The sequence below is a fragment of the Chthoniobacterales bacterium genome (assembly GCA_036569045.1).
Taxonomy (GTDB): Bacteria; Verrucomicrobiota; Verrucomicrobiia; order Chthoniobacterales; family JAATET01; genus JAATET01.
This window is the reverse complement of record DATCRI010000053.1, coordinates 1-90,331: the sequence shown is the minus strand read 5'-3', so window position 1 is coordinate 90,331 and position 90,331 is coordinate 1. Positions and strand designations below refer to the sequence as shown.

The following is a 90,331-nucleotide window of genomic DNA, read 5'->3' as shown; positions in this document are numbered from 1 at the left end:
CAACTCTTTGATTCGACTGCGCGAACGGAGGCCTTTGTCGCAAAAGAACGTTGCGCCGGCCGTGCGGCAAAATACCTTCGCGTCCATGAAGATTGCATCCCTTGGCGCCGGCCGCATGGCGAGCGCGCTCGTTCGTGGCCTCGTGCAGGCCGGCGTGTGCGCCCCGACCGATCTCGCCGTGGCGGATGTCGTGCCGGCAGCGCGCGAAAAGCTCGCCTCAGACCTCGGCGGACGCGCCTTTGCGACGAATGCCGAAGCCGTGGCGGATACCGATGTCGTGCTGCTGTGCGTGAAGCCGAACGACGTGGTCGCCGCCCTCGACGCCTGCGGCAATGGCCTCGCAGGCAAGTTGCTGATTTCGATCGCCACGGGCTGGTCCATCGCGGCGCTCACGGCGCATGCCAGCGGCGCCCGCGTCATCCGCGCGATGCCGAACACTCCGGCGCAGGTCGGCGCCGGAGCCACCGCCTACGCCGCCGACACCACCGCGACGGAGGCCGATCGCGAGCTGGCCGGGCGCATTCTCGGCTCAGTCGGACTGGCCGTCGCCGTTCCGGAAAAGCTGCTCGATGCGGTCACCGGACTCAGCGGCAGCGGCCCCGCCTACGTGTTTCTCGTGATGGAAGCTCTCTCCGACGGCGGCGTTGCCGCCGGCCTGCCCCGGGCGCTTGCCACGCAACTCGCCGCGCAGACCGTGCTCGGCGCCGCGCGACTGGCCGTGGAGACCGGCGAGCATCCCGCCCTTTTGCGGGAGGCGGTCACCAGTCCCGGCGGCACGACGGCGGCCGCGCTCGGGGTGCTCGAAGCGGCTGCGGTGCGCTCCGCCTTTGCGGATGCCGTGAATGCCGCCGCCGAGCGCTCGAGGGAGCTCGGGCAATGAGGCGCCGCGTTCTGTCCGTCGTTATCGCCCTGGCGGCCCTCGGGTTCGCCCGTGCGCAGACTCCGGCGCCGCCCGAGCCGCTGGCCACACCCGATCCCGCAAAATTCGTTCCCGACGTCGCCCGCGCCGCGGCGGGCGAGGGGAATACCGCGTTCGAGAAGGGCGACTACCAGACCGCCCGCCGCGCCTATCTGCGCGTGCTCGACATCGTGCCGAACAATCTCGTGGCGCTCGTGAATCTCGGCCTGGTCGAGTTCCGGGCCGGAAATCCCGCGGAGGCCGAGAAGTATCTCAGGCAGGCCGTGCGACAGCGGCTCGAGACCGGCCCGGCCTGGCTCACGCTCGGGATGATGTATTTCCAGCAGGGGCGCGTCGAGGAGGCGTTTGCCGCCCTCAGCCAGGCCGTGCTTTACGATCCCGGCAGCGCTCGCGCGCACAATTATCTCGGCGTTGTCCTTGGCCGGAAGGGCTGGAGAGACGGCGCGGAAGTGGAGTTGCGTCGCGCCGTCGAGATCGACCCCGACGCGAGCGACGCGCATTACAATCTCTCCGTCATCTACCTCCAGCGCACGCCGCCCGCGATCGAACTTGCCCGCCGGCATTATTTCCGATCCGTCGAACTCGGCGGAAAACCCGATCCCGCCATCGAGAAGACTCTCGCCACTCCCGTTTCCACACCCGCTCCGAAGCCATAGTCCATGCGTTCCGCCATTCTGCGTCTGTTCATCCTCGCTGTCGTTCTCCTGCCCGCCCTGGCCCCGGCCGCCGCGCCGACGATTTTTGGCCGGTCCGCGATTCTCTTCGACGCGAACACGGGCGAGGTCCTTTACAAGAAGAACGAGACGATGCGCACGCCCATCGCCAGCACGCAGAAGCTGCTCACGGGATTGCTCATCGTGAAGGCGGGAAACCTCCAGGGCGACCTCACCGTCTCTCCCGAGGCCCCGGCACAGGCCCCGACGAAGCTCGGAATCAAGACCGGGGAACGTTATCCGCGCCTGAACGTCCTGACCGCGCTGCTCGTGAAAAGCGCGAACGACACCGCCGTCGCGCTCGCTGTCGATAACGCCGGCAGTCTTCCCGCCTTCGCCGACAAGATGAATGCCGAGGCTCGCCGTCTCGGCGCGAAGAACTCCCATTTTGTGAACCCGAACGGCCTGCCGAATCCCGGGCAGTATTCCACCGCCCGCGACCTCGCCTGCATCGCTCGCGCCGCCTATCGCAATCCCACGCTGCGCGACATTATCGACCGCCGCACCTACGTCTTCACCTATGCCAATGGCAGGACGACCCTGCTCACGAACACGAATCGCGTGCTGCGGACCTACAGCTTTTGCAACGGGATGAAGACCGGCTACACCGACCTCGCCGGGCACTGCCTCGTCGCCAGCGGAGCCTACGGCGGCCGCGACATGATCGCTGTCGTCCTGAAGAGCGACAAGGCGCACGTCTGGGACGATTGCGCGAAGCTCCTCGAATACGGACTCGGAATCAACAAGGAGCAGTTCCTCATCAAGGGCGGCGGCTAGTCGCGATCCCGCCATGGCCCGCGCTTACACGCTGCACACTCCCGGTCCCGCTGCCGGCGGCATCGACTATGCGGCGGAACTCAACGAGCAGCAGCTCGCCGCCGTGACTTCGCCTCCCGGCGCGGCCCTCGTGATCGCCGGCGCCGGCAGCGGCAAGACGCGCACGCTCACGTTTCGGGTGGCCTGGCTGCTCGAGCAGGGCGTTCCGCCCTCGGGCATTCTCCTGCTCACGTTCACGAACAAGGCCGCGCGGGAGATGCTCGAGCGCGTGGCCGGTGTCGTGCCCGGCGGCGCCGACGAAATCTGGGGCGGCACGTTTCACTCGATCGGAAATCGCATCCTCCGCCGGCACGCCGAGGCGATCGGATTTCGCCCCGGCTTCTCGATCATGGATCGCGAGGATCAGGAGGACATGATCGAGGCGGTCGTCGCAAAGGAAGGGCTGCGCACCTCGGACAAGCGCTTTCCCAAGGGCGCGGTGCTCGCCGAGATCTTCGGCCTGGCGGTCAACTGCGGGGAACGCATCCCGGCCATTCTCGGTCGCAAATACCCGTATTTCCTGCCTCTGGAGGCGCAGATCGAGCGCGTGGCCGTTGGCTACGAGGCGCGGAAACGCGAAGCGAACTCGATGGATTTCGACGACCTGCTCTCGAAGACGCTCGAGCTTTTCACGCTCCACGAGGACATCGCCGCGCGCTACCAGCGGCAGTTCCAGCACATCCTCGTCGACGAATACCAGGATACGAATCGCCTGCAGGCCGAGCTGATCGACCGGCTCGCGGGACATCACGGGAATGTGATGGTGGTCGGCGACGACGCGCAGTCGATCTACTCGTGGCGCGGCGCGAATTTCGAGAACATCCTGCGCTTTCCCGAGAAGCATCCCGACGCGCAGGTGCACAAGATCGAGACGAACTACCGCAGCGTGCCCGAGGTGCTCGAGCTCGCGAACGCCGCGATCCTTGGCAACGAGCGGCAGTTCCGCAAGGAGCTGCGCGCCGTCCGGCCGACAACGGGCATGAAGCCCGCGCTCGTGCCGCTTGCGACGAACAACGCGCAGGCCGCCTTCGTCGCGCAGCGCATCCTCGAGCTGAACGAGGAGGGTATCGACTTTCGCGAGATCGCCGTGCTCTACCGCGCGCACTACCAGTCGCTCGAGGTGCAGCTCGAGTTCACGCGTCGCGGCATTCCCTTTGCGATCACGAGCGGGCTGCGATTCTTCGAGCAGGCGCACATCAAGGACGTCGCCGCGTTCATGAAATTCTCGGTGAATCCGAGTGACGAGCTTGCGTTCAAGCGCATGGTGAAGCTGCTTCCCGGGATCGGCGCAAAGTCCGCGGAGTCGCTCTGGCTGAAGGCCCGCGCGGCGGGCGGAGCGGTCGCGGAACTTCGCAAGGCGAAGGTGCCGGCGAAGAGCGAGAAGCCGTGGCAGCAGTTCCTCCACACGCTCGAGGAGCTGCGTCCCGGCGAGGCAGTCGTGCCCCCGGCGGACATGATCGCGAGCGTGATGTTCGCCGTTTACGACGACTACATGCGGACGAAGTTCGCGAATTACGACGCTCGACGCGAAGACCTCGCCACGCTGCAAAATTACGCGAAGCAATTCCCGACGACCGAGGAATTCCTCGCCCAGCTCGCGTTGCTCGGCGCGATCGAGGCCGCCGACGCCACGGCGTCGAACCGCGATGACGACGACAAGGTGACGCTCTCGAGCGTGCATCAGGCGAAGGGTCTCGAGTGGCGCGTCGTGTTCGTCGTCTGGCTCGCCGACGGGATGTTCCCGAGCTCGCGTTCCCTCGATCGCGACGAAGATGTCGAGGAGGAGCGCCGGCTGTTCTACGTGGCCGTGACGCGCTGCAAGGACGAACTCTATCTCACCTATCCCGAGCTGCGGCTGAATGCCGGCTACGGCGAGGCCTTCCAGCGGCCTTCCCGTTTTCTCCGCGAGCTGCCCGAGAATCTTTACGAGGAGTGGGAGGTCAGCCAGGGCATGGGCGAATATCAGCCGAAAGCGCCGGCGCAACTCCCCGACGCGGAGGACGAGGACGTCCCGTGGTAGCGGCTTAGCGGGGCTTGCCGACGGCCGCCGCGGGCGCTGGTTCCGCGGAATCTTTCCGGGCTTCCGGCTTCTCGGGTTCTTCCGGCTTTGGCGGTGTGCCAGCGGCGGCGCGTTTGGCGTCTCCGAAGTCAATGGCGCCGTCGAGGTCGCCCTGGTAGGCGCGAATGAATTCGTTCTTCAGCAGATTCCCGAGGGTGGGGAGCACCTCGACGCGCGGAGCGTCGAACTCGCCGCTGATTGGAATCTTCGTCGCGAAGCGGTTCTTCGGCTGATTGCGCAGCAGGCGGGTGACGCCGCCGACAAAGCTCTCCCACGCGAGCTTGAGCGGATTCTTCACGGCGTCCTGGAGGTCCGCGATGACGATGTCGTCGAAGATGGGTTTGAGGTAGCCCTCGATATGGCCGTCCTTGGCGGCGAGCTCGAGGGCGAGGGCGAACGTGCCTTTTTGAAAGTCGAAATGCGCGTAGGCCTCGGTGAAGGAATTGATCGTTTCGAGCGGGATGGGGTCGATCGTCGCCGCGAGGTCGAACGTGGCCTTGTCGGGGCGGGGATCGAGGCGGATTTTGAGGCCGAGTCGGCCTTCCTTGAAGATGCGGCCGGTGACGTCGATGTTCGCGATGAGGGTTTTCGAGAGCTTCGAGCTGTTGGTGAGATTCGTGGCCATCACGTGCAGGCGATCGATCTCGAGATCGATCTTCGGCTTGCTGGAAAAGTCACGGTAGTGCACCTCGCCGTCGACGACCTCGAAGCGATTGATGTTGAGTGGAAACAGGTCCTTGATGACGCTCAGCCACGGCTTGTCCACGCCGACCTGCGAGGTTTCCTCAGTCGGGCCCGCAACGAAGTTGATGACCGGGTGCAGGAACTTGATCTTCGCGACGAGGGACCCCTGAAAGAGCGCGCGCCATTCGACGGAGAAATCGACGTCCTCGGCCGCGAAGAATGGCACCGGCACGTCGCCATCGGTCTTCACGATGTCGATGTCATTGATCGTGTAGGCGCCCCGCCAGAGGTGGATGTCCACGTCGCCGATGTGGCCGCCATAGCCGGGCATTCGGTTGATCGTCTCGTTGGCGTATTTTTTGACGAAGTAGGGCAGCACGGCCCGCGCGGTGAGCAGCAGGGCGACAAGGACCATCAGGATCTGGACCTGGAGGCGGCCGAACCGGCGCATTGATCGGAGAACAGGCATGGGCCAAGGGATTCGCGTGTCACCGGCCCGGCGGACGCGCTAGAGTCCCGTGCATGCCGAAGCGCTTCCTCCCCGTCGTCGTCATTGCCGTGGCCTTTTCCTCCGCGTGGGCGGCGGATCCCCTCGCTGAAATGACCGTGCCGGAGAAGACGGAGATGCTTTACGGCGATACGCTCTTCACGTCGCCAGGCGTGCCGAAGCTCGGGATCCCGCCGCTCCGCATGTCGGACGGGCCGCACGCCGTGCGCGAGGAACAACTGCCGGATCGCTGGGGCTCGGCCCGCCGCAACGACGACACCTCGACCTACCTGCCGGTGGGATGCGCGCTGGCGGCGACCTGGAATCCCGCGATGGCGCGCAAGCATGGCGAGGAGCTCGGAAGTGAAGCCCGCGCGCGGGGGAAAGACATCATCCTCGGGCCGGCGATGAACATCGTGCGCACGCCGCTGTGCGGGCGGAATTTCGAGTATTTCAGCGAGGATCCGATCGTGAACGGAGCCATCGCGACGGAGTTCGTGAAAGGCGTGCAGAGTCAGGGCACGGCGGCGTGCATCAAGCATTTTGCCGCGAACAACCAGGAGCGCGACCGCTTCAACGTGGACTCCCGCGTCGATGTGCGCACGCTGCGCGAGCTGTATTTTCCGGCCTTCGAGCGGGCCGTGCGCGAGGGCGGCGCGCTGACGCTCATGGCCGCTTACAACCGGCTGAATGGCGTATTTTGCACGCAGGACAAGTGGTTGCTCGACGACGTCCTGCGGAAAGACTGGGGATTTCGGGGCGTGGTGATTTCCGACTGGAACGCCGTGGCGAACGCGCAGGAAGCGGCGGTAGGCGGCCTCGATCTCGAGATGGGTCTCGGGCCGAAGCACTACGCGACGCTGGCGCAGCTCGTCGCCGACAAGCGCGTGCCGATGGCGACGCTCGATGAGCATGTGCGCCGGCATTTGTATCTGCGGCACGCGCTCGGCATGGAGGCAGGCCAGACGCGTCCGGTCGGCTCGCTCAACACGCCGGAGCACCAGCAGGTCGCGCGCGAGATTGCGGAGGAAGCGATCACGTTGCTCAAGAACGAAGGAGGCCTTCTCCCGCTGAATTTCGAAAAGATCAGGACGCTCGCGGTGATCGGGCCGAATGCCGATCGGGCGCTCGGCGCTGGCGGCAACAGCTCGGAGGCCAAGCCGCCCTACGAAGTCACCGCCCTCCAGGGGCTGCGGAAGGTCGTTGCGCCCGGCGCCGAGGTGCTCACGAGCAGTGGGGAAGATCTCCACGAGTCGCTGGCGCAGGCGAAGCGGGCGGACGTCGTGATTTTCGTGGGCGGGCTCGACAAGAGATTCGACACCGAGGGCGAGGATCGTCCGGACATGAAGCTGCCACCCGGGCAGGACGCGCTGATTGCCGCGCTCGCCGCCGCAAATCCCCGGACCGTCGTCTGCCTGTTCGGCAGCGGTCCCGTCGAGATGGACGCGTGGCTGGCGAAGGTGCCGGCGCTCGTGCAGCTCTGGTATCCCGGGATGGAAGGCGGCACCGCGCTGGCGGGGATCCTTTCCGGGAAGGTGAACCCCTCGGGCAAGCTGCCGGTGACGATTCCCCGGCGACTCGAGGATTCGCCCGCTCATGCGCTCGGCACGTATCCCGAAAAGGATGGCGTCGCCGATTACAAGGAAGGCCTGCTCGTAGGCTACCGGTGGTTCGACAAGCAGAAGATCGAGCCGCAGTTCCCGTTTGGCTTCGGGCTCGGTTACACGACTTTCGCGCTGAGTGATCTCGCAGTGAACCGCGAGGGGGACGGGGCAAAGGTGAATGTCACCGTGAAGAATACGGGAAGCCGCGCCGGGGCCGAGGTCGTGCAAATTTACGTTGGCCCGGCCGAGGGCGACGATGGGCCCGGCGAGCCGGTTCGGACATTGCGAGCTTTCGACAAAATCACGCTCCAGCCCGGCGAGTCCCGCAAGGTCGAGCTGAAGCTCGATCGCCGGGCGTTTGCGCATTGGGACGTGAAGGCGAACAAGTGGGCCGTCACGCCCGGTCCGCGCACGATCTGGGCAGGCACCTCGTCCCGTGATCTTCCGCTGAATGCTCGGATTTCGTTCTAGCGGGGACGTTTCGGGGACAATGAATGCTTGAAACCCGGCCAGGGATCGCTTACTTCATCCCTCCCGCGCTCACTTAGCTCAGTGGTAGAGCACCGCCTTCACACGGCGGGAGTCGTAGGTTCGAACCCTACAGTGAGCATTTTTTTGTGCCGTGATGTCGCGAAGTTCGCGGGACGTCAGAATGGCTAAAGCCTTTTCGGGAGCACGGAGCGCAGCGACAAAGAAGCCGGGTTCCTTGCCCGGGAAGTTCCGCGCTGGCTGGCCGAGGACCATCACCTGCCGCACTGCAAACGGACTGCCAAAGGAGCGATCATCCCGCCGCGCCGGGAGCGCAGATGGACCGAACGAGGCTGGCGGAGATCTGGTGAATCTTGCGAACATCGTCGCGCGAGAATGCGGATTCGCGATCGGTTCCCATGAGCGGGGACAGTTTGCGGAGCGCGTCTCGCAACGACGCGATCAGCGGATCCTTTCCCGTGCTGGTTCGTTTTTCCAGAAAAGTGAGACGTTCCTCGAAATAGGCGAGCACGGCGGGTTGACGAAGGAGCGTCGCCTCGGCCATGGAGTCGCGGCGGGAGATCAGGTCGGAGAGCGCCTCGACGCCGCGCAGCCATCCACCAAGGCTGATCAGTTGCGCGACAGGTTCGCTCCGGATTTCGACCATGGCGGTTTTGAGGTCGCTGCTGGCGTTGGACCACTCCTGGCGAACGGCCTGCCATTCCTTGCGTCGCGCGTGCTCGATGATGCTTTTCTCCCGGCGAACGATCGTCTTCTCGACACCAAGGGCGCGTGCCAGTTTGACGGCTTCCTTCCCGAGGCCCTGCATTGCCGTCGAATCCTCTGCCGCGACGGCGACGAAGCCTTCGCCGATCACGAGGCCGAGGGACAGGGCAATTCTGGCGGGGCTTCCCGCGGGGGGCAGGGAAGCGAGATCCGTGTTCTGAACCGCCGGCCAGTTTGCCTCCTTGAAACGGTCGAGCACCCGAAAAATTTCCCCCGGCACGGGAACCAGCACACCCTCGACCATTTGCATCTGGGGCGGGAGATCGCTGGCCGGTGGCGGCTCTGCGCGCCCCACCGAAGCCACCGCAATCAGGAGAGACCCCATGACCTTCGCAGCACCGTTCAGCATGAATTCACCTTTGTCTTTCCCGGCGGCTTTTAAAACGAAATTGCGTGGAGAAGGCGGGCGGACATCGGCATCGTTGGTGAACTTGACTGTAAAGAATGGCAGCCGTTTACGGCGGAGCGGAGAGCGCTCCAATGTTCTTTCCCCCATGCGACTCTCCGTTGGTTTTGAATTCGGAACAATTTTCGTCTGCGCCCGCGCTTTGAGCGCCCATTCCTGCCGCAGGAGCGGCCGACCGACCGACTCGACTCGCTGTCGATCAATTTTCTCCGATCTGCAAATGACATGAGTATCGCCGAACAGATTCAAAACGGGCAGGCCGCCCTTGGCATCGAACTGGGCTCCACGCGCATCAAGGCCGTTCTGATCGGTGCTGATCACATGCCCGTCGCCTCGGGCGGATTCGGCTGGGAAAACTCACTGAAGGATGGCGTCTGGACTTATCCGCTGGAGGACGTCTGGACGGGCATTCAGGCCAGTTTTGCCGAGTTGCAGAAAAACGTGCAGGCGCAGCATGGCGTCACCATCTCCCGGCTGAAGGGGATCGGCTTCAGCGCGATGATGCACGGCTACATGGTCTTCGACGCCGAGGGTAACCAACTCGTGCCCTTCCGCACGTGGCGGAACAACCGTCAGGGCGCCGCCTCGGAAAAGCTCACGGAGTTGTTCGACTACCCGATCCCGCAGCGCTGGAGCATCGCGCATCTTTACCAGGCGATCCTCAACCGGGAGGAACACGTCGGACGCATCGCTCATGCGACGACGCTGGCTGGCTACGTGCACTGGAAACTCACGGGGCGCAAGACGATGGGCGTCGGCGAGGCGTCCGGCATGTTTCCCATCGATATTCAGACGCAGGATTTCCACGCCGCGTTGCTCGAGAAGTTCGACGCGCTGATCCGTGACGAAGCCGTCGGCTGGAAGCTCAGGGACCTGCTTCCGGAAGTGCTGAGCGCCGGCGAACCTGCGGGAGAGCTCACGGCGGAAGGCGCCGCCCTGCTCGATCCCGCCGGCAACCTGCAGCCGGGAATTCCCTTCTGTCCGCCCGAGGGCGACGCCGGCACCGGAATGGTCGCCACCAACAGCGTCGAGGTCCGCACCGGCAACGTTTCCGCGGGCACTTCGGTTTTCGCGATGATCGTGCTCGAGAAGGAACTTTCGAAGGCCCACCACGAGATCGATCTCGTGACCACGCCGGACGGCAAACTGGTCGGCATGGCCCACTCGAACAATTGCACATCGGACTGCAATGCGTGGATCGGACTCCTCGGCGAAGCCGCGAAAGCGCTCGGCGCGAATTTTTCCACGGATGATCTCTACGCGACGCTGCTGCGCACGGCGCTGACTGGCGACGCGGAGTGCGGCGGGTTGCTCACCTACGGTTACGTTTCCGGCGAGCACATCACCGGTTTCAGCGAAGGGCGACCGCTCTTCGCGCGGTCGTCGGACAGCAGGTTCACGCTCGCGAACTTCATGCGCGCCCACCTGTTTTCCGCGCTCTGCGCGCTGCGGACCGGCCTCGACATCCTGATGGTCGACGAGGGTGTCGCGGTGGACGAAATCCGTGGCCACGGCGGTCTCTTCAAAACGGCCGATGTGGGCCAGCGCGTCATGGCGGCCGCGACGAATGCCCCGGTCTCCGTGCTGGAAACCGCCGGTGAGGGCGGCGCCTGGGGCATTGCGCTCCTGGCCGCCTACCTGACTCGCGAGAACCGACAGGAGTCGCTCCCCGAGTTTCTCAAACCCATCTTCGCCGGTAGCATGGGTGCGGCGGTTCAGCCCGATCCCGCTGACGTCGCCGGCTTCAACCTTTTCTTCCAGCGCTATCACGAGGGCCTCGCCATCGAGCGGGCCGCGATCGCTTCACTTTCCTGACTTCCTTCACTTTTTCGATTTACCAAAACCTTCATGAAGAATCTCCCGACACCCGAAATCTGGTTCATCACCGGCACGCAGCACCTCTACGGCGAAGGCCCGCTCAAACAGGTCGCCGCGAATTCGCAGAAGATCGTCGACGAACTCAACGCCTCTGGCCGACTGCCGCTGAAGCTCGTGTTCAAGCCGATCCTCACGCGCCCCGAGGAAATCCGTGCGCTCTGCCTCGAGGCGAACGGCGCCGCGAATTGCGCCGGCCTCGCGATCTGGTGCCACACGTTCTCGCCGTCGAAAATGTGGATCAACGGCCTGCTCCAGCTCCGCAAACCGGTGCTGCACCTTGCCACGCAGTTCAACCGCGACCTGCCGTGGGCGGACATCGACATGGATTTCATGAACCTCAACCAGGCCGCGCACGGCGACCGCGAGCACGGGTTCATTCACACCCGCCTGCGCCTGCCGCGCAAGGTCGTTGTCGGCCACTGGAGCGATGAGGAGGTGCAGGACCGCGTCGCCTCGTGGATGCGCGTGACCCGCGCATGGAGCGACTGGCAGGGCGGCAAGATCGTGCGCTTCGGCGACAACATGCGCTACGTCGCGGTCACCGATGGCGACAAGGTCGCCGCGGAGGCGAAGTTCGGCTTCTCGGTGAACACCCACGGCGTGGGCGATCTCGTCGCGGCAATGAAGGATGTCGGCGACGACGCCATCACGAAACTCGTTGCGGAATACGAGGAGCTCTACAACGTCGCGGCGGTGCTGCGCAAAGGCGGCGAGCGCCACGAGGCGCTGCGCTACAACGCCCGCCAGGAGCTTGGCCTGCGCGCGTTCCTCGAAGAGGGAAATTTCATCGGCTTCAGCGACACGTTCGAGGACCTGCACGGCCTCACGCAGCTGCCCGGCCTCGCGGTGCAGCGCCTCATGGCGGACGGCTACGGCTTCGCCGGCGAGGGCGACTGGAAGACCGCGGCGCTCGTGCGTGCGATGAAGGTGATGGCCGCCGACCTGCCCGGCGGCACGTCGTTCATGGAGGACTACACGTATGAACTGAATCCCTCCGGCCAGCTCGTGCTCGGCTCGCACATGCTCGAGGTCTGCCCGTCCATCGCGGCGGCGAAACCCTCGATCGAGATTCATCCGCTTGGCATCGGCGGCAAGGACGATCCCGTGCGCTTCGTTTTCGACGCGCACGCCGGCGCCGCGATCAACGTCGCGATGATGGACCTCGGCAACCGCTTCCGCTTGCTGGTCAATGAGGTCGACGTGATCGCGCCTCCGCAGCCGTTGCCGAAGCTGCCCGTCGCCCGCGCGGTGTGGAAATGCCGGCCGGACCTCAAGACCGCCGTGGCGGCGTGGATCTACGCCGGCGGCACGCACCACACCGGCTTCAGCTATTCGGTCACCACCGAGCACATCGAGGATCTCGCCGAGATCGCCGGCGTGGAGGTCGCGGTGATCGACGCCGACACGCGCATCCGCGAGTTCAAGCAGCAGCTGCGCAACGACGAAATCTATTACCACCTCGCGCCCGGCCTCGGCCGGCTGTAATGCCATGAGTGACTTCCGCGCCATTCAGGAGGAGTGCCTCGAGGCCAATCTCCTGCTGCCGAAGACCGGTCTCGTCGACCTCACCTTCGGCAACGTCAGCGTCTGCGATCCCGAGCGTGGCGTGTTTGCGATCAAGCCGAGCGGCGTCGATTACACGAAGCTGCGCGCCGAGGACATGGTGCTCGTCGATCTCGAGGGCAACCAGGTCGGCGGCACGATGCGGCCTTCGTCCGACACGCCCACGCACCGGCGCCTGTTCCAGGCCTTCCGCGGCATTCGTTCCGTCGTGCACACGCACTCGCGCACGGCGGTCGCCTTCGCGCAGGCGGGGCGCGGCATCCCGTGCCTCGGGACCACGCATTGCGATTACTTCTACGGCGAAGTGCCGGTGACGCGCGCAATGACGCCCGAGGAAATCGCCAGCGCCTATGAATGGGAGACGGGCACGGTGATCATCGAGCGCTTCGAGGGCATCGATCCCGAGCAGATCCCCGCCGTGCTCGTGCGCAACCATGGCCCCTTCACCTGGGGCCCGAATGGCAGGAAAGCCGTCGAGACCGCGCAGGCGCTCGAGATCGTCGCCGAGATGGCGTGGAAGGCGCTGCAGCTCAACCCCGGCGCGCAGCCCGTCCCGCAGCCGCTCCTCGACAAGCACTTCCTCCGCAAGCACGGCGCCACGGCCTACTACGGCCAATCCTGAAGAATCCGGCGAGCGGATCGCCCATTGATCCTGCGAGCGAGTGTTTCCCCCCGGAATGTCTTTAATGGGGCTCGACGGTCACGTCACCGCCATCCACCACGTTGCTTGCACACAAGAGGTGCTGGGGGTGATGGGGTGACCGACGGGATTCGAACCCGCAACAACCAGAATCACAATCTGGGACTCTACCATTGAGCTACGGTCACCATTCAGGCCTGGCCGAAGACGATGCCTTCGGCCGTTGGCGAGCCGTTCTTAATCGAATTTTGGACGCGATTTGTCAATCGCGATTCTTGATCTCGCGGCTGAAAATTAGCGGCACCAGCCGAAGGAGGCGCGACGGACCGGAGCGCGATAAAATCTCGGCGCGGGCACGTAGACGACCGGCGCGGGCGCGTAATAAACGGGCGCGGGCCGGTAGTAGGTGCGGCGCGGGACGTAGCACACCGGCGGGGCGTAATAGCGCGGCCCGCAGTAGCCGCCGGAGCCGACGTAGACGCTGACTCGGGGACCCGCCTGCGAGGTGGCGGCAAAGGCGAGCGAACCGATGATGGTGGCGAAGAGAATGGCGGTTTTCATGATGGCTTCCTGCAAGCTGAACGACCAGGCGGGCCGGATATTCACATCCCTGTTAATTTTTCCTGAAATCCCGCGCTGATGAGAGCATAGTGCACGGCTGTCATGAATTCCAGCGACCGGCTTGTCATCGATCCGCCCGAGGGGCACCGCAAGGTGCTGCTCCACTCGTGCTGCGCGCCGTGCTCGGGCGAGGTGATGGAGGCGATGGCCGCGTCGGGCGTCGACTACACGATTTTTTTCTACAATCCGAACATCCATCCGCGGAAGGAATACGAGCTGCGGAAGGAGGAGAATATCCGCTTCGCCGAGAAGACGGGCGTGGCGTTCGTCGATGCGGATTACGATACGGACAATTGGTTCGCCCGCGTGAAGGGGCTCGAATGGGAGCCGGAGCGCGGTGCGCGTTGCACGGCGTGTTTCGACATGCGGTTCGAGCGGACGGCGCTCTACGCGCATGAGCATGGCTTTCCCGTGATCACCAGCTGCCTCGGCATTTCGCGCTGGAAGAACATGGAGCAGATCAATGGCTGCGGGGAGCGAGCGGCGGCGCGCTACCCGGGCATGCATTACTGGACCTACAACTGGCGCAAGGGTGGCGGGGCCTCGCGGATGGTGGAGATTTCCAAGCGCGAGGAGTTTTACCAGCAGGAGTATTGCGGCTGCATCTATTCGCTGCGTGATACGAACAAGTGGCGGGTCGCCAGTGGTCGCGGAAAGATCAGGCTGGGCGTGAAGTTCTACGGCCGCAACGAGTCCGACGCACCGGCGACTTCGCAGGTGGGCTGAGGGATCATTCGGGATTTTTCCGGCTCCAGCTGCTCCAGTTTCGGCGAAAGAGCGGGCCGCATTCCCAGCAGTAGTTGAAAAAGCGCGCGAGGAAGCGGCCGCGCGCGGAGCCGTCGGGACCGGCGAGGAGATTCGTGCCGCCGAGGCGACGCTGACGGGCGATGATCTCGGGCCGCGGGACGTTCACGTAGTTCCGCATCATGTCGTAGAGCGCGAGGTAGAGCGACGTGCGACGGCCGCCGGTATCGCAGTGAAAGTGCAGCCAGATGTCGCCATCGAGATTTCGGACGAGATCGACGAAACGATCGATGTCGGCGTCGCGGGGCAGCACGGAATCGGGCGCGGCGATGCGGAAGTAGCCCCAGCGAGCCTCGCGGACGAGCTGGTATTCCGTGACCGCGTCGCGGATGTCGATCTTCAGCTCGATGGGTTCCCATGTCGACTGGTCCGCAAGGGCGCCGGGCGCGTATTGGGTGGCGGTGGTGAACTTGCCGGCGTCGAGGTGTTGCATCCACACCCGCTCCACACGCTCGACTTCGTGGGCGGAACGGTCGAAGCCGACGAGATCGGGCGGTCCCCAGGCGACGGCGGCGCCGTTCAGGAAGACGTGAGGCTCCTGGCGCAGGTCGATCACGGCGACGCGGTGTCCGCGCAGGGCGGCCTGGATGGCGTAGAACTGGTTGCGGCAGAACTGGCCACTGCCGGAGGCCATGAGCGTGTTCAGGCCGGCATTGCCCTTGATTTTCGGATCGGCCTTTCCGGTGGACCGCCAGTTCCTTGGCAGCTCGTGCTCGCCGGGGATGTCGATGACCGAGCCTTCGGGCGGAGGATCGGGGAACCCGGGTTCCGTGAGGATGAGCTGGGTGCCCTCGGGGGGAGGCTTGGGCGAATCCCACGGCATCGCCACGGCGAACCCTGCGGCGAGGAGCGGGATGAGCATGACTAGAGGGCGGCCTCGATGGCGGCGTAGTCGATGGTGTGAAGGCGGTCGCGGCCGGCGCCGAGCTTCGGGATGCAATCGATGAGCGCGCGGGTGTAGGGGTGCTGCGGATTCGACAGAACTTCGGCGGCGGGGCCGAACTCGACGATGCGACCGCGGAACATGACGGCGACGTGGTCGCAGAGCCCGCGGATGATGGCGAAGTTGTGGGTGATGAGGATGACGGCCATGCCGAGGCTCGAGCGGAGCTCGCGGAGCTGGTCGAGGATTTGCGCCTGGATGGTGACGTCGAGCGCGGTGGTCGGCTCGTCGGCGATGAGGAGGTCGGGCTGACAACTCAGCGCCATGGCGATCATGGCGCGCTGCTGCATGCCGCCGCTGAGCTGGTGCGGGTAGTCGCGCATGCGTTGGGCGGGATTCACGATGCCGACGGCGTCGAGCCATTTGATGACCTCGGCGTCGATGTCCTTCACCTCGGGACGATGCAGGCGGATGGCTTCGGCGATCTGGTTGCGGATCGTGTAAACCGGATTCAGCGACGTCGAGGGCTCCTGAAAAATGTAGGCGATCTCGCCGCCGCGGATGGCGCGCAGCTCCCGCGGGGTCATCTTCAGGACGTCGGCGCCCTTCCAGAGAATCTCGCCGGAGACGTATTTCGCCGGGGGCTGGGGGAGAAGTCGGGTGAGGGCGAGGGCGGTGACGCTTTTGCCGCTGCCGCTTTCGCCGACGATGGCGAGCGTGGAGCCGCGCTCGAGCTTGAAGGACGTGCCGAGCACGGCATCGAACCGGCCGGCCTCGGTCTCGAAGGCGATGGAGAGGTCCCGGATCTCGAGGAGCGGCGGATTCATTGCAGTTTGACGTGGGATTTCGGATCGAAGGCTTCGCGCACGCCTTCGCCGACGAAGGTAGCGAGCATGAGCGTGAGAAACAATGCGGTTACCGCGGAGGTGGCGACCCATGGGGCGTTGAGGTTTTGCAGGCCCTGCTGAATCATTTCGCCCCAGGAGGGAGTGGGGGGCTGAAGGCCGAAGCCGAGGAAGTCGAGCGAGGTGAGCGCCGAGATGCCGGCGACGATCATGAAGGGAAGCAGGGTGATGACCGGCGTGAGGGCGTTGGGCAGGATCTGACGAAAGATGATGCGGAGGTTTCCTGCGCCGAGGCCGCGAGCGGCGAGGACGAACGGGCGCTCGCGCAGTTTGTAGAATTCGCCGCGCATGTAATAGGACAGCGCGATCCACTCGAAGAGCGCCATGACGAAAAGGATGACGCCGAAGCTCTGGCCGTAGATCGAGCCGAGCAGGATGACGACGTAAAGAATGGGCAGGGCGGACCAGATTTCGATGAGTCGCTGGATGATGAGATCGACCTTGCCGCCGAAATATCCCTGCACGCCGCCGACGATCATTCCGATCACGCAGCTGATCGCGGCCAGCGAGAGCGCGAACGTCATGCAGATCCGAAAGCCGTAGATAAGGCGGGCGAGCACGTCGCGTGCGGTGTTGTCGGTGCCGAGCCAGTGCTCGAGCGACGGTGGATGGGGCGGGGCTCCATCGAGATCGAGGTAGGGGTGAAGAGGGTTGTGCGGGATGGGCGGCAGGAGCATCCAGCCACCCTTCGCGAGAAATGCGGGGGCGTCGCGGAGCGCGCGGTAGTCGGCCTCGGTGCGGTAGGGGCCGCCGAATTCCTTGCCGGAGTAGAATTTGAGCGTGGGGAAGTAGGTGCGCCCCTCGTAGCGAAGGATGAGCGGGTGATCGTTGACGAGCTGTTCGCTGAAGAGCGAGAGGACAAACGCGATTCCGAGGATCCAGAGCGACCACCACGCGCGCTTGATCGAGCGGAATTTCCGGAGTCGGCTCCTGGTGAGCGGGGAGAACATCAGTCGAAGCGGATGCGCGGGTCGACCGCCACGTAGATGATGTCACTGAGCAGGCGCCCGAGCATGACGAGCAGGCTGCTGAGGATGATGATGCCCAGGACGACGTTGTAGTCGCGCCCGATCATCGAGTTGAAGAAGAGCAGGCCCATGCCGTCGATGTCGAACACGCGCTCGATGAGCAGCGAACTCGTGAAGAAGACGGCGAGGATGGAGCCGACGCCCGTGGCAATCGGGATGAGAGCGTTGCGAAACGCCTGGCCCCAGACGGCGCGTCGGAACGAGAGGCCCTTCGCCATGGCGGTGCGCATGTAGTCCTTGTTCAGTTCCTCGATGATCGAGTTTTTCATCAGGAGGGTGAGCAGGGCGAAGTCGCCGATGACGTAACAGAAGACGGGCAGCACCATGTGATGGAGGAAGTCGAGCGCCTGCGCCAGGGGAGGGAGCGACTCGAAATTGTCCGAGACCATGTTGCCGATCGGGAACCACGAGAGGTAGTTGCCGCCGGCGAAGAAGATGATGAGGAGAATGCCGAGCGCGTAACCGGGAATCACGTATCCGGCGAAGACGGCGACGGAGGACAATGTGTCGGACCAGCTGCCATTGGTCATCGCCTTCCGCACGCCGAGGGGGAGCGAAATCGTGTAGGAGATCAGGTAGGAGACGAGGCCGAAGAAAAGGGAGATCGGCATCTTGCTCACGATGACCTCGAGCACGGGCTTTTGGTAAACGTAGGAGTTGCCGAAGTCGCCGCGGCACATGTTGCCCAGCCAGGTGAAGTAGCGGACATAGGCGGGCTGATCGAAGCCGAAGTAGGCTTTGATGTTCTGGATCTCCTCGGTCGAGATGCCGCGGCTGCCGGGGTGGTAGGCGGCCGCGTGCTGGACCTTGGAGATCATCTGCTCCACGGGCCCGCCCGGGATGAACTGGACGAGTGCGAAGCAGATGAGGCTGATGCCGATCAGCGTGGGGATGATCAGGAGAAGTCGCCGAAGAATGTAGGCGCTCATTCCCCCGCGTAGGTGACTTCGGCCGGGACCGGCGGCAACGCGGCGTCGGCCTTCATGGCCTCGGTGAGGGCCTTTTCCTTCGCGGGATCGAGCCACCAGTAGACGAGGGCGGCTTCTTCCTTGCTGAACTTATCGAGCACGTATTTCGGCGTTCCAAACTTGTTCCAGTAAAGCAGGCGATTCTTTGCGTTCTGCCACATCAGGACGAAGGGGCTGATGGCGACGAGCCGGGCGTCGATCTGGCGGAGGATGTCGTTGCGCTTGCTCATGTCCATTTCCGTCTTCTGCTGCTCGATGAGACGGTCGATCTCGGGATCCTTGAGCGCGGTCACATTGTTCGTCGCGATTTCATCCGCCGTCTTCGAGGCCCAGGACGCCTCGGGATCGCGCAGCCGGCTGGCGCCCCAGTTCGTCCAGCACATGTCGAAGTCGTGGTTGTCGACGCGTTTCTGGAAGGACGACATCGAAATGACTTCGATCTTCGCGTCGATTCCGACGGACTTGAGCGACTGCAGGTAGATGTTGAGGTGGCGGAGTTCCGAGCCGTCGTAGTGAACAATGGTGAAGGAGAAGGGCTTGCCGTCCTTTTGGAGAATGCCGTCCGCGCCGACGGTCCAGCCGGCTTCCTTGAGCAGCGCCCGCGCGGCTTCCTCGTTGTATTTTACGAGCGGCACGGCAGGGTTTTGATTATTGGGATAGAGGTCCGGATAATAGGAGTTCAGGAGAAAATACTGATCGAACATCAGCTTCTCGTTCATGAGCTCGCGGTTGAAGAGGAGCGCGAGAGCCTGGCGAACCTTCGGATCCTGAAAGAGCGGCCGCTGCATGTTCATCGCCATGCCTTGGAAGGCCTTGGGCTCCTGGTTCGCGACGGTCTGGCGGACGATCCAGTTTTTCTTCACCTGCGGAATGTCCGGAGTCTTCTGGACCCAGATGGAGGCGGTATACATCGGCAAAAGATCGAGACCGCCGGATTTGAAGAGTTCGAAGGCCTTGTTGCGATCTTCCATCGCTTTGAAGAGAAGATAGTCGAAGTTGTATTTGCCCACGTTGAACTGCTTGACCCGGCCCCACCAGTCACCGCGGCGCTTGAGCTGAATCGAGCGGTTGGTCTTGATCTCGCCGAGCTGATACGGGCCGCTGACGACCGGAAGTTCAAAGTTCTGCCTGTTGAAATCGAGGTCCTTCCAGACGTGCTTCGGAAAGGCGACCATGCCGGCTGCGGTCCAGAAATTCGCCCAGTGCGGCTGGTTGGCGGTGATGCGGACGGTGAGGGGATCGACCACCTCGGGACGGCTGAATCGCGACAGATCCACGCGGAAGATCGACGTGAGATTCTTCGGATTCATCATCGTGTCGTAGTAGAACTGGACGTCCTCGGCGGTGACCGGCTGGCCGTCGCTCCACTTCGCCTGGGGGTCGAGATGAAAGGTGAAGGTCTTCTTATCTGACGAAATTTCCCAGGATTTGGCGAGGATGCCGACGGGCTCGTCCCTGGTGGGATGGAGGGCGACGAGGGGTTCGAAGAGCAGATCGCAGACGCTCTTCGAGAAGGAATTGTAGTCGAGCCACATGTTCAGCGACTTCGGATATCCGCCAGCCCAGGTCGTGAACGTTCCGCCTTTCAGCGCCGTGGGCACCGCGACGGGATCGGGCTCGCCGCCGTCCTCGATCTGCACCGGCACATCCTTGATGGCCGAGCCCGCGGCCTCCGGGGCGGTCGGGCTTTTCTTGCCGCAGCCGGCGAGCGGGAGGGTGAGCGAGACGAGAAGAGCGAGGCGTTTGATCATGAGGCTTGGCGGGCGGAAGCTAGCACGGGTCGAGGAGTTGCGGAAATGATTCTCTCCTTCGACCTCGCGAGGCGACCCGGCGTTCGCGGAAATTTGCGGGACGTTGCGGTTGTCGTGGCGGGGTGGGTATGCTTGACTGCTCGATTCGCATTATGAACGTCGTCGTAGATTCCCAGCCCAATTGCATCACCACGCTCCGCGTCGAGCTCGAGCCCGAGCGCGTCGAGCGCGAATGGCAGACGGTGGCCAAACAATTTCAGAAACAGGCCCGCCTTCCCGGCTACCGCCCCGGCAAGGCCCCGCAGGCCCTCATCGACAAGAAATTCAGCGCGGACATCCGCGAGGAGCTTCAGAACAAGCTCCTGCGCGCGGCGCTGAACGAGGCCATCACGGAAAAAAGCCTTCGCGTGCTTTCCGTCTCAAAGGTCGAGGACGTCGAGATCGCCTCGGACAAATCGATGCGCTTCACCGCCACGGTGGTGACGTCGCCCGAGTTCGAGCTTCCCGATTATTCGAACATCCCTGTCGAGATCGCGAAGAAGGCGATCACCGATTCCGATGTCGAAGCCGCGCTCAACAATATCGCCGAGCAGCATGCGGACTTCCAGACCGTCGAGGGCCGCGCCCTCGAGATGGGTGACTTCGCCGTGCTCACCTATGCCGGCACGCTCGATGGCCAGCCGCTGGCCGAGGCGATCGAGAACTGCCCGCCGCTGCTCGCCGGCAAGCCGAACTGGTGGATCCGCCTCGCGCCCGAGACGCTCGCGCCGGGCTTCAGCGAAGCCCTCGTCGGATTGAACATCGGCGAGAGCCGCGATTTCACGATCAGCATTCCCGAGGAGTTCCCGTTCCCGGCTGTCCGCGGCAAGCAGCTCGCGTATTCCGCGACATTGCACGAGATTCGCGCCCGGGTGCTGCCCGCGCTGGACGATGAACTCGCGAACAAGCTCGACCCGGGCAAGACGATGACCGAGGTGCGTGAGCGCCTTCGCGTCGAGCTCGAGAAATACGCCGAGAACGAATACGAGACCGGCAAGCGCTCTGGCGCCATCAAGCACCTCCTCACCTCGGTCACATGCGAGCTGCCGCAGCACATGATCAATAACGAGATGTCCGGCATCCTGAAGGAGATCGTGCAGGAAAACCAGGGCCGCGGCGTGAGCGATGAAGAACTCAAGTCGCACGAGGACGAGATCCTCGGGGCGGCGAAGCAGAGTGCGACGGAGCGCGTGCGCACGACGTTCCTTCTCCTCCGCATCGCGGAAAAGGAGAAGATCGAGGTCACCCAGCAGGAACTCGCGTTCCACGTCACGCAGATGGCCGCGCGCTATCAGGTGCCGGTGCAGAAGTTCGTGAAGGACCTGCAGAAGCGCGATGCCTTCGGCCAGATTCGCGAGCAGATTCTCGCGGGCAAGGCCCTTGATTTCATCACCTCGAATGTTACGGTTCGCGAACCTGCGACGCAGGCGTCTTAACATTCTATGTCACAGCCCCAATCCATGCTGGTCCCCGTCGTCATCGAGCAAACCGGTCGCGGCGAGCGCAGTTACGACATCTACTCGCGGCTCCTCAAGGACCGCATCATCTTCATCGGCACCGGCATCGATGATCACGTGGCGAACCTCGTGATCGCGCAGCTCCTGTTCCTCCAGATGGAGGACCCGAAGAAGGACATCAACATTTACATCAACTCGCCGGGCGGTTCCGTCACGGCGGGGCTCGCGATCTACGACACGATGCAGTTCGTGACGTGCGACGTGACGACATATTGCATGGGCATCGCCGCCAGCATGGGCGCGGTGCTCCTCGCTGCGGGCACGAAGGGTAAGCGCTACGCGTTGCCCAACTCCGATATCATGATCCATCAGGTCTCCGGCGGCGCGCAGGGCCAGGCCAGCGACGTCGAGCGGCAGGTGGAGTTCATGTATAAGCTCAAGCGCCGCCTGAACGGCATCCTCTCGCACCACACGGGCAAACCCGTCGAGCAGGTGGAGCGCGACGCAGACCGCGATTATTACATGACGGCCGAAGAGGCGAAGGCCTACGGGCTCGTCGACGAGGTCGTGCAATCGCGGAAGGAATTCGCCGCGGTGCTCCCGGAGTCGAAGCCAATCGTCGAGTAGCCCTCCGCTGACATGGCCCGCCCCTCCAATCTCACGATGTGCTCTTTCTGCGGAAAGAGCCACGCGGAGGTGCGCAAGCTCATCGCCGGACCAGGCGTCTACATCTGCGACAGCTGCATCACGGTCTGCAAGGGGATCCTCGACAAGGAAATTGGCGAAGATTCCAAGCGGCAGACCACGACCGTGCGGATGATGAAACCGGCGGAGATCCGCCGCGAGCTCGACCAGCACGTCATCGGGCAGGAGATCGCCAAGAAGGTGCTCTCGGTCGCGGTGCACAATCACTACAAGCGCATCGTGCAGGATTCTTCGCCCGATGCGCTCCGCATCGACGCGCTGGCCGAGGTCGAGATCGAGAAGAGCAACATCCTGCTGGTTGGTCCCACCGGGTCCGGCAAGACGCTGCTGGCCCGCACGCTCGCGCGGATTCTCGACGTGCCGTTCTGCATCGCCGATGCGACGACGATTACCGAAGCCGGCTACGTCGGCGAGGACGTCGAGAACATCGTGCTGCGTCTGCTGCAGGCGGCGGATTACGACGTGAAACGCGCCGAGATGGGCATCGTCTACATCGACGAGATCGACAAGATCGGGCGCAAGACGGACAACGTGAGCATCACGCGCGACGTCTCGGGCGAAGGCGTGCAGCAGGCGCTGCTCAAGATTCTCGAGGGCACGGTTTGCAACGTTCCTCCGCAGGGCGGCCGCAAGCATCCGCAGCAGGAATACATTCAGGTCAACACCTCGAAGATCCTCTTTATTTGCGGCGGCGCGTTCGTCGGCCTCGACAAGATCGTGCAGCGCCGCATGGGGGCGAAGTCCATGGGATTCCACGTCCGCGAGTTCCGCGACGCTGGCGACGATTCGCGGGATTCCCTGCGCGCCGTGGAGCCGGAGGATCTCCTGAGCTTTGGCCTGATTCCCGAGTTCATCGGGCGTCTGCCTGTCGTCACGGCGCTGGACCCGCTCACCGAGGACGAGCTCATGCTCATTCTCACCGAGCCGAAGAACGCGATGGTGAAGCAATACACCAAACTGATGGCCATGGACGGCGTCGGGCTGACCGTGACGAAGGACGCGCTTCGGGCGATGGCGGCCGAGGCCGTGAAGAAGGGCACCGGCGCCCGGGCGTTGCGCGCCATGATGGAGCGACTGATGCTCGACATCATGTATGAGGCGCCGAGTCGCGAAGATATCGCCGAGGTCACGGTGAATCGCGCGGTCGTGGAAGGCAAACGCTCGCCTCTCATCCGGCGCAAGCAGGACAAATCCGCGGCGTAGGCCGGCACGCATGGCCCGGTCGCCTGGCGAGCCGTTCGCGTATGTGTTCGAGCGATTTCCGTCGTTCACGCAGACGTTTTGTTTTCGAGAAGTGCTCGAGCTGCGTCGACAGGGAGTCGATGCGCCGATTTTTTCGATCCGTGATCCCCGGGGAGAGCCGCGTCAGGATTTTCCCGTCGAGCTGGCCGGGTTGGTCACGTATGTTCCCGAGTCGTTCGAGGAGATTCTCAAGACGGACGCAAAGTTTCGCCGGGATGCCCGGCGGGCGATCGAGGACCTTACGCGATTGTGGGGTGGTAGCGGCGAGAAGCGCCGGATTTACGAGGCCCTGTGGCTCGCTCCGCGGCTCGAAAAACTTGGTGTCGGCCACGTGCACTCGCATTTCGCGGGCACGGCGGCGCGCACGGGATTCTGGCTCAAGCGTCTTGCCGGGATTCGCTACAGCTTCACCGCGCACGCGAACGACATTTTTTGCGACGAACCCGACGAGCGGCTGGAAATGCTGATTCGTGAGGCCGCCGGGGTGGTGACGGTCAGCGATTTCAGCCTGCGCCTGCTGCGAGAAAAATTTCCGGCGCATGCGGCAAAGCTGCATCGCGTTTACAACGGGATTCATCTGGACCGCTTTCCGAAAGGCGAGCCTGATCCGGCGCGACCGCTCATTCTCGCAGTCGGGCGCTACATCGAGAAAAAGGGCTTTGCCGATCTCGTGAACGCCTGCCGGCTTTTGGGGGACCGTCCGTTCGAATGTCAGATCGTCGGGCAGGGGCCGCTCGAGGAGGAGTTGAAAGCTCTTGCGGCTGGCGATTCCCGCATCTCGATCACCGGGCCGAAGGGCGAATCCGAGATCGCAGGCTTGCTCGCGCGCGCGTCCGTCTTCGTGCTGCCGTGCGTGAGCGAGGCGGACGGCGGGAAGGACAATCTGCCGACCGTGATCATGGAGGCGATGGCCGCGGCCGTGCCGGTGGTTTCGACGCCGGTGGGGGGCGTTCCCGAGATGGTCGTCGACGGAGCGACGGGACATCTCGTGCCCGAAAGAGATTCCAAGGCGCTTGCGCTGCGCATGGGAGACCTGCTCGACAATCCCGTGAAGGCGCGCGAGATGGGGGCGGCGGGCCGCCTGCGGTGCGAGGATTTGTTTTCCACCGAGAAAACGACCGCGGCGCTCAGGAGGACACTGGAAGGCATGGGCGCCTTCGAGACGACCAGGTCCGGCTGGCTGGCGCGGCTGCTGGCCCGATAGATTTTCCGCAATGATGACCGATTCTGTTTCCGAAACCGCCCCTCTCGACCTGCCTCCGGACTGGCTTTGCGGTCCTGTGGAGATCGACGTCGGCTGTCACAAGGGCATTTTTGTCGTCGAGATGGCGCGAATATTCCCCGAGATCAAATTTCTCGGAGTCGAGTGGCAGCGGAAGCGGGTGGAACGGACCCGCGCAAAGATCGAGCGCATGGAACTCTCCAATGCGCAGGTGATTCAGGGCGAGGGGCTCGAGACTCTGCGAGATCGGCTGCCAGCGGGCTGCGCCCAGGTCGTGCACGTTTCTTTTCCCGATCCCTGGCCGAAGCGGCGTCACCATGTGCGAAGGCTCGTCCGGCAGGATTTTCTGCGCGAGACGTGGCGCGTGCTGGCGCCCGGCGGATCGCTCCGGCTGATGACGGACGACGAGCCGTATTTCGTTGCCATGCGGGAGGCGGTGGCGGAGTTCGACGGCTTTTCTCCGATCGATTGGGACGACGGACGCGTTTATCCCGAGACGGAGTTTCAGCGAAAATTTGCGGCGATCGCGAAGCCGATTCACCGGCTGGCCTTGCGGCGGTGCGACTCGACAAGTTCCGAGTAGAAGCCCTCGAGGGCGGCGATGGCTGCCCGTTGCTCGAACCTTGCGCGCACGGATTCCGAGGCGGCGCGTCCCATTGCGGACGCGCGCGCGGGTTCGGCCGTGATCGCGAAAAGGGAATCGCGCAGGGCCTCCCAGTCATTCTCCGCGGTGAGCAGGCCGCCCACGCCATGGTCCACGGCCTCGGGAATGCCTCCGTGGAGCGTGGCCGCGACGGGGAGGCCGGTGGCCATGGCTTCGAGCATGGAGTTCGGAACGCCTTCCTGATCCTGCGTTTCCGGCGTGCGGCTGGGGTGCAGAAAGATGTGGCTGCCCTCGTAAAGTGCGCGTAATTCCGCCTGCGACTGGAAGCCGGTAAACGTGACGGCGGCAGCGATGCCGAGGTCGGCAGCGAGCGATTCGAGTTCCTGCCGTTGCGGGCCGTCGCCGGCGATGGTGAAGGTCGCGGCAGGATACCTCGCTCGAAACGCGGCGAAGGCGCGGAGCGAGTCCGCGAGGCCTTTCTTGGCGATGAGGCGCGAGGCCTGCACGAAGCGCCAGGCGCCGTCGGTGGGAGCGCTTCGTTCGCGATAGGGAAAGGCTTCGAGCGGGATGCCGGTGCGGTTGATCCGAATCTTGGCCGGATCGCAGCCGAGCGCGGTGAGGCGGGCGGCGAGGGATTCACTGCGGGCGAGCACCATCGGGAGGACGCTCAACAGCTCCCGCATGCGCGCGTCGTAACCGGGCTCCTGAGGTCGCGGCATGATGTCCATGCCGTGGAAGGACACCAGCGCGGGCCCGGTCCAGTTTCGAATGAAGGGAAGCAGGTGCACGCCGGTGTGCCCGAAATAGACGTGCAGAAGGTCGGCGTGGCGGCGGGAGAGCACGGCGGATAGCTGATCGTATTCGCCGCGGTAAAAAACGGGCTCCATGCGCCGGACGTATTTCTTGTGGAAGCGGGCGAGGAAGTTGATGCGCGGGCGAGGGAGCACCTCGACGGCGTCGAAGGGAAAGCGGTCGGCGCTCTGGCGCTCCTTCGTCATCACAAACGTCTCGCACGTGCGCAGGCCGGTGACCTGGCGATAAATGTGCAGCATTTCCGGCTTGAGGAATGTGGTGCAGTAGCTGGCGACGACGGGCATGGAGGGCAGAGCATACAACGCCACCGCGCGGTGCGGGCGAGGCGAAATTCTTCCGCATCCATTTTGCGTGAGCGGGGTTCAAATGCTGGTGGTTGAGATGCCGGTTTCCCAGTATGAGTTCGCGATGGCTGAGCTCCCCACCGAGCCGGATGACCTGGAACTGATGGCGCGGGTGCGTGGCGGCGACGCCGAAGCCTTCACTACGCTCGTGGAGAGGCATCAGCGCCGGGTCGTGGGGACAGTGGTCCGCATGCTGGGTTCTCCCGATGAAGCCGAGGACCTTGCGCAGATGGTTTTTGTCCGCGTTTGGAAAAGCGCCGCGCGATGGGAGCCGAGCGCAAAGTTCACGACCTGGCTGATGACGATCACGCGCAATCTCGTTTTTAACGAGGTGCGGCGCCGGGGGCGGGCGCGGCTCGTGCCGCTCGAGGAGCCCGACGACCAGCCGCCGCGCGAGTATGCGGACCCTTCGGTGACCACGCCCGCAGAATCGATCGCCGAGGCGGAATTGCAGGCCGCGATCGATACGGCGATCCAATCCCTCGCCGAACAACCGCGGATGGCCCTCATTTTGCGGCGTTACGAGGAGATGCCTTATGAGGAGATTGCCGTCGTGCTCGGGGTGACGGTGCCGGCGGTCAAAAGCATGCTGTTCCGGGCGCGGGCGGAATTACGACTCAAGCTCGCGTCCTATCTGTCCGAGAGGAATTGACGCGCGGTGACGGATCGGTTTTTGAGATTGAGCGACGGTCGGCGGGTCCGCAAAGTCGGGGAATGCCCAAGCCCGATGAACACGTCCTTGTCGTCCGCCGTAATCTCTTCGATCAGCTCGGGAGTTTTCAGGGGTTTTGCGCCGAGCCAGAACGTTACCTGTCGATCTTCCTGCGGCGGGAAAACAATTTTTTCGCCCCGCGGTCGACTGCGGAGACCGATCCTTCGCTCAAGCAGATCATTCCCTATGCGGTCTTCACCCATGCAGGACGGATTCTTCGCTATGTGCGCGGGGGAAAGTCCGGCGAGAAGCGGCTTGTCGCGAAGGCGTCCATCGGCATCGGCGGACACATCAACGACGCCGACGAGGGGCTGTTCGCATTCAATGAGGATGCCTATCGGATCGCGGTGGAGCGGGAGATCACCGAGGAGCTGAAGCTAGGCGGCGGATTCACGGATCGAGTGGTGGGATTGATCAACGACGACTCGAATGAAGTGGGCCAGGTTCACCTCGGGGTCGTCCATCTCGTCGAGTTGGAATCGGACGACGTCAGGCCGGGTGAAGCGGCGATTGCGAAGCTGGAGTTCGTGACGCCGGCTGAGCTGGCCGTGGAGCGGGACGCTCTCGAATCATGGTCGCAGATCGTCCTGGATCATTTGCCACGCATCAACGCCGAAGTGGCGTGACGCGGCGGCAAACGCTCACCAGTTCTTGATCCACTTGTTCTCGTCGGCACTGTTTTTCTTCCCCTGCGACCAGAGGTCGAAGAAAGCCTCGCCACTCCGCTCGGGTTTCCCGGGAAACTCATAGTGATATGGATTGCCGAAGGGATCGACCAGCTGCCTGGCGGCTGCGACTTTCTCGGCGTAGGAAGCGCTGGGATTTCCAGGGATGGGAGGTATCATTTTTCCCAGGTCGGCCATGTAAATCTTGCCTCCCGAAGTCCCACTGGCCGGTTTGCGGTTCAGCTCGTCGAGCAACACAAGGGAGGAACTTTCAGAGCCGTCTCCGGCGGGATAGGTGCCGTTGTCTTGCTTGTAGTTCTCGAGTGCAGTTTCCAGCGCCTTGATTTCCACCTGGGCCCGGGAGATGCCCGCTTTCTCCTGCACGAATCCGGAGACGCTGAGGATCAATGAGGCAAGGATCGCGATGATCGCGATGACGACGAGAATTTCGATGAGCGTGAACGCACCGCGAGAGGTGCTGGGGGGAACCGGCTTCATATTTTAAAACGTCTGGAGCGGGTTTAGCTGGCGCCACCACCGCCCTGCAGGCCGCTGATGATGCTGATAAGCGGCATGAAGAGCGCGACGACAATCGTTCCGACCACGACGGCGAGGAACACGATCATGATCGGCTCGAGAAGGGAGGTGAGGCCCTGCACGGCGTTGTCGACTTCGTCGTCGTAGACTTCCGCGACCTTGAGAAGCATCTCGGGGAGCTGACCGGTCTCTTCACCGACGTCGATCATGCTGATGACCATGGGCGGAAAAACGCCGCTGGCCTCGAGCGGGGCGACGATCGATTCACCTTCCTTGACGGCGTCGTGAACCTTCGTGATGGCATCCGAGATGATCACGTTGCCCGCGGTCTCGCGAGTGATGATGAGGGCCTGCAGGATCGGAACACCGCTGGTGACGAGCGTGCCGAGCGTGCGGCTGAAACGGGAGATTGCGCTCTTGCGCGTGAGGTCGCCGAAGAGCGGCGCCTTGAGCATGAACATGTCGATCATGCGAATGCCCTTCGGAGTGCGGGCGATCAGCTTGTAGGCGACGATGGCGACAATGATGACCGCAACGACGGCCACGATGTTGTTCTTGAGCAGGTTGCTCGAATTGATGACGAACTGCGTGAGGGCCGGGAGCGGCTTGCCGTTGAGCATGTCTGCGAAGATCGCTTCGAACTTCGGCACGATGAACACGAGCAGGAAGGTGAGAATCGCGATGGCGATGAACAGAACGATCACCGGGTAGAACATCGCGGAGACGACCTTGTTCTTGATCTTCTGCGCCTTTTCCTGGAATTCGGCGAGACGCAGCAGGACGAGCTCGAGCACACCGCCGAGCTCACCGGCCTTCACCATGTTCACGTAGAGCTTGTTGAAGATCTTCGGGTGGACCGATAGACTGTCGGAGAACGTGCTGCCGCCCTGCACGGACTCGGCAATCTGGGTGATCGTGGAGCGAAGAACGACGTCCTTCTCCTGACCGGCCAGCACCGTGAGACTGCGGAGGAGCGGCAAACCGGCATCGATGAGCGTGGCCAGCTGGCGGGTGAAGATCATGAGGATCTTGCCCTTGACGGTCTGCTTCTTGAAAAGCGAGAAGCTGGCTCCCTTGGCGGCTGGGGATTTAGCCGCCGCCTTGGCGACCTTGGCTTTCGAGGCCTTCGACTCGACGTCAACCGACTTCGGAAAATATCCCTGCTGGCGCAGGGCGCCTACGGCTTCGTTCTGAGAGGCGGCTTCGATGACGCCAGTGACTTGCTGACCGCGCGCGTCGAGGGCGACGTAGGTAAAATTTGGCATGAGTTCTGTGAGGAGTCGATTTTGCGAGAAGGGACAGAGATAAATTCGCGAAGCGAAGGCTAAAGTCCAGAAAAGAACTCCCGCCGAGACCAAGAAATCCTCACTGCAGCCACGCGTTGGTCTGGCGTTCGTGGCCTACGGTGGTGGCCGGGCCGTGGCCGGGGAAGACGCGGGTGCCGTCGGGGAGGGGGAGGATCTTGTCGCGAATGCCGGTGACGAGTAATTCGTGGTCTCCGCCAGGGAGATCCCACCGGCCGATGCCGCCGCGAAAAAGGACATCACCGCCGAAGAGGACGTTCTCCGCGGGAAGATGGAAGCAAAGGCTGCCGGGGCAATGGCCGGGCACCTCGAGCACGGCGAAGTTCAGGCCGGCCAGCTCCACGTCGGGCGTCGCGGTGAGGATCTCGCCCCGGGCGAGATCGATCGGCTCGACGTCGAGGGCGAATCCCCAGTCGCGGAAAAAATGCGGGTCGGAGACCATCGGAACGGTTTCCGGATGGTAATGGAGGCGGCAGCCGTGCCGGCGCTGGATCGCGGCCGCATCGGCGACGTGGTCGAAATGGCCGTGGGTGAGCAGGAGCAGGTCGATGCGTTCTCCGGCGAAATGGGCGTCGGCGCCCTGAGGGGCGTCGATGAGGACATTGCCGGAGGGGCCGCGGAGGAGGAAGGCGTTCGTCGCGAGGACGCCGCCGCAAAATTCTTCGAACCGAATCATGAGAATGTGGTCAGTATAGCCATGCGCAGTTTGATTTTCTCGCAGTGCTCTGCAAATCTATTCCGAATGAGATTACTCGCGTCGGCACTGGTTTTGGTGTTTCTGGCCGGTCCGGCATGGTCGGCTGACCTGGACAAGGTTGCGGTTTCCGTGGCCCGTCTGCTCGAGCAGGGGCACTATTCCCGGCAAAAACTTGATGATGAGGTTTCGGCAAAGCTGCTCGATCAATACCTGCAGGACCTCGATCCGAATAAGCTGTTTTTCACGCAGGGTGAAGTCGATGCGCTGAAGGCCAAATACGCGACGACGCTCGACGACGCGATCCTTGGCGGAAATCTCGACCCGGCCCGCGATATCTTCGGTCAATACAAGCAGCACGTCATCGACCGGGTCGCCCTCAACAAGGCCCTGGCCGACAAGAAATACAATTTCACGACCAGGGAGACGGTTGCGCTGAACCGCAAGGATGCCCCGTGGCCGAAGAGCAAGGCCGAAGCGCAGGAACTCTGGCGCAAACGCATCGAGGCGGAGTTGCTGCAGGAAACGCTCAACAAGCATGCCGTGGACTCGCCGGCGAAGGTCGTGAAGCGGCGGCAGGATCAGCTCCTCCGGAATCTGAACGAGATGGACGACGAGAGCATTGTCTCCGGTTTCCTCGGCGCGCTGGCGCGCAGCTATGATCCGCATTCCGAATACATGAGTCCCTCCGAGCTCGCGAATTTCGAGATCGAGATGAAGAAGTCGCTCGACGGGGTGGGCGCCGTGCTCCAGAGCGAGGATGGCTATGCGAAGATCAAGGAGATCGTTCCGGGTGGGCCGGCCGATCTCGATGGGCACCTCAAGGTCAACGACCGCATTGCGGCCGTCGCGCAGGGCAATGCCCCGTTCGAAGACGTCGTCGACATGAAGCTCGACAAGGTCGTCGAAAAAATTCGCGGAAAGCGCGGAACGGTGGTCCGCCTGCAGGTCATTCCCGCCAGCGCGTCGGATCCCTCGAAACGCGCCGTGATTGCGATCCGTCGCGACGAGGTGAAGCTGAAGGACCAGAAGGCCAGCGCGGAGATTATCGACCTTACGCGGCCTAACGGCCGGCCGCTTCGCCTTGGCTGGATCGAGCTTCCGTCGTTTTATGCCGACCTCAACCGCGGCAGTGATGATCCCGATGCCGTCAGCACGACGAAGGATGTCTCGATGCTGCTCGATCGTCTGAAGAAGGAGGGCATCCAGGGCCTCGTGATCGATCTGCGCCGGGATGGCGGTGGCTCGCTCGAAGAGGCAATCAATCTCACCGGCCTGTTCATTCCGAAGGGGCCCGTTGTGCAGTCGAAGGACTCGAACGGCAAGGTCGCCGTCTCCTACGACAAGAACGCGCTTGCCTCCTACGACGGGCCGCTCGTGGTGGTGACGAATCGCCTGAGTGCCTCCGCCAGTGAAATTTTCGCCGCGGCGCTGCAGGACTATGGTCGCGCGGTCATTGTTGGCGACGAACGCAGCTTCGGCAAGGGCACCGTCCAGACGATGCTCGATATCGGCCGGTTCATGCCGTTTTTTAGTCTTGGTTCCGCCGACGCCGGCGCGCTCAAGCTCACGATCAACAAGTTCTACCGCGTGCTGGGCGGTTCCACGCAGCTCGAGGGCGTGAAGTCGAACATCGTGCTGCCGTCGCTCACGGATAATCCCGAGTTCGGAGAGGGTTCCCTGCCGCATCCGTTGCCCTACGATGAAGTCGCGCCCCAGCGCATCGATCGCAATGACCTGACCCCGGTCATCGGCCAGTTGCAGGCGCTCTCCAGTCAGCGCGTCGCCGCGGATCCCGAGTTCCGCTACATTTCCGAGGACATGGCCCGCATGCGCAAGCGTTACGACGACAACACTGTTTCGCTGAATCTTGCGGACCGGAAGCGGGAACTGTCCGAGGACAACGCTCGCCGCGAGGCCCGCATGAAGGAACGCGCCCAGCGCGGCGCGGCGATCGAGGCCGTGGCCTACGAGGTGACGCTCGACAATGTCGAGAAGCCGACCCTCGATAGGGTGGCCTTCGACCGGAAGAAGAAGGGCTCGCTGTTCGAGGCGTCCGACGACGATGACGGGGACAGCGAGGCCGACACGAAGGATGTCGTCATTCCCGACGCGATCCGCAACGAGGCCCTCCGCATCAACGCAGACATGGTCGATCTCCTGAAATCGAGCAAGACGGCCTCCACCCAGACGGGTAGTCGCGCAGTCGTGACTCCCTGAATCGGGCCGAAAGAGCGCCTCGAATCGTGTCATCCGAAAGGATCATCCCTTGCAGGATTGACACCCGGCGGCCATTTTGGAACAAGCGATCGTTGCACCCTAGTAATTTCCCAGAACCCGCGAGTTTCCAGTAACCCACCATGAGCGAACCCAAAAAAGAAACCGTGCGCATTGTTCTTCCGCCCAAGCGTGAAGGACAGACGCTCGCCTCCACGCCCCGGGAGTCGGCGATGATCAATCTTCCGCCGAAGCCCGTTGCGGCTCCTTCGGTTCCGGCAGCGCCGTCCGCGCCCGCGGTCCCGCCGCCCTCGATTCCCAAGCCGGCCGGCCTTACGCCGCCCTCGGCTCCCGGCGTGCCGAAGCCCCCGAGCTTCCCCGGCGTGCCAAAACCGCCCGGCGCTCCCGCTGCCCCGGTCGCTCCACCTCCTCCGAAGCCCATGGGCGTCGCCCCGGCGGCTCCCAGCGCGCCTGCCGTTCCGGCTCCCGCGCCGAAGCCGGCCCCGGTCGGTCCCGCTCCGGTTGCCGTGAAGCCCATGGCCAAGAAGGAGACCGCCAAGGTGGCCGCCGCTCCGGGCGTTCCCGTGAAGCCTCAGGCGACCGTGCGTCTCCAGCCCCGGCCGGTTCCCACCGCGCTCGCGAGCTCCTCTTTCAACGTCCAAACCACTGAATCCGCCCTCGACGAAACCTCCGAAGAAGAAATTCCCATGAACTTTGCCATCGCCGCTGTTGTGACCGCCGTCATCGCCCTTGCCGTCCAGGTGCTTTTCCTGGCCGCCTGAGCCTTCGCGAAGATTCTGCTCCTTGATTTATGGCCAGCGCTAACGTCATCGAATTCACCGACGCCAATTTTGCCGACGAGGTTCTCGCCGCGGGAACTCCGGTTCTCGTCGACTTCTGGGCCCCGTGGTGCGGTCCGTGCCGCATGATCGCTCCTCTCATCGACGAGATCGCCGATGAAAAGGCGGGCGTCGTGAAAGTCGGCAAGGTGAACGTGGATGACAACCCGGAGATCTCCGCGAAGTATCGCATCCAGGCGATTCCGACGATCCTGATCTTCAAGGCTGGCGAAAAGAAGGACCAGATCACCGGTCTCACCAGCAAGGGCGACCTTGTCGCCAAGCTGGACGCCGCGGCGTAGTCCTTCGACCGCAAGCGCATTTCCGAAAACCGGAGAGGGTGAAAAGCCGTCTCCGGTTTTTCTTTGCCCGGAAGAGGAGTCGACCGTCACGAAAAACTCGACGCCGGAAAAGCAATTGGGAGAAGCCTTCGCGAGGATGGCTTCTCCCAATCAGATGCTTCGTATCCGCCGTGAGGCGGAAATTGGAAGGGTTATTTTTTCTTCGCGGGAGCCTTTTTAGGGGCGGCCTTCTTGACTGCGGGTTTCTTCGCCGCTGGTTTAGCGACGGCTTTCTTTGCAGCAGGCTTCTTCGCGACCGCCTTCGGGGCGGGCTTGGCCTTGGGCGCAGCTTTCTTCACTGCCGGTTTCGCGGCGGCCTTTTTAGGAGCGGCTTTCTTGGCGGCGGGTTTCTTTGCTGCTGGTTTTTTAGCAACTGCCATTCGATATCCCCCCTTCCTGACCGCGGGTGCGGAAAGTGTGAAAAACTTGTGAATAACTCACTGCCGCTGTGGATAAATCCTTGCCGCTAATGCGTCAACGAATTTTTCGATTAGGGCTTGATTTTTCCGGGCGAAATTTTTCGCGCTCAGAAGTTCCCGGCGAACGGCGGCGACTGGAGAGGCCGATGGAATGAGCTTCGGGCGGGCCTGCCCGGAGAAAATGTCTTCGAATCGGCGGCTCAAAAAAGAAAACGCGGGATTCGATTTCATTCGATGATTCAGGCGATCTTCGCGTGGAGAATTTCCTCCGCGCGAGCGGCGATGTCCTCGACGTTCCACAGCCGGCCGATGCCTTCGTAGCCGCAGGCGAGGAGACCTTCCTCGGGGCCGATGAAGGCGACGCCGCGAGCTCGCAATCGCGCGACGTTTTCCTGCGTCGCGGAATGGAGCCACATCTTGCCGTTCATCGCGGGAGCGATGAGCAATGGCGCGGGCGTGGCGAGAGCGATGGAGGTGAGCGCGTCGTCGGCGATGCCGTTCGCGAGCTTGGCGAGAAGGTTCGCGGTGGCCGGCGCAATGAGGAGAAGCGCGGCGCGATCGGCGAGGTCGATATGGCCGGGATGCCAGGATTCCTTTTCGTCGAAGACGGACGTCGTGACGGGATTGCGCGAGAGGGTCTTGAAGGTGAGGGGAGTGACGAACTCGGTCGCGCTCTTCGTCATCACGACCTGCACGTCGTGGCCGCGCTTGGCGAGGCGGCTCGTGAGGTCTGCGGCCTTGTAGGCGGCGATGGAACCGCCTACGCCGAGAACGATGGTCTTCGGCGTCGTCATGCGAGGACGATGGGCTGGCCCCGGTGGGTAATCATGCGGTGGGATGATGGATCAGCCGGCGGCTGAGATACCGCTCGGCGCGCATGACGGCGCGAAATTTTTCGATGTCCTCTTCCATGGAACCGCTGATGAGTGTGTAGCGATAATCGCGCCAGCTCTTCATTTCCGTGGCGGCATTCCTGATGCGCACCTCGATTTGTTCGTCGGTCTCGGTGCCGCGTTTCTTCAGGCGGCGGCGGAGTTCCTCGAGGCTCGGCGGCATGATGAAGACATCGGCGAGCGCGGCCTGGATGAAGGGATCGTCGCAGGCGCGGATGTTCACGGCGCCCTGCGTGTCGATGTCGATGAGGACGTCGACGCCCGCGCTGAGATGCTCGATGACGGTCTGCTTGAGCGTGCCGTAGTAGCGGCCGTGCACCTCGGCGTGCTCGAGGAATTCGCCGGCGGCGACGCGGGCCTTGAAGTCCTCCTCGGTGAGAAAGAAATAATCCTCGCCGTGCACCTCGCCGGCGCGCGGGGCGCGGGTGGTGCATGAGACGGCGTAGACGAAGTCGGGCTTGTGCCGCAGCGAGGTGGTGAGGGTGGTCTTGCCGGCGCCGGAGGGGGCGGAAAGAACGAAGAGGATGCCGGTGCGGCTGAATTCGGGAGAGCTATTCGACATTGAGAACCTGTTCGCGAATCTTATCGAGTTCCACCTTGGAGTCCACGACAAGCCGCGTGAGCGCGCTGTCGCCGGCCTTCGAGCCGAGGGTGTTGAGTTCGCGATAAATTTCCTGCGTGAGGAATTCCATGGCGCGGCCGACCGGTTCGTCGCTGGCGCACTTCTCGGCGAATTGCGCGAAGTGACTGTCGAGGCGCGTGAGTTCCTCGGAGACATCGCAACGTTCGGCGAAGAGTGCGATCTCGGTCGCGAGGCGCGTGTCGTCGACGGGCAGATGCACGCCGGCGTGCTCGACGCGCGCGCGCAGGTCGTCGCGGTAACGCGTGACGATCGCCGGGGCGAGCGTGGCCATCTGCGCGCGATTTGCGCGGAGCGTGTCGAGCCGGGCTTCGAGGTCGCGGCGGAGGTTCGCGCCTTCGTTGATGCGCATGGCGACGAGCGCGGTGAGCGCGTCGGCAAGGGCGCGGGAAATGATGTCGCGATGATCGGCGGCGCTCTGCTGCGCGGTGCGGATCACGCCCGGCACGGCGAGCAGCGTATTGATGTCGACCTCGCCGGCGAGCGAAAGCTCGGCCTGCAATGTGCGAATCTCGCGCAGGAGATCGCGGGCGAGGGCGCGGTCGATCTCGGCGGTGGAGGCGGCCTCGGTCGTCGTGAGCGTGATGGCGACGTTTACGCGGCCGCGGGTGACGCGACGGGAAACCTGGTCGCGGATGACAAGTTCCAGCGCGGCGAGCTCGCGCGGGATCTGGCAGGCGACCTCGAGGCCCTTGCGATTCACGGACGCACATTCGACGACGCAACGCATGTCCGCATCGACGGCTTCGCCGCGTCCATATCCGGTCATGCTATTCATGCGGGGAAAGCTAGGGAGATTGCCGCGGGCAGGAAATCAGGAAAACGCGCGGTCCATCCACATCGCCTGGCGGAAGCAGAAACGCCGCGCGTGGCCGAAGCGCTCCCAGCCCGCCGCGCGCGCAAGGGCCGCGAATTCCTCGTATGAAAACGCGCGCCGCACGGACATCCGCGCGTCCGTCACCGTCATCGGCTCGCGCATCACCGTCGCCGTCAGCAGGTCCACGCCGAGCGTGCCGTGGGCGCAGCGGCGGAGATCCGCGACGAGCGCGTGGCGCGAGGCAAGGGCGGCCACGCGGCGCAGCACGCCGGTCGCGTCCGCCTCGGTGAAATGATGCAGCGCGAGCGAGCAGAGCACGACGTCCCACGCCGCGGAATCGGCGTCCCTGAACGCGAAGTCGGCGTCGCGGATGTCGTCGGCGCCGAAGGTGCGGATGTCGCCCTCGTGGTAGGTGATGTTCGGAAAGTCCGTCGAAAGCCGCCGCGCGATTGCGAGCGTCGAGGCCTGGAAATCCACGGCGTCGATCGTCACCGGCACACCGGCCCGGGCCGCCCAGCGGGCAATCGCGCGCGGGATGTCGCCGGACGCCGTGGCGAGATCGAGGATGCGCCATGGCCTCAGCCGCCGATGCAGGCGCGGCCGCAGATGCCCGAGCACGAGTGCGTGACTGCCGAAGACGCGGTTGAGCGTCACGAGATTCGCGAGGTCCCGCTCCAGCGCGGGCGTGACGGGTTGGGCGACGTCCATGCACTCGGGCACGGCGGGGTCGAAGGCGCGGCGACTCATGGAGCGACCAGCATCCGCCACTGCCCCGCGCCGCGTCGAGTGGCAATCGCCCGCCGTTCGCGAGGTCCCGTCGCGGTTGCCGTAGCCCGGCCCCTACGGCGCTTCGGCACGCGCCTGTCGGCGCACGAGGGCCCGGCTGGCCGCATGCAGGAGCAGGAACCCCGCGCACGCCGCCGCGCACAGCAGCAGTTCCCGCGGCTTCGTTGGGAAGAGCAGAAAGAACTCCCGCCCCTTGATGAGCGCCGCGTAGCTCGACACGCAGAACGGCATGAGAAACAGCCGGAACGTCACCCACGTCGGCGGCCAGTGCGCCGCGCGGTCCGTGCTGAGGATGAGCGCGAACCCCACGATCGCGCTGATGCCCAGCGACGAGAGCCACAGCCCGGGATGCGGGTCGAAATACAGCGCCACGATCGTGAGATACCAGCACAGGTAGCCCCACAGGATCAGCCGCGCCGCGGAGAGGCCGGCAAGGTAGCGCAGGAGTCGCATCGATCTTCGTCTTCGTCCTGGGAATGCCAGCAGGTTTCGCTCCCAGCCCCGCGGTGTCGGCGACGGTCAGCCCTCCAGCATCAGCAGCGCCAGCATCCGGCCCGTCTGGCCCCGCTCGCGCCGATAGGAATAGTAGCGCTCCGGCTGGGAGGCCGTGCACGTCCCCGCATCGTGCCACGCGCCGATGCCCGCCGCCCGCGCCTGCTCCGTGATCGTCGCCGCGAAGTCCACCTCGTAATGCGGCGGCCGAATGCACGGGCTCAGCACGCCCACGAGATCCGCCGGCTCCGTGCCGAAGCTTTGCCGCAGCACGTCCACCGCCCGGCCGAGGATGTTCTCCTCCGTGCCCTTGCGGCCCGAATGCGCCAGCGCGATCGCCCGCCGGCGGGGATCCACCAGCCACACCGCCGCGCAATCCGCCACGTAAATGCCCAGCGCCAGTCCCGGCGTCGCCGTGGCCAGGCCGTCCGCCCCCGCCGCCGGCATCGGCGCGGCCGCGTCCACCACCGTCACCACATTGCCATGCACCTGCTCCGCCAGCACCGGCGCCGGGAATCCCAGCCCGGCGATCAGCTCCGCATGCACCGGGGCCAGCCGGGCGAGGGCCGTCTCCCGATCGGCCATCACGTCGATACCCGGAATGCGGGGCAGGAATGCGGCGCGCACCCCCGGCAGGGCATCGAGCGCGGGAGCGGATTCGGCGGCGACGGCGGACATGGCGGCATTCCTAGATTCGTCCCGCCCCGCTGCCAATCTCATTCCCCTCCGCTTGTCGACGGTCCACGGCGAGCGGACGATGCGCTCCGGATCTGTCGCCGAGGGCGGAGTTCTGCTAAGAGGTCGGCATGCCCGCGTCCTCCCCCGAGCTTCTGCCATCGCTAAATCACGTCTTCGTGGACTTCGAGAACGTGCGGCAAATCGATCTCGCTGTCCTTGGATTGGAACGCACGCGCGTGACGTTGCTCGTCGGCGCGAACGAAAAGAAACTGCAGGTCGAGCTTGTCGAGCAGCTCTTCATCCACGCGGCGTCTGTGCAATTCGTGCGGCTACTCTCCTCCGGCCGCAACGCGCTGGACCTGACGCTGGCCTACTACCTCGGTCGCGCCGCGGCCACCGAGCCGGCAACCCATTACCACATCGTCTCGAAAGACAAGGATTTCGATCCGCTCCAGGAATATCTCCAGAGCCAGGGGATCGCGATCCGTCGGTGCGACGCCTTCTCGGATCTGCCGTTCTTGAAATCCGCCCCGGCGAAGCCAAAGGCCGCCGTAACGACAACGAAATCGAAAAAAATCACGCCACCTTCGCCCAAAGCATTGCCGCCGCCATCGGTGATCTCCGCCAAGGCAGCGGACCTGCGGGAGCACCTGCGCACCCATGGGAAACAGCGGCCGCGCACGAGGCAGAAGCTCGAGCGATTCGTGATTGCCCATCTCGGCCAGAAGCTCACGCCCGCGCAGGCAGGCGTGAGAATCGCGGAACTCGAAAGGGCCGGCGCTCTCACGATCGACGAAAAAGGCCGGGTGGCGTGGAAATTGAGCTAACCCTACGAACGATATTTTGTAGAACAGCGAGGGGGCTGTGGGCGGAGCACTTGCCGGGATTTCCCTCGCTGCTCCCGGATCCGATATCCGCTTCGCTCCCCATGATGCCGCTTCACGTCAGCTAAAATCGCCCTTTCATAGGATAGGGATATTATCCTTGTTAAAACTGACGTTCTGAATATTTACGAAAACGTCATCCGGAGGGCAGGGCATGGTTGTCGCAGCGTCCCGCCTTTCTCCGACACCAACCAACCCAATAACACCATGTCCAACCTCACCGACGCCGACAAACGCGCCTTCACCGACAAAGTCATCTCCGGCCTCACTGGCAACACCCCCGCCCTCGTGGCTGCCGGCTGGGATCCCGCCCAGCGCCTCGCTACCCTCAAGAACGGCCACGACACCGTCTCCGCCGACGAGACGCTCATCGCCCAGCTCGAAGTCGCGCTGAAGACCGCCACCGATAACCGCCGCAAAGACCTCGAGGACAGTTACGCCCTCGCCAGCGCCACGGTGAAGGCCGTCGAAGGCTTCCTCGGGAAAGATCACCCCTTCGTCATCGACCTCCGCCAGATCCGCGGCAGCTTCTCGCAGGAACCCGCCGCCCCCGCCGTCGCGAATCCCTAGCCCAAACCCCCGTCGCGCCCGAGGCGACCCCGGCCAATCCGCGGCGGACCGGCCCAGACCGGTTCGCCGCTTTTTTTGTGCCCGCCCCCGCGGGATCTCCCGCCTCCGCCGTTCCTCCCGTCGCCTCCTCCAGCGGATCCGCGCGCTCCTTCGTCCCCGCCCGCGGAAGGCGAGGGGAATCCCCGCGCTCCTCCGAAGTATGCACGCCCTCCCGCGCCGGAGCCGCCTCATCCTCCCGAGGAGCACCCCGCTCCTCCGCAGGACGCCCCAGATCCCGCTGAGGACGCGCCCGCTCCTCCCAGAGAGCCACCCCATCCCGGCGAGGAGCCGCGAAATCCCCCGCAGGAGCCGTCCCATCCGCCGGAGGATTCCCAAAATTCCCCGGAGGATCTGCGAAATCCTTCGGAATATCAGGCAGTTACGAAAATCTCGCTTCGCAATCCGTCCACGAGCCGACCTTTTCCTCGCCTCCGCTTCCATCTTGTCTCAATTTCGGCCTCCGCGCGCACCCATGTTCGAGCAAGCCTTCCGAAACATCGACGACGTCCTCCGCAAGGAGGCCGGCTGCACCACCGAGCTCGACTACACCGAGCAGACCTCCTGGCTCCTCTTCCTCAAATACCTCGACGGCCTCGAGCGCGACCGCGCCGACCAGGCCGCGCTCGATGGCAAAGCCCACGCCCCCATCCTCGAGGAGGCCTACCGCTGGGAGGCCTGGGCCGCGCCGAAAGGGGCGGACGGGAAGATCGACCACCATGCCCTGCGCGTGGGCGACGACCTCGTCGAGTTCGTGGACCGGCAGCTCTTCCCGTATCTCCACGGCTTCAAGCAGCGCGCCACCGGGCCGAACACCATCGAATACAAGATCGGCGAGATCTTCGGCGAAATTAAGAACAAGGTCCGCAGCGGCTACAACCTGCGCGAGATCATCGACGCCATCGACGCCCTCCGCTTCCGCTCCCAGGCCGAGAAGCACGAGCTGAGCGCCCTCTACGAGGAAAAGATCAAGCGCATGGGCAACGCCGGGCGCAACGGCGGCGAATACTACACCCCGCGCCCGCTCATCCGCGCCATGATCGCCGTCACCGCCCCGCGGATCGGCCAGCGCATCTACGACGGCGCGTGCGGCTCCGCCGGCTTCCTCTGCGAGGCATTCGATTACCTGCGCCAGGGCCAGCTCTCCGTCGCGGACTTCCAGACGCTCCAGACCCGCACCCTCTACGGCAAGGAGAAGAAGTCGCTCGCCTACGTGATCGCGATCATGAACCTCATCCTGCACGGGATCGAGGCGCCGAACATCATCCACACGAACACCCTCTCCGAGAACCTCGCCGACATTCAGGAGAAGGACCGCTACGACATTGTGCTCGCAAACCCGCCCTTCGGCGGCAAGGAGCGCCCCGAGGTGCAGCAGAATTTCCCCATCCGCACCGGCGAGACGGCGTTCCTCTTCCTCCAGCACTTCATCAAGATTTTGAAGGCCGGCGGCCGCGGCGCCATCGTCATCAAGAACACCTTCCTGTCGAACACCGACAACGCCTCCGTGAGCCTGCGGAAGCTCCTGCTCGAGAGCTGCGACCTGCACACCGTGCTCGACTGCCCCGGCGGCACCTTCCAGGGCGCGGGCGTGAAGACCGTGGTGCTGTTTTTCGAAAAAGGCCGTGCGACGCGACGCGTCTGGTATTACCAGCTCGACCCCGGCCGCAACCTCGGCAAGACGAACCCGCTCAACGACGCCGACCTGGCGGACTTCGTCGAGCTGCAGAAGACCTTCGCCGACTCGCCGAAGAGCTGGAGCGTGGACGCCGCCGGCCTCGACCGCGCGACATGGGACCTGAGCGTGAAGAACCCGAACGCCGCCGAGGAAATCGCCCACCGCACCCCGGCGGAGATTCTCGACGAGATCGCCGCCCTCGACGCCGAAAGCGCCGAAGTGCTCGGGAACATCAGGGCTCTGCTGTGAAGGCCGGGTGGGAGAAAATTGCGTTGGGAGAGGTCTTCACGACGGTAACCGGCAACACACCTTCAAAGAGCAATTCCGAATTTTTTGGCGACTTTATGCCGTTGGTGAAGCCACCGGAGTTGTGCGACTCAACGGTGGATTCTGCCGAGGACGGACTGTCGGAGGCCGGAGTTGAGGTAGCTCGCACCGTTCCACCGAACTCCATCCTCGTTTCGTGTATTGGAAACTTGGGAAAGGTCGCGTTGAACACGATACCCGTTGCCTTCAATCAACAGATCAACGCAATCCTGCCTGACGAGAACCGAGCTGTCCCAGAGTTCATCTTTTATCAGGTTCTCTCATGCGACTTCAAAGATCAGCTTGAAGCGCTGTCGTCTGGAACCACCGTTCCAATCGTAAATAAATCTAGGTTCAACAGTATTGGTATCGTGCTCCCCCCGCTGGCGGAGCAGCAGCGGATCGTCGGGGTGCTGGACGAAGCGTTTGCGGGCCTCGCCACCGCCAAAGCCAACGCCGAAAAGAACCTCCAAAACGCCCGCGCCCTCTTCGAAAGCCACCTCCAATCCGTCTTCACCCACCGCGACGACGATTGGGTGGAACGGCGGCTCGGAGACGTAATCACGCGGTTAACGAACGGATACGTCGGCCCAACGCGGAACATCTATCAGGAGTCCGGTGTTCCTTACCTTCTCGCACGCCACGTCAAAGATAACCGCCTGCTTTTTGATGGGAGGACTTTCATTACCGAGGAGTTCAATCGGAGGAATAAGAAGTCGATGCTTAAAGCGGGAGATGTGCTTTTGGTTCAAAGCGGCCACATCGGCCATTCCGCGGTCGTCACGCCGGAGCACGAGGGGCACAACTGCCACGCGATGATCGTGATCTCTTCGGTGGAAGGTGCATTCATTGGACCGTTTCTTTCGTTGTTCTTCAACTCGTCGGGGATGAAGCAGAGGTTCCAAGAGATTCGCTCGGGCTCCACGGTTCCTCATCTCACTTGTGGAGAAGTTAAAGAATTGAAGGTGCCGCTGCCCGATTTGGACACGCAGAGGCGAGTCGTCGATAGGTCGCTGGAGTTGGAGCGCGAAACCCAGCGCCTCGCGGCGATCACGGAGCGGAAGCTGGCGGCGCTGGAGGCGTTGAAAAAGTCGTTGCTGCACCAGGCCTTTTCCGGGGCGCTGTGATCTGCTATGAAAAAAGGCATGTCGAATCCCGACGTCCGGTGGCGGCAGCGCCTGCAGAGTTTCCGCAAAGCCTTCGGCCAACTCGACAAGGCGGTGGATCTGGCGGAGGAGCGCGAGTTGACCGATCTCGAGCAGCAGGGATTGATTCAAGCCTTCGAGTTCACGCACGAGCTGGCGTGGAACGTGATGAAGGACTTTCTCGAATCCCGCGGGACCGGCGGCATCTATGGATCGAAGGATGCGACGCGCGAGGCTTTCGCCAAAGGACTCATCGAGGATGGCGAGGTCTGGATGGAAATGATCCAGAGCCGCAATCGCACCAGCCACACCTATAACGAGGAGACGGCGCACCAGATCACGGATGCGATCGTCGCGTCCTATCGAGGGGAGTTCGCGGATTTTCTGGTCACATTCACCGAACTCGAGAAGGAGGAGGCGTGAACCACGGACTGACAGAGCTGACCGTGCAGCGGATCAATGAGGTGCTGTCGCGTTTTCCGGAGGTGGAGTCGGCGGTGCTGTTCGGCTCGCGTGCGAAGGGCGTGCATCGGAGAGGCTCAGACGTCGATCTGGCACTGCGGGGAAATGATCTCGATTGGCGTTTGCCGGGCCGCATCGACGACGCGCTCGACGAGATGCTCCTGCCATATCGCTTCAGCCTGATTCTTTGGAACGATCGCACCGATCCCGAAGTCGATGCTCACATTAGGCGAGTCGGGGTGCCGCTTTATCGGCGGAATTTGGAATCTCCGGCAAAATAAGCCGGCGCCTCGCGCTGTAGCGACGGGCTTAGAGCTTCTCGATCTTCGCGCCTTTGAAAGGCACGGCAAAGGCGTCGCCACGTCTGGCCTTGGCAGCGAGCTTGAGGATCTCGGGAAACAGATGAAAGAGGCGGGACGCCTGCTCCCAGAGGGGCTGGTGCACCCAATTGGCCTTCAGGAAGAAGGTCGGGTGGCCGCCTTTCTTCCACGCGGCGATCTCATGAGGATTCCGCGTGATCGCCGTATCGGCGGAGAGAATGATCCAGTCCTCCTCCTCCGCCAGTGCCGTGAGCCATTCGACATCGGTGACGTCGGGCGCAAAGCGATCCTTGAGATGGGTGGCGGAGTCTTTGGGCTGGAGCAGGCAGTGAAGGGCGCGCGCGACGCGTGGCGGGAGATTGTTGTCGAGGAAGAACCTCACGCCGCGAGTTTCATCTCGAACTCGACGGCATCCCGCACGGCGTCGGAATCGAGTTCATACCAATCCGCGATTTCCTCGATGGTCTGGCCGGCTTTGACTGCCGCCTGCAGAATCTCGGTCGCGACGCCCGCGCGGGCGATGATGGGCTGGCCGAACTGCCTGCGCGGGTCGAGCACGACGGAGCGATCGGTCCCGAGCGGCCACCAGCGCAGCAGCTGGTCGTCGGAGGAAAATTCCAAGTCGCGTAAGAAGGGCTGAACGACCTGTGGAAACACCTGCTGGCCATGCAGAACTTCCTCGTAGCTGATGCCATCGGGTTCTCTGCCGGTTTGCTCGATGATGTGGTGACCATCCGAGACGAATTTGCGGGTGCAGAAGGGATGCTCGATCCCGTAGCGGTGGCGGGCGATGGCGTGAGCCGCACGCATGAGGTTCCATGAGACGCCGGTTTTCAAAAAGGCGTCGATGAAACGCACTTCCTGCAAATCGAGAAAGCCGAGGGCCAGCTTGTCGTCCATAGGGGGAAGTTCGCCCTGCCAGAGGCGGGAACCGTGGGATTCCTTCGATTGCTCGGAGGGAAGATCCTTCAACCAGTAGCGAATGCGGCGCTGCGAAACGCGACTCAGGCGCGAGGCATCGGGGACAGTGTAGATGCCCTTACCAACGATTTCCGGTGAACGGGTAGCAACCACAGCTTGGAAAAACTTGACGACGCGGAAAGGTCGCAGATTTCGCATGTGGAAGCAAGGGGCTGGCGGGGCGATGGAGAATTGCGCTGAACTTCAGAGCGCAATCTGATTTAAACCTGCGAACAGTTCCCTCCCAACCCATTGATGAACGAAGCCGAGACGCGCGCCGAGCATGTCGACCCCGCTTTGAAGGCGGCGGGCTGGGGTGTCGTCGAGGGGAGTCGTGTGCGGCGCGAGTATCCGATCACGCTTGGGCGGCTCGAAGGGCACGGGCGGCGCGGGAAGGCGCTCAAGGCCGACTATATCCTCGAATATCGCAACACGAAGCTGGCCGTCGTCGAGGCGAAGGCGTGGGACGAGGGCCTCACGGAGGGTGTGGCGCAGGCGAAGGACTACGCGGGCAAGCTGGCGATCCGGTTCACCTACGCGACGAACGGGCAGGGGATCTACGGGATCGATATGCGCGAGGGCGCGGAAGACGACGTGCCGGTCTTCCCGACGCCGGACGAGCTGTGGGCGCGCACGTTCGCGGAGGCGAATGCGTGGCGGGATCGCTTCGCGGCGGTGCCGTTCGAGGATCGCGGCGGGTTCTTCCAGTCGCGCTATTACCAGGACATCGCGATCGAGCGCGTGCTGGGCGCGATCGCCGGCGGGCGCGCGCGCGTGCTGCTCACGCTGGCGACGGGCACGGGCAAGACGTTCATCGCCTTCCAGATCGCGTGGAAACTTTTCCACAGCCGGTGGAACGTGCCCGACTGGAAGACGGGCGTGCCGCCCACGCGCCGGCCGCGCATCCTCTTCCTCGCCGATCGCAACGTGCTCGCGAACCAGGCCTACAACGCGTTCTCCGCCTTCCCCGAGGACGCGCTCGTGCGCATCGATCCTGCGGACATTCGCAAGAAGGGCAAGGTGCCGAAGAACGGCAGCCTCTTCTTCACGATCTTCCAGACGTTCATGAGCGGCGAGGGCGAGACGCCCTACTTCGGCGAATACCCGCCGGATTTCTTCGACTTCATCGTGATCGACGAATGCCATCGCGGCGGGGCGAGCGACGAGAGCACGTGGCGCGCAATCCTCGAATACTTCTCGCCCGCCGTGCAACTCGGCCTCACCGCGACGCCGAAGCGCAAGGACAACGTCGATACCTACAAGTATTTTGGCGAGCCGGCCTTCATCTACTCGCTTAAGGAGGGCATCAACGACGGCTTCCTGACGCCTTTCCGAGTGCGCCAGATTTCCACGACGCTCGACGAATACCGCTACACATCCGACGACAAGGTCGTCCACGGCGAGATCGATGAAGGCAGGCTTTACGTCGAGGAGGATTTCAATCGCTCCATCGTGATCGACGAGCGCGAGAGGAAGCGCGTGGACATTTTCCTCAGCCAGATCGGTCCGCTCGAAAAGACGCTCGTCTTCTGCGCGAACCAGAATCACGCGCGCGACATCCGCGACACCATCAACCAGACGAACAAAAGCAAAGACTCGCACTACTGCGTGCGGGTCACGGCGGACGACGGCGCCCTCGGCGACCAATACCTGCGGGACTTTCAGGACAACGAGAAGACGAGTCCGACTGTGCTCACCACCTCGCAGAAGCTCTCGACCGGCGTGGACGCGCGGAACGTGCGCAATATCGTGCTGTTGCGATCCGTGAATTCGATGATCGAGTTCAAGCAGATCATCGGGCGCGGCACGCGGCTCTACGAGGGGAAGGACTACTTCACGATCTTCGATTTCGTGAAGGCGTATCTGCACTTCAGCGATCCGGAATGGGACGGCGAGCCCGAGGGGGAAGAGCCCTGCCCGAAATGCCACACGCGCCCGTGCGAATGCGTGAAGCCGCCGCCGGAGCCGTGCCTCGTTTGCGGGGAGAGTCCGTGCGTTTGCAAAAAAGAGCCGTGCCCGAAATGCCAAAAGATGCTGTGCGAATGCCGCAAGCGCGAAAAAGTGAAGGTCAAGCTCGCCGACGGAAAGGCGCGCAATATCCAGCACATGATGGCCACGACCTTCTGGCATCCCGACGGCACGCCGATGTCCGCGCAGCAGTTCATGGAAATGCTCTTCGGCAAGTTGCCGGAGTTCTTCCGCAGCGAAGAAGAACTCCGCGAGCTTTGGAGCGCTCCGGAAACGCGCGCGAAGCTTCTGCAAGGCCTGGAGGAAAAAGGAATCGGTCGCGAGCAGATGGCGGAGATGCAGAAGATCATCGATGCGGAAAATAGCGACCTCTTCGACGTGCTGGCTTACGTCGCCTATGCGCTGCCGACACTCACCCGCGAGGAACGCGCTGCGAAGGCCAAGGTAGAAATCTCAACGCACTTCAATAGCAAGCAGCAGGTCTTCCTCGATTTCGTTCTCTCTCATTACGTGACGCAGGGCGTCGAAGAACTCGACCAGCAAAAGCTCACACCGCTCTTGCAGCTCAAATATCACGCGATTGCGGACGCTTTGGCGGAACTGGGTGGTGTGAAACAAGTGCGGGAGGTCTTTTCTGGATTTCAAAAGTATCTTTATCAGGACGTGGCGTGATCTTCTGTCCTGAAACCTGCCGCCCATTCGTCGAGGCTTCGAGAAACGATCTTCCCTCATGAAAACTCCCATCCCCAAAAATCAGGTCTGCCTTTGGTTCGAGAACAATGATGCGGAGGAGGCGGCTCGGTTTTATGCGTCGGTTTTTCCGGACTCCGAGGTGACGGGGGTGCATCGGGCGCCGGGGGATTATCCCTCGGGGCAGGAGGGGGATGTGCTCGTCGTGAATTTTACCGTGCTCGGCATTCCTTGCATGGGGCTCAATGGCGGGCCGGGCTGGCCGCAGACGATCGCGTTTTCGTTCCAGGTCTCGACCGAAGACCAGGCGGAGACGGACCGGTATTGGGACGCGATCGTGGGCAATGGCGGCGAGGCGAGCGAGTGCGGGTGGTGCCAGGATCGCTGGGGTGTGTCGTGGCAGATCACGCCACGCACGCTGATGGAGGCGATGACCGCGGGCGGCGCGGAGGCGAAGCGCGCCTTCGCCGCGATGATGTCGATGGGAAAAATCGACGTGGCGGCGATCGACGCCGCGCGCCGCGGGTAGAAAAGCCGTTCGCACACGGGCGGCAAGGGGGCGAAAAGCGAATCCCGGGAGCACGCCATCACATTTTATGAATGATCAACGCAATGCCGTCGGGTGGTTCGAGATCTATGTGCAGGACATGGGTGCAGGACATGGACCGGGACCGGAAATTCTACGAAGCGACCCTGCAGACTACGCTGGAGCGGCTGGAAATGCCGGATGTTGAGCTGTGGGTCTTCCCCATGCTCGACGAGAAGCCGGGCGCGCTCGGTGCGCTGGTGAAGATGGAGGGGAAGGACTCCGGCGCGGGCGGGGTGATCATTTATTTCTCGTGCGCGGATTGCGCGGAGGAGGCCGGGCGCGCGGCGGAAAATGACGGAAAGGTCGTGAAGGAAAAGTTCCCGATCGGAAGCTATGGCTTCATCGCCTTTGTGGAAGACACGGAAGGAAATGTGATCGGCCTGCACTCGATGGCGTAACCCGCCGCGGGCGGATGACCGCGCCGCGCGGCGTAATCGGAAACAGGGTGCCCGCGCCGTTCGGCTCGGGGAATTATCGGGAGCGGGGCAACGCGGCACCGAAGGCTAGAAGATGCCGAGGACTTTCTTGCGCTTCGGCTTCGGGGTGGGCTCGGGGGCGGATTTGTTGTCGCGGGCGCCGGCCTTCGTGGGCGGGACGTAGGGCACGGGGGCATTGACGGCGAGGCCGCTGATGGGGTCCTGATGCCTGAGCTTTCCGGGCAGGGCGGGCTGCGGGGCGGTGGGGTTCGTCGCCTTGGAGAAGTGGGCGCGCTCGGAGCGGGTGAGCGGGTCGTCGAAGCTCTCCTCGTATTGAGCGTCGAGGGAGAGGGCGAGGTCGTAGCTGGCGAGGGCGGCGAGGTAATCGTAGCGAGCCTGCAAAACGGTGGTCTGGCTCTGGAGGAGCTGTGTCTGCTGGTTGAGGACGTCGAGCTGGGTGCCGGCGCCGGCGTCGAGGCGTTCCTGTGCGAGGCGGAGGGCCTCGGTGGCCTGGACGACGCTGGCTTCCTGGCTGGTGAGGGTTTGCTCGGCGGTCTGGAGATTGGAAATGGACTGCTGGACGTTCAGGATGACCTGTCGGACGGAGTTGTCGTAGTTGATGACGGCCTGCTGGAGCTGGGCCTTGGCCTGGGCGACCTGACCGGCGGTCTCGCCGCCGTCGAAGATGGCCCAGCTGCCCTGGATGCCGTAGGTCCAGCCCTGGGTGACTTCGCCGAGGCTATGGAAGGCCTGGTTGTTTTTCCAGGTGTAGTCGGCGGTGGCGGAGACGCTGGGGAGGTAGCCGGCGAACTGGACGTGGACGTTCTCGTTGTTCGCGAGGATGCTCTGGCGCTGGGCCTTGAGGAGCGGGCTGCGCTCGATGGCGATGCGGATGGATTCGTCGGGGTTGATGGCGCGGGGCTGGTAGGGCAGGCCGCCGACGACGTTGAAGGGGACTTCGCTGGGCTTGCTCGTCTTGTAGTCCATGCCGAGCGTCTTCACGAGCTGGTATTGGGAGACGCGGAGGTTGTTGAGCGCGCTGATGAGCGGCGGCTGGGCGTTGGCGAGGGCGACCTGGGCCTGAAGGACGTTGAAGCGCGGGACGGTGCCGGCTTCGTAGCGGCTCTGCTGATCCTGGAGCTGCTCCTGGAGGAGGTTGACGGACTGTTGCTGGGCGACGACGAGGGCGCGATTCAGGATGACCTGGTAGAAGGCGGTCTTCACGTTCGCGATGGTCTGGTCGATCGTCTGGCGAAGGCTGAAGTAGGCGCTGTCCTCGACGAAGCGCGCGGCCTTGATGCCGGCGACGACGGCGCCGCCGTTGTAGAGGAGCTGGCTGGCCTGGAAGCCGACGTTCCACGACTGGGGATTCACGAACGAGGAGCCGCCGCCGCCGAAGTTGCCGAAGTCGACCGGGGTGAAGCCGCCCTGGCCATTGGGAATCTGGATGGTATTGCCGCTGCTGCTGACGCCGGGGCGCTTGGGATCGGTGAGCGTGGTCTGCTGCTGCGTAAAGCCGCCCACGGCATTGAGGTGCGGCAGGGCCTGCGAGGTGACTTCGATGATCTGCCCGCGGGTGAGGCGGATCTGCTCGATCGCGTTGAGGATATCGGGGTTCTGCTTGAACGAAATGTCGATGGCCTGCTCGAGCGTGAGGTCGGCGACGGCGGGGTTCCGCTGGCTCCTCGCGAAGGCATTGATCTTCTCGACGGCTTCTTCGTTGAGCTTGCGGATGGTCGCCTTGCTGGGCGTGACGTCCTCGGGATTCCGCTGGACGTCGGGCACGGGTGCGGGCGGCGGACCGGGATTCGCGAGCGAGGGATCGAGATCGGGCTCGACGGCGGTGGGCACCGGAGTGGGCGTCGGCACGGCGGCATCGGGCATCGTGGCCGAGTAGGTGGGATCCGGCGTGGGCACGACCACAGGCGGCATCTCCGGGAGCGGGGTCGCGTCTGGCAGGGTGGCCGAGTAGAAGGGCGTCGAGGCCGAAACTGCGGGCGCCGGAGTCGGCGTGGCGGTGGTGAGGTCCTGCGGAGTGGGCTCCGGAGTCGGCGTGGGTTGGGCCTGCCCGGAAGCAGTAAGGGCGAGGGAGAGGAGAAGGGTGCGCGCGGTCGAGCGGGGCTTCGTCATAAAATCGTTAATCCCGGGAGGGGAGGCCGGCCGGGGCATTCTGCTCCTGGCACTGGCAGTAGTTGAAAATCTTTTCGTAGATCTGCAGCCACATGTGCTGCTCCTCGACGGTGAGTTCATGCATGACCTTGGCGAGGCTGTTCACCATGTCGAGGTGGATGACCTTCACGAGCTCGACCCCCTTGGGCTTGATGCGGACGAGGACCTTGCGGCGGTCGTTCGGGGCGGTGGTGCGCTCCACGTAATCGAGGCGCTCGAGGCGGTCGACCAGCCCGGTGGCGGCGGCCGTAGTATGAGTCATCTTTGCGGCGATCTCCGTCATGCTGAGTGCGCAGCAGGAATTGATGTGACTGAGGAGAAAGAACTGCGCAAAGGAGACGTCGCCGCCGGCGAGGTTCTCGGAAAGGCGCATGATGAAGCAGCGTTGGAGCGTCAGGATGATGTCGGCCAGACGCCCAATGGACTCAGTGGACAAAGCGAGTTCCTCGGTCAGCATTTTCTTAACGTCATTGAATGTTTGACCTGCTTAAGTATTCAGGTCAATCCGAATTTTGAGATCCGCGGGCGAGTTTCAGGGTTTGGGGGAGTAGACGCGGTCGCCGACCCTGGGTTTGCCACTCACGAGATCGGCGATGAAGAACGGCGGATTTTTATCCGCGGTGGTGCGGAGGACGCCGCTCTCGTGGTCATTGCCGACGGCGTTGAGGGTCTCACCGGGAGCGAGGGTGGGGGCGTTGATCGCGTCGATAAGGACGTAGCCGTCGCGTTCGTTGACGAGCTTGATCGTGCCGACCCACTGCGGCGGCGCGGCGATCGGGGGCTTCTGCTTTCTGGGGAAGACGCGGTGCCACATTCGCGCGAAGAAGCCTTCGCGCGGTTGGCCGGGAATCGGCGCGGGCGTGGAGACGGAAGTGGCGGCAGCGGGGCCGGCGGCCGGCGCGGGCTTCGGCTTGGGCGGAAAGATTTTCTGCCAGGTGTTCGTGAAAATGTTGCCGGATTCTTTCGGCTTCGGCGTCGCGGCGGGAGTGGGACTCGGTAACGGGCTGGCTTCCGGCGTGGCCGATGGAGAGGGGCTCGGCGACGCATTCGGGGTGACGTCCTCCGTGGTGGAGGAGCCGCCTTCCACTCGCACGGTCGCGGTGTAGCGAACCTCCGGAGTGGGGCTGGGCCTTGGCGTCGCGGAAGGTTGCGGAGATGGCGAAGGCGAGGGCTTGGGCTTGCCGGACTCGGCCGGTGTGGGTTTCTCGGTCGGAGATTTTTTCGCGGCGCAGGCAGCCAGGAGGCTTGCGGCGAGGGCGCCAACCATCAAACGCACGCCGGCGCGGGCCGTGACTCGGTCGAAGATGGGGAGAACGGGCATCGGCGGGCGAGTATGGTTTGCCCATCTGAAGGACGCAAGGCCCGGCGGCCCCGGGGAAAAAACATTTTCGCAACCTCGCCAAATTCGCCGGGTTGGGCTAGGTTCACCCTCTTACCGATGAATACCAAATCTCTCCTCCAACTCTGCGGCGCCGCCATGGTCGCGCTGCTTCCTCTCTCCACCGTGTCCGCCCAGTCGGCCAAAGCTTCTCCGGACGACAAGGTCGCCAAGATGAAGGCCGATCTCTCGCTCTCCGACGATCAGGTCGCGAAGCTCAAGGAGATCTACGCGGAGCAGAAGGCGGCCGCCGATCCGATCATGCAGGACAAGTCGCTCACCAAGGAGCAGCGCCAGGAGAAGCTCAAGCCGATCAAGGAAGCGACGAAGACGAAGGTCAACGCCGTGCTTACGCCCGAGCAGCAGGCGAAGATGAAGGCCGCCAAGAAGGAGAAGAAAGACAAGAAGGACAGCTAGACCTTCCCCGAAAACCGAATTCCATCGACGGCCCGCTTCTTACAAGCGGGCCGTCTTTTTTTAGTCACGGTGGTAGGGCGTGCCACGAAGGATCGAGTAGCCGCGGTAGATCTGCTCGAGCAGCACGACCAGGGCGAGCTCGTGCTGGAGCGTGAGCGAGCTGAGCGAGAGCACGCGGTCGGCCTGCGCGCGAACCTCGGCGGAATGGCCATCCGCGCCACCCACGAGCACGGCGGCGCGCCGGGTGCCGGCGAGTTCGAGCTCGGCGATCATTTGCGAGAACTGGCGGCTGGTGAGGCGGTCGCCGCGTTCGTCCATGACGATCCGGTGGCAGCCCGTGGTGCGCTCGAGCAGGGCCTGACCTTCCGCGGCCTGCGCGCCGCTGCGGAGTGCGAGAATTTCTACCTCGGCGAAATGCCGCGTGCGCTTCAAATATTCGTCCATGCCCAGTCGCGCGTAGTCGAGGCGGGGCTTGCCGATGGCTGCGATCACCCATTTCATTTTGCGCGAAACGTGAAATTCATCGATTTGGGATTTGACAGAGGTTGGGATGCGTGGTGTTTTATCGACCCTTTTCCATGAAGACCTTTTCGGCCAAAGTAGCAGAAGTAAAGCGAGACTGGTGGGTGATCGACGCCAAGGACCAGATGCTCGGCCACGTCGCCGTTAAAGCCGCGACGCTCCTGCGCGGCAAGCACAAGCCCGTTTACACCACCCACGTCGACACCGGCGATTTCGTCGTTGTCATCAATGCCGATCAGGTCAAGGTCGGCGGCAAGAAAGACATCCAGAAGACCTACATGAGCTTCTCCGGGTATGTCGGCGGCCACAAGCACGAGACCTTCAAGGCTCGTCGCGAGCGCAAGCCCGAGCTCCTCATCGAACGCGCGGTCAAGGGCATGATCATGCACAACGCCCTTGGCGCCACGACTTACCGCAAGCTCAAGGTTTATGCCGGTTCCGCCCATCCGCACGAAGCGCAGAACCCGAAGGTCGCCACTCTCTAATTCTGTAACATGAGCAACGAATACACCGCCACGGGTCGCCGCAAAAACGCGATCGCCAAGATCTGGGCCAAGGCCGGCTCGGGCACCATCCGCGTCAACGATCGCGACTTCACCGAGTATTTTCCCGGTCTCTCGCTCCAGAACGAAATTCTTCGTCCCCTCGAACTCGCCAATAGCGTCCACGCCTACGATCTTCGCGTGAGCACCAATGGCGGCGGCATCAACGGCCAGGCCGGCGCGCTGCGTCTCGCCATCAGCCGTGTGCTCATCGAGCTGAATCCCGAGTTTCGTCCGATCCTGAAGAAGGAAGGCCTGCTCACCCGCGACCCGCGCATGAAGGAACGCAAGAAGCCCGGCCAGCCCGGTGCCCGCAAGCGCTTCCAGTTCTCCAAGCGCTAATCTCAGGGAATACTTTCCCTCCCGAGGAAAAAAAGCCGTCTGCCCATGTGGCAGTCGGCTTTTTTCCTTTTTGGGACCGGCGATCGGGCGAGGGGCCGCTTGCGCGCGGCGGGTCGTCCGCCTACATTTCCCGCCATGCCGATTTACGTTTACGAAACGATCAAGTCGCCGAGCCGGCGCTACGAGATCAAGCAGAGCATGAAGGACGACGCGCTGCGCGTGCATCCCGAAACGGGCGAGCCGATTCGCCGCGTGATCACGGGCGGCATCGGCTACCTCGCGAAGAGCAAGAGCGCGAGCGCTCCGACGCCGAGCCATGGTTGCGGCTCGGGCGGCTGCGGGTGTCATTGACCCCGGCGTTCCGTTCGACATGACGACCAAGCGCGCCCAGTTGGGCATCATTTTCCTCACGATCCTGATCGACATGATCGGGTTTGGAATCGTCATTCCCGTGCTGCCGATCTACGCGGAAACGTTCCATGCGACGCCGCTACAGAACGGCCTGCTGGTTGCGATTTTCTCATTCGCGCAATTTCTGGCCGCGCCGTTGTGGGGCCAGATTTCCGATCGCGTCGGTCGCAAGCCGGTCCTCTTCATCAGCATCCTCGGCACAGCCGCGGGCTTTCTCATGATGGGTCTCGCGGGCTCGCTCGCGATGCTCTTCCTCGCGCGACTCATCGACGGGGCGGCTGGCGGAAACATTGGCACCGCGCAGGCGTATGTGGCCGATATTTCCACGCGGGAGGAGCGCGCGAAGGCGATGGGGCTCATTGGCGCCGCCTTCGGGTTGGGCTTCGTTTTTGGTCCGGCGATCGGCGGCCTGGTGGGAAAACTGTTTGGGCTGCACGCTCCGTTCCTGCTCGCCGCAGGCATGGCGCTGGTGAATGCAATCCTCGTCCTCGTGATCCTGCCGGAGAGCCTGCCGAAGGAGCGCCGTGGCGGGCAGGTGCGCGAGTCGATCTTTGCCGTCTTCCAGCACAGCAACGGCCGCGTGTATGCGACCGTCACGGCCACATATTTCTGCCTCATCACGGGTTTCTCGATGATGACGATGGTCTTCGCGCTGTTTTTGCTTCACCGCTTCGACCTCGATGAACTGCACACCGGCGGCATGCTCGCGATGGTCGGTCTCGTCGGGGCGATCATTCAGGGCGGCCTGATCGGGCGGCTCGTGAAGCGATTTGGCGAGGCGCGCCTGGCGACGGGCGGCGCGGTCGTTTTGTCGATCGGACTTTTCGCGCTGCCGCTCGCCTCGGGGATGATGTCGCTCGTGATCGCCTGCATCGCCGTCGCGATCGGGAACAGTCTGCTGATGCCCACGCTCACGGGCATCGCGTCACGCAGCGTCGACCAGAACTGGCAGGGGCGCGCGCTCGGGTTGCTGCAAAGCGCGGGCTCGCTCGCGCGATGGATCGGTCCGGCGCTCGCCGGTTTGCTGCTCTCGTTCGACGTGGGGCGCGCGAAGGAATTCTATGCCCGCACGCCGTTGTGGGCCGGCGCCGTGCTCGTGGGTCTCTCGATTTTTCTCACGCTGCTTTTGCCGCGGACCGCGGAGGTCGATTCCGTGCCGGCGGACGAGCCATCGACGGCCTGACGCGCCGGAAGCGCACGTGGCAGATATTTTGGCATTGCCAGCTTGCAGTGCCACCGTAGCATTCACCGGGCCGCTCCCATGTTTCGACCCACCGCCGAATTAAAAATCTTCACCGGCACGGCCCATCGCGCCCTCGCCGAATCCATCTGCAGCTACCTCGGCGTCCCGCTCGGCGAGGCTTCCGTGAGTTCCTTTCCGGATGGAGAAACCTTCGTCAAGATCAACGAGAACATTCGCGGTCGCGATGTGTTCATCGTGCAGCCGACCTGCCCGCCGACGAACCAGAACCTCATGGAGCTGCTCATCCTCGTGGATGCGGCCCGGCGGGCGAGCGCGGCGCGCATCACGGCGGTGATTCCCTTCTTCGGCTACGCCCGGCAGGATCGCAAGGATCAGCCCCGAGTGCCGATCACGGCAAAGCTCGTCGCGAATCTCATCGTCGCCGCCGGCGTGCAGCGAGTGCTCACGATGGATCTCCACGCGCAGCAGCTGCAGGGCTTTTTCGACATTCCGGTCGATCATCTCTACGCCCTGCCGGTGATGATGGAGTATCTGATGAGCCGGAAGCTCGAGAACATCGTCGTCGTTTCGCCCGACGTCGGCGGCGTGAAGATGGCCCAGGCCTACTCCCAGGCGCTCGGCACGAGCCTCGCCATCGTCGTGAAGAAGCGGAAATCCGCGACCGAGACCGAGGCCTCGCACGTGATCGGCGATGTCTACGGACGGAACGTCCTCATCGTGGACGATCTCACCGAGACAGCAGGCACCATCACGAACGCGGCGGCTATTTTACGCGATCGTGGCGCCATGGAGATTTATGCTGGTGTTTCGCATGCCGTGTTGACAGATTTGGCGGTTGAACGATTAAAGGTCTCTCCGATCAAGGAGTTGATCACCACCGACAGCACACCGGTTCATTCGGGTGCGGTCAGCTGCGTCAAGGTGTTATCGATAGCCGAGCTGTTGGGCGAAGGCATCAAGCGCATCCACGAAGACAAATCGGTGACGTCGCTCTTCCAATTGAAGAAATAAACCGAACAGACATTCCCGTTATGGCCAAGCAAGTGAAACTCTCCGCCCGTCCGCGCCCCGAAGCCGGTCGCAATGCGGTCAAACAAGTCCGCGCCCGTGGCGCCGTGCCCGCCGTGATCTACGGCGCTCATGAAACTCCCGCCAATCTCGAGGTGGACCGCAAGGCCATCGAGAACGTCCTCGCCCACGCGGCGAACGAGCACGTCCTCGTCGATCTCGACATCGACGGCGCGAACAAGCTCTCCCTCATCCAGGAGATCCAGCGTCATCCCGTCCGTGGCACGATCCTGCACGTGGATTTCCACGCGGTCTCCCGCACCGAGACCGTCGCGTCCGAAGTGCCGATCGAGCCCACTGGCGAAGCGGTCGGCGTGAAGACCCATGGCGGCCTGCTCCAGCAGCAGCTCCGCACGCTCCACATCGAGTGCCTTCCGCAGAACCTTCCCGACCTTCTCACCGTGGACGTTTCCGCCCTCGAGATCGGCGCGTCGATCCACGTGAAGGACATCCAGCTTCCCGCTGGCGTCACCTCGGTCACCGACGGCGACATCACCGTTTTCCTCGTCTCCGAGCCGAAAGTCGCGGAGGAAGCCACTCCCGCCGCGGCCGCTCCCGAGGTTCTCAAGGAGAAGAAGGCGGAAGCCTAAGGCGCCTCTCCGCGCCTCGCTCGCATGGAGGGTTCTCGCTTTCGCCTTGTGGCTGGACTCGGGAACCCTGGCCGGGAATATGACCGCACCCGCCACAACGTTGGATTCCTCGTCGCGGACGCGCTTGCGCGTCGGGCGGGGTCGACGTTTGCGCACGAGCCGAAGTGGAATGCCGACATGGCCCGCGTCGGCGACTGGACGCTGCTGAAGCCCATGACCTTCATGAACCTCAGCGGCGAATCCGTCGGCGACTTTTGCCGGTTTTACAAGCTCGAGCCCTCGCAGGCGCTGGTGGTGATCGACGACGTGGCCCTTCCGCTCGGCCGGCTGCGACTTCGTGGCACGGGCAGCGACGGCGGGCACAACGGTCTCGCCTCCGTCCTCATGCATCTCGGCACCGAACAGGTGCCGCGGTTGCGTGTCGGCATTGGCTCCGTCACGAAAAATTCGCTCGTCGGTCACGTCCTCGGTAAATTCACCTCCGAGGAACAGGCCGCGCTCGACGAGGCGGTGGACCGTGCGGCGGATGCCGTGGAGTTTGCCCAGGCCAACGGCTTTGCGGCCGCCATGAACCGATTCAATCCCAATAACGACCCCAAAAACTGACACCATGAAAAAACGATACGAAGCCCTGCTCGTGCTCAACACGCGCGGCAAAGAAGACAGCGCCAAGGACATCATCGAACGTCTCGAAAAGGATTTCGCCGCCGAAGGCGTGACCGTCGAGCAAGTGCAGCGCCTCGAGCGCCGTGAGTTCGCCTACGAGCACAACCACCAGAAGTCCGGCTACTACGTGAACTTCATCATCGAGACCGATCCGGTTACGCTCGAGAAGCTCCGTGGCAAGTTCAAGCTCGACGCGGATGTGACCCTGCAGAACTATCTCGTCCTGCCCGCCGCCAAGGCCGCGGCCTAATCCGTCTCCCGCTCGAAGCACCCCATGGCCAGCGTCAATAAAGTCATCCTCATCGGGAATCTCACGCGTGACCCCGAGATCAAATACACGCCGAAAGGCACCGCCGTCACCGACCTCGGCCTGGCGGTCAACCGTTTCATTCCCGCCTCGGAAGGCGGCGAGAAGCGGGAGGAGACGACGTTCATCGACGTGACGCTGTGGGGCCGCACCGCTGAGGTCGCGCACGAATACGCCAAGAAAGGGCAGCCTCTTTACGTCGAGGGCCGTCTGCAGATGGACACGTGGGACGACAAGCAGACCGGCCAGAAGCGCAGCAAGTTGAAGGTCGTCGGCGAAAACATCCAGCTCCTTGGAACCAAGGGTGGCGGTGGTGGCCGCAGCAGTGGTGGTGATTACGATGATGCGCCGCCCTCGCGCCCGCCGCAGCGTTCGGCACCGCCCGCATCGCGCCCGCCAGCCGAACCTGAGGACGACGACATTCCGTTCTAAGGACAGGCGCCTTTCGAAAAGGGCCGCGACTCCGACTGGAGATCGCGGCCTTTTTTGTGATCAGGGCTCGGCGATTACGGGGTTCGTGAGCCGGCCAATGCCGTCGATCTCGATGGTGACTTCATCGCCGGGATGAAGGAAGCGTGGGGGCGTTCGCGCCATGCCAACGCCGGACGGGGTGCCGGTGAGAATGACGGTGCCTGGGCGGAGCGTCGTGCTGCCGCTGAGAAAGGCGATGAGCGTCGGCACGTCGAAGATCATGTCGCCGACGGTGCTTTCCTGCATGACTTCGCCACTGACCGTCGTGCGCAGTCGCAGCGCGGCCGGATCGGGAATCTCGTCGGTGGTGACGAGGCGTGGGCCGAGCGGGCAGAATGTGTCGAAGGTCTTGCCGCGGCACCACTGGCTGCCGCCGTGATCCTTCTGCCAGTCGCGAGCGCTCACGTCGTTTGCGCAGGTGTAGCCGAGCACGTAGTCGAGGGCCTTTTCTGCCGTGACGTTTTTGCACGAACGGCCGATCACGACGGCGAGTTCACCTTCGAAGTCGACGCGCTCGCTGGCGAGGTGGCTGGGAATCTCGATGGGCGCGCCGGGATGCTGGAGCGCGGCCGATTGCTTCATGAACAGGACCGGATGCTTTGGGATCTTTGCACCGGTTTCGGCAGCGTGCTGTCGGTAGTTGAGGCCGATGCAGAGAATGGCTGCTGGCTCGACCGGGGCGAGAAGGGTGCGCACGTCGGCAGTTTCCGGCGTGACGTCGAACGCGCCGAAGATGTCACCGCGAATGACGAGGGCGGAACCGTCCGGCTGCTCGGCGGCGTAGCGAACCACGCCGCCGGCATCGAGATGCCGAATGATCTTCACGGCCGCCTAGCCGGTGGTGCGCAGGCCGCTTGCGATCGCGTTGACCGAGAGAAGCACGCGCGGCAGCAGGGCGGCGGCCTCCTCGGGCGTCGGAGCCGATCGCCAGGCGCGCAGGAGATCGATCTGGCGGCGGTGCAGGACGGCAAGAGCGTCGGCGCGGCGCTGGAGTGTGTTCAGCATGCGCGGGCGGCGGTCTTCGAGGCGGCCCTGGAAGATGTCGTCGAGCATGGTGCGGGTCTTTTCGAACTCCGCGGTGATGCGACCGAAGAAGGATTCCCGGATGGCCGGATCGGGCACGAGATCCGCGTAGGCGGCCATGATGCCGAGGTCGGCGCTCGCGATATTCGTCTCCACGTTTGTGAGGACGTAGTAGAGCACCGGGTATTTGCGGAGGTTCGTGCGGAGTTCCGCGAAGGCTTCGGGTTTGGTTTTTGCGAGCGCTTCGAGGCCGGAGCCGACGCCGAACCAGCCGGTGAGGTAATAGCGGGACTGGTTCCAGCTGAAGACCCACGGGATCGCGCGCAGGTCGGCGAGCGTGCGGCGGCCGGTGCGACGCGCCGGGCGGGAGCCGATGCGAGTGTTCTCGAGCGCGTCGATGGGGGTCGCGTAGGAGTAGAAATCGGTGAAGCCCTCGGAATGCACGAAATCCTGATAGGTCTTCGTGCTGGCCTTCGTGAGGATTTCCCAGACCTCGTCACTCTCGGGCTTCGGAGCGGCGTCGGGACTGCTTTGCTCGATGGAAACGGCGGCGACGCCGGCGAGCAGGAGCTCGAGGTTGAAGGCGGCGGTGGGGAGGTTCGCGTATTTCTGCGCGATGGTTTCGCCTTGTTCGGTGAGGCGGAAGTCGCCCTGGATACTGCCGGTGGGCAAGGCGTCGAGGAAGCGGTGGATCGGGCCGGCTCCGCGGCTGATCGTGCCGCCGCGACCGTGGAAGAAGCGGATCTGCATGCCGGCTTCGTCAGCCGTCTGGGTGAGCGCGCGCTGGGCCTTGTAGAGCGCCCATTGGCTCGAGAGGATGCCGCAATCCTTGTTGCTGTCGCTGTAGCCGATCATCACCTGCTGGATGGGCCGCGCGGCCATGCGGGCCGGCATGCTGCGACGCTGGTTGCGCTGGTGGATCAGGCTGGGCTTCGTGAGCGGATGCGCCATGAAGGCGGCCATGAGACCGGGACTGCGCTCGAGATCGTCCTGCGTTTCGAAGAGTGGCACAACGGGCAGGTCGCAGACGAGCTGGCCATCGACCCAGCGGGTGAGGCCGGCTTCGCGGGCGAGCACGTAGACGGCGAGCAGGTCGGAGAGCGACCGAGTCATGCTCACGATGAGAGCGCCGATGCCGCCGCTGCCGTATTTGTTGAGGTGCGCGCGAAGCACGCGGTAGCAATCGAGCACGGCGTCAGCCTCGGGCGCGATGCGGGAATCGGAGAAATGGAAGGGGCGGGGACCGGTGAGTTCCTTCGTGAGGAACTCCACGCGCTTTTCCTCGCTCCAGTTCGCGAAGTCGGAGTCGGCAAATCCCGCGGCGGCGAGGATCTGGCTGATCGCCTTGTCGTGGAACGAGCTGTTCTGGCGAATGTCGAGCGAGGCGAGGTGAAAGCCGAAGACGTCGAGCGTGCGGCGGACCGGCCACACGGCGCTGAGGGCGAGGCGGTCCGCGCCAATGGCGACGAGCGAGTCCTGCAGCACGGCGAGGTCGGCGTCGAGCTGCTCGGCGAAGCGGTAGGAGCCGGGCTTTTCGACGATGCGGGCGTTTTCGTCGCGGTTCTCGTCGAGCGGCAGGCGCTCGCGGAGAAGGAGGACGTATTGGAGCCAAGGTTCGTCGGCGTGAGCGCGGCGGATCGTCGCGACGCGGGCGGGGTCGACGAGAGCGGCGATCCCGGCGAGAGCTTCGGCGAAATCCGCGGGAGCCGGCTGCACGAGCTCGGAGAGCGGCAGGGCCGCGGCGAGGTGGCGCAGACCGCGGTCGAGCACGAGAAAGGCGCTGCGACGCAGCTCGGTGAGCGTGTCTTCGGTGACTTCGGACGTGACGAACGGGTGGCCGTCGCGATCACCGCCGACCCATGTGCTGAAGCGGGGACGCGGCCAGGCGGAATGCGAGGCGAGCAGCTCGGCGGGAAATTCCGCCGCCGTCCAGGCCTCGGCGAGCGACTGGTCGAGCAGAGCAACGGCGCGAGGAAAGACATCGCGGAGGTGGAACATGATGCCCGTGCGCTCGGTGGCGATCTCGGGCTTCTCAAGAAGGATTTCGCCGGAGCGCCACAGCCGCTCGAGGGCGACGGTGAGCGATTCGCGCAGGCGCTGCCGCTCGGCGGGAGATTGCGCCGGGGAGTCGATGGCCTCGAGCAGGCCGTTCAGCACGCGGTGCTGGGCGAGCACGGCGGGACGCTTGGACTCTGTCGGATGCGCCGTGAGCACGGGCTCGACGCGCACCGTGGGCAGAACTTCGGCGATCTGTTTTGCGGTGAAGCCACCCTTCCTGAGGCGGCGCAGATAGTAGGCCCAGGTGCCGGTGTTGTCGGAAGACTGATCGGCAATCTCGCGGAGGCGGCGGGTGCGGCCGGCGGCGCATTCCTCGACCATGTTCAGGAGCTGGAACGCGATGGAATACGCCTGTTCGACCGATTGAGAATTCGCGGCGACCGCGGCATCCGGCGAGGCGCCGGGCTGCCAGGGAAGCAGTTTTGCGGTTTCGCCCTCCCCGAGGGTCACCAGAACGGCGGCGAGCCGCTCGATGAGATATTGGATGTCGGCGTCGATCTTTGCGATGCCGGTGGAAATGTAATCAGAAGGTTCCCCGTGTGCTGCCATTCTGGGTTGCTACTTAGAGCGGACGGCGTGCCAGTCGGCAACGATGATCTGCGGAAACTGGGAATCGCCAGCGGCCGCCCCGAATTTTCGAGGAGTCCGAACGGCCGACGGGGCATCGTTCAGCGGCCTGCGATGGCCATTTTCCGACGGCGCTGGCGCCAGAGAACAAGCAGCCATGCGAGCGGCCCGCTTTCTTCGTCCACGCGCGAACGTGACGATCTCGTCAACGTCCCACGCCCGCCGTCCCTGCGAAAATCCGGCCAGGGGGACTGACCGTCGGCGGGCGGTTAGAAGAGCCCGAGGACCTTGAGGACGACCACGACGACGACCACGACACCAATGATGTAGAAGATGCTGTTTCCCATGACGCTGGTGTTCGCGTCGCGGCAATCTGACACGTGGGTGTTTTTTTCCAGAAACGCAAAATTCGCGAAGGCGCTGTCTGGGCGCGGACCGAGGGTCAGGGGTTGTCCTGACATCAGGGTGGGGACAAACACGCGTTTCTCGGATATGAACAAGATTCTTTCTGCGGGCGTGCTGGGTGCGGGGCTGCTTCTTTCGGGATGTGAAACGACGGTGGTGCCTGGGGGATATGGCGGAGGCCCCGGGTATGTGGAGGAGGGGCCCGTCTATGTCGACGGCGGCTACCGCGATCGCGACGATAGCGACCGCTATGACTCGCGGCATGAAGATATCCAAGAGCGTAACGTGAACCGGACAACGGTGAACGAAACGAACGTGAACACGGTGAATGTCACGAACGTGAATCGCTCTCGCGAGAAAACGCGGAATCGATCCCGGGGCAACGCCTCCGAGCACCGGGCGCAAAGCTCCTCGCCCCACGCCGCTGTGAAAGTGCCGAATCCTCCGCCTGCGAAAAAGAAGCAGGGGAAGGGTAAGAAAGTCGACGATCATTGATCGTTGGTCCCGCATCGGCATGCGGATGGAGTCTTGTCGATACGGGGCGTAAACAGTTAGGGTTTTGAAATGAGGATTTTCCGGAAGATCCGTCTGGAGCGGCTGGCTGCCAAACTGATCCTGCTCGGCACGGCGGGGCTGATGATCGGCCTTTTCGGGGGAGCTCCTTCGATCGTGGCGGATCTTCAGGCTCAGCGCGAAAACGATGGTGTGGCGCTGCGGCAAAGGAAAATCTACGAGGCGATTCTGCTCGCGGCCGAGCCGGATACCGCAGCGAAGGCGATCAAGTTGCGCGATCTGCGCGATGAGAGCCGGTCGTTCTACGATGCGCAGAAGCTGAAGACGCCGGCCCCCTGGCAGTGGGCGGTGACGATCCGGAGCGGCCTCGTGGTTCTGACCGGGCAGGCGCTCAATGCCCTCGGGACTCTGAGACTGCCGAAGTTGCAGAGTCCGCGCCACCGCTCGCGTTCCTCCTTTTAGGGGAAACCGGACCGGCCAGCCGCGACATCAATCGGCGGGTTGTCGGACGCGCATTTTGGCGGCATGGTGGTCGGCGATGTCCCTCAGCCGTGAATCCGCTCGCGCGAGTTCTGCACCCATGTCCGCCTCGAAGCGGGCGGGGGCATTCCTGCTCGCACTGGGGATGATGGGACTTTTTTTTGCCGTAACGTGCGGACTGCGCTGGCTCGGTGCCGGGAGATTCTGATGGAAGCGGGCGTGATCCTCCTGATTCTCGGGCTCGGGCTGCTGGGCGGCAGCGCGGTGCTGGCCTGCTCGTGGGCGGCTCGTGACGGACAGTTCGAGGATCTGGAGTCCGCGGCGCGGGTGATCTTTGACGCCGAGGAACTCGCGGAATACGACGCGGCGGCGGAAGCGGCGCGCGGAGGTCACGACGCGGGCGAGGAGCTTCCGGGAGGGCGGCTTTGAGCAACGATCCTCCGGACACCGCCAGCCAGATCGAGCGAGCGGAGATCGACCGTTCGCTGCGCGGGCCGGTGTTGTTTTTCTTCGCGTCCGGCGTGGCATGGCTGCTCGCTGGCTCGCTGCTGGGCGTGCTCGCGGCTTGGAAAATGGTCTTCCCCGGGCTGCTGGATTCGGCGGACTGGCTGACCTTCGGCCGCGTGCGACCGGCGCACCTGAACATCGTGATCTACGGCTGGGCCTCGGCCGTGGGCATCGGCGTGGGCATCTGGCTGATGGCGCGGCTTTGTCGGGTGGCGCTGCGGCATCGCGGACTGCTGATCGCGGCCGGCGTGGCGTGGAACGTCGGCGTGGCCGCGGGAACGGCGGGAATTCTGGCAGGGCAGAGCCGATCGATCGAATGGCTGGAGTTTCCCGGCTGGGCGACGCCGATTCTTTTCATGGCCTACGCGTGCATCGGCGTGTGGGGCGTGGTGATGTTCCACTTTCGTCGGCCGGGGCATGTGTATGTCTCGCAATGGTATCTGCTGGCGGCGTTCCTGTGGTTCCCATGGCTCTATGCGACGGCGAACATTCTGCTGATCTGGCAGCCGGTGCAGGGCTCGGTGGTCGGTGCGGTGAACTGGTGGTATGGGCACAACATCCTCGGGCTGTGGTTCACGCCGATCGGTCTGGCGAGCGCGTATTACATGATCCCCAAGGTGCTGGGGCGGCCGGTGCACAGCTACTATCTGTCGATCCTCGGCTTCTGGTCACTGGCGCTTTTCTACAGCTGGAATGGAATGCATCACCTCATCGGCGGGCCGTTCCCGGCGTGGATGGTGAGCGCGAGCGTTGTGGCGAGCGTGATGATGTTCGTTCCCGTCATCGCGGTGGCGATCAATCACCACCTGACGATGCGCGGGCATTTTGACGCGCTGCGGTGGAGTCCGACGCTGCGGTTCACGGTCTTTGGTGCGGTGACTTATACGGCGGTGAGCCTGCAGGGCAGCCTGATGGCGATCCCGTCGCTGAACAATCTCACGCATTTCACGGACTACACGATCGGGCATGCCCACCTCGGCCTGTATGGCTTTTTCACGATGACGATGTTCGGCGCGATGTATTACATCGTGCCCCGGCTTGTTGGCTGGGAATGGCCCTCGGCGCGAATGATCCGCTGGCATTTCTGGCTCGCGGCGGGGGGCATCGGCCTGATGTTTGCCTCGCTCACGCTCGGAGGATTTTTTCAGGGACTCGAACTCAACGACCCGCAGGTCGCCTTCCTGACGTCGGTCCAGGTCGTCGCGCCGTTTCGGTTCGTGCGGGCGCTCTCGGGCATCCTGCTGGCAGCGGCGCATTTCGTTTTCGCGATTTTGTTCGTGCAGATGTTGCTGCGGCGCGGCGGAGAGCGGGAAGGCGCGACGTTGCTGGCGGAGGTGGGATCGGCTTATGAGAGAAAGCGGGAGCGTCGTTCGCCGCCACCCGGAGGAGGCGAGGTGCCGGAGGTATGAACAGGTTGCCGATCCTCTTCGTGGGAATTCTTGCCGTCTTCGCGACGTCCTGGCTGGGGCTGGTGGCGTATCCGTTTCTCCAGCTCGGGAACCTGAAACCGGAGCGGTCCGCGGCGACCGGTGAACTCGTGCCGGCGCCATTGACGGGGAGCGCCATGGCGGGATCGCGCGTCTATGCCGAAAACGGCTGCATCTACTGTCACAGCCAGCAGGTGCGGCCGGCGTGGCTTTCGACCGACATCGAGAAAGGCCTCGGCACGCGGCAGACGGTCGCGCGGGATTATCTGCAGGAACGCCCGTCGTTCCTCGGCACAATGCGCACCGGGCCGGACCTCGCAAACATCGGCGTGCGCCAGACCGACGTGCGCTGGCACTACGCGCATCTTTACGAGCCTCGCACCGTGTCGCCGGGGTCGATCATGCCGTCGTTCCGCTTTCTTTTCGTCGAGCGGCCGATCGGAGCGAGCCCGAATCCCGAGGCGCTTGTCGTGCGCGGCCCGCACCCGCCGCGCAAGGGCTACGAAATTCTTCCCACGCAGGAGGCGAGGGATCTCGTGGCGTATCTGCTCTCGCTCCGGCGGGAGGATCCTCTGCCCGAGGTGGCGTCACCGCCGCCATCTTCCGCGCCATGAGTCCGCCCGATCCCGCAAGATCCGACGACGAGAAATTCGTCGAGCCGCCGATCCCTCCGGCCGAAGGAGAGATCGATCTCGTCCGGGTGCACGGATCGATCCTTCGCGAGCAACACGAGCCCCGCGAAGGTCGCGAAGGCGTGCCGCTGTGGTTCGTCACGCTCATCATGATGCTTGTTTTCTGGTGCGGACTTTACCTGGCGAACAACGCCGGGGGCTTCCGCGCCGACGTCTTCAATCCCTCGAAGACCCTCGCTGCGCGCAAGCCGGCTGATCCCGCAACGCTCGGGCAGCGCGTGTTCGTGCGGAATTGTGCCGTGTGCCATCAGGCTGATGGTCAGGGGATCATGCGCCAGTATCCGCCGCTTGCGGGGAGCGAATGGGTGCTCGCGCAGGAATGGCGTGGCGACAATCATCTCGTGAACATCCTCCTGCACGGTGTGGAAGGCGCACTGACCGTGCGGGGGCAGGTTTACAACGGCGCGATGCCCCCATGGAAAATTCTGCGCGACGAGGATCTCGCCGCGGTGCTGAATTATCTCCGCACATCGTGGGGCAACTCTGCCCCGCCGATTTCGCCGGACTACGTCAAACGTCTCCGCGAGCAATCCGCCACCCGCTTCACGCCGTGGACGCAGCGCGAGCTCAAGGGGCTTCCGCGCGAGATCGCGCCACCGCCGGCGAAAGATGCGAAGCTTGGCATCCCGTCAATCGCATCGCCGGCCGGGCAAGAGCATTGACCGCCGGCGGCCCTGGTGGGCATGTAGGGGGATGGCTGGCGCGATGACAATTTCCGCAGTGCGCGGGGCGGCGAAGGACAAGGCAATGTATGCCGAGCTGCACGCGCAGGTCGAGCAATGCACGCGCAAGGAGGGCTCGAACGGAAAGCCCTTCTGGGAGTTGCGACTGCGCGATGCGAGCGACAGCCTCACGCTGCGCGTGTGGAGCGATTCGCCGAACGTGCGCGTGTGCGAGGAACTCGACGACGCGGACTGCGTCGCCGTCGAAGGAGAGTTCTACGTGAATGGCGGCTTTGGTCTCGACGCGCGCCGCTGGGAATTGCGGCGCCTGATGCCGGAGGAGCGGGCCACGCTTTTCGAGGGCTCCGAGGCCGAGCGCGCGAAGGTCGACGAGGATTTTGCGTTCATCGAGCGCACGGTGGCCGCGGTGAGGGACCCCCGGCTGCGCGGCCTGGCCGGACATTTTCTGGAAACGGCCGGTGCACGCTTTCGGCGCGCGGCGGCGGCTCGCGTGAACCACCACGCCCGGCGCGGCGGCCTCGTCCAGCACACCGCGCAGATGATGCGGGCCGCGATGGCGCTATGCGATGTCTACAGCACGCTTAATCGTGATCTGCTCGCGGCCGGGGTGCTGTTTCACGACTGCGGCAAGCTCTGGGAGACGTGTCCGCCCGAGGAGGGTTTTGCGATTCGCGCGGATCTGCGGGGGGAATTGATGGGGCATATCAACATCGGCGTGGAGGTCGTGAACACGCTCTGGCGCGACCTGCCGAAGAAGGACTGGGAAGGCCTCGTGCCCGCGTCGGATGATGTTCGTTTGCATCTCATCCACCTGATTCTTTCGCACCATGGGGCGCTGGAGTTCGGCTCGCCGGTGCTTCCGAAAACGCCTGAGGCGATCGCCCTGCACTACATCGACAACCTCGATGCGCGGCTGGAAATGATCCTCCAGGCCTACGCGACGGGGAAGGAAACGGCGCCGGGAATGTTCGACTACGTGCGGACGCTGGGGGCCGGGCCGATCGCTCCGTTGCCGGCGTTTTTCGAGGTCGAGGCGGGCGAGGATTAAGGCCGGGGCAATTTGTCGAAACGGTGGCGACGGATCGGCAAGTCCGCCCAAGCGGAAACGCAAAAACGCCGCCTCGGTTGCTCGAGGCGGCGTTCGCTTTCGGAATCTCTCCCTTATCCCGATAGAGTCTTCCGGGTTCGCGACGGATTATTCCGTGGGAACCGTGGCGATCGTCTGCAGAATGCGGCTGGCGATCTTGTAGGGGTCACCCTGCGAGTTCGGACGGCGATCCTCGAGGTAGCCCTTGTAGCCGTTCGGAATGAAGCTGTTCGGCACGCGGATGGAAGCACCGCGGTTCGCAACGCCCCAGTTGAACTTGTCGATCGACTGGGTCTCGTGGAGACCGGTCAGACGCATGTGATTGTCCGGGCCATACACGGCGATGTGCTCGTTCTTGTATTTGTCGAACGCGTCCATGAGGGCGAGGAAGTATTTCTCACCGCCGGTGGTGCGCATGTATTCCGTGGAGAAGTTCGAGTGCATGCCCGAGCCGTTCCAGTCGGTGTCGCCGAGCGGCTTGCAATGGTATTCCACGTCCACGCCGTAGGCTTCGCAGAGGCGCTGGAGGAGGTAACGGGCGACCCAGACTTCGTCGGCGGCTTTCTTGGAGCCCTTGCCGAAGATCTGGAATTCCCACTGGCCCTTCGCCACTTCGGCGTTGATGCCTTCGTGATTGATGCCGGCGTCGAGGCAGAGGTCGAGGTGGGTGTCGACGATTTCGCGGGCAATGTCGCCCTGGGTGCCGTAGCCGACACCGCAGTAGTAACGGCCCTGACCTTCAGCCGGGAAGCCGCCCTTCGGGAAACCGAGGGGTGCGCCGTCCTTGTAGAGGAAGTATTCCTGCTCGAAGCCGAACCAGGTGCCGGGATCGTCGAGAATGGTCGCGCGGGCATTCGTGGAATGCGGCGTGCCGTCGGCGTGCATGACTTCGCAAAGAACGATCGCGCCGTTTTCCTTGGTCGTGTCGGGATAGACGCCGACGGGTTGGAGCACGCAGTCCGAGCTGTGGCCCTCGGCCTGCCGGGTGGAGCTGCCGTCGAAGCCCCATTTCGGGACGTCATCAAGTCCCGGGAAGCTGTCGAAATCCTTCACGAGGGTCTTGCCGCGGAGGTTCGCGACGGGCTCATAGCCGTCGAGCCAAATGTATTCCAGTTTATACTTCGCCATATTGGTGGGTTGCGGTGTCGATTTTTATACGGGCAATGGTGAATCGCCCGGGGTTTTGTTGTTCGATCTCCTGAAAAGCCGCTTTTGGAGCGAAAAGACAGGAGCTGAAATGTGTAGCAGGATCGATGCCATTTGCCTCCTCCTGATGGTCTCAAAATCCCATCGCAAGGGGCTGGCATCAGAAATGGAGAGGGGGGGAAGTCCGGCCGGGTTCCGGGCTTGCGCCGGGGGAGGAGAGACGCGAGTCTGGAAGCCGCCATGCAGCAGGTCAAAGACACGCTCCGCGCGACGGTGCGCATCAGCTTCGACGGTCGGGTCTACAAGACCTTCCGCGGACCGAAGGCGGAAGAGCGCTTTGCGACCGAGGTGAAGGTTCTCCGGTATCTCGAGGAGCGCCAATGCCCGTTCGTTCCGCGCCTGCTGGAGTCGAATCCCGATACGCTGTCGATCGTGACGACGAATTGCGGGTCGCGCGTCGACCGGCTGGACGAGGGGCGCATGCGCGAAATTTACGCGGAACTCGAGGAATACGGTGTGCGACACGAGGATGCCGAGCTGCGCAACGTGACCTACCGCCAGCGCGACGGGCGCTTCTGCTTGATCGACTTCGAGTTTGCCAGCATCCTCGACGAACTGCCCGATGACCGAGCCTCTGGCCAACCCGACATCCCCGACGACCCACCTGAAATGGCACGGGTGGACGGACCAGGGGAGGGTGCGGAAGAATAACGAGGACTCCTTCCTCTGTCTGCAGTTCGACGCGCAGGAGGTGCGCTACCTTGGGCGTGTGGGCGAGGCCTCGACCGGGCGCGAGGATTTCGTGTTCGCAGTCAGTGATGGCATGGGCGGCGCCCTTGCCGGCGAATTCGCCAGCCGTATCAGTGTGGAAAAGATCACGCGCCGCCTTCCGCCCGCGTTTCGGCAGGCTGCGGCGGGAATCGACGCCGGCTTCGACGACGTTCTCACCGCGCTTTTTACCGATATTCACCGCGCGCTCCTCTTTCTGGGCGGGAGCTACGAGGAATGCGCCGGCATGGGCGCCACGCTCAGCCTGTGTTGGTTCACGCCACGCTGGATGTATCACGCCCACATCGGCGACAGCCGCATCTACTACCTGCCGGCGGCGGGTGGCATCAGGCAGCTCTCTGCGGACGACACGCACGTCGGCTGGCTGTATCGGAACGGGAAACTCAACGAGCGCGAGGCTCGCAATCATCCCGGCAAGCACTCTCTCCAGCGGGCGCTCGGCGCCGGGCATCAGTTCGTCGATCCCCACCTCGGCGCGGTGGGTTTCGAGTCCGGCGACCGCTTCCTGCTCTGCACCGATGGGCTGGTGGACGGCCTGTTCGACTCGCAATTCGACGATTACCTCCGCGATCCCCGGTTTGTTGCCGCGGACGAAAATCCCGCCCGTCGGCTGGTGAATGCCGCGGTGGCGAGTTCCGGTCGCGACAACACCACAGCGATGGTGATCGAGATCGCGTAGACGGGGAGGGGGCTTGGAAATTCTGCCGGCTAAAGATTTTTCTTTACCCGGGAGGATTGCGGTGCCACGTTTTCCGGCTCGCGCGAAGAAATTGAAAACCCTTTCGCCGTTGGTCCCTGGGTGAATGTCCTCGACATTCATCGTTCGCGTCAGGGGGAACCCGGTGAGAACCCATTAAAGTGTTGCCGCTCCCCGCGGGCGGTTTCTCGAAAACCATCATGCCAGTTCGTCTCGGTCGTTTTGAAATGCCCAAGTCCCTTGCCCGGGATGAGGCCACCCTCACGGAAACCTACGGCAAGTTCATTGCCGAGCCCTTCGATGCCGGCTACGGCCACACCATCGGCAACTCGCTGCGCCGCGTGCTCCTCTCCTCGCTGGAAGGCGCCGCGATCACCTCGGTCAAGATCGAGGGCGCGCCCCACGAATTCACCGCCCTGCCCGGCGTCGTGGAAGACGTGGTCGACATCATTCTCAACCTCAAGAAGGTCAAGCTGAAGGCCCACGACGGTGGCGACATTCGCAACCTCACGCTTTCCGTGAACAAGGAAGGCGCGGTCACCGCCGGTGACATCGCCGCCAGCAATCAGGTCGAGGTTCTCAATCCCGACCAGCACATCTGCACGCTCGACAAGAAGCAGAAGTTCGACGCCGAGTTCGAAGTCCGCGTCGGCCGCGGCTTCGCAACTGGCGACGAAAACAAGCGTCCCGACCAGCCGATCGGCGTCATCGCCATCGACTCGATCTTCTCGCCGGTCACTCGCGTGAAATATGCGGTGGAAAACACCCGCGTGGGCCAGCGCACCGACTACGACAAGCTCGTCATCGAGATCTGGACCGACGGTCGCATCACGCCGGACGACGCGCTGCTCCAGTCCTCCGCGATTCTTCGCAAGCACTTCGACGTGTTCGTCAATTACGACGATTCCCAGGTCGAGTTCGACGAGACCCCGCAGGAAGTCAGCCAGGAAAACAGCCGCCTCAAGAAGCTCCTCAACATGAGCGTCAACGAGATCGAGCTCTCCGTCCGCGCGGCGAACTGCCTCAACAATGCGAACATCACGACCGTCGGCCAGCTCGCGCAGAAGTCCGAAGCCGAGATGCTCAAGTATCGCAACTTCGGCAAGAAGTCGCTCAACGAAATCAAGGACAAGCTCGTGCAGCTCGGCCTTGGCCTCGGCATGAAGTTCGAGGCTGGTCTCATCGACCTGCCCGCCGAGCCGATCGCCTGAGTCGCGACCGCAACCCCGTTTAACGTCCACCGTCACCATCCATGAGACATCGTAAGAAAACCGTGAAACTCGGCCGTTCGCAGGCGCACCGCGACGCGCTCCTCGCGAATCAGGTCGTTAGCCTGATCGAGCACAGCCGCATCAAGACCACGCTCGCCAAGGCCAAGGCCGTCCGCCCCTTCGCGGAGAAAATGCTCACCCTCGGCAAGCGCGGAGACCTCCATGCCCGCCGTCTGGCCGTATCCTATCTCGGACAGAAGGACGCCGTGAAGAAGCTGTTCGAAGAGGTCGCGCCCCGCGCCGCCTCCCGCACCGGCGGCTACACCCGCATCATCAAGCTTGGGCCGCGTCAGAGCGACTCCGCGCCGATGGCCTACATCGAGTGGGTCGACGTCGCCGTTGAGGCGGAAGCCGTCGTTGTCGAGGAGAAAAAGCCCGCCAGGAAGGCGTCGGCGAAGAAAGCTCCGGCCGTGATCGAAGGCGAAGCCACCGAGGCCGCGCCCGCCAAAAAATCCGCTGCGAAGAAGACGACCGAGGAATAAAAAACCCGGATCGAACGTAAACGCAAAGCCACCGGCGGCGAGCCAGTCCCGCGAGAACCCCCTGGGTTTCCGCCCGCGACTCGTCCGCCGGTGTTTTGCGTTTCGGCAGGATGACATGCGCAGACTTTTTTCGCGCGTGATCCCGGCCATCGTTCCCTTGACGCCTCTTTCGGCACTCAATACGTTCACCCTCCACATGTTCCGAGGTATTGGCACCCTGAGCGCTCGGCGCGCGTTGACTACGACGACGATCCTTGCCCTCTGTCTGGGTGCGCCCCTTTCCGCTTCCGCTCAAAATCCCGCTCCGACGGCAGATTCTGCCGCCGCGACGGACCTGTATCTGGCCGCGCGCACGGCTGACGAAGGCGGGAATGCCAACGCCGCCATCGAAGGCTACCGGGCCGCGTTGAAAAAATATCCGCTCGCGCCCGAGGCTTCGACCGCCCAATACCGGCTCGCCGAATTGCTCGAGGCCCAGGGTGATCTTTCCCGCGCTTTCAACGCCTACCAGGCCCTCCTCACGCGTTATCCGGACACGCCGAATTTCGAGCGTGCCGTCGCCGCGCAAGTCGCCATCGCCAACAAATATCTCCAGGGCCGCCAGCAGAAAGTCCTTGGCGTGAACGTCGGCAATTCCGCCAAGCGCGCGCAGGAGATGTATACGAACATTCTGTCGAACGCGCCGTTCAGCAAATACGCGCCAGTGGCGCAGTTCAATCTCGGCCTCTCCTACGAGAAGCAGAGCCAGCCCTTCGAGGCGATCAAGGCCTACCAGAAGGTGCTCGATACCTACCCGAACAGCGACGTCGACGACGACGCGCTCTACCAGATCGCCTACGTTTACCTGCGAATCGGTCTCGCGCAGAAGTCGCAGGATCTCTCTTCACTCATCCAGGCGCGAAACACGTTCGAGGACTTCCTGATCGAATACCCGAACAGCGAAAAAGCCCCGCAGGCCAAGGAAAACCTGGCTCGGCTCGGCGGCGAGGAGGCCGACGACGTTTTCCGCATCGCGAAATTCTACGAATTCAGCAAGGACCTGAAGTCCTCCGTCATCTATTACAATGATGTGATCCGGCGTCAGCCCGGCACCAAGCAGGCCGAACTCGCGAAGTCCCGCATCGAGGAACTTCGCAGCCAATACGGGGACGACGCCCTGCGCACCGGTCCCGAGAAGGCCGAAACCGGCGAGAAGGCCCGCCTGCGCCGCCGTCTCCAGGCTCAGGTCGAGACTTCCTCGCTCTCCGATTACGCCGGCCCGCCGAAGCGTGACATCGTCCCCGACGAACTGCCGGTGCAAAGTGGCCCGCAGATGCGCACGAACGTCGACGACGTGAAGCCCCTTCCGGCCGTGGAACCCGGCCTGCCTACCGAATGAGAACACCCGTCGCCGCCCTTGTCTTGCTCGCCAGTTTTGCGCTCACGTCCCTTTCCGGCTGTGGTTATCGCCTGGGTGCGGTAAAGCCTGCGCAGCTCGCGAACGTCACCAAGATCGCGATCCCGACATTCAAGAACAAGACCTACCAGCCTCACATCGAGGTGCTGATGGCCGACACGACGATCAAGCAATTCCAGCAGGACGGCACCTACGAGATCGTGCCCGACGATCGCGCCGACGCCATCCTCTATTGCACGGTCGAAGACATTGTCCGCCGGCAGGCGCGCGCGGTGCTTTCCAATGTGCTCGCGACCCGCGAGTTCTCGCTCAAGATGACCGTGGAATACGAGCTCACCGACCGCGTGACCGGGGCAAGGATCATGTCCGGAAAATTCAACGTCGATACGTCGTTCTACACGAACAACGATCTCGCCACCGACCAGCGGCAGGCCATCGTGAACGCCGCCCAGGAAGTTGCCGTGAAGCTCACCGGTGAGATCACCGAAGGCTTCTAGCCATCGGGATGCTTTTCGTCGTTCCTACCCCGATCGGCAATCTCGCTGATCTGACGTTGCGGGCGATCGAGACGTTGCAGGCGGCCGACGTCATCGCCGCGGAGGACACGCGGCATTCCGGCATGCTCCTCCAGCATCACGGGATCCATCGCCCGCTCGTGAGTTTTCACGAGCACAACGAAGCGATGCGCACGGCGGAATTGCTCGAGCGGCTGCGGCAGGGCGCCTCGGTGGCATTGATCAGCGATGCCGGCACGCCCGCGATCTCCGACCCCGGCGCTCGGCTGGTGCGCGCCTGCGCGGAGGCGGGCCTGGAATACACGGTGCTTCCCGGCGCCTGCGCGGCGATCACCGCCCTGGTCGGATCCGGCCTCGACGCGAGCGCATTTTCCTTTGGCGGATTTCTCCCCGTGAAGTCGGGCCAGCGGGCGAATGAAATCGCCGCTGCCGTGGCGCGCGACGGCACGTCCATTTTCTACGAATCTCCGCATCGCCTCCTCAAATCGCTTGAGGCGCTGGCGGCGGCGGCGCCGGACCGGCTCGTCTGCGTGGCGCGCGAACTCACCAAGAAGTTCGAGGAGTATCGCCGGGGATTTCCGGCCGAACTCGCGGCGCACTACACCGCGCACCCCCCGAAAGGGGAGATTTGTCTGCTCGTCGAGGGAGCGGACTCGGCCGCGCGCCGGGCGAAGGTCGCGCGGCGCGAAGCCGAAGCGAACTAAACGTTCGCGCCTGCGGATTCGAGGGCCGAGGCGACGGTATAGTCGCGATTCATGCCCGCGATGAACGAGGCGGGAACGTGCGCGGGGCACACGGCCTCGCACTCGTAGTAGTTCGAGCAGTTGCCGAAACCTTCCGCATCCATCTGGCGCACCATGCCGAGCACACGACGGTGCTTCTCGGGCTTGCCCTGGGGCAGGAGATTGAGGTGGTTCACCTTCGCGCTCACGAAGAGCATGGCCGAGCTGTTCGGGCAGGCCGCCGCGCAGGCGCCGCAGCCGATGCAGGCCGCCGCGTCGAAGACCTCGTCGGCGACGACCTTCGGAATCGGCACGGAATTCGCATCCGGTGCGGAGCCGCTGCGCTCCGAGATGAAGCCGCCCGCCTGAATGATGCGGTCGAACGCGCTGCGATTCGTCGCGAGATCGCGCACGACGGGGAAGGCCCCGGCGCGGAACGGCTCGATCGTGATCGTCTCGCCGTCCTTGAAACGGCGCATATAAAGCTGGCAGGTCGTGCCGGTGCCGCGGTCCTTGCCGTGCGGGATGCCGTTGATGACGGCGCTGCACATGCCGCAGATCCCTTCGCGACAGTCGTGATCGAAGGCGATCGGCTCCTCGCCCTTTTCGGCGAGCGCGTCGTTGACGATGTCGAGCATTTCGAGGAACGAGGCCTCGGCCGGAATGTCCTTCGCGTCGTAATCGACGAGCTTGCCCTGATCGCTGCCGGTGCGCTGACGCCAGACTTTGAGTTTAAAGTTCATAGATCGCTTTGAAGGTGGGCGTTACTTGTAGCTGCGGGTTGCGGGCTTCACTTTCTCGTAGATCAGCGGTTCCTTCACGAGCGTCGGGGCCACGCCCTCGCCCTCGTATTTCCAGGCGGCGACGTGCATGAAATCCTTGTCGTGACGGAGAGCTTCGCCTTCGGGCGTCTGGTGCTCGGTGCGGAAATGGCCGCCGCAGCTTTCCTCGCGGGCGAGAGCGTCGTTGCAGAGGACTTCCGCGAACTCGATGAAGTCGGCGACGCGGCCGGCGCGTTCGAGCGTCTGGTTGAGTTCCTCGCCGGTGCCGGTGACGGCAACATTGCTCCAGAATTCTTCCTTCAGCTTCGGCAGGCGCTCGAGCGCCTCCTGCAGGCCGGCTTTGTCCCGAGCCATGCCGCACTTGTCCCAGACGAGCAGGCCGAGTTCGCGGTGGAAGGAATCCACGCTGCGGGTGCCCTTGATCGAAAGCAGGCGATTCACGCGGTCGGTCGCTTCCTTCTTCGTCTGCTCGAAGGCGGGGTGGGCGGGATCGACCTTCTTGCCGAACTGCGTCGTGAGGTATTCGCCGAGGGTGTAGGGAATCACGAAATAACCGTCCGCGAGGCCCTGCATGAGGGCCGAGGCCCCGAGGCGGTTCGCGCCGTGATCCGAGAAATTCGCTTCGCCGAGCACGTGCAGGCCCGGGATGTTGCTCATCAGGTTGTAGTCCACCCAGAGGCCGCCCATCGTGTAGTGAACTGCCGGATAGATGCGCATCGGCCGCTCGTAGGCATTCTCGCCGGTGATGTTTTCATACATCTCGAAGAGGTTGCCGTATTTTTCCTCGATGACGGGCTTGCCCTGCTTTTTCACCGCATCGGTGAGGTCGAGATAAACGCCAAGGCCGCCGGGGCCGACGCCGCGGCCATCGTCGCAGGCTTCCTTCGCGCTGCGGCTGGAAATGTCGCGCGGGGCGAGGTTGCCATAGCTCGGATATTTGCGCTCGAGGAAGTAATCGCGGTCTTCGTCCGGAATGTCGGCGGGCGCCTTGACGCAGTCTTCCTTGCGCTTTGGCGCCCACATGCGGCCGTCGTTGCGCAGCGACTCGGACATGAGCGTGAGCTTCGACTGGTAGCTGCCGCTCACCGGGATGCAGGTCGGGTGAATCTGCGTGTAGCAGGGATTCGCGAAAAGCGCGCCGCGCTTGTAGGCGCGGAAGGTGGCGGTGACGTTGCAGCCCTTGGCGTTGGTGGAGAGGTAGAAGACGTTGCCGTAGCCGCCGGTGCAGAGCAGAACGGCGTCGCCGGCGTGGGTGGTGATTTCGCCGGTGACGAGATCGCGCGTGACGATGCCCTTGGCGTGACCGTCGACGAGCACGAGGTCGAGCATTTCGGTGCGCGAGAACATTTTCACCGCGCCGCGCTTGATCTGGGCCTCGAGGGCCTGATACGCGCCGAGGAGGAGCTGCTGGCCGGTCTGGCCGCGGGCGTAGAACGTGCGGGAAACCTGCGCGCCGCCGAAGGAGCGATTTGCGAGCAGGCCGCCGTATTCGCGGGCGAACGGCACGCCCTGCGCGACGCATTGATCGATGATCGAGGCGCTCACCTCGGCGAGGCGGTGAACGTTCGCCTCGCGGGAGCGGAAATCACCGCCCTTGATCGTGTCGTAGAAAAGGCGGAAGACGCTGTCGCCGTCGTTCTGATAATTCTTCGCGGCGTTGATGCCGCCCTGCGCAGCGATCGAGTGCGCGCGGCGCGGGCTGTCCTGATAGCAGAAACACTTCACGTTGAAGCCCTGCTCGGCGAGTGTCGCGGCGGCGGAGGCTCCGGCCAGGCCGCTGCCGACGATGAGGAGGTCGAACTTCTTCTTGTTCGCCGGCGCGATGACCTTCGCGTGGTTCTTGAAATTGGTCCATTTCTGTTCGAGCGGGCCTTCGGGAATTTTCGAGTCGAGAGTCATGTTATTTCAACGCCGCGTGGCCGAAGCCGAGGAGAACGGAGACAGGGATGGAGGAGAAGCCGATGAAGAGCGTCCAGGCGACGAGCCGGCCGGCTTTTGTGAAGGCGGGCTGCAGGCGGCGATTGGAAAGTCCGAGCGTCTGGAAAAGGCTGGCGATGCCGTGACTGAGGTGCGAGGCAAGCAGCGCGAGGGACAGCACGTAGAAGGCGCTGACGAGCGGGTAGCTGAAGCCGGCGACCACCATGCGGAAGACGTCGTGGCGGCCCTGCGCGTCATGATATCCGCTGAACTCGGGATGAACGAGCAGCAGAGTGAAGTGCGCAAGGTGGAAGATGACGAAGGCGAACACGATGAGGCCGGTGAGGCGCATCGTGCGGGCGAAGACGGTGGATTGCACCCGGCTCCTGACGGCGTATTTTTCCGGGCGCGCGGCGTGATTTTCCTGCCACAGCTTCATCGTGAAGAAGATGTGGAGGGCGACCGCGGCGAGCAGACCGAGGCGGACGACCCAGAGGAGCGGGCCGAGATCGCGCAGGTGAACGGCGTAGGCGTTGATCCAGTCCGGACCAAAAAAGAAGGTGAGGTTGCCGACGAGATGACCGATGACGAAGAGCACCAGAATGATGCCCGTCACGGCGACGACGGTTTTCTTTCCGATCGAGGAAAAGAGCCAGGCCATCACGGGAGACGGTTTCCGGACGGCGGAGGTTGTGGAAGCCATAAAAGTGACTGCATTAGTTACGCTAATATTTGACCGGGATCAATTCCAACGTGTGCAAATGATCTGGAAAGTTACGGGGGAGGGCGATTGGGTGGAGGATATGCGAAGCCAAATGCCGCCGCGATGGCCGTGAGCCGCCTCTCGCCGGGTCCGGCGACGGATGCTCTGCGCGGGCTGATCGAGCGGGTGACGTTTCATAACGAGGAGACGGGCTTTGCGGTCCTCCGGGTGAAGGTCCGGGGCCGCCGGGAGCTCGTGCCCGTCGTCGGCTCGGTGGCGACGGTCGCGCCGGGCGAATGGATCATGGCCGAAGGCCGCTGGACGCAGGATCGGGAGCACGGAGCGCAATTTCGGGCGGATCGGCTCGAGACGCAGCCGCCGGATTCCCGCGAAGGCATCGAGAAATATCTCGCGAGCGGGCTGATTCGTGGCATCGGTCCGGTTTACGCGAAGAAGCTCGTCGAGAAGTTCGGCGAGCAGGTGTTCGACGTGATCGAGAATCAATCCGCGCGCCTGCAGGAAGTCGGCGGCATCGGTGCCGAGCGGCGAAAGGCCATCAAGCAAGCGTGGGCCGATCAGCGGGTCGTGCGTGAGATCATGGTCTTTCTTCACACGCATGGGATCAGCACGAGCCGGGCGGTCCGCATTTTCAAGACCTACGGCGCGGAAGCGATCGAGCGCATTCGGACCGATCCCTATTGCCTCGCGCGGGACATTCACGGCATCGGGTTCCAGTCGGCGGACAAAATTGCCGAGCGGCTCGGCCTCGCGGGCGACTCGCTGCTGCGCATCCGCGCCGGGCTCGCTCACGCCCTGGAGACCGCGACGGGCGAGGGACACTGCGCGCTGCCGCGGGCGACCCTTTTGGAAGCCGCGGCAAGCCTGCTCGCCGTGGATGTGGCCCGGGCCGAAGAGGTGCTCGCGGCCGAGCTGGAGCGAGGCGCGCTGGAGGCCGACGGCATCGGCGGGGTGGATCTCATCTTCTCGCCGACGCTGCGGAAAGCGGAGATCGTGATCGCTGAGCGCATTGGACGATTGGCGGCGAGACGGTCGCCTGGCTATCCGCCGATCGATTTCGAGCGGGCGCTGGCCTGGGTGCAGGAAAAGACCGGCAAGGTGCTCGCGGCCTCGCAGGTTCGCGCGCTCCGGCTCGCGCTCGAGCACGGGCTGGCCGTGATTACCGGCGGCCCCGGCGTCGGCAAGACGACGCTGCTCAATTCCGTGCTGAAGATTCTTCGTGCGAAGAACGTCCGTTGCGTGCTCTGCGCACCGACCGGCCGGGCGGCAAAGCGGCTGGCGGAATCGACCGGGCTCGAGGCGAAGACGATTCACCGCCTGCTGGAGCCAGCGCCTGGCGGCGGTTTCCGTCGTGATGAAAACGCGCCGCTCGAGGGCGATCTGTTCGTGATGGACGAGGTCTCGATGGTCGACGTGCCCTTGATGGCGCGCTTTCTGCGGGCGCTTCCCCGAAGTGGAAACCTTCTCCTGGTCGGCGATCCCGATCAGCTGCCGAGCGTCGGGCCGGGGCTCGTCCTTCGCGACCTCATTGCGACCGTGCCGTGCGTGAAACTCGACGTCGTTTTTCGGCAGGAGGGCGGCAGCGCCATCGTCACCAGCGCGCACGCGATCAATGCCGGCCATCTGCCCGAGCTCGCCCCGGACGGACGGGGTGACTTTTTCTTCATCGATCGGGAAACGCCCGAGGAGACGCTCGACACCGTGCTCGAGCTGGTGCGATCGCGCATTCCCGCGAAGTTCGGCCTCGATCCGTTGCGGGACGTGCAGGTGCTCGCGCCAATGAATCGCGGCACGGTCGGCGTGCGCAATCTCAACGGGCGGCTCCAGGCCGCGCTGAATCCCGCCCGCCCCGATGGCATGGAAGTGGAACGATTCGGCGTGACGTATCGTGCGGGCGACAAGGTCATCCAGACGCGCAACAATTACGACAAGGACGTCTTCAATGGCGACATTGGCCGCGTCGAGCGGGTGGTCGCCGAGGAGCGCGAGGTGCGGGTGGCGTTCGACGGGCGCGTGGTGGCCTATGACTTTGGGGAACTCGACGAGCTGTCGCCGGCTTTCGCGATCACCGTGCACAAAAGCCAGGGCTCCGAATATCCCTGCGTGATCGTGCCGCTCGCCATGGAGCAATACGTTCTCCTCCAGCGCAACCTGCTCTACACGGCCGTCACTCGCGGGCGGCAGCTCGTCGTCCTCGTCGGGCAGAAGCGCGCGCTCGCGGCGGCGGTCCGCAATCACGATGTGCGCGAACGTTGCTCGGGATTGCTCGACCGTCTGCGGAAGGCGCTGGCGCTTGCCGGCTAGGGCGTGGCGACCGTCTTGTGGACCAGCCAGAGCTCGTCCTTCAAATCCTTTGCCGCGAGGAAACGCACGGAGCCGTCCGCGAACAGGTAATTCGCGCCGTCGTTGAAGACCTTCTTCCGCAGCACGCCGCTCGATTGGTTGCCCTCGGCGGTGTCCATGTAGAAGTTCCCGCTGGCGGACTGGTTCGCGAGGAGGATCGTTTGGCTCGGGCTGTCCAGGCTCGACGCCTTGATCGTCGTGCTCTCGTCCGCATAGGCGCCCACATCGTTGTAGCCATTCATGATGTAGCTCGTGTTGTTCCGCTCGTTGGAGAGAGGGTCGGTCTTCGTGACCAGAAAATTGCGGGGATCGCCCGGGTCGGCGAAGGCCTTTCGATCCCTCATATACGCGTAGATCAGTGCCGGCCACTTGTCGGAACTCTGCACCCTCGATGGCAGGAAGTTGTCGTTCTCGTTCGCGTAAAGCTGAAACCCGGTGCCGATCTGCCGCATGTTGTTCAGCGACGAGGTGATCTTGCCGCGAAGAATCACACCCGGAGTGACGGCCATCAAGAGGCCGGCGAGCACGATAATGATCGCGATGACCACGAGCAACTCGACGAGGGTGAAAGCCGCGTGTTTGCCAGTCATGAGAGAGGGGAGCTCGGCGAACAGGTTTCTCTTCGACCAGTCGGGATGGTTTGTCAACGGCACCGCTCTCGGGCAGGTATCCCTGTGGCGAATTACGTGAGAAATCGGGGGTTGAAAAGGCGTCTATTTAGTGGCATACCGCCGAGGTTCTCATGAATTTGCCCCGGACTTGTCGTCAATGTAACTGGCAGCTCCCTTCGCTCGTGCTCGCGTGCCCGATGTGCCGCCTGCCGGTAAAAGGCCGTCGGAAGGTCGTCGGTGTTTATCTCGGGATTCTTTTCGCCATCGGCGGGCTCGGCGCGCTGTTTGTTTTCGTGGCGGCCTCCTGACGTTCGGCGAAAAAGGCCCGATTCCCGGACGAAATCCTTTCGCAGGCGCAGCGACATTTTTCATTTTGCGGCTCGCCACCCGGTCGTCCGGCCGATTGGTTGGGAGCCATGCAAAATTTAACTTTCGACGGGCAACAGCTCGTCAACAACCTCTGCGCGCGCTACGGGCTCAGCCCGAACTCCGCCGTGCAGATGATCATCGCGGTCAATAACGGCGGCGGCACCATGGCCCAGTTCAGCTGTCCCGAACTCGGAAGTGGCCAGTGGATGAAGGGCGGAATGACGATGGTCAGCGACATGTTCAACTACTCGCTCAAGACCACCGTCATCAATCTCTGCGAGGAAATCTCGAACGCGCTGGCGACGACGCAGGTCTTCCCGCCGGCGTCGATGGGCGGAGGAGTGAGCAACGGCTGGTGGCCGGCCGAGCTGGGGAATCCTTCCAGCAGCGGCGGCCAGAACGACAGTCGCTATGCGGTCTTTCCGCACGTCCGCCGCCTGGCGATCCAGCGCAATGGACAGGTGACGGTCTACGACACGCTCGATAACCAGATCGGCGGCGTCGGCCAGCAGCAGGGCGGCTCGGACTCGCTCACGTTCACGAGCCAGTATGGGACGATTCCCGTGAACAGCCTCCCTCGCATCTCGGGCCCTGGCCTGCCGGAAGCCCCGCAGACGAATTTCTTCGCTCCGTCGCCGGCTCCGTATTACGAGCCTGCTCCGGCCCCGCAATTCTTCCCGGCGCCCGCGTCGACCCCTTCGTCGAACGGCTCCTCGAATTCGTCGGACATCCTGACGCTGCTGGAAAAACTCGGCCAGCTTCACGATGCCGGCATCCTCACCCACGAGGAATTTGCCGCCAAGAAGGCGGAACTCCTCGTTCGCCTGTAAGTCGTCCATTCACGGCCTGCGAAAGCTCTCCTTCACGAGAAGAGCTTCGCAGGCCTTGCATTGACGGGACCCCTCCGGCGCACGTCCTTGCAGCCCTTGCATTTCAGGGCAACGACAGCGTTTCTTTTCCTTTCCCGTAAAATTCGAGGCTGCTATACGCTGGCGCGTGGCAAGCAACCCCGTCTATGCGTTCTTCGCGACTCCGAAGAGCTTTGCTCCCTTTTTCCTCCGGATGCTGCTCGCCGCGGTATTCATTTTTCACGGGGGGCAAAAGAGCTTCGGCTGGTTCGGCGGCAAGGGCTGGTCGGCCACCGTGCTCGAGTGGAGCCAGAGCGGCGGCCTCAATTTTCCGGTTTGGCTTTCCACTGCGGTGATGGCCCTGGAGCTGATTTCCGCGATTGCGCTGTTCTTCGGCTTCTTCACCCGGCTGTTTGCCCTCGTGATCATGGTCATCATGACCGGAGCGATCTGGTTCGTTCATGCCGGCGCGGGTCTGAACTCCTGCGAGTATCCGTTTGCCCTCCTCGTGATCGCGCTTTCGCTCGTGAGCCTTGGCGCCGGACGCTTCTCGTTCGATCGCGCCATTGGCGGGCAATTTCTGCCGTCGATCGGTTGATGGCGCCGGGAATGAGCGACGCACCGGCCGCGGGACGGGACTGGAACACGTGGCAACCGACCGAGCGGGCCACGCTGTGCTTCGTCGTGCGAGGATCGGAAATTCTCCTGATTCGGAAGAAACGTGGTCTCGGCGCGGGGAAGATCAACGGTCCGGGAGGCCGCCTCGAACCGGGCGAAACCGAACTGGCCTGCGCCATCCGCGAGACGCAGGAGGAACTCGGCGTGACGCCGCTCCGGGCGGAATGGCGAGGGGAGCTGTTCTTCCAATTCGTGGACGGCTACGGCCTGCACTGCGCGGTCTTCACCGCCGAGGATTGTGAAGGTGAGGCCGTCGAGACCGACGAGGCCATTCCGCTCTGGACGTCCGTGGACGCGATTCCGTTCCACGAAATGTGGGCCGACGATGTCCACTGGCTGCCGGGCGTGCTTGCCGGACGCAACTTCCGGGGATATTTCGATTTCGATGGCGAAACGATGCTCTCCCGCCGGGTCGATTGGTTCGATCGCGCAATGACGCCTCTCTTTGGCGCAATTTAAGTATCTGATGTGGAGTGGTTTGAAAATTTATCAAAAATTTTTGAAATTCGTCTTGCGCGGCTGGCCCGCTTTGCTACCTTGTGCCCATCGAAAGATTGTTCTGGGGGGAACAACAGCCCGTCGTAGCCATCGGTTGCGGCGGGCTGTATTTTTTCCGTTTTCTGTTGTTTTCCTGAGCGGCGCCCCCCGATTCTCGCACGGTTTCTGCTGATTTTTTTGTGGCTACTGATTCTGTGGATAGTTCCGGTTCTCCGGCCCGGCGGCGACGTCGTCTCTGGCCGTGGGGTCTGCTTGTGCTGCTCGTTGTTTTCTGGTTCGCGCACGAGCCGGTCCTGATCTGGGGAGCGAGAAAGGCTCTCACCGAGTTGCCACCGCGAATCGGTCTGCGGTTCGAAGTCGGCTCGATGCAAATCCACCTCTTCAGGCCGATCGAATTTCGCAACGTGCGGTTCGTCGTCACGAATCCGCCGGCGTCCCGCACGGACGCGACGGCCCGGCGGATCACGCTCGGGGTCAATTCACTGTGGGAGATTCTTTTCGGAACCGGGAGGGTCTTTCGCAGCGGCTCCGTCGAGGGGCTGGCCGGCACCTTCGATTTTCGCAAGCCGGCCCTGATCCCGCAGCCGCTGCCGACGCTCACTCGCGAGCAGCAGCAGCAGCTCTCGGCGATGATCCTGCGCTTCCTGCCGACGGAGGTGCATCTCCGCGCCTGTGATTCCATCTTCCTTGCGGATGACCAGTCCTACACCGTGAAGGGCCTGGACGGTGATTTCAACGAGAGCCAGAGCGGACTTTTGACCGTCAAGAGCGTGCTGATCGAGGCCGGTTCCATTCGCCAGGAGGTGACCAATGGCCGCGCCGTGACGGCGTGGAAGGACGGGGCCGCTTATCTCTCTGATCTGCAGTTGCGGAAGGAGATCGTCATCCGCGATTTTGTGGCCAACTTCGTGAACCTCGGCGGCGTGTCCCTCGACTGGGACGTCGGCGCCTACGGGGGAACTTTGCGCGGCAACATCGTGTTTGGCTCCGAGGACGACGAACTGCGGCTCGCGGCCTCGGTGGCGGTGGTGAACCTGCCGATCGCGCCGATTCCCGACATCATCGCGCTCCCGGCGAAAGCGGACGGCATCATTCGGGACGCGCGGCTCACCTTCCGCGGCAATCCCGACCATCCCCTCGACGACGAAATCTCGCTGCGTCTCTCGGCGGACGATTTTCGCTGGAACGAACGCGGCTGGCAGTCGCTCGTCGCGGGCGTGAACTACATCGGCCGGCGCCTTTACGTTTCGGCCTTCGAACTCAAGCAGGCGGACAACCGGATCTCCGCCAGCGGCGAGCTCGCGATTCCGGAGGAATTGAAGGATCTGCCGCGCGCCCATTATCTCGTCGATCTCTCAGCCGATGTGCGCGATCTCGCGGCGCTTGCCGCTCTCGCGGGACCGCCGTTCGAGCGGCTCGGCGGCCAGCTTTACCTCCACGGCTCCGTTCAAGGCGACAACGGCCATCTCACGGGGTATCTCAATGGCGAGGCCAGCGGCATTCGCTACCAGACGCTGCCGCCGGCCTCGGCACGGCTTTCTCTCGTGGCGAAGGACGAGGAATTGCAGGTGCGTTACGCCGATCTCTGGGCCGGGAACGATCGCGTCGCGGCGACGGGCACAATCGGGATCCGCGCTCCGCACAACTACGCGGGCGAAATCAAGGGCCGCATCGAGGACCTCGGAATTTACACGCCCTTCGGAGGCGACGCGGTGGCGAAAAATGTCTTCAGCGGGGCGGCCACGCTCGACTGGCAGGGCGACGGCTCGATGTCCGCGCACTCCGGGGCGTTCCAGGCGAAGCTGGCGGACGTCATGACGAGCGCGACACCGACCGGCATCACCGGAGAGTTCGCGGCCACGTATTCGCCGGAAAATATCTATTTCAAGACCGTCCGGCTCACGCACGAGAAGCTCGAGCTCAACTCGCAGCTGACGATTTCATCGAGCGGGGTAAACGTCACCGGCCTTTCGGTGCGTCGCGGCAAGCTCGGCCTGCTCGCCGGCGATGGCTTCGTGCCGTTGAATCTCTTCGCGCTCTCGAGCGGCAGGACCCTCGCGCAATCCCTCGCCACCGACAAGCCGGTCTACGCGAACTTCACCTCCGGTGATCTGCCGGTCGCCGACCTCATCGAGATGGCCGGCCAGAAGGCCAGCGTGAGCGGCAATCTGCGGTTGAACATCGGCGCATCCGGCCTGCTTCCCGAGCTGAAGCTCGACGGCCAGCTCACCGGCCGCGATCTCTCCGCGACGATCGACGACTTCACGATTCCCGCCACCACGGCCGACATTACGCTCGGCACCGGGGCGGGTCGTCTCGATGTGAAGGGTTCCGTCCGGACGAAGGGCTTCCAGCCGCTTTCGATCGATGCGCACATGCCCTTCGCCTACGAGGAAACGCCGGACGGCCTCGTGCGCCTCTACCACAACGACGCGGCCATCGCGGCGAAGATCGACTTCCCGGGCACCAGCCTCGAAATCTTTCGCCCGTTTCTTCCCGCCGCGCGAAAGCTGAGCGGCACGCTCGCTGGGAACCTCACCGTCGGCGGCACGTTGAACGCGCCGAAGATCGACGGCGAGACGACTCTTTCCGGCGGCGACATCGAAATTTCTCCCGACGTGCCGCGCATCAATTCGCTCAATGCGCGACTCGTCATGAACACCTCGCGCGTGACCCTCGAATCACTCCGCGGCGAAGTCGGCGCGGGTCCCTTCACCGCCACCGGGTGGGCGGATCTCTCGAAACCCGGGGATCCCGAGCTGCGTCTCGAGCTGAAAGGTTCGAAGGTCCTGCTCGCGCGCGATCCCGGCCTGCGTCTGCGTGCCGATCTCGACATCACCGCGCAGGGCCGTGGCTCCAGCGGCTCGGTCTCCGGCTCGGTGCGCCTCGTCGACGGCCGCATCTTCCGCAAGCTCGAGGTCACGCCCTTTCTCGTGCCGAATCCCGTGAGCGGCCCGCCGTTCGTCATTCCGAATTTCACCGGCCTCGTGCCGGATCCCTGGGGGCAGTGGAAACTCGACGTCTCGATCACGAACGGCATGCCGTTCCTCCTCGTCGGAAATCTCGCCACCGGCGATATCGCACCGAATCTCACCGTGCGTGGCACGCTCGCCGCGCCGTATCCCGATGGCGTGATCGAGCTCACGAACCTCCAGGCTTACCTGCCCGCGACCACGCTGCTCATTCCCGCGGGGCGGATTTATTTCACCGCGCAAAATCCGTTCATGCCGATCATGGATGTGCGCGCGCGCGCCGATGTCTCCGGCTACAACGTCCAGATGTATGCCTACGGTCCGCTGAGCGAACAGAATCTCGCGTTGCGGTCGGACCCCCCGCTTTCGCAGGAAAATCTCATCTTCCTGCTCACCACCGGTTTCACGCCTGCGGGCATGAGCGGCGCCGGCCTCGGGGAAGCGGCCGCGGGGCAGGGGGGCATCATCCTGCTGCGGAGCATCGTTCGCCAGCTCGAGCCGATGGGCCTCGACCTCAATGATTTCGTGAACCGCCTGAGCGTGCGCGTGATTCCGCCAAAGGATCCCTCGCAATCCACCGGACTCGCGAGTGACCTGCGGTTGACGGATCGCTTCTCGCTCACGTCCGGTCGCGACGGCTACGGCTTCTACAACGCCGGCGTGCAATACACCATCCGGCTTCGGTAGCCATGCGGGGATTCTTCCTCGCCATCGCCGCGTGGTTCGGCCTGTGGACACCTCCGCCGCCGGCCTCCGCCGGGGATGTCCATTTCGAGGGGAATCAAACGTTCGCCGCCGCCCAGCTCCGCGCGATCCTTCGGAATCGTTACTACGTGCCGCTCGACGGAGACTTCGGCGTCACCGAGGCCGACGACGCCGCGTTCTTCCTGCGCGCCTTCTACTTCTCCCGCGGCTTTCGCGAGGCCCGCGTGGCCTACACCTACCGCCCCACACGTCCCCCCGGCGTGTCCTTCGAGATCTTCGAGGGCGGGCGCAATGCCATCGGCACCGTGACGTTCGAGGGAGAATCCGAGATTCCGCCCGACCGTCTGCAGGAGATTTTCAACGCGACCGTCCGCCAGGCCACGCTGCGTCCCTTCGGCCGCATGCCGTATGTGGACAGCGCCGTCGAGAGTGCGCGTCTCGCCATCGTGAACGCCCTCGCGCAGCACGGCTACCTCACCGCCACGGCCGATGTTTCCGAGCCCGCGCCGCCGGTGAATGGCCTCGTGAACCTGCGCATCCGCATCTACCAGGGGCTGCGGTATTTCGTGCGCGACGTGAGCTTCTCCGGCATTCCCCCGGCCACGCTCCCCGGCGAAAAGCCCATCACCGCCGAGACCCTGCGCCGCGTTCTCAACGAATATCTCAACCAGCCTTACCAGCGGAATCAGGAGGCGCTCATGCGCACTCGCGTGCAGGACTGGCTGCGCAACCACGCGTTTCTGCGGGCCAACGTGCAGACGCTTGCAAATCTCGACCCCGCCACGGGCAACGTCGACGTCGCGTTCCTCATCGATGCCGGGCGCACCTACACGATCGGTCGCATCCGCGTCGAAGGCAGCATATCGACCAAGCCCGCGGCCATCCTCTCCCGCTTCGCCATCCAGCCCGGCACGCCCTATGACGCTTCGAAGGTGGACGATGCCGCGCGGCGCCTCTGGTTCAGTGGCGCCTTTTCCGAGGCCGATGTGCAACGGGTCCCGCAGCCCGATGGCACCGTCGATCTCGTCGTGAAGGTCGAGGAAACCTCGGCGAAGCGCATTCAGTTCGGTATCGGCTACAGCCAGTGGGACCGCGGTCTGGCCGAGATCCATTACATCGACCGGAATTTTCTCGGCACGCTGAACCGCCTCTCCCTCGACGGCACGATCTCGCAGCGCTCCTACGGCATCTCCGGCGCGCTGACGGATCCCTGGGTGTTCGGAACGGATTTCGAGGGCTCCATCGGCGCCGCCTACGCGCATCGCGAGCTGCCCGCCTACCGCGGCAGCGAGGCGTCCGCCACGCTTTCGCTCGCCCGCAGCTACAGCTCGGCAAATCTCACCGGCTATCGCCTTCAATACGGCTACAAGAACGTCACGAACGCCGTCGTCTTCGGCGACGACTCCGGCACCGATCCAAACTACACGCTCGGCAGCGTGACCTTCAGCCAGACCTACGACACGCGGAACAACATCCTCAGCCCGATGCGCGGCTGTTTCCTCAACCACGAGGAAGAGATCGCCAGTCCCGTCCTGCTCGGGAACGTCTCCTTCCTGCGCCTTTCCGTCCAGGCCACGTATTACCTGCCTCTGCGTGAGATCACGACCGAGCACCCCTTTGTCCCGTTCCTCATTTTCAATCACCGCGCCGGCGTCATCCTGCCCTCCGGCGGCGGCAGCGAGAGTGTCCCCGTGCAGGAGCGCTTCTTCCTCGGCGGCCCGAATACCGTTCGCAGTTTTCAGCTCGACGGACTGGGGCCCTCGGACCGCGACGGCGATCCCCTCGGCGGCCTCGGCATGTTCCTGCTCAATGCCGAAATCCAATGGCCCGTTTACAACAACATCTACCTCGCCGCCTTCGCCGATGCCGGCAATGTCTGGAGCTCCGCGAGTGAGATCCGGCCCATGGATCTGCAGGTCGGCGCCGGGCCGGGCCTGCGTGTTTACACGCCGCTCGGCGCCATTCGCGTCGACTACGGCTACAATGTGAATCGCCGCGCGGGCGATCCCATTGGCGCCTGGCAGGTCGGCTTCGGCTTTACGTTCTGAGCGACGGAACGCTCAGCTCTGGTCGAGTTCGAACGCGACGTTGATCGTGTAGGTGTCGCCCTTGCCGAGGCCGTCGGGCAGCGGCGCGATCCGTTTCGTGCGCTCGGCCGCCTTCAGCACGGATTCGTCCATCACCGGGTTCCCGCTGGATTTCACGATGCTGGCGTCGGAGACCGTGCCGTCCCGGGCAATCTTGATCTGGAGCACGCACGAGAATTTGTGGCCCTCGCTGTAGAGCGATGTCGGCTGGTCCCACTGGCTGTAGAGCGAGTCGTGAATCATCTCGTGATACCAGCCGAAATCCGAATCGCCCCCGCCGCCGCTCTTCGCGTCGCGACCGGCGCCGGACTTGGCCGCGCCGTCTTTCGTCTGTGCGCCTTTCTTCGTGGAGGTGTTCTTCGGCTGATCTTCCTTCGCGTCCTCGTCGTCCTCACCGCTCTTCTTCGGCGTCGCCTTGGGCGTCGCGGTGGCCTTGGGTTTTGGTTTCGGCGAAGGCGAGGCCTTTGGTTTCGGGGAGGGTGACGCCTTGGGCTTCGGTTTCGGCGACGGAGAAGGGGATGGCTTCGGTTTCGGTTTGGGAGTTGGTGTCGCGCTCGGTTTGGGCTTTGGCGTGGGTTTGGGCGTGGACTTGGGCGTGGGTTTGGGAGTCGGTTTCGGGGTGGGTTTGGGAGTCGGCGTGGGTGTTGGGGTGGGCGTGGGCAGGGGAGTCGCGTCGGGAGCTTCCTCCTTGGGCTCCTCGGGGGTGGGCTCGGGCGTGGGAGGCGGAGTGGGTTCCGGGGTTTCCTCGGGCGTCGGCTCGGGGGTTGGGGGAGGCGTGGGCTCCGG

General features: G+C 63.7%; 92 protein-coding genes, 2 tRNA genes and 1 pseudogene. 60 read left to right on the top strand and 35 right to left on the bottom strand.

All coding sequences use genetic code 11. The features are described 5' to 3' along the window. Positions 1-85: 85 nt before the first annotated feature. The 4 genes from proC to VIM61_10345 are packed head-to-tail and all read left to right on the top strand — an operon-like array spanning position 86 to position 4,468. Positions 86-880, top strand: a complete 795-nt coding sequence (gene proC / locus VIM61_10360; GenBank protein ID HEY8900801.1) for a pyrroline-5-carboxylate reductase — start codon at positions 86-88, stop codon at positions 878-880. Then, positions 877-1,575 carry a tetratricopeptide repeat protein gene (locus VIM61_10355; protein HEY8900800.1) on the top strand — a complete coding sequence of 233 codons (699 nt, stop codon included), beginning with the start codon at positions 877-879 and terminating at the stop codon, positions 1,573-1,575. The genes proC and VIM61_10355 overlap by 4 nt, the downstream gene beginning before the upstream one ends. Before the next feature lie 3 nt (positions 1,576-1,578). Beyond that, on the top strand, positions 1,579-2,409 hold the full coding sequence (locus VIM61_10350) for a D-alanyl-D-alanine carboxypeptidase family protein (GenBank protein ID HEY8900799.1): 831 nt from the start codon (positions 1,579-1,581) through the stop codon (positions 2,407-2,409). A 13-nt stretch (positions 2,410-2,422) separates the two neighbouring features. Further along, a complete protein-coding gene (locus VIM61_10345) occupies positions 2,423-4,468 on the top strand; it encodes an ATP-dependent helicase (GenBank protein HEY8900798.1) in 2,046 nt (681 codons plus the stop codon). Positions 4,469-4,472: 4 nt separating this feature from the next. On the opposite strand, the gene VIM61_10340 is transcribed toward VIM61_10345, so the two are convergent. After that, positions 4,473-5,660, bottom strand: a complete 1,188-nt coding sequence (locus VIM61_10340; protein HEY8900797.1) for a DUF748 domain-containing protein — start codon at positions 5,658-5,660, stop codon at positions 4,473-4,475. A gap of 53 nt (positions 5,661-5,713) precedes the next feature. On the opposite strand from VIM61_10340, the gene VIM61_10335 reads away from it, so the two are divergent. After that, the gene (locus VIM61_10335; protein HEY8900796.1) at positions 5,714-7,753 is read left to right on the top strand and encodes a glycoside hydrolase family 3 C-terminal domain-containing protein; all 2,040 of its coding nucleotides are present in this window, start codon (positions 5,714-5,716) and stop codon (positions 7,751-7,753) included. A 67-nt stretch (positions 7,754-7,820) separates the two neighbouring features. Next, positions 7,821-7,892 (top strand) — tRNA-Val (locus tag VIM61_10330). Positions 7,893-8,063: 171 nt separating this feature from the next. On the opposite strand, the gene VIM61_10325 is transcribed toward VIM61_10330, so the two are convergent. After that, complete coding sequence (locus tag VIM61_10325) at positions 8,064-9,263, bottom strand: hypothetical protein (protein HEY8900795.1); 1,200 nt, start codon at positions 9,261-9,263, stop codon at positions 8,064-8,066. Here VIM61_10325 and VIM61_10320 point away from each other — a divergent pair. The 3 genes from VIM61_10320 to VIM61_10310 are packed head-to-tail and all read left to right on the top strand — an operon-like array spanning position 9,168 to position 13,005. Further along, positions 9,168-10,757: an FGGY-family carbohydrate kinase gene (locus VIM61_10320; protein ID HEY8900794.1), complete on the top strand. Its 1,590-nt coding sequence runs from the start codon at positions 9,168-9,170 to the stop codon at positions 10,755-10,757. The genes VIM61_10325 and VIM61_10320 overlap by 96 nt on opposite strands. Positions 10,758-10,790: 33 nt before the next feature. Next, complete coding sequence (araA, locus tag VIM61_10315) at positions 10,791-12,305, top strand: L-arabinose isomerase (protein HEY8900793.1); 1,515 nt, start codon at positions 10,791-10,793, stop codon at positions 12,303-12,305. Between the two features lie 4 nt (positions 12,306-12,309). After that, positions 12,310-13,005: an L-ribulose-5-phosphate 4-epimerase gene (locus tag VIM61_10310; protein ID HEY8900792.1), complete on the top strand. Its 696-nt coding sequence runs from the start codon at positions 12,310-12,312 to the stop codon at positions 13,003-13,005. A gap of 131 nt (positions 13,006-13,136) precedes the next feature. On the opposite strand, the gene VIM61_10305 is transcribed toward VIM61_10310, so the two are convergent. Both VIM61_10305 and VIM61_10300 read right to left on the bottom strand, forming a co-directional pair. Then, a tRNA-His gene (locus VIM61_10305) sits at positions 13,137-13,211 on the bottom strand. A 106-nt stretch (positions 13,212-13,317) separates the two neighbouring features. Continuing rightward, positions 13,318-13,629, bottom strand: coding sequence for a hypothetical protein (locus VIM61_10300; GenBank protein HEY8900791.1), 312 nt, complete (start codon positions 13,627-13,629; stop codon positions 13,318-13,320). 57 nt (positions 13,630-13,686) lie between these two features. On the opposite strand from VIM61_10300, the gene VIM61_10295 reads away from it, so the two are divergent. Continuing rightward, entirely contained in the window at positions 13,687-14,370 is a 684-nt protein-coding gene (locus tag VIM61_10295; protein HEY8900790.1) for an epoxyqueuosine reductase QueH, read from the top strand. A 4-nt stretch (positions 14,371-14,374) separates the two neighbouring features. On the opposite strand, the gene VIM61_10290 is transcribed toward VIM61_10295, so the two are convergent. The 5 genes from VIM61_10290 to VIM61_10270 are packed head-to-tail and all read right to left on the bottom strand — an operon-like array spanning position 14,375 to position 19,983. Continuing rightward, positions 14,375-15,310: a hypothetical protein gene (locus VIM61_10290; protein HEY8900789.1), complete on the bottom strand. Its 936-nt coding sequence runs from the start codon at positions 15,308-15,310 to the stop codon at positions 14,375-14,377. Positions 15,311-15,312: 2 nt separating this feature from the next. Continuing rightward, positions 15,313-16,158: an ABC transporter ATP-binding protein gene (locus VIM61_10285; GenBank protein HEY8900788.1), complete on the bottom strand. Its 846-nt coding sequence runs from the start codon at positions 16,156-16,158 to the stop codon at positions 15,313-15,315. Then, the gene (locus tag VIM61_10280; GenBank protein ID HEY8900787.1) at positions 16,155-17,186 is read right to left on the bottom strand and encodes an ABC transporter permease; all 1,032 of its coding nucleotides are present in this window, start codon (positions 17,184-17,186) and stop codon (positions 16,155-16,157) included. Before VIM61_10280 ends, VIM61_10285 begins: the two co-directional genes overlap by 4 nt. Continuing rightward, positions 17,186-18,193 carry an ABC transporter permease subunit gene (locus VIM61_10275; GenBank protein HEY8900786.1) on the bottom strand — a complete coding sequence of 336 codons (1,008 nt, stop codon included), beginning with the start codon at positions 18,191-18,193 and terminating at the stop codon, positions 17,186-17,188. The genes VIM61_10280 and VIM61_10275 overlap by 1 nt, the downstream gene beginning before the upstream one ends. Next, complete coding sequence (locus tag VIM61_10270) at positions 18,190-19,983, bottom strand: extracellular solute-binding protein (GenBank protein ID HEY8900785.1); 1,794 nt, start codon at positions 19,981-19,983, stop codon at positions 18,190-18,192. The genes VIM61_10275 and VIM61_10270 overlap by 4 nt, the downstream gene beginning before the upstream one ends. Positions 19,984-20,135: 152 nt before the next feature. Here VIM61_10270 and tig point away from each other — a divergent pair, with 152 nt between their 5' ends. From tig to trmB, 5 genes are read left to right on the top strand one after another with little or no spacing between them, the layout of a single operon-like run. Then, complete coding sequence (gene tig / locus VIM61_10265) at positions 20,136-21,458, top strand: trigger factor (protein HEY8900784.1); 1,323 nt, start codon at positions 20,136-20,138, stop codon at positions 21,456-21,458. Between the two features lie 24 nt (positions 21,459-21,482). Then, on the top strand, positions 21,483-22,106 hold the full coding sequence (clpP, locus tag VIM61_10260; GenBank protein HEY8900783.1) for an ATP-dependent Clp endopeptidase proteolytic subunit ClpP: 624 nt from the start codon (positions 21,483-21,485) through the stop codon (positions 22,104-22,106). Positions 22,107-22,118: 12 nt separating this feature from the next. After that, positions 22,119-23,387: an ATP-dependent Clp protease ATP-binding subunit ClpX gene (clpX, locus tag VIM61_10255; protein ID HEY8900782.1), complete on the top strand. Its 1,269-nt coding sequence runs from the start codon at positions 22,119-22,121 to the stop codon at positions 23,385-23,387. Between the two features lie 10 nt (positions 23,388-23,397). Beyond that, positions 23,398-24,630 carry a glycosyltransferase family 4 protein gene (locus VIM61_10250; protein ID HEY8900781.1) on the top strand — a complete coding sequence of 411 codons (1,233 nt, stop codon included), beginning with the start codon at positions 23,398-23,400 and terminating at the stop codon, positions 24,628-24,630. 10 nt (positions 24,631-24,640) lie between these two features. Beyond that, a complete protein-coding gene (gene trmB, locus VIM61_10245) occupies positions 24,641-25,231 on the top strand; it encodes a tRNA (guanosine(46)-N7)-methyltransferase TrmB (protein ID HEY8900780.1) in 591 nt (196 codons plus the stop codon). On the opposite strand, the gene VIM61_10240 is transcribed toward trmB, so the two are convergent. Further along, positions 25,186-26,349 (bottom strand): glycosyltransferase, encoded by a 1,164-nt coding sequence (locus VIM61_10240; protein ID HEY8900779.1) that lies wholly within the window; start codon positions 26,347-26,349, stop codon positions 25,186-25,188. The two genes, trmB and VIM61_10240, sit on opposite strands and share 46 nt — an antisense overlap. A gap of 124 nt (positions 26,350-26,473) precedes the next feature. Between VIM61_10240 and VIM61_10235 the strand changes: the two genes are divergently transcribed. Both VIM61_10235 and VIM61_10230 read left to right on the top strand, forming a co-directional pair. Then, complete coding sequence (locus VIM61_10235; GenBank protein ID HEY8900778.1) at positions 26,474-27,061, top strand: sigma-70 family RNA polymerase sigma factor; 588 nt, start codon at positions 26,474-26,476, stop codon at positions 27,059-27,061. Between the two features lie 62 nt (positions 27,062-27,123). Continuing rightward, positions 27,124-27,747, top strand: coding sequence for a hypothetical protein (locus VIM61_10230; GenBank protein ID HEY8900777.1), 624 nt, complete (start codon positions 27,124-27,126; stop codon positions 27,745-27,747). 15 nt (positions 27,748-27,762) lie between these two features. On the opposite strand, the gene VIM61_10225 is transcribed toward VIM61_10230, so the two are convergent. The 3 genes from VIM61_10225 to VIM61_10215 all read right to left on the bottom strand — a co-directional run bounded on the left by VIM61_10225 (position 27,763) and on the right by VIM61_10215 (position 30,303). Beyond that, entirely contained in the window at positions 27,763-28,284 is a 522-nt protein-coding gene (locus VIM61_10225; protein ID HEY8900776.1) for a type II secretion system protein GspG, read from the bottom strand. A 23-nt stretch (positions 28,285-28,307) separates the two neighbouring features. Next, positions 28,308-29,588: a type II secretion system F family protein gene (locus VIM61_10220; GenBank protein ID HEY8900775.1), complete on the bottom strand. Its 1,281-nt coding sequence runs from the start codon at positions 29,586-29,588 to the stop codon at positions 28,308-28,310. A 100-nt stretch (positions 29,589-29,688) separates the two neighbouring features. Then, a complete protein-coding gene (locus VIM61_10215; protein HEY8900774.1) occupies positions 29,689-30,303 on the bottom strand; it encodes an MBL fold metallo-hydrolase in 615 nt (204 codons plus the stop codon). Positions 30,304-30,369: 66 nt separating this feature from the next. On the opposite strand from VIM61_10215, the gene VIM61_10210 reads away from it, so the two are divergent. The 3 genes from VIM61_10210 to trxA all read left to right on the top strand — a co-directional run bounded on the left by VIM61_10210 (position 30,370) and on the right by trxA (position 33,679). Next, the gene (locus tag VIM61_10210; protein ID HEY8900773.1) at positions 30,370-32,541 is read left to right on the top strand and encodes a carboxy terminal-processing peptidase; all 2,172 of its coding nucleotides are present in this window, start codon (positions 30,370-30,372) and stop codon (positions 32,539-32,541) included. Positions 32,542-32,681: 140 nt separating this feature from the next. Beyond that, positions 32,682-33,320 carry a hypothetical protein gene (locus VIM61_10205; protein ID HEY8900772.1) on the top strand — a complete coding sequence of 213 codons (639 nt, stop codon included), beginning with the start codon at positions 32,682-32,684 and terminating at the stop codon, positions 33,318-33,320. 29 nt (positions 33,321-33,349) lie between these two features. Then, positions 33,350-33,679: a thioredoxin gene (trxA, locus tag VIM61_10200; protein ID HEY8900771.1), complete on the top strand. Its 330-nt coding sequence runs from the start codon at positions 33,350-33,352 to the stop codon at positions 33,677-33,679. Between the two features lie 191 nt (positions 33,680-33,870). Here trxA and VIM61_10195 read toward each other — a convergent pair whose 3' ends face one another. The 8 genes from VIM61_10195 to VIM61_10160 form a co-directional block, all read right to left on the bottom strand. Further along, entirely contained in the window at positions 33,871-34,098 is a 228-nt protein-coding gene (locus VIM61_10195; protein HEY8900770.1) for a hypothetical protein, read from the bottom strand. Between the two features lie 57 nt (positions 34,099-34,155). After that, positions 34,156-34,368: a hypothetical protein gene (locus tag VIM61_10190; GenBank protein HEY8900769.1), complete on the bottom strand. Its 213-nt coding sequence runs from the start codon at positions 34,366-34,368 to the stop codon at positions 34,156-34,158. An 8-nt stretch (positions 34,369-34,376) separates the two neighbouring features. Continuing rightward, complete coding sequence (locus tag VIM61_10185) at positions 34,377-34,931, bottom strand: flavoprotein (GenBank protein ID HEY8900768.1); 555 nt, start codon at positions 34,929-34,931, stop codon at positions 34,377-34,379. Positions 34,932-34,962: 31 nt separating this feature from the next. Beyond that, positions 34,963-35,592, bottom strand: coding sequence for a guanylate kinase (gene gmk / locus VIM61_10180; protein HEY8900767.1), 630 nt, complete (start codon positions 35,590-35,592; stop codon positions 34,963-34,965). Continuing rightward, entirely contained in the window at positions 35,582-36,448 is an 867-nt protein-coding gene (locus VIM61_10175; GenBank protein ID HEY8900766.1) for a YicC/YloC family endoribonuclease, read from the bottom strand. Before VIM61_10175 ends, gmk begins: the two co-directional genes overlap by 11 nt. Positions 36,449-36,484: 36 nt before the next feature. Further along, complete coding sequence (locus tag VIM61_10170) at positions 36,485-37,234, bottom strand: methyltransferase domain-containing protein (GenBank protein HEY8900765.1); 750 nt, start codon at positions 37,232-37,234, stop codon at positions 36,485-36,487. A 93-nt stretch (positions 37,235-37,327) separates the two neighbouring features. Then, complete coding sequence (locus VIM61_10165; GenBank protein ID HEY8900764.1) at positions 37,328-37,726, bottom strand: hypothetical protein; 399 nt, start codon at positions 37,724-37,726, stop codon at positions 37,328-37,330. Positions 37,727-37,792: 66 nt separating this feature from the next. Then, positions 37,793-38,443: a polyphenol oxidase family protein gene (locus VIM61_10160; GenBank protein HEY8900763.1), complete on the bottom strand. Its 651-nt coding sequence runs from the start codon at positions 38,441-38,443 to the stop codon at positions 37,793-37,795. 128 nt (positions 38,444-38,571) lie between these two features. Between VIM61_10160 and VIM61_10155 the strand changes: the two genes are divergently transcribed. The 6 genes from VIM61_10155 to VIM61_10130 all read left to right on the top strand — a co-directional run bounded on the left by VIM61_10155 (position 38,572) and on the right by VIM61_10130 (position 43,805). After that, entirely contained in the window at positions 38,572-39,270 is a 699-nt protein-coding gene (locus VIM61_10155) for a PIN domain-containing protein (GenBank protein ID HEY8900762.1), read from the top strand. A gap of 264 nt (positions 39,271-39,534) precedes the next feature. Beyond that, complete coding sequence (locus VIM61_10150; GenBank protein HEY8900761.1) at positions 39,535-39,897, top strand: hypothetical protein; 363 nt, start codon at positions 39,535-39,537, stop codon at positions 39,895-39,897. A 511-nt stretch (positions 39,898-40,408) separates the two neighbouring features. Continuing rightward, positions 40,409-41,860, top strand: coding sequence for an N-6 DNA methylase (locus VIM61_10145; protein ID HEY8900760.1), 1,452 nt, complete (start codon positions 40,409-40,411; stop codon positions 41,858-41,860). Next, positions 41,857-43,044 carry a restriction endonuclease subunit S gene (locus VIM61_10140; protein HEY8900759.1) on the top strand — a complete coding sequence of 396 codons (1,188 nt, stop codon included), beginning with the start codon at positions 41,857-41,859 and terminating at the stop codon, positions 43,042-43,044. Before VIM61_10145 ends, VIM61_10140 begins: the two co-directional genes overlap by 4 nt. Positions 43,045-43,050: 6 nt before the next feature. Beyond that, complete coding sequence (locus VIM61_10135) at positions 43,051-43,485, top strand: nucleotidyltransferase substrate binding protein (GenBank protein ID HEY8900758.1); 435 nt, start codon at positions 43,051-43,053, stop codon at positions 43,483-43,485. Then, the gene (locus VIM61_10130; protein HEY8900757.1) at positions 43,482-43,805 is read left to right on the top strand and encodes a nucleotidyltransferase domain-containing protein; all 324 of its coding nucleotides are present in this window, start codon (positions 43,482-43,484) and stop codon (positions 43,803-43,805) included. The genes VIM61_10135 and VIM61_10130 overlap by 4 nt, the downstream gene beginning before the upstream one ends. A 28-nt stretch (positions 43,806-43,833) precedes the next feature. Here VIM61_10130 and VIM61_10125 read toward each other — a convergent pair whose 3' ends face one another. Beyond that, positions 43,834-44,226 (bottom strand): hypothetical protein, encoded by a 393-nt coding sequence (locus tag VIM61_10125; protein HEY8900756.1) that lies wholly within the window; start codon positions 44,224-44,226, stop codon positions 43,834-43,836. Next, positions 44,223-44,918 (bottom strand): DUF433 domain-containing protein, encoded by a 696-nt coding sequence (locus VIM61_10120; GenBank protein HEY8900755.1) that lies wholly within the window; start codon positions 44,916-44,918, stop codon positions 44,223-44,225. Before VIM61_10120 ends, VIM61_10125 begins: the two co-directional genes overlap by 4 nt. 141 nt (positions 44,919-45,059) lie before the next feature. Between VIM61_10120 and VIM61_10115 the strand changes: the two genes are divergently transcribed. The 3 genes from VIM61_10115 (at position 45,060) to VIM61_10105 (ending at position 48,449) form a co-directional block, all read left to right on the top strand. Continuing rightward, positions 45,060-47,444 carry a DEAD/DEAH box helicase family protein gene (locus tag VIM61_10115; GenBank protein HEY8900754.1) on the top strand — a complete coding sequence of 795 codons (2,385 nt, stop codon included), beginning with the start codon at positions 45,060-45,062 and terminating at the stop codon, positions 47,442-47,444. Positions 47,445-47,502: 58 nt separating this feature from the next. Further along, the gene (locus VIM61_10110) at positions 47,503-47,991 is read left to right on the top strand and encodes a VOC family protein (GenBank protein ID HEY8900753.1); all 489 of its coding nucleotides are present in this window, start codon (positions 47,503-47,505) and stop codon (positions 47,989-47,991) included. A gap of 71 nt (positions 47,992-48,062) precedes the next feature. Further along, entirely contained in the window at positions 48,063-48,449 is a 387-nt protein-coding gene (locus VIM61_10105) for a VOC family protein (protein HEY8900752.1), read from the top strand. Between the two features lie 105 nt (positions 48,450-48,554). Here the strand turns inward: VIM61_10105 and VIM61_10100 are convergent, their stop codons facing one another. The 3 genes from VIM61_10100 to VIM61_10090 all read right to left on the bottom strand — a co-directional run bounded on the left by VIM61_10100 (position 48,555) and on the right by VIM61_10090 (position 51,957). Further along, the gene (locus tag VIM61_10100; GenBank protein ID HEY8900751.1) at positions 48,555-50,597 is read right to left on the bottom strand and encodes a TolC family protein; all 2,043 of its coding nucleotides are present in this window, start codon (positions 50,595-50,597) and stop codon (positions 48,555-48,557) included. Between the two features lie 7 nt (positions 50,598-50,604). Continuing rightward, positions 50,605-51,093: a MarR family transcriptional regulator gene (locus VIM61_10095; protein HEY8900750.1), complete on the bottom strand. Its 489-nt coding sequence runs from the start codon at positions 51,091-51,093 to the stop codon at positions 50,605-50,607. Positions 51,094-51,168: 75 nt separating this feature from the next. Then, positions 51,169-51,957, bottom strand: a complete 789-nt coding sequence (locus tag VIM61_10090; protein HEY8900749.1) for a hypothetical protein — start codon at positions 51,955-51,957, stop codon at positions 51,169-51,171. A 117-nt stretch (positions 51,958-52,074) separates the two neighbouring features. Here VIM61_10090 and VIM61_10085 point away from each other — a divergent pair, with 117 nt between their 5' ends. Next, positions 52,075-52,431 carry a Spy/CpxP family protein refolding chaperone gene (locus tag VIM61_10085; GenBank protein HEY8900748.1) on the top strand — a complete coding sequence of 119 codons (357 nt, stop codon included), beginning with the start codon at positions 52,075-52,077 and terminating at the stop codon, positions 52,429-52,431. A 60-nt stretch (positions 52,432-52,491) separates the two neighbouring features. On the opposite strand, the gene VIM61_10080 is transcribed toward VIM61_10085, so the two are convergent. Further along, entirely contained in the window at positions 52,492-52,932 is a 441-nt protein-coding gene (locus tag VIM61_10080; GenBank protein HEY8900747.1) for a 23S rRNA (pseudouridine(1915)-N(3))-methyltransferase RlmH, read from the bottom strand. A gap of 77 nt (positions 52,933-53,009) precedes the next feature. Here VIM61_10080 and rplM point away from each other — a divergent pair, with 77 nt between their 5' ends. The 9 genes from rplM to ssb all read left to right on the top strand — a co-directional run bounded on the left by rplM (position 53,010) and on the right by ssb (position 58,515). Continuing rightward, complete coding sequence (rplM, locus tag VIM61_10075; protein ID HEY8900746.1) at positions 53,010-53,438, top strand: 50S ribosomal protein L13; 429 nt, start codon at positions 53,010-53,012, stop codon at positions 53,436-53,438. Positions 53,439-53,447: 9 nt separating this feature from the next. Continuing rightward, positions 53,448-53,837 (top strand): 30S ribosomal protein S9, encoded by a 390-nt coding sequence (gene rpsI, locus VIM61_10070; GenBank protein ID HEY8900745.1) that lies wholly within the window; start codon positions 53,448-53,450, stop codon positions 53,835-53,837. 135 nt (positions 53,838-53,972) lie between these two features. Then, positions 53,973-54,188: a hypothetical protein gene (locus VIM61_10065; protein HEY8900744.1), complete on the top strand. Its 216-nt coding sequence runs from the start codon at positions 53,973-53,975 to the stop codon at positions 54,186-54,188. Between the two features lie 19 nt (positions 54,189-54,207). Continuing rightward, positions 54,208-55,431: an MFS transporter gene (locus tag VIM61_10060; GenBank protein ID HEY8900743.1), complete on the top strand. Its 1,224-nt coding sequence runs from the start codon at positions 54,208-54,210 to the stop codon at positions 55,429-55,431. Between the two features lie 78 nt (positions 55,432-55,509). After that, a complete protein-coding gene (locus VIM61_10055; protein ID HEY8900742.1) occupies positions 55,510-56,463 on the top strand; it encodes a ribose-phosphate pyrophosphokinase in 954 nt (317 codons plus the stop codon). A 20-nt stretch (positions 56,464-56,483) separates the two neighbouring features. Further along, positions 56,484-57,110, top strand: a complete 627-nt coding sequence (locus VIM61_10050) for a 50S ribosomal protein L25 (GenBank protein ID HEY8900741.1) — start codon at positions 56,484-56,486, stop codon at positions 57,108-57,110. A 48-nt stretch (positions 57,111-57,158) separates the two neighbouring features. Beyond that, positions 57,159-57,716 (top strand): aminoacyl-tRNA hydrolase, encoded by a 558-nt coding sequence (gene pth, locus VIM61_10045; protein ID HEY8900740.1) that lies wholly within the window; start codon positions 57,159-57,161, stop codon positions 57,714-57,716. Positions 57,717-57,720: 4 nt separating this feature from the next. Beyond that, positions 57,721-58,026 carry a 30S ribosomal protein S6 gene (locus tag VIM61_10040; protein HEY8900739.1) on the top strand — a complete coding sequence of 102 codons (306 nt, stop codon included), beginning with the start codon at positions 57,721-57,723 and terminating at the stop codon, positions 58,024-58,026. Positions 58,027-58,050: 24 nt separating this feature from the next. After that, positions 58,051-58,515: a single-stranded DNA-binding protein gene (gene ssb, locus VIM61_10035; protein ID HEY8900738.1), complete on the top strand. Its 465-nt coding sequence runs from the start codon at positions 58,051-58,053 to the stop codon at positions 58,513-58,515. A 60-nt stretch (positions 58,516-58,575) separates the two neighbouring features. Here ssb and VIM61_10030 read toward each other — a convergent pair whose 3' ends face one another. Further along, entirely contained in the window at positions 58,576-59,379 is an 804-nt protein-coding gene (locus VIM61_10030) for a fumarylacetoacetate hydrolase family protein (protein ID HEY8900737.1), read from the bottom strand. A gap of 6 nt (positions 59,380-59,385) precedes the next feature. Next, positions 59,386-62,184, bottom strand: coding sequence for a phosphoenolpyruvate carboxylase (locus tag VIM61_10025; protein HEY8900736.1), 2,799 nt, complete (start codon positions 62,182-62,184; stop codon positions 59,386-59,388). A 510-nt stretch (positions 62,185-62,694) separates the two neighbouring features. On the opposite strand from VIM61_10025, the gene VIM61_10020 reads away from it, so the two are divergent. The 7 genes from VIM61_10020 (at position 62,695) to VIM61_09990 (ending at position 67,957) form a co-directional block, all read left to right on the top strand. Continuing rightward, entirely contained in the window at positions 62,695-63,102 is a 408-nt protein-coding gene (locus VIM61_10020; GenBank protein ID HEY8900735.1) for a hypothetical protein, read from the top strand. 69 nt (positions 63,103-63,171) lie between these two features. Further along, the gene (locus tag VIM61_10015; protein HEY8900734.1) at positions 63,172-63,582 is read left to right on the top strand and encodes a hypothetical protein; all 411 of its coding nucleotides are present in this window, start codon (positions 63,172-63,174) and stop codon (positions 63,580-63,582) included. A 237-nt stretch (positions 63,583-63,819) separates the two neighbouring features. Further along, positions 63,820-64,029, top strand: a complete 210-nt coding sequence (locus VIM61_10010; protein HEY8900733.1) for a cbb3-type cytochrome oxidase assembly protein — start codon at positions 63,820-63,822, stop codon at positions 64,027-64,029. Continuing rightward, positions 64,026-65,516: a cbb3-type cytochrome c oxidase subunit I gene (locus VIM61_10005; GenBank protein HEY8900732.1), complete on the top strand. Its 1,491-nt coding sequence runs from the start codon at positions 64,026-64,028 to the stop codon at positions 65,514-65,516. Before VIM61_10010 ends, VIM61_10005 begins: the two co-directional genes overlap by 4 nt. Next, complete coding sequence (locus VIM61_10000) at positions 65,513-66,148, top strand: cbb3-type cytochrome c oxidase subunit II (protein HEY8900731.1); 636 nt, start codon at positions 65,513-65,515, stop codon at positions 66,146-66,148. Before VIM61_10005 ends, VIM61_10000 begins: the two co-directional genes overlap by 4 nt. Continuing rightward, positions 66,145-66,888: a cytochrome c gene (locus VIM61_09995; protein ID HEY8900730.1), complete on the top strand. Its 744-nt coding sequence runs from the start codon at positions 66,145-66,147 to the stop codon at positions 66,886-66,888. The genes VIM61_10000 and VIM61_09995 overlap by 4 nt, the downstream gene beginning before the upstream one ends. 43 nt (positions 66,889-66,931) lie before the next feature. Then, positions 66,932-67,957 (top strand): HD domain-containing protein, encoded by a 1,026-nt coding sequence (locus tag VIM61_09990; protein HEY8900729.1) that lies wholly within the window; start codon positions 66,932-66,934, stop codon positions 67,955-67,957. Positions 67,958-68,104: 147 nt separating this feature from the next. Here the strand turns inward: VIM61_09990 and VIM61_09985 are convergent, their stop codons facing one another. Continuing rightward, the gene (locus VIM61_09985) at positions 68,105-69,124 is read right to left on the bottom strand and encodes a glutamine synthetase beta-grasp domain-containing protein (GenBank protein ID HEY8900728.1); all 1,020 of its coding nucleotides are present in this window, start codon (positions 69,122-69,124) and stop codon (positions 68,105-68,107) included. Positions 69,125-69,382: 258 nt separating this feature from the next. Between VIM61_09985 and VIM61_09980 the strand changes: the two genes are divergently transcribed. From VIM61_09980 to rsmI, 7 genes and pseudogenes are all read left to right on the top strand, one after another. Beyond that, positions 69,383-69,853 carry a serine/threonine protein phosphatase gene (locus tag VIM61_09980; GenBank protein HEY8900727.1) on the top strand — a complete coding sequence of 157 codons (471 nt, stop codon included), beginning with the start codon at positions 69,383-69,385 and terminating at the stop codon, positions 69,851-69,853. Further along, complete coding sequence (locus VIM61_09975; protein ID HEY8900726.1) at positions 69,765-70,610, top strand: protein phosphatase 2C domain-containing protein; 846 nt, start codon at positions 69,765-69,767, stop codon at positions 70,608-70,610. The genes VIM61_09980 and VIM61_09975 overlap by 89 nt, the downstream gene beginning before the upstream one ends. Before the next feature lie 245 nt (positions 70,611-70,855). Next, the gene (locus VIM61_09970) at positions 70,856-71,839 is read left to right on the top strand and encodes a DNA-directed RNA polymerase subunit alpha (protein HEY8900725.1); all 984 of its coding nucleotides are present in this window, start codon (positions 70,856-70,858) and stop codon (positions 71,837-71,839) included. A gap of 41 nt (positions 71,840-71,880) precedes the next feature. Beyond that, positions 71,881-72,252, top strand: a pseudogene (gene rplQ / locus VIM61_09965) (50S ribosomal protein L17). Between the two features lie 325 nt (positions 72,253-72,577). Then, complete coding sequence (locus VIM61_09960; protein HEY8900724.1) at positions 72,578-73,759, top strand: tetratricopeptide repeat protein; 1,182 nt, start codon at positions 72,578-72,580, stop codon at positions 73,757-73,759. Then, a complete protein-coding gene (gene lptE, locus VIM61_09955) occupies positions 73,756-74,274 on the top strand; it encodes an LPS assembly lipoprotein LptE (protein HEY8900723.1) in 519 nt (172 codons plus the stop codon). Before VIM61_09960 ends, lptE begins: the two co-directional genes overlap by 4 nt. Before the next feature lie 8 nt (positions 74,275-74,282). Beyond that, positions 74,283-74,996: a 16S rRNA (cytidine(1402)-2'-O)-methyltransferase gene (gene rsmI / locus VIM61_09950; GenBank protein ID HEY8900722.1), complete on the top strand. Its 714-nt coding sequence runs from the start codon at positions 74,283-74,285 to the stop codon at positions 74,994-74,996. Here rsmI and VIM61_09945 read toward each other — a convergent pair. The 3 genes from VIM61_09945 to VIM61_09935 are packed head-to-tail and all read right to left on the bottom strand — an operon-like array spanning position 74,993 to position 78,416. After that, complete coding sequence (locus tag VIM61_09945; protein ID HEY8900721.1) at positions 74,993-75,757, bottom strand: succinate dehydrogenase/fumarate reductase iron-sulfur subunit; 765 nt, start codon at positions 75,755-75,757, stop codon at positions 74,993-74,995. The two genes, rsmI and VIM61_09945, sit on opposite strands and share 4 nt — an antisense overlap. Before the next feature lie 21 nt (positions 75,758-75,778). Continuing rightward, positions 75,779-77,695 carry a fumarate reductase/succinate dehydrogenase flavoprotein subunit gene (locus VIM61_09940; GenBank protein HEY8900720.1) on the bottom strand — a complete coding sequence of 639 codons (1,917 nt, stop codon included), beginning with the start codon at positions 77,693-77,695 and terminating at the stop codon, positions 75,779-75,781. A 1-nt stretch (position 77,696) separates the two neighbouring features. After that, positions 77,697-78,416, bottom strand: coding sequence for a succinate dehydrogenase cytochrome b subunit (locus tag VIM61_09935; protein ID HEY8900719.1), 720 nt, complete (start codon positions 78,414-78,416; stop codon positions 77,697-77,699). Positions 78,417-78,539: 123 nt separating this feature from the next. On the opposite strand from VIM61_09935, the gene VIM61_09930 reads away from it, so the two are divergent. Next, positions 78,540-80,738, top strand: a complete 2,199-nt coding sequence (locus tag VIM61_09930; GenBank protein ID HEY8900718.1) for an ATP-dependent RecD-like DNA helicase — start codon at positions 78,540-78,542, stop codon at positions 80,736-80,738. Here VIM61_09930 and VIM61_09925 read toward each other — a convergent pair. Then, a complete protein-coding gene (locus tag VIM61_09925; GenBank protein HEY8900717.1) occupies positions 80,735-81,367 on the bottom strand; it encodes a type II secretion system protein in 633 nt (210 codons plus the stop codon). The genes VIM61_09930 and VIM61_09925 overlap by 4 nt on opposite strands. A gap of 152 nt (positions 81,368-81,519) precedes the next feature. On the opposite strand from VIM61_09925, the gene VIM61_09920 reads away from it, so the two are divergent. The 6 genes from VIM61_09920 to VIM61_09895 all read left to right on the top strand — a co-directional run bounded on the left by VIM61_09920 (position 81,520) and on the right by VIM61_09895 (position 89,506). Further along, entirely contained in the window at positions 81,520-81,696 is a 177-nt protein-coding gene (locus VIM61_09920; GenBank protein HEY8900716.1) for a hypothetical protein, read from the top strand. 108 nt (positions 81,697-81,804) lie between these two features. After that, positions 81,805-82,587 (top strand): SHOCT domain-containing protein, encoded by a 783-nt coding sequence (locus tag VIM61_09915; protein HEY8900715.1) that lies wholly within the window; start codon positions 81,805-81,807, stop codon positions 82,585-82,587. A 166-nt stretch (positions 82,588-82,753) separates the two neighbouring features. Beyond that, positions 82,754-83,203, top strand: a complete 450-nt coding sequence (locus VIM61_09910; protein HEY8900714.1) for a DoxX family protein — start codon at positions 82,754-82,756, stop codon at positions 83,201-83,203. 11 nt (positions 83,204-83,214) lie between these two features. Further along, on the top strand, positions 83,215-83,742 hold the full coding sequence (locus VIM61_09905) for an 8-oxo-dGTP diphosphatase (GenBank protein ID HEY8900713.1): 528 nt from the start codon (positions 83,215-83,217) through the stop codon (positions 83,740-83,742). A gap of 218 nt (positions 83,743-83,960) precedes the next feature. Then, positions 83,961-87,440: a translocation/assembly module TamB domain-containing protein gene (locus VIM61_09900; protein ID HEY8900712.1), complete on the top strand. Its 3,480-nt coding sequence runs from the start codon at positions 83,961-83,963 to the stop codon at positions 87,438-87,440. Between the two features lie 2 nt (positions 87,441-87,442). Then, positions 87,443-89,506 carry a BamA/TamA family outer membrane protein gene (locus tag VIM61_09895; GenBank protein HEY8900711.1) on the top strand — a complete coding sequence of 688 codons (2,064 nt, stop codon included), beginning with the start codon at positions 87,443-87,445 and terminating at the stop codon, positions 89,504-89,506. Positions 89,507-89,518: 12 nt separating this feature from the next. Here VIM61_09895 and VIM61_09890 read toward each other — a convergent pair. Then, the coding region (locus VIM61_09890) for a TonB family protein (protein ID HEY8900710.1) at positions 89,519-90,331 on the bottom strand (813 nt) is incomplete at its 5' end.

Excerpts from the sequence above, each read along its gene's own strand:
- proC (HEY8900801.1), top strand. The coding sequence starts at position 86 with ATGAAGATTGCATCCCTTGGCGCCGGCCGCATGGCGAGCGCGCTCGTT.
- VIM61_10355 (HEY8900800.1), top strand. The coding sequence starts at position 877 with ATGAGGCGCCGCGTTCTGTCCGTCGTTATCGCCCTGGCGGCCCTCGGG.
- VIM61_10350 (HEY8900799.1), top strand. The coding sequence starts at position 1,579 with ATGCGTTCCGCCATTCTGCGTCTGTTCATCCTCGCTGTCGTTCTCCTG.
- VIM61_10345 (HEY8900798.1), top strand. The coding sequence starts at position 2,423 with ATGGCCCGCGCTTACACGCTGCACACTCCCGGTCCCGCTGCCGGCGGC.
- VIM61_10340 (HEY8900797.1), bottom strand. The coding sequence starts at position 5,660 with ATGCCTGTTCTCCGATCAATGCGCCGGTTCGGCCGCCTCCAGGTCCAG.
- VIM61_10335 (HEY8900796.1), top strand. The coding sequence starts at position 5,714 with ATGCCGAAGCGCTTCCTCCCCGTCGTCGTCATTGCCGTGGCCTTTTCC.
- VIM61_10320 (HEY8900794.1), top strand. The coding sequence starts at position 9,168 with ATGAGTATCGCCGAACAGATTCAAAACGGGCAGGCCGCCCTTGGCATC.
- araA (HEY8900793.1), top strand. The coding sequence starts at position 10,791 with ATGAAGAATCTCCCGACACCCGAAATCTGGTTCATCACCGGCACGCAG.
- VIM61_10310 (HEY8900792.1), top strand. The coding sequence starts at position 12,310 with ATGAGTGACTTCCGCGCCATTCAGGAGGAGTGCCTCGAGGCCAATCTC.
- VIM61_10295 (HEY8900790.1), top strand. The coding sequence starts at position 13,687 with ATGAATTCCAGCGACCGGCTTGTCATCGATCCGCCCGAGGGGCACCGC.
- VIM61_10290 (HEY8900789.1), bottom strand. The coding sequence starts at position 15,310 with ATGCTCATCCCGCTCCTCGCCGCAGGGTTCGCCGTGGCGATGCCGTGG.
- VIM61_10285 (HEY8900788.1), bottom strand. The coding sequence starts at position 16,158 with ATGAATCCGCCGCTCCTCGAGATCCGGGACCTCTCCATCGCCTTCGAG.
- VIM61_10280 (HEY8900787.1), bottom strand. The coding sequence starts at position 17,186 with ATGTTCTCCCCGCTCACCAGGAGCCGACTCCGGAAATTCCGCTCGATC.
- VIM61_10275 (HEY8900786.1), bottom strand. The coding sequence starts at position 18,193 with ATGAGCGCCTACATTCTTCGGCGACTTCTCCTGATCATCCCCACGCTG.
- VIM61_10270 (HEY8900785.1), bottom strand. The coding sequence starts at position 19,983 with ATGATCAAACGCCTCGCTCTTCTCGTCTCGCTCACCCTCCCGCTCGCC.
- tig (HEY8900784.1), top strand. The coding sequence starts at position 20,136 with ATGAACGTCGTCGTAGATTCCCAGCCCAATTGCATCACCACGCTCCGC.
- clpP (HEY8900783.1), top strand. The coding sequence starts at position 21,483 with ATGCTGGTCCCCGTCGTCATCGAGCAAACCGGTCGCGGCGAGCGCAGT.
- clpX (HEY8900782.1), top strand. The coding sequence starts at position 22,119 with ATGGCCCGCCCCTCCAATCTCACGATGTGCTCTTTCTGCGGAAAGAGC.
- VIM61_10250 (HEY8900781.1), top strand. The coding sequence starts at position 23,398 with ATGGCCCGGTCGCCTGGCGAGCCGTTCGCGTATGTGTTCGAGCGATTT.
- trmB (HEY8900780.1), top strand. The coding sequence starts at position 24,641 with ATGATGACCGATTCTGTTTCCGAAACCGCCCCTCTCGACCTGCCTCCG.
- VIM61_10240 (HEY8900779.1), bottom strand. The coding sequence starts at position 26,349 with ATGCCCGTCGTCGCCAGCTACTGCACCACATTCCTCAAGCCGGAAATG.
- VIM61_10235 (HEY8900778.1), top strand. The coding sequence starts at position 26,474 with ATGGCTGAGCTCCCCACCGAGCCGGATGACCTGGAACTGATGGCGCGG.
- VIM61_10230 (HEY8900777.1), top strand. The coding sequence starts at position 27,124 with ATGCCCAAGCCCGATGAACACGTCCTTGTCGTCCGCCGTAATCTCTTC.
- VIM61_10225 (HEY8900776.1), bottom strand. The coding sequence starts at position 28,284 with ATGAAGCCGGTTCCCCCCAGCACCTCTCGCGGTGCGTTCACGCTCATC.
- VIM61_10220 (HEY8900775.1), bottom strand. The coding sequence starts at position 29,588 with ATGCCAAATTTTACCTACGTCGCCCTCGACGCGCGCGGTCAGCAAGTC.
- VIM61_10215 (HEY8900774.1), bottom strand. The coding sequence starts at position 30,303 with ATGATTCGGTTCGAAGAATTTTGCGGCGGCGTCCTCGCGACGAACGCC.
- VIM61_10210 (HEY8900773.1), top strand. The coding sequence starts at position 30,370 with ATGAGATTACTCGCGTCGGCACTGGTTTTGGTGTTTCTGGCCGGTCCG.
- VIM61_10205 (HEY8900772.1), top strand. The coding sequence starts at position 32,682 with ATGAGCGAACCCAAAAAAGAAACCGTGCGCATTGTTCTTCCGCCCAAG.
- trxA (HEY8900771.1), top strand. The coding sequence starts at position 33,350 with ATGGCCAGCGCTAACGTCATCGAATTCACCGACGCCAATTTTGCCGAC.
- VIM61_10195 (HEY8900770.1), bottom strand. The coding sequence starts at position 34,098 with ATGGCAGTTGCTAAAAAACCAGCAGCAAAGAAACCCGCCGCCAAGAAA.
- VIM61_10190 (HEY8900769.1), bottom strand. The coding sequence starts at position 34,368 with ATGAAATCGAATCCCGCGTTTTCTTTTTTGAGCCGCCGATTCGAAGAC.
- VIM61_10185 (HEY8900768.1), bottom strand. The coding sequence starts at position 34,931 with ATGACGACGCCGAAGACCATCGTTCTCGGCGTAGGCGGTTCCATCGCC.
- gmk (HEY8900767.1), bottom strand. The coding sequence starts at position 35,592 with ATGTCGAATAGCTCTCCCGAATTCAGCCGCACCGGCATCCTCTTCGTT.
- VIM61_10175 (HEY8900766.1), bottom strand. The coding sequence starts at position 36,448 with ATGAATAGCATGACCGGATATGGACGCGGCGAAGCCGTCGATGCGGAC.
- VIM61_10170 (HEY8900765.1), bottom strand. The coding sequence starts at position 37,234 with ATGAGTCGCCGCGCCTTCGACCCCGCCGTGCCCGAGTGCATGGACGTC.
- VIM61_10165 (HEY8900764.1), bottom strand. The coding sequence starts at position 37,726 with ATGCGACTCCTGCGCTACCTTGCCGGCCTCTCCGCGGCGCGGCTGATC.
- VIM61_10160 (HEY8900763.1), bottom strand. The coding sequence starts at position 38,443 with ATGTCCGCCGTCGCCGCCGAATCCGCTCCCGCGCTCGATGCCCTGCCG.
- VIM61_10155 (HEY8900762.1), top strand. The coding sequence starts at position 38,572 with ATGCCCGCGTCCTCCCCCGAGCTTCTGCCATCGCTAAATCACGTCTTC.
- VIM61_10150 (HEY8900761.1), top strand. The coding sequence starts at position 39,535 with ATGTCCAACCTCACCGACGCCGACAAACGCGCCTTCACCGACAAAGTC.
- VIM61_10145 (HEY8900760.1), top strand. The coding sequence starts at position 40,409 with ATGTTCGAGCAAGCCTTCCGAAACATCGACGACGTCCTCCGCAAGGAG.
- VIM61_10135 (HEY8900758.1), top strand. The coding sequence starts at position 43,051 with ATGAAAAAAGGCATGTCGAATCCCGACGTCCGGTGGCGGCAGCGCCTG.
- VIM61_10115 (HEY8900754.1), top strand. The coding sequence starts at position 45,060 with ATGAACGAAGCCGAGACGCGCGCCGAGCATGTCGACCCCGCTTTGAAG.
- VIM61_10110 (HEY8900753.1), top strand. The coding sequence starts at position 47,503 with ATGAAAACTCCCATCCCCAAAAATCAGGTCTGCCTTTGGTTCGAGAAC.
- VIM61_10105 (HEY8900752.1), top strand. The coding sequence starts at position 48,063 with ATGATCAACGCAATGCCGTCGGGTGGTTCGAGATCTATGTGCAGGACA.
- VIM61_10100 (HEY8900751.1), bottom strand. The coding sequence starts at position 50,597 with ATGACGAAGCCCCGCTCGACCGCGCGCACCCTTCTCCTCTCCCTCGCC.
- VIM61_10095 (HEY8900750.1), bottom strand. The coding sequence starts at position 51,093 with ATGCTGACCGAGGAACTCGCTTTGTCCACTGAGTCCATTGGGCGTCTG.
- VIM61_10090 (HEY8900749.1), bottom strand. The coding sequence starts at position 51,957 with ATGCCCGTTCTCCCCATCTTCGACCGAGTCACGGCCCGCGCCGGCGTG.
- VIM61_10085 (HEY8900748.1), top strand. The coding sequence starts at position 52,075 with ATGAATACCAAATCTCTCCTCCAACTCTGCGGCGCCGCCATGGTCGCG.
- VIM61_10080 (HEY8900747.1), bottom strand. The coding sequence starts at position 52,932 with ATGAAATGGGTGATCGCAGCCATCGGCAAGCCCCGCCTCGACTACGCG.
- rplM (HEY8900746.1), top strand. The coding sequence starts at position 53,010 with ATGAAGACCTTTTCGGCCAAAGTAGCAGAAGTAAAGCGAGACTGGTGG.
- rpsI (HEY8900745.1), top strand. The coding sequence starts at position 53,448 with ATGAGCAACGAATACACCGCCACGGGTCGCCGCAAAAACGCGATCGCC.
- VIM61_10065 (HEY8900744.1), top strand. The coding sequence starts at position 53,973 with ATGCCGATTTACGTTTACGAAACGATCAAGTCGCCGAGCCGGCGCTAC.
- VIM61_10060 (HEY8900743.1), top strand. The coding sequence starts at position 54,208 with ATGACGACCAAGCGCGCCCAGTTGGGCATCATTTTCCTCACGATCCTG.
- VIM61_10055 (HEY8900742.1), top strand. The coding sequence starts at position 55,510 with ATGTTTCGACCCACCGCCGAATTAAAAATCTTCACCGGCACGGCCCAT.
- VIM61_10050 (HEY8900741.1), top strand. The coding sequence starts at position 56,484 with ATGGCCAAGCAAGTGAAACTCTCCGCCCGTCCGCGCCCCGAAGCCGGT.
- VIM61_10040 (HEY8900739.1), top strand. The coding sequence starts at position 57,721 with ATGAAAAAACGATACGAAGCCCTGCTCGTGCTCAACACGCGCGGCAAA.
- ssb (HEY8900738.1), top strand. The coding sequence starts at position 58,051 with ATGGCCAGCGTCAATAAAGTCATCCTCATCGGGAATCTCACGCGTGAC.
- VIM61_10025 (HEY8900736.1), bottom strand. The coding sequence starts at position 62,184 with ATGGCAGCACACGGGGAACCTTCTGATTACATTTCCACCGGCATCGCA.
- VIM61_10020 (HEY8900735.1), top strand. The coding sequence starts at position 62,695 with ATGAACAAGATTCTTTCTGCGGGCGTGCTGGGTGCGGGGCTGCTTCTT.
- VIM61_10015 (HEY8900734.1), top strand. The coding sequence starts at position 63,172 with ATGAGGATTTTCCGGAAGATCCGTCTGGAGCGGCTGGCTGCCAAACTG.
- VIM61_10000 (HEY8900731.1), top strand. The coding sequence starts at position 65,513 with ATGAACAGGTTGCCGATCCTCTTCGTGGGAATTCTTGCCGTCTTCGCG.
- VIM61_09995 (HEY8900730.1), top strand. The coding sequence starts at position 66,145 with ATGAGTCCGCCCGATCCCGCAAGATCCGACGACGAGAAATTCGTCGAG.
- VIM61_09990 (HEY8900729.1), top strand. The coding sequence starts at position 66,932 with ATGACAATTTCCGCAGTGCGCGGGGCGGCGAAGGACAAGGCAATGTAT.
- VIM61_09985 (HEY8900728.1), bottom strand. The coding sequence starts at position 69,124 with ATGGCGAAGTATAAACTGGAATACATTTGGCTCGACGGCTATGAGCCC.
- VIM61_09980 (HEY8900727.1), top strand. The coding sequence starts at position 69,383 with ATGCAGCAGGTCAAAGACACGCTCCGCGCGACGGTGCGCATCAGCTTC.
- VIM61_09975 (HEY8900726.1), top strand. The coding sequence starts at position 69,765 with ATGACCGAGCCTCTGGCCAACCCGACATCCCCGACGACCCACCTGAAA.
- VIM61_09970 (HEY8900725.1), top strand. The coding sequence starts at position 70,856 with ATGCCCAAGTCCCTTGCCCGGGATGAGGCCACCCTCACGGAAACCTAC.
- VIM61_09960 (HEY8900724.1), top strand. The coding sequence starts at position 72,578 with ATGTTCCGAGGTATTGGCACCCTGAGCGCTCGGCGCGCGTTGACTACG.
- lptE (HEY8900723.1), top strand. The coding sequence starts at position 73,756 with ATGAGAACACCCGTCGCCGCCCTTGTCTTGCTCGCCAGTTTTGCGCTC.
- rsmI (HEY8900722.1), top strand. The coding sequence starts at position 74,283 with ATGCTTTTCGTCGTTCCTACCCCGATCGGCAATCTCGCTGATCTGACG.
- VIM61_09945 (HEY8900721.1), bottom strand. The coding sequence starts at position 75,757 with ATGAACTTTAAACTCAAAGTCTGGCGTCAGCGCACCGGCAGCGATCAG.
- VIM61_09940 (HEY8900720.1), bottom strand. The coding sequence starts at position 77,695 with ATGACTCTCGACTCGAAAATTCCCGAAGGCCCGCTCGAACAGAAATGG.
- VIM61_09935 (HEY8900719.1), bottom strand. The coding sequence starts at position 78,416 with ATGGCTTCCACAACCTCCGCCGTCCGGAAACCGTCTCCCGTGATGGCC.
- VIM61_09930 (HEY8900718.1), top strand. The coding sequence starts at position 78,540 with ATGGCCGTGAGCCGCCTCTCGCCGGGTCCGGCGACGGATGCTCTGCGC.
- VIM61_09925 (HEY8900717.1), bottom strand. The coding sequence starts at position 81,367 with ATGACTGGCAAACACGCGGCTTTCACCCTCGTCGAGTTGCTCGTGGTC.
- VIM61_09920 (HEY8900716.1), top strand. The coding sequence starts at position 81,520 with ATGAATTTGCCCCGGACTTGTCGTCAATGTAACTGGCAGCTCCCTTCG.
- VIM61_09915 (HEY8900715.1), top strand. The coding sequence starts at position 81,805 with ATGCAAAATTTAACTTTCGACGGGCAACAGCTCGTCAACAACCTCTGC.
- VIM61_09905 (HEY8900713.1), top strand. The coding sequence starts at position 83,215 with ATGAGCGACGCACCGGCCGCGGGACGGGACTGGAACACGTGGCAACCG.
- VIM61_09895 (HEY8900711.1), top strand. The coding sequence starts at position 87,443 with ATGCGGGGATTCTTCCTCGCCATCGCCGCGTGGTTCGGCCTGTGGACA.